90 protein-coding genes, 4 tRNA genes and 1 pseudogene (2 of these 95 only partly in view) are annotated in these 115,343 nt (G+C 69.6%); 68 read left to right on the top strand and 27 right to left on the bottom strand.

Translation table 11 applies throughout. The features are described from left to right. Positions 1-731, bottom strand: partial view of an acyltransferase family protein gene (locus ACK1X7_RS17890; protein ID WP_390793196.1) — the 5' portion only. 454 nt of this gene lie to the left of the window's left edge; only the first 731 of its 1,185 coding nucleotides appear in the window; the start codon lies at positions 729-731; its stop codon lies off the left edge, out of view. Positions 732-1,346: 615 nt separating this feature from the next. Between ACK1X7_RS17890 and ACK1X7_RS17885 the strand changes: the two genes are divergently transcribed. Next, positions 1,347-1,541: a hypothetical protein gene (locus ACK1X7_RS17885; protein WP_078641423.1), complete on the top strand. Its 195-nt coding sequence runs from the start codon at positions 1,347-1,349 to the stop codon at positions 1,539-1,541. 121 nt (positions 1,542-1,662) lie between these two features. Here the strand turns inward: ACK1X7_RS17885 and ACK1X7_RS17880 are convergent. After that, positions 1,663-1,736: transfer RNA gene (locus ACK1X7_RS17880), tRNA-Gly, on the bottom strand. Positions 1,737-1,915: 179 nt separating this feature from the next. Here ACK1X7_RS17880 and ACK1X7_RS17875 point away from each other — a divergent pair. The 5 genes from ACK1X7_RS17875 to clpX all read left to right on the top strand — a co-directional run bounded on the left by ACK1X7_RS17875 (position 1,916) and on the right by clpX (position 6,660). Beyond that, a tRNA-Pro gene (locus ACK1X7_RS17875) sits at positions 1,916-1,992 on the top strand. A gap of 155 nt (positions 1,993-2,147) precedes the next feature. Next, complete coding sequence (gene tig, locus ACK1X7_RS17870; RefSeq protein ID WP_385142125.1) at positions 2,148-3,578, top strand: trigger factor; 1,431 nt, start codon at positions 2,148-2,150, stop codon at positions 3,576-3,578. Between the two features lie 279 nt (positions 3,579-3,857). Continuing rightward, a complete protein-coding gene (locus ACK1X7_RS17865) occupies positions 3,858-4,472 on the top strand; it encodes an ATP-dependent Clp protease proteolytic subunit (RefSeq protein WP_161561328.1) in 615 nt (204 codons plus the stop codon). Positions 4,473-4,534: 62 nt separating this feature from the next. Beyond that, positions 4,535-5,191 (top strand): ATP-dependent Clp protease proteolytic subunit, encoded by a 657-nt coding sequence (locus ACK1X7_RS17860; protein WP_385142128.1) that lies wholly within the window; start codon positions 4,535-4,537, stop codon positions 5,189-5,191. Positions 5,192-5,373: 182 nt separating this feature from the next. Beyond that, entirely contained in the window at positions 5,374-6,660 is a 1,287-nt protein-coding gene (clpX, locus tag ACK1X7_RS17855; RefSeq protein ID WP_059145704.1) for an ATP-dependent Clp protease ATP-binding subunit ClpX, read from the top strand. 105 nt (positions 6,661-6,765) lie between these two features. On the opposite strand, the gene ACK1X7_RS17850 is transcribed toward clpX, so the two are convergent. Genes ACK1X7_RS17850 through ACK1X7_RS17840 form a run of 3 tightly spaced genes read right to left on the bottom strand, consistent with a single transcriptional unit; the run spans position 6,766 to position 9,666 of the window. Continuing rightward, positions 6,766-7,608 carry a hypothetical protein gene (locus ACK1X7_RS17850; RefSeq protein ID WP_390793197.1) on the bottom strand — a complete coding sequence of 281 codons (843 nt, stop codon included), beginning with the start codon at positions 7,606-7,608 and terminating at the stop codon, positions 6,766-6,768. Between the two features lie 58 nt (positions 7,609-7,666). Then, a complete protein-coding gene (locus ACK1X7_RS17845) occupies positions 7,667-8,647 on the bottom strand; it encodes a hypothetical protein (RefSeq protein ID WP_385142134.1) in 981 nt (326 codons plus the stop codon). Between the two features lie 53 nt (positions 8,648-8,700). Beyond that, the gene (locus ACK1X7_RS17840; protein ID WP_390793198.1) at positions 8,701-9,666 is read right to left on the bottom strand and encodes a hypothetical protein; all 966 of its coding nucleotides are present in this window, start codon (positions 9,664-9,666) and stop codon (positions 8,701-8,703) included. Between the two features lie 117 nt (positions 9,667-9,783). On the opposite strand from ACK1X7_RS17840, the gene ACK1X7_RS17835 reads away from it, so the two are divergent. From ACK1X7_RS17835 to obgE, 18 genes are all read left to right on the top strand, one after another. Further along, positions 9,784-12,417, top strand: coding sequence for a valine--tRNA ligase (locus ACK1X7_RS17835; RefSeq protein ID WP_398160002.1), 2,634 nt, complete (start codon positions 9,784-9,786; stop codon positions 12,415-12,417). A gap of 255 nt (positions 12,418-12,672) precedes the next feature. Then, on the top strand, positions 12,673-14,127 hold the full coding sequence (locus ACK1X7_RS17830; protein ID WP_385142143.1) for a peptidoglycan D,D-transpeptidase FtsI family protein: 1,455 nt from the start codon (positions 12,673-12,675) through the stop codon (positions 14,125-14,127). Between the two features lie 190 nt (positions 14,128-14,317). Beyond that, a complete protein-coding gene (gene folC / locus ACK1X7_RS17825; RefSeq protein WP_390793201.1) occupies positions 14,318-15,823 on the top strand; it encodes a bifunctional tetrahydrofolate synthase/dihydrofolate synthase in 1,506 nt (501 codons plus the stop codon). Between the two features lies 1 nt (position 15,824). Beyond that, entirely contained in the window at positions 15,825-16,178 is a 354-nt protein-coding gene (locus ACK1X7_RS17820) for a DUF4233 domain-containing protein (RefSeq protein WP_361503324.1), read from the top strand. A gap of 75 nt (positions 16,179-16,253) precedes the next feature. Further along, positions 16,254-16,667 carry a nucleoside-diphosphate kinase gene (gene ndk / locus ACK1X7_RS17815; protein WP_078641414.1) on the top strand — a complete coding sequence of 138 codons (414 nt, stop codon included), beginning with the start codon at positions 16,254-16,256 and terminating at the stop codon, positions 16,665-16,667. 321 nt (positions 16,668-16,988) lie between these two features. After that, positions 16,989-18,008 (top strand): rod shape-determining protein, encoded by a 1,020-nt coding sequence (locus ACK1X7_RS17810; protein ID WP_014060693.1) that lies wholly within the window; start codon positions 16,989-16,991, stop codon positions 18,006-18,008. Positions 18,009-18,156: 148 nt separating this feature from the next. Beyond that, a complete protein-coding gene (gene mreC / locus ACK1X7_RS17805; protein ID WP_385142149.1) occupies positions 18,157-19,101 on the top strand; it encodes a rod shape-determining protein MreC in 945 nt (314 codons plus the stop codon). A 6-nt stretch (positions 19,102-19,107) separates the two neighbouring features. Then, entirely contained in the window at positions 19,108-19,818 is a 711-nt protein-coding gene (gene mreD, locus ACK1X7_RS17800) for a rod shape-determining protein MreD (RefSeq protein WP_382953347.1), read from the top strand. Continuing rightward, positions 19,815-19,961 (top strand): hypothetical protein, encoded by a 147-nt coding sequence (locus ACK1X7_RS17795; protein WP_413115343.1) that lies wholly within the window; start codon positions 19,815-19,817, stop codon positions 19,959-19,961. The genes mreD and ACK1X7_RS17795 overlap by 4 nt, the downstream gene beginning before the upstream one ends. Continuing rightward, positions 19,954-22,098 carry a penicillin-binding protein 2 gene (gene mrdA, locus ACK1X7_RS17790; RefSeq protein WP_413115342.1) on the top strand — a complete coding sequence of 715 codons (2,145 nt, stop codon included), beginning with the start codon at positions 19,954-19,956 and terminating at the stop codon, positions 22,096-22,098. Before ACK1X7_RS17795 ends, mrdA begins: the two co-directional genes overlap by 8 nt. After that, positions 22,095-23,297 carry a rod shape-determining protein RodA gene (gene rodA, locus ACK1X7_RS17785; protein ID WP_385142155.1) on the top strand — a complete coding sequence of 401 codons (1,203 nt, stop codon included), beginning with the start codon at positions 22,095-22,097 and terminating at the stop codon, positions 23,295-23,297. Before mrdA ends, rodA begins: the two co-directional genes overlap by 4 nt. Positions 23,298-23,332: 35 nt before the next feature. Continuing rightward, positions 23,333-24,970 (top strand): CHAD domain-containing protein, encoded by a 1,638-nt coding sequence (locus ACK1X7_RS17780; RefSeq protein WP_385142157.1) that lies wholly within the window; start codon positions 23,333-23,335, stop codon positions 24,968-24,970. A 72-nt stretch (positions 24,971-25,042) separates the two neighbouring features. After that, positions 25,043-26,965, top strand: a complete 1,923-nt coding sequence (locus tag ACK1X7_RS17775) for a TIGR03960 family B12-binding radical SAM protein (protein ID WP_385142160.1) — start codon at positions 25,043-25,045, stop codon at positions 26,963-26,965. A 149-nt stretch (positions 26,966-27,114) separates the two neighbouring features. Then, positions 27,115-27,891 carry a TIGR03936 family radical SAM-associated protein gene (locus ACK1X7_RS17770; protein ID WP_216342389.1) on the top strand — a complete coding sequence of 259 codons (777 nt, stop codon included), beginning with the start codon at positions 27,115-27,117 and terminating at the stop codon, positions 27,889-27,891. A gap of 222 nt (positions 27,892-28,113) precedes the next feature. After that, a complete protein-coding gene (locus ACK1X7_RS17765; RefSeq protein ID WP_413115341.1) occupies positions 28,114-32,256 on the top strand; it encodes an Rne/Rng family ribonuclease in 4,143 nt (1,380 codons plus the stop codon). Positions 32,257-32,500: 244 nt separating this feature from the next. Then, positions 32,501-32,821, top strand: a complete 321-nt coding sequence (rplU, locus tag ACK1X7_RS17760; RefSeq protein ID WP_361513455.1) for a 50S ribosomal protein L21 — start codon at positions 32,501-32,503, stop codon at positions 32,819-32,821. A gap of 14 nt (positions 32,822-32,835) precedes the next feature. Then, a complete protein-coding gene (gene rpmA, locus ACK1X7_RS17755) occupies positions 32,836-33,093 on the top strand; it encodes a 50S ribosomal protein L27 (protein ID WP_014060683.1) in 258 nt (85 codons plus the stop codon). Positions 33,094-33,232: 139 nt separating this feature from the next. Beyond that, positions 33,233-34,666 carry a GTPase ObgE gene (obgE, locus tag ACK1X7_RS17750; RefSeq protein WP_385141618.1) on the top strand — a complete coding sequence of 478 codons (1,434 nt, stop codon included), beginning with the start codon at positions 33,233-33,235 and terminating at the stop codon, positions 34,664-34,666. A 160-nt stretch (positions 34,667-34,826) separates the two neighbouring features. On the opposite strand, the gene ACK1X7_RS17745 is transcribed toward obgE, so the two are convergent. Beyond that, positions 34,827-36,938, bottom strand: a complete 2,112-nt coding sequence (locus ACK1X7_RS17745) for a hypothetical protein (protein ID WP_385141615.1) — start codon at positions 36,936-36,938, stop codon at positions 34,827-34,829. Between the two features lie 341 nt (positions 36,939-37,279). On the opposite strand from ACK1X7_RS17745, the gene proB reads away from it, so the two are divergent. The 5 genes from proB to ACK1X7_RS17720 all read left to right on the top strand — a co-directional run bounded on the left by proB (position 37,280) and on the right by ACK1X7_RS17720 (position 42,488). Next, positions 37,280-38,431, top strand: a complete 1,152-nt coding sequence (proB, locus tag ACK1X7_RS17740; protein ID WP_413116885.1) for a glutamate 5-kinase — start codon at positions 37,280-37,282, stop codon at positions 38,429-38,431. Positions 38,432-38,701: 270 nt separating this feature from the next. Continuing rightward, the gene (locus ACK1X7_RS17735; RefSeq protein ID WP_361495884.1) at positions 38,702-39,163 is read left to right on the top strand and encodes a hypothetical protein; all 462 of its coding nucleotides are present in this window, start codon (positions 38,702-38,704) and stop codon (positions 39,161-39,163) included. Between the two features lie 91 nt (positions 39,164-39,254). Continuing rightward, complete coding sequence (locus ACK1X7_RS17730) at positions 39,255-40,553, top strand: glutamate-5-semialdehyde dehydrogenase (RefSeq protein ID WP_390793206.1); 1,299 nt, start codon at positions 39,255-39,257, stop codon at positions 40,551-40,553. Between the two features lie 79 nt (positions 40,554-40,632). After that, the gene (locus ACK1X7_RS17725) at positions 40,633-41,289 is read left to right on the top strand and encodes a hypothetical protein (protein ID WP_216344154.1); all 657 of its coding nucleotides are present in this window, start codon (positions 40,633-40,635) and stop codon (positions 41,287-41,289) included. Positions 41,290-41,405: 116 nt separating this feature from the next. Beyond that, entirely contained in the window at positions 41,406-42,488 is a 1,083-nt protein-coding gene (locus ACK1X7_RS17720; protein ID WP_385141610.1) for a hypothetical protein, read from the top strand. Between the two features lie 64 nt (positions 42,489-42,552). On the opposite strand, the gene ACK1X7_RS17715 is transcribed toward ACK1X7_RS17720, so the two are convergent. Further along, positions 42,553-43,800, bottom strand: a complete 1,248-nt coding sequence (locus tag ACK1X7_RS17715) for a M48 family metallopeptidase (RefSeq protein WP_385141608.1) — start codon at positions 43,798-43,800, stop codon at positions 42,553-42,555. 105 nt (positions 43,801-43,905) lie between these two features. On the opposite strand from ACK1X7_RS17715, the gene ACK1X7_RS17710 reads away from it, so the two are divergent. From ACK1X7_RS17710 to ACK1X7_RS17680, 7 genes are all read left to right on the top strand, one after another. Further along, the gene (locus ACK1X7_RS17710; protein ID WP_361495911.1) at positions 43,906-44,058 is read left to right on the top strand and encodes a hypothetical protein; all 153 of its coding nucleotides are present in this window, start codon (positions 43,906-43,908) and stop codon (positions 44,056-44,058) included. A gap of 120 nt (positions 44,059-44,178) precedes the next feature. Further along, positions 44,179-44,346 (top strand): hypothetical protein, encoded by a 168-nt coding sequence (locus ACK1X7_RS17705; protein ID WP_162953016.1) that lies wholly within the window; start codon positions 44,179-44,181, stop codon positions 44,344-44,346. Between the two features lie 59 nt (positions 44,347-44,405). After that, entirely contained in the window at positions 44,406-45,017 is a 612-nt protein-coding gene (nadD, locus tag ACK1X7_RS17700) for a nicotinate-nucleotide adenylyltransferase (RefSeq protein WP_060944022.1), read from the top strand. A 10-nt stretch (positions 45,018-45,027) separates the two neighbouring features. Continuing rightward, entirely contained in the window at positions 45,028-46,863 is a 1,836-nt protein-coding gene (locus ACK1X7_RS17695; RefSeq protein ID WP_413115340.1) for an LCP family protein, read from the top strand. A gap of 178 nt (positions 46,864-47,041) precedes the next feature. Continuing rightward, positions 47,042-47,482, top strand: coding sequence for a ribosome silencing factor (rsfS, locus tag ACK1X7_RS17690; protein WP_361495894.1), 441 nt, complete (start codon positions 47,042-47,044; stop codon positions 47,480-47,482). Beyond that, positions 47,479-48,132: a histidine phosphatase family protein gene (locus tag ACK1X7_RS17685; protein ID WP_385141625.1), complete on the top strand. Its 654-nt coding sequence runs from the start codon at positions 47,479-47,481 to the stop codon at positions 48,130-48,132. The genes rsfS and ACK1X7_RS17685 overlap by 4 nt, the downstream gene beginning before the upstream one ends. Positions 48,133-48,204: 72 nt before the next feature. Then, a tRNA-Ala gene (locus tag ACK1X7_RS17680) sits at positions 48,205-48,277 on the top strand. Between the two features lie 22 nt (positions 48,278-48,299). Here the strand turns inward: ACK1X7_RS17680 and ACK1X7_RS17675 are convergent. Further along, positions 48,300-49,274 carry a helix-turn-helix transcriptional regulator gene (locus tag ACK1X7_RS17675; protein ID WP_413115339.1) on the bottom strand — a complete coding sequence of 325 codons (975 nt, stop codon included), beginning with the start codon at positions 49,272-49,274 and terminating at the stop codon, positions 48,300-48,302. Between the two features lie 137 nt (positions 49,275-49,411). Between ACK1X7_RS17675 and ACK1X7_RS17670 the strand changes: the two genes are divergently transcribed. The 16 genes from ACK1X7_RS17670 (at position 49,412) to ACK1X7_RS17595 (ending at position 69,706) form a co-directional block, all read left to right on the top strand. Then, a complete protein-coding gene (locus tag ACK1X7_RS17670; RefSeq protein ID WP_390793209.1) occupies positions 49,412-50,962 on the top strand; it encodes an MFS transporter in 1,551 nt (516 codons plus the stop codon). A 78-nt stretch (positions 50,963-51,040) separates the two neighbouring features. After that, positions 51,041-51,199, top strand: a complete 159-nt coding sequence (locus ACK1X7_RS17665; protein ID WP_014060668.1) for a hypothetical protein — start codon at positions 51,041-51,043, stop codon at positions 51,197-51,199. Positions 51,200-51,204: 5 nt separating this feature from the next. Continuing rightward, positions 51,205-51,438 (top strand): hypothetical protein, encoded by a 234-nt coding sequence (locus tag ACK1X7_RS17660; protein WP_030835565.1) that lies wholly within the window; start codon positions 51,205-51,207, stop codon positions 51,436-51,438. 101 nt (positions 51,439-51,539) lie between these two features. After that, positions 51,540-51,612: transfer RNA gene (locus ACK1X7_RS17655), tRNA-Ala, on the top strand. A 278-nt stretch (positions 51,613-51,890) separates the two neighbouring features. Beyond that, positions 51,891-54,767: a leucine--tRNA ligase gene (gene leuS, locus ACK1X7_RS17650; protein WP_390793210.1), complete on the top strand. Its 2,877-nt coding sequence runs from the start codon at positions 51,891-51,893 to the stop codon at positions 54,765-54,767. 159 nt (positions 54,768-54,926) lie between these two features. Then, positions 54,927-55,697: a hypothetical protein gene (locus ACK1X7_RS17645; protein ID WP_385141594.1), complete on the top strand. Its 771-nt coding sequence runs from the start codon at positions 54,927-54,929 to the stop codon at positions 55,695-55,697. Between the two features lie 206 nt (positions 55,698-55,903). Continuing rightward, positions 55,904-56,749, top strand: a complete 846-nt coding sequence (locus ACK1X7_RS17640; protein ID WP_059147931.1) for a DegV family protein — start codon at positions 55,904-55,906, stop codon at positions 56,747-56,749. A 171-nt stretch (positions 56,750-56,920) separates the two neighbouring features. Then, a complete protein-coding gene (locus ACK1X7_RS17635) occupies positions 56,921-58,579 on the top strand; it encodes a helix-hairpin-helix domain-containing protein (protein WP_413115338.1) in 1,659 nt (552 codons plus the stop codon). Continuing rightward, positions 58,576-60,810: a ComEC/Rec2 family competence protein gene (locus tag ACK1X7_RS17630; RefSeq protein WP_413115337.1), complete on the top strand. Its 2,235-nt coding sequence runs from the start codon at positions 58,576-58,578 to the stop codon at positions 60,808-60,810. The genes ACK1X7_RS17635 and ACK1X7_RS17630 overlap by 4 nt, the downstream gene beginning before the upstream one ends. Positions 60,811-60,928: 118 nt before the next feature. Then, entirely contained in the window at positions 60,929-62,386 is a 1,458-nt protein-coding gene (locus tag ACK1X7_RS17625) for a hypothetical protein (RefSeq protein WP_413115336.1), read from the top strand. Then, complete coding sequence (locus ACK1X7_RS17620) at positions 62,370-64,301, top strand: hypothetical protein (RefSeq protein WP_413115335.1); 1,932 nt, start codon at positions 62,370-62,372, stop codon at positions 64,299-64,301. Before ACK1X7_RS17625 ends, ACK1X7_RS17620 begins: the two co-directional genes overlap by 17 nt. Beyond that, positions 64,298-66,409: an integrase gene (locus tag ACK1X7_RS17615; protein WP_413115334.1), complete on the top strand. Its 2,112-nt coding sequence runs from the start codon at positions 64,298-64,300 to the stop codon at positions 66,407-66,409. The genes ACK1X7_RS17620 and ACK1X7_RS17615 overlap by 4 nt, the downstream gene beginning before the upstream one ends. Next, a complete protein-coding gene (locus tag ACK1X7_RS17610) occupies positions 66,406-66,861 on the top strand; it encodes a hypothetical protein (RefSeq protein WP_413115333.1) in 456 nt (151 codons plus the stop codon). The genes ACK1X7_RS17615 and ACK1X7_RS17610 overlap by 4 nt, the downstream gene beginning before the upstream one ends. Before the next feature lie 139 nt (positions 66,862-67,000). Then, positions 67,001-67,576 (top strand): hypothetical protein, encoded by a 576-nt coding sequence (locus ACK1X7_RS17605; RefSeq protein ID WP_413115332.1) that lies wholly within the window; start codon positions 67,001-67,003, stop codon positions 67,574-67,576. A gap of 356 nt (positions 67,577-67,932) precedes the next feature. Then, positions 67,933-69,009 (top strand): hypothetical protein, encoded by a 1,077-nt coding sequence (locus ACK1X7_RS17600; RefSeq protein ID WP_413115331.1) that lies wholly within the window; start codon positions 67,933-67,935, stop codon positions 69,007-69,009. Positions 69,010-69,304: 295 nt separating this feature from the next. Further along, positions 69,305-69,706 (top strand): hypothetical protein, encoded by a 402-nt coding sequence (locus ACK1X7_RS17595; protein WP_413115330.1) that lies wholly within the window; start codon positions 69,305-69,307, stop codon positions 69,704-69,706. 195 nt (positions 69,707-69,901) lie between these two features. On the opposite strand, the gene ACK1X7_RS17590 is transcribed toward ACK1X7_RS17595, so the two are convergent. The 3 genes from ACK1X7_RS17590 to ACK1X7_RS17580 all read right to left on the bottom strand — a co-directional run bounded on the left by ACK1X7_RS17590 (position 69,902) and on the right by ACK1X7_RS17580 (position 75,470). Continuing rightward, positions 69,902-71,530 carry a pentapeptide repeat-containing protein gene (locus ACK1X7_RS17590; RefSeq protein ID WP_413115329.1) on the bottom strand — a complete coding sequence of 543 codons (1,629 nt, stop codon included), beginning with the start codon at positions 71,528-71,530 and terminating at the stop codon, positions 69,902-69,904. Between the two features lie 194 nt (positions 71,531-71,724). Beyond that, a complete protein-coding gene (locus ACK1X7_RS17585) occupies positions 71,725-72,252 on the bottom strand; it encodes a hypothetical protein (protein WP_413115328.1) in 528 nt (175 codons plus the stop codon). A 593-nt stretch (positions 72,253-72,845) separates the two neighbouring features. Then, positions 72,846-75,470 carry a DEAD/DEAH box helicase gene (locus ACK1X7_RS17580; RefSeq protein WP_413115327.1) on the bottom strand — a complete coding sequence of 875 codons (2,625 nt, stop codon included), beginning with the start codon at positions 75,468-75,470 and terminating at the stop codon, positions 72,846-72,848. 306 nt (positions 75,471-75,776) lie between these two features. Here ACK1X7_RS17580 and ACK1X7_RS17575 point away from each other — a divergent pair, with 306 nt between their 5' ends. The 3 genes from ACK1X7_RS17575 to ACK1X7_RS17565 all read left to right on the top strand — a co-directional run bounded on the left by ACK1X7_RS17575 (position 75,777) and on the right by ACK1X7_RS17565 (position 81,666). Beyond that, a complete protein-coding gene (locus ACK1X7_RS17575; RefSeq protein WP_413115326.1) occupies positions 75,777-76,904 on the top strand; it encodes a hypothetical protein in 1,128 nt (375 codons plus the stop codon). Positions 76,905-77,264: 360 nt separating this feature from the next. Continuing rightward, the gene (locus ACK1X7_RS17570; protein WP_413115325.1) at positions 77,265-80,531 is read left to right on the top strand and encodes a DEAD/DEAH box helicase; all 3,267 of its coding nucleotides are present in this window, start codon (positions 77,265-77,267) and stop codon (positions 80,529-80,531) included. Positions 80,532-80,694: 163 nt separating this feature from the next. Then, positions 80,695-81,666 (top strand): DUF6602 domain-containing protein, encoded by a 972-nt coding sequence (locus ACK1X7_RS17565; RefSeq protein ID WP_413115324.1) that lies wholly within the window; start codon positions 80,695-80,697, stop codon positions 81,664-81,666. A gap of 226 nt (positions 81,667-81,892) precedes the next feature. On the opposite strand, the gene ACK1X7_RS17560 is transcribed toward ACK1X7_RS17565, so the two are convergent. Continuing rightward, positions 81,893-84,598 (bottom strand): Z1 domain-containing protein, encoded by a 2,706-nt coding sequence (locus tag ACK1X7_RS17560; RefSeq protein WP_413115323.1) that lies wholly within the window; start codon positions 84,596-84,598, stop codon positions 81,893-81,895. A gap of 119 nt (positions 84,599-84,717) precedes the next feature. Continuing rightward, the gene (locus ACK1X7_RS17555) at positions 84,718-85,365 is read right to left on the bottom strand and encodes a hypothetical protein (RefSeq protein WP_413115322.1); all 648 of its coding nucleotides are present in this window, start codon (positions 85,363-85,365) and stop codon (positions 84,718-84,720) included. Between the two features lie 317 nt (positions 85,366-85,682). On the opposite strand from ACK1X7_RS17555, the gene ACK1X7_RS17550 reads away from it, so the two are divergent. The 4 genes from ACK1X7_RS17550 (at position 85,683) to ACK1X7_RS17535 (ending at position 90,832) form a co-directional block, all read left to right on the top strand. Further along, positions 85,683-85,835: a hypothetical protein gene (locus ACK1X7_RS17550; protein WP_413115321.1), complete on the top strand. Its 153-nt coding sequence runs from the start codon at positions 85,683-85,685 to the stop codon at positions 85,833-85,835. A 185-nt stretch (positions 85,836-86,020) separates the two neighbouring features. Continuing rightward, positions 86,021-86,731, top strand: a complete 711-nt coding sequence (locus ACK1X7_RS17545) for a hypothetical protein (RefSeq protein WP_413115320.1) — start codon at positions 86,021-86,023, stop codon at positions 86,729-86,731. Then, positions 86,728-88,698 (top strand): ATP-binding protein, encoded by a 1,971-nt coding sequence (locus ACK1X7_RS17540; protein ID WP_413115319.1) that lies wholly within the window; start codon positions 86,728-86,730, stop codon positions 88,696-88,698. The genes ACK1X7_RS17545 and ACK1X7_RS17540 overlap by 4 nt, the downstream gene beginning before the upstream one ends. Positions 88,699-88,729: 31 nt before the next feature. Further along, on the top strand, positions 88,730-90,832 hold the full coding sequence (locus ACK1X7_RS17535; protein WP_413115318.1) for a hypothetical protein: 2,103 nt from the start codon (positions 88,730-88,732) through the stop codon (positions 90,830-90,832). 117 nt (positions 90,833-90,949) lie between these two features. Here ACK1X7_RS17535 and ACK1X7_RS17530 read toward each other — a convergent pair whose 3' ends face one another. The 4 genes from ACK1X7_RS17530 to ACK1X7_RS17515 all read right to left on the bottom strand — a co-directional run bounded on the left by ACK1X7_RS17530 (position 90,950) and on the right by ACK1X7_RS17515 (position 94,471). Beyond that, positions 90,950-91,552, bottom strand: coding sequence for a hypothetical protein (locus tag ACK1X7_RS17530; RefSeq protein ID WP_413115317.1), 603 nt, complete (start codon positions 91,550-91,552; stop codon positions 90,950-90,952). Between the two features lie 460 nt (positions 91,553-92,012). Then, positions 92,013-92,462 (bottom strand): hypothetical protein, encoded by a 450-nt coding sequence (locus ACK1X7_RS17525; protein WP_413115316.1) that lies wholly within the window; start codon positions 92,460-92,462, stop codon positions 92,013-92,015. After that, entirely contained in the window at positions 92,459-93,586 is a 1,128-nt protein-coding gene (locus ACK1X7_RS17520; RefSeq protein WP_413115315.1) for a hypothetical protein, read from the bottom strand. Before ACK1X7_RS17520 ends, ACK1X7_RS17525 begins: the two co-directional genes overlap by 4 nt. Positions 93,587-93,778: 192 nt before the next feature. Beyond that, positions 93,779-94,471 (bottom strand): hypothetical protein, encoded by a 693-nt coding sequence (locus ACK1X7_RS17515; RefSeq protein ID WP_413115314.1) that lies wholly within the window; start codon positions 94,469-94,471, stop codon positions 93,779-93,781. Positions 94,472-94,855: 384 nt separating this feature from the next. Here ACK1X7_RS17515 and ACK1X7_RS17510 point away from each other — a divergent pair, with 384 nt between their 5' ends. The 5 genes and pseudogenes from ACK1X7_RS17510 to ACK1X7_RS17490 form a co-directional block, all read left to right on the top strand. Next, the gene (locus tag ACK1X7_RS17510; RefSeq protein WP_413115313.1) at positions 94,856-95,221 is read left to right on the top strand and encodes a hypothetical protein; all 366 of its coding nucleotides are present in this window, start codon (positions 94,856-94,858) and stop codon (positions 95,219-95,221) included. 165 nt (positions 95,222-95,386) lie between these two features. Beyond that, positions 95,387-95,518 (top strand): hypothetical protein, encoded by a 132-nt coding sequence (locus ACK1X7_RS17505; RefSeq protein ID WP_413115312.1) that lies wholly within the window; start codon positions 95,387-95,389, stop codon positions 95,516-95,518. Between the two features lie 85 nt (positions 95,519-95,603). Then, the gene (locus ACK1X7_RS17500; protein ID WP_413115311.1) at positions 95,604-100,085 is read left to right on the top strand and encodes an SNF2-related protein; all 4,482 of its coding nucleotides are present in this window, start codon (positions 95,604-95,606) and stop codon (positions 100,083-100,085) included. After that, complete coding sequence (locus ACK1X7_RS17495) at positions 100,082-101,005, top strand: hypothetical protein (RefSeq protein ID WP_413115310.1); 924 nt, start codon at positions 100,082-100,084, stop codon at positions 101,003-101,005. The genes ACK1X7_RS17500 and ACK1X7_RS17495 overlap by 4 nt, the downstream gene beginning before the upstream one ends. A 139-nt stretch (positions 101,006-101,144) precedes the next feature. Then, positions 101,145-101,753 (top strand): annotated as a pseudogene (locus ACK1X7_RS17490) (ComEC/Rec2 family competence protein); the annotation flags it as partial. A gap of 73 nt (positions 101,754-101,826) precedes the next feature. On the opposite strand, the gene ACK1X7_RS17485 reads toward ACK1X7_RS17490, so the two are convergent. The 5 genes from ACK1X7_RS17485 to ACK1X7_RS17465 form a co-directional block, all read right to left on the bottom strand. Further along, positions 101,827-102,609 carry an ABC transporter permease gene (locus ACK1X7_RS17485; RefSeq protein ID WP_385141588.1) on the bottom strand — a complete coding sequence of 261 codons (783 nt, stop codon included), beginning with the start codon at positions 102,607-102,609 and terminating at the stop codon, positions 101,827-101,829. Beyond that, positions 102,606-103,595, bottom strand: a complete 990-nt coding sequence (locus ACK1X7_RS17480; RefSeq protein ID WP_385141620.1) for an ATP-binding cassette domain-containing protein — start codon at positions 103,593-103,595, stop codon at positions 102,606-102,608. The genes ACK1X7_RS17485 and ACK1X7_RS17480 overlap by 4 nt, the downstream gene beginning before the upstream one ends. A gap of 81 nt (positions 103,596-103,676) precedes the next feature. Continuing rightward, positions 103,677-104,534 carry a DUF4097 family beta strand repeat-containing protein gene (locus ACK1X7_RS17475; protein WP_385141585.1) on the bottom strand — a complete coding sequence of 286 codons (858 nt, stop codon included), beginning with the start codon at positions 104,532-104,534 and terminating at the stop codon, positions 103,677-103,679. Positions 104,535-104,643: 109 nt separating this feature from the next. After that, on the bottom strand, positions 104,644-105,174 hold the full coding sequence (locus ACK1X7_RS17470; RefSeq protein ID WP_385141582.1) for a hypothetical protein: 531 nt from the start codon (positions 105,172-105,174) through the stop codon (positions 104,644-104,646). Positions 105,175-105,387: 213 nt separating this feature from the next. Then, positions 105,388-105,918 carry a GNAT family N-acetyltransferase gene (locus ACK1X7_RS17465; protein ID WP_385141579.1) on the bottom strand — a complete coding sequence of 177 codons (531 nt, stop codon included), beginning with the start codon at positions 105,916-105,918 and terminating at the stop codon, positions 105,388-105,390. A gap of 182 nt (positions 105,919-106,100) precedes the next feature. On the opposite strand from ACK1X7_RS17465, the gene ACK1X7_RS17460 reads away from it, so the two are divergent. Beyond that, a complete protein-coding gene (locus ACK1X7_RS17460; protein WP_216345960.1) occupies positions 106,101-106,805 on the top strand; it encodes a type 1 glutamine amidotransferase domain-containing protein in 705 nt (234 codons plus the stop codon). On the opposite strand, the gene ACK1X7_RS17455 is transcribed toward ACK1X7_RS17460, so the two are convergent. The 3 genes from ACK1X7_RS17455 to ACK1X7_RS17445 all read right to left on the bottom strand — a co-directional run bounded on the left by ACK1X7_RS17455 (position 106,780) and on the right by ACK1X7_RS17445 (position 108,608). Further along, a complete protein-coding gene (locus tag ACK1X7_RS17455; RefSeq protein ID WP_413115309.1) occupies positions 106,780-107,679 on the bottom strand; it encodes a polysaccharide deacetylase family protein in 900 nt (299 codons plus the stop codon). The two genes, ACK1X7_RS17460 and ACK1X7_RS17455, sit on opposite strands and share 26 nt — an antisense overlap. Positions 107,680-107,691: 12 nt before the next feature. Beyond that, positions 107,692-108,234, bottom strand: coding sequence for an MOSC domain-containing protein (locus ACK1X7_RS17450; protein ID WP_385141573.1), 543 nt, complete (start codon positions 108,232-108,234; stop codon positions 107,692-107,694). A 95-nt stretch (positions 108,235-108,329) separates the two neighbouring features. Further along, a complete protein-coding gene (locus tag ACK1X7_RS17445; RefSeq protein WP_385141570.1) occupies positions 108,330-108,608 on the bottom strand; it encodes a hypothetical protein in 279 nt (92 codons plus the stop codon). A 54-nt stretch (positions 108,609-108,662) separates the two neighbouring features. Between ACK1X7_RS17445 and holA the strand changes: the two genes are divergently transcribed. Then, entirely contained in the window at positions 108,663-109,658 is a 996-nt protein-coding gene (gene holA, locus ACK1X7_RS17440) for a DNA polymerase III subunit delta (protein ID WP_413115308.1), read from the top strand. A gap of 36 nt (positions 109,659-109,694) precedes the next feature. On the opposite strand, the gene ACK1X7_RS17435 is transcribed toward holA, so the two are convergent. Together ACK1X7_RS17435 and rpsT are read right to left on the bottom strand one after the other, a co-directional pair. Beyond that, entirely contained in the window at positions 109,695-110,405 is a 711-nt protein-coding gene (locus tag ACK1X7_RS17435) for a hypothetical protein (RefSeq protein WP_385141567.1), read from the bottom strand. 590 nt (positions 110,406-110,995) lie between these two features. Beyond that, the gene (gene rpsT, locus ACK1X7_RS17430; RefSeq protein WP_059147918.1) at positions 110,996-111,262 is read right to left on the bottom strand and encodes a 30S ribosomal protein S20; all 267 of its coding nucleotides are present in this window, start codon (positions 111,260-111,262) and stop codon (positions 110,996-110,998) included. A 238-nt stretch (positions 111,263-111,500) separates the two neighbouring features. On the opposite strand from rpsT, the gene lepA reads away from it, so the two are divergent. After that, entirely contained in the window at positions 111,501-113,378 is a 1,878-nt protein-coding gene (gene lepA / locus ACK1X7_RS17425) for a translation elongation factor 4 (protein WP_216345956.1), read from the top strand. A 268-nt stretch (positions 113,379-113,646) separates the two neighbouring features. Beyond that, positions 113,647-115,343, top strand: partial view of an AMP-dependent synthetase/ligase gene (locus ACK1X7_RS17420; protein WP_385141561.1) — the 5' portion only. The gene runs 193 nt beyond the window's last position; 1,697 of the gene's 1,890 nt are visible here — the first part of the coding sequence; the start codon lies at positions 113,647-113,649; the stop codon falls past the right edge of the window.

The raw sequence follows: 115,343 nt of genomic DNA, 5'->3' as shown, positions 1-115,343 counted from the left end.
AGGGCGCACGCGAAGATCGGCACGGACGCGATCCGCACGGAGCGGCGGCGGACCATCTGGAAGTGCTCCGGCTTCATGCACAGGCCGAGGACGAAGAACGGCAGGAACTGGAGCAGCCGCTGCATGTCCAGGTCGTCACCGATGTCGGGCGAGACCGCGGCGAGGGTGGCGACCGCGAGCGAGAGCGGGATCGGCCAGCGCACCAGCTTCCAGAGCGGAGTGGACAGCCGCCATACGAACAGCGCGATCAGGAACCAGGTGAGGTACCAGGGGTCGAGCAGGCTGAAGTCGTACGTCGGGTCGTCGTCCGCCCAGCGCTTGAACAGCGTGTACGCGACCTCGAAGATCACGTAGGGCACCGCTACGCCGGTGATCAGCCGCTTGAGCCGGTCCGGCCGCATGTCGAAGCTGCGCGAGAAGTAGCCGGAGATCACGATGAAGGCCGGCATATGGAAGGTGTACACGACCATGTACAGCGCTTCCGCGGTGCGGCTGGAGTCGGTCAGCGGCTCCCAGGAGTGGGCCATCGCGACCAGCACGATCGCGAGGTACTTCGCGTTGTCGAAGAACGCGTCCCGCTGCTTGGGCTTCTTTCCGGCGGGGGCGCTGGGGGCGGGCGGGGTGGACGCCTGCTGCCCTGGTTCTTCGGCCCGCGGCGTGGGGGAAGTGGGCGCCGCCTCCTGGGGGAGGGGAGTCCGCTGATAACCGTGCGGGCGCAGGGAGTTGGTCACAGGCCCTCCCCCCAGGAACTGGGGGAGACCACCCGGGACATCACTGCGCGTGGGGGAGTCATGGCAGCGTGAAACATCTAAGGCACGATAGCGCTCAAACCTGTATTGCGTAAAACCTCGTTCTGTTTGCTTTCCGTTCATGCTCTTCGCATCACGACCGATAGTCGGCTCCGGGAAGTCGATGGGGAGTCGACAAAGCGATGCGATCATTCAATATCCCGGCCCAGGCTGCCCGTTCTGACCACTTTCATCCTACTTAATTGGGGCATATGCCCCGCAGGAGGCTCTGGCGGAATGTCTGATTCATTGATGCTTTGTCACCCTGCCGAGTGATCGCCGGACGAATTCCGAATTCCCGCCCGAGATCATCCGGAGCGGTCGGAATTAATCGGCCGGGCGTCGCGCCGAGTTGTGGGCAGTATCACCCGGGCCCCTTTGGATGAGCGGATACCGGCTGGGTACCGGAGGGGTGGGTGGCGTGTGCACGCGTGACCGTATATCGCTCCATCCCGCTGCTGAGCGGGGGGAGTTGATGGCACGATGGTGGCTGCGGGGGTGTGCGGGGTCGCGTGCTTCCGGGGCCTGTGAGACGTGTGCGACTGAGGGTGGGATGTTGTGGCCATTTCCCTGTCATTGGTGCTGCTGGTGGGCATCATCCTGGTGATAATGATCCGGAATGGCCGGGTCAAGTGGGGTCCTGCCCTCGTCGCGATCCTCTTCGGGTTCCTGCTCGCCTCGTCCAACGTCGCGCCGGACATCCAGAAGTTCCTCGACTCGGCCGCCGAGGCGATTGCCGACATCAACCCCTGACGCCGCCCGACTCGGCCCCGAGGCATCCGAGCCCCGCGTCACGGGGGCGCGGATGCCCGGACGAGTGCGCATACGCAAACGGCCCGGCTCCGGGGAGATCCCCGGGCCGGGCCGAAAGCGGTGGAGCGGGCGACGGGAATCGAACCCGCGTAGCCAGTTTGGAAGACTGGGGCTCTACCATTGAGCTACGCCCGCACACGCCGCGTACACGGATGCACCGGTCGCCCGGACACTTCCGCCCAGGCATGATCACCCGGATCGCGGCACGAGATGCATCGTAGCGGTTCTCCACCGTTCCCCGCACACCCTTGCCCACCAGTCGAATAACCGGCAGCCAGGGGGTCCGCGGGCATGTACCCTACGTGTCGCACCGACGGGGTGTGGCGCAGCTTGGTAGCGCGTCCGCTTTGGGAGCGGAAGGTCGTCGGTTCGAATCCGGCCACCCCGACCATCCACAGGCGTCAAGATCGCGTTGTGGGGCCCGTCATGCTTGCGGTTACTATGCAAGCTGCGTGTCTGTGTCTTTTTAACCGGACGCGAATCCGCTGCGACGCGACAGCGCACCGTAGCTGAACACCACACGTCAGCCCCCAAGGAGACCGAACCGTGAAGAGCGCCGTGGAGAACCTGAACCCGACCCGGGTTCGGCTCACTGTCGAGGTGCCCTTCGAGGAGCTCAAGCCCAGCCTCGACGCGGCGTACAAGAAGATCAACCAGCAGGTCACGGTGCCTGGGTTCCGTAAGGGCAAGATCCCGGCCCGCATCATCGACCAGCGGTTCGGTCGTGGCGCCGTCCTGGAAGAGGCCGTCAACGAGGCGCTCCCGAAGTTCTACACCGACGCGGTCAACGAGGGTGAGCTGAACCCGCTCGGCCAGCCCGAGGTGGACATCACCGAGCTCAAGGACAACGAGCTCCTGACCTTCACCGCCGAGGTCGACATCCGCCCGACGATCGAGATCCCGGACTACTCCGGTATCGAGGTCACCGTCGACGCCGTCGAGGTCTCGGACGAGGACCTCGACAAGTCCGTCGAGCAGCTCCGTGAGCGGTTCGCCACCACCAGCCCGGTGGAGCGCGCCGCCGCCGAGGGCGACATCGTCGTGATCGACCTCGAGGCCAAGGTCGAGGGCGAGGTCCTGGAGGACGGTGTCGCCACCGGCGTCACCTACACCATCGGCTCGGGCGAGCTGCTGGACGGCATCGACGAGGCCGTGACCGGCCTGGAGGCGGGTGGCGAGGCCACCTTCACCTCCGAGCTCAAGGGCGGCTCCGCCCAGGGCAAGGAGGCCGAGGTCTCGGTCAAGGTCTCCGAGGTCAAGGCCCGTGAGCTGCCGGAGCTCGACGACGACTTCGCCCAGTTGGCCAGCGAGTTCGACACCCTCGAGGAGCTGCGCGCGGACAGCCGTACGCGCCTGGAGCGGTCGAAGAAGTTCGAGCAGGCCACCCAGGCCCAGGAGAAGGTGCTGGACGCCCTGCTGGAGCTGGTCGAGGTGCCGATCCCCGAGAAGCTTCTCGAGGAAGAGATCAACACCCGTAAGCACAACCTCGAGCACCACCAGCTCGGTCAGATGGGCCTGAACCTCGAGTCGTACCTGCAAATGCAGGACAAGACCGCCGAGGAGTTCGACGCCGAGCTCAAGGAGCAGGCCGAGAAGGGCATCCGGACCCAGTTCGTCCTCGACGAGCTGGTCAACAAGGAGCAGCTCTCGGTCGGCCAGGAGGAGCTCACCGAGCACCTCATGCGCCGTGCGCAGTCCTCCGGCATGAGCCCGGACCAGTTCGCCCAGGCCGTCGTCGAGGGCGGCCAGGTGCCCATGCTCGTCGGCGAGGTCGCCCGCGGCAAGGCGCTGGCCGTCGTGGTCGAGGCCGCCAAGGTCGTCGACGACAAGGGCGAGACCGTCGACCTGGACGACGAGGAGGACGAGACCGGCGAGACGGTCGAGGCCACCTCCGAGGCCGTCGAGGAGCCCGCCGAGGCCGAGGCCGCCGAGGCGCCCGCGGAGTCCCAGGAGAAGCAGGAGAAGGCCGAGAGCTGATCCCGGTCCGCTCCACAGCCCGTACGAACGGGCCCGAACGTCTGCACGCGTCCGGGCCCGTTCGTGTTCCGCGATGCCGGTCCGGCGCCGGAACATGCGCTCAGAGCGAACAGTTACTGATGCGGGATGGCGCCCGCCGACCAGCGCGTTAGGGTCCGTAGATACGAGGGCAGGGGAGTCTCGCAAGCCCGCCGGGGCCGCACCGGCGGCCACACCCCCGCACCCCAGAAGAAGACGCTGAGACGGCCAGTCAGCCGTCAGAGACGAGCAGGTGGATACGTGACGAATACGATGCCTTCCGCCGCCGGCGAGCCGACCGTCGGTGGCCTCGGCGACCAGGTCTACAACCGGCTGCTCGGCGAGCGGATCATCTTCCTCGGCCAGCCGGTCGACGACGACATCGCCAACAAGATCACGGCTCAGCTTCTTCTGCTCGCCGCCGATCCGGACAAGGACATCTACCTCTACATCAACTCTCCGGGCGGCTCGATCTCGGCCGGCATGGCGATCTACGACACCATGCAGTACATCCAGAACGACGTGGTCACCATCGCGATGGGCCTCGCCGCCTCGATGGGGCAGTTCCTGCTGAGCGCGGGCACCCCGGGCAAGCGTTTCGCGCTGCCCAATGCCGAGATCCTGATCCACCAGCCCTCCGCGGGCCTGGCGGGTTCCGCCTCGGACATCAAGATTCACGCCGAGCGGCTGCTGCACACCAAGAAGCGCATGGCCGAGCTGACCTCTTTCCACACCGGCCAGACGGTTGAGCAGATCGTCCGTGACTCCGACCGCGACCGCTGGTTCTCCGCCCAGGAGGCCAAGGAGTACGGCCTGGTCGACGACGTCATGACGTCCGCCTCCAGCGTTCCGGGCGGGGGCGGCACCGGGGCCTGAGTCCCGCCGTCCCGCTAGCCGACCTCCAGCCCCCAGATCGCCACAGGATGGTGAAGACCCAGATGAGCAACTTCCCCGGCAGCGGCCTGTACAACGGCCCGATGGCCGAATCCCGCTATGTCGTTCCGCGTTTCGTCGAGCGCACCTCCCAGGGCATCCGCGAGTACGACCCGTACGCGAAGCTCTTCGAGGAGCGCGTGATCTTCCTGGGCGTCCAGATCGACGACGCCTCGGCCAACGACGTGATGGCGCAGCTTCTGTGCCTGGAGTCGATGGACCCGGACCGTGACATTTCGGTCTACATCAACTCTCCCGGCGGCTCGTTCACCGCGCTGACCGCCATCTACGACACGATGCAGTTCGTCAAGCCCGACATCCAGACGGTCTGCATGGGCCAGGCGGCGTCCGCCGCGGCCGTGCTGCTCGCCGCCGGTACGCCGGGCAAGCGGATGGCCCTGCCCAATGCCCGCATCCTGATCCACCAGCCGTACAGTGAGACCGGGCGTGGTCAGGTCTCCGACCTGGAGATCGCGGCCAACGAGATCCTGCGGATGCGCGCGCAGCTCGAGGAGATGCTGGCCAAGCACTCCACCACGCCCATCGAGAAGATCCGCGACGATATCGAGCGGGACAAGATCCTCACGGCCGAGGAGTCCCTGGCGTACGGTCTTGTCGACCAGATCGTTTCCACCCGCAAGACGTCGGTCGGTCTCGGCTGAATCTTCGGTGGCGACACCTCCCTTGGACCGAGTAGGTCCAAGGGGGGCCCGAACCGGGGGCCCGGCAAGGTACCGTCGTAGAGGGCTGGGGGCCCCGGCCCACGGGAAAAGAAGCAGAAAGCGCAGCGCAAGCACCCGGTTCCGCGCAGCAAAGCGGATCCAAGGCGAAGGGGAAGCACCTCGTGGCACGCATCGGTGACGGCGGCGACCTGCTCAAGTGCTCGTTCTGCGGGAAGAGCCAGAAGCAGGTGAAGAAGCTCATCGCGGGCCCGGGTGTGTACATCTGCGATGAATGCATCGATCTCTGCAACGAGATCATCGAGGAGGAGCTCGCCGAGACCTCCGAAGTGCGCTGGGAGGAACTCCCCAAGCCGCGCGAGATCTATGAATTCCTCGAGGGCTATGTGGTCGGCCAGGAGGCCGCCAAGAAGGCCCTCTCGGTCGCCGTCTACAACCACTACAAGCGGGTCCAGGCGGGCGAGAACGGCGGTCACAGCCGGGACGACGGCATCGAGTTGGCGAAGTCCAACATTCTGCTGCTCGGCCCCACCGGCTCCGGCAAGACCCTGCTGGCGCAGACCCTCGCCCGGATGCTCAACGTCCCCTTCGCCATCGCCGACGCCACCGCGCTCACCGAGGCGGGCTATGTCGGCGAGGACGTGGAGAACATCCTCCTCAAGCTGATCCAGGCCGCCGACTACGACGTCAAGAAGGCCGAGACGGGCATCATCTACATCGACGAGATCGACAAGGTGGCCCGTAAGAGCGAGAACCCCTCGATCACCCGCGATGTCTCAGGCGAGGGCGTTCAGCAGGCGCTGCTGAAGATCCTGGAAGGGACCACGGCGTCGGTGCCGCCGCAGGGCGGCCGGAAACATCCGCATCAGGAGTTCATCCAGATCGACACCACGAATGTACTGTTCATCGTGGGCGGTGCCTTCGCCGGTCTGGAGAAGATCATCGAGTCGCGGGCGGGTGCCAAGGGCATCGGCTTCGGCGCCACGATCCGCTCCAAGCGCGAGATCGAGGCGAGCGACCAGTTCCAGGAGGTCATGCCCGAGGACCTGGTGAAGTTCGGAATGATCCCGGAATTCATCGGCCGTCTCCCGGTCATCACCTCGGTCCACAACCTGGACCGCGAGGCGCTGCTACAGATCCTCGTCGAGCCGCGGAACGCGCTGGTGAAGCAGTACCAGCGGCTGTTCGAACTCGACGGTGTGGAGCTGGACTTCGACCGTCCGGCCCTGGAGGCCATCGCCGACCAGGCGATCCTGCGCGGCACCGGGGCCCGGGGCCTGCGCGCCATCATCGAGGAAGTGCTGATGTCGGCGATGTACGAGGTGCCGTCCCGCAAGGACGTGGCCCGTGTCGTCATCACCGAGGACGTCGTGCACTCCAATGTGAATCCCACGCTGGTGCCCCGCACCCGGGGCACCGAGCCGGGCGAGCGGCACGAGAAGAGCGCGTAGACGCCCCGCACGCGTAGCCGCCCCGCGGAGGGCATACGAAGAGGGCCCCGGTCTCCCGGGGCCCTCTTCGTGTCGTACGCGCCCTGTGGGCGTCTTACGGGCGGTTCAGGCGGGCTTGCGGGTGTCCTGGTAGATGCCCGCGGTCACCTTGGCGAAGGACTCCATGTCGGCGTCGGAGGCCGAGGTGTTCTCCGCGTTGACGTCGAGCACCATCGCCGCGTCCGTCTCCTCCGCCCAGACGCAGGCCGGGGCGTAGATCCGGTCGTAGAGCTTGACCACCTCGCACTCCACCGAGGGGCCGTCAGCGCCCTCCGGCTGGAACCGCTTGCGCTTCTCCTCCACCGAGGGGGAGCCGTCGCCGCCCGCGAAGCCCTTGAACATCTCGTCCCGGACCGCCTCCGGGTCGCTGATCTCGCCGTACATCCCGGAGAAGGCGAGCCCCGAGTTGTCGTCGTCCGACCGCTTGTACTGGGCCAGTACCGAGGTCGCGCCCTCGGGCATGCTGCCCTGCACGCTGGTGCCCTCGTTGTCGAGGTCGTCCGTGCCCTTGTCCAGCGTGTACGTGCCGTCGTCGAGCGTCTTGGGGGTGACCAGCTTCATCGACTTCGGACCGTCGTCGCCGCCGGACAGCACCACGGCGCCGGTGACGATGGCGCCCACCACCACGAGCCCGGCCACCGTCACCGCGATGATCTTGGTGCGGTTGCCGCCCCCGCCGGCCGCGGGCGGCGCGGGGTAGGGCGGCTGGCCGTAGGGACCCGCCTGCTGCGGGTAGCCATAGCCCTGCGGGGGCTGCGCTTGCGGATAGCCGTAACCCTGCGGCTGCGCGTACGGGTTGGGCTCCGCGGGCTGCTGCTGCCCTCCGCTGTACGGATTGGGCTGAGCGCCCCCGTACGGGCCGGGTCCGCCACCGTAGGGCCCCGGTGGCGGTGGCTGGTTGTGGCTCATGGCTGTGGGGGTCCCCCTCCGGATCGGCTGTGGCCTGTGAACTGGGCGGCCCGCTCGGCTACTTGATCTCGACGCGCGCGTCGTTGCGGACCTTCGCGGTGATCTCACCGGCCTCGTCGAGCGACATGCCGTTGCCGGACAGCGCCGCGGCCGCGTCGGAGACGACCACATAGCCCACCGTGCTGTTGTCCCCCCACATGCAGATCGGGATCGTGAACCCCTTGCTGGGTATGCCGCTGGAGCTGGAACCCTCGCCCGGGGTGAACTTGGTGTTCTGGCACTTCATCACGGCGTTCTCGAAGCCACTGGGCGACACCGACTCCGGGCTGCCCACCAGCTCGGCCTTCATCCCGCTGCTGGTCGAGGAGTCCTTCTCGGCCTCCTGGGCGATCTTCGCGAAGGCGCCGTCGACGACCGACTCCGGGTCCTTCACCTCGCCCCAGACCCCATTGAGCTGGAGCTTCTTCACGCTCATGCCCTCGCCGGACTTGTACTCCGCGCTCACGGGCTCGGGGTTGCTGACGCCGAACTTCTCAAAGTCGTCCGCGTCCGAGGAGGTGAGCCCGCCGCCGGAGCCGGAGGACTCCTTGGTGTAGTCGCCGGCCACCGTCTGGGGGGTGGTGAGCTTGTACCGCTTGCCGTCGTCGGCGACCTTACCGCCGCCACCGCCGCCGTTGTCGTCCCCGCCCTGGATCACCAGGACGCCGCCGACGATCGCGGCCACCACGACCACCGCGCCGATCGCGAGCCACAGGCCCTTCTTGTTGCCGCCGCCCTGGCCCGGGTCCGGCTGGTACGGGCCCGGCATGCCCGGCTGGCCGTACGGCTGCTGCTGGCCGTACGGGTTCGGGGGCTGGCCGTAGGGGCCCGGCTGCCCCTGCGGCTGCCCGGGGTAGCCGTAGCCCGGCTGCGGCGGCTGTCCGTAGGGACCCGGCTGCTGCGGGTAGCCGTAGCCGGGCTGGCCGGCCGCACCACCTTGTCCGTAGGGACCTGGCTGCCCGGGCTGCTGGCCGTAGGGGCCCGGCTGGTTGTAGCTCATCTTTATCCCTCGTTGGTGAAACCGCTGTTGTGTTGCTGTTCGCCGGTCGCCGGCTAGCCGTCGATCTCGACGCGCGCGTCCTTGCGCACCTTGGCCGTGAGGCCGGCGGCGTCCTCAAGGGACATACCACCGCCGAGAACCGCGGCCGCCGGGTCCGCCATGACTGTGACGCCCAGGGTGTCCTTGTCGCCCCAGACGCACGCGGGGGCCTCCATGGATCCCTGATCCGAGGTGAACTTCATGGACTGGCACTTCAGGACGTCCCCGTCGAAGCCGTCCGGGGAGAACGTCTGGGGGCTGCCCTTGGCCTGCGCGGTGCCGTTGTCCTGGAGCGTCTTGACGATGACCGCCAGGGCGAGGTCCGCGCCCCGCGCCGGGTCGGTCACCTCGCCCCAGACGCCGGTGAACTTCAGCATCTCCTTGCCGGAGGTCTGGTAGTCGGCCGCCACCAGATGCGGGTCCTTGACGACCGGCACCTGCTGGAGGTCCTTCCTGCCCGCGGCCGACAGATCACTGTCGTCCGTGCCCGAGCCCTGGCGCTCGTAGTCCGCGGCCACGGTCTTGGGCGTGGACAGCTTGTACGGGCCGGTGCTGCCGCCGCCGAACAGCATGAACGCCCCCGCCCCGAGCGCCCCCACGACCACCACCGCGCCGACCGCGAGAGCCACCTTGCGGCCCTTACCGCGGCCACCGGCGGCCGGTCCCTGGGGCGGCGGCCCCTGGGACGGCGGCACCTGGGGCCCGCCGTAGTAGCCCGGGCCCTGCTGCACGGGGCCCTGCTGGGGCACGGGGCCCGGCTGGGGAGGCTGGGGCGGCTGCCCGTAGGGGTTCGCGGGCTGAGGATGTCCATAGCCGCCGGACCCGCCGTAGGGGCCCGGCTGACCGTAGCCGCCCTGCGGCTGCTGGCCGTAGCCCGGTGTCTGCGCATACGGATTGGGCACCGGCGGCTGGCCGGCGCCGTACGCCCCTGGCTGGCCCCCATAGGGGCCGGGCTGCGGCGGCGGCTGCTGATGGCTCATGTGCCTCTCCTTATGCGCATGACAGTTCCAAACATCCTTCCCGACGCCCCAGGGAGCCTTGGCCCCGGGGCCACAACGGGTTCGTAACGGAAGGCCGCGGCCCTTTAGACTGCGGAGGTGACCGAGAACTCTTCGCAGCGCCCCGCGAGCGGGCCGAACAGCCACCCCGAACTGCCGACCCAGTACGCGCCGGCCGATGTAGAGGGGCCGCTGTACGAGCGCTGGGTAGAGCGCGGTTACTTCGAGGCGGACGCGAAGAGCGACAAAGAGCCCTACACCATCGTCATCCCGCCCCCCAATGTGACCGGCTCGCTCCACCTCGGCCATGCCTTCGAGCACACGATCATCGATGCGCTCACCCGGCGCAAGCGAATGCAGGGCTTTGAGACGCTCTGGCAGCCCGGTATGGACCACGCCGGTATCGCCACGCAGAACGTGGTCGAGCGCGAACTGGCCAAGGAGGGCGTCTCCCGCCACGACCTGGGCCGCGAGGCGTTCGTCGAGCGCGTCTGGCAGTGGAAGAGCGAGTCCGGCGGGCAGATCTCCGGCCAGATGCGGCGGCTGGGCGACGGCGTCGCCTGGAACCGCGAGCGCTTCACCATGGACGAGGGGCTCTCCAAGGCCGTCCAGACGATCTTCAAGCGGCTCTACGAGGACGAGCTGATCTACCGCGCCGAGCGCATCATCAACTGGTGCCCGCGCTGCCTTACGGCCATCTCGGACATCGAGGTGGAGTACGACGACGATGACGGCGAGCTCGTCTCGATCCGGTACGGCGAGGGCGACGGGTCCATCATCGTGGCGACGACCCGCGCCGAGACGATGCTGGGCGACACCGCGGTCGCCGTCCACCCGGACGACGAGCGCTACCGCCATCTGGTCGGCACCGAGATCGAACTGCCGCTCACCGGCCGCCGGATCCCGATCGTCGCCGACGAGCATGTCGACCCCGAGTTCGGCACCGGCGCGGTCAAGGTCACCCCGGCCCACGACCCGAACGACTTCGAGATCGGCCAGCGGCACGGCCTGCCGAACCTGACCGTCATGGACGAGCACGCGGTCATCACCGCCCACGGCCCCTTCCAGGGCCTGGACCGGCTGGAGGCGCGCAGCGCCGTCGTCGGCGCGCTGCGCGCCGAGGGCCGGATCGTCGCCGAGAAGCGCCCGTACACCCACTCCGTGGGCCACTGCTCGCGCTGTAAGACGACCATCGAGCCGCGGCTGTCCATGCAGTGGTGGGTCAAGGTCGGCCCGCTGGCCAAGGCCGCGGGCGACGCGGTCCGCGACGGCCGGGTGAAGATCCACCCGGAGGACATGTCGAAGCGCTACTTCGACTGGGTCGACAACCTCCACGACTGGTGCATCTCGCGCCAGCTCTGGTGGGGCCACCGGATCCCGGTCTGGTACGGGCCGAACGGCGAGGTCGTCTGCGTCGGACCGAACGAGGAGCCGCCGAGCGGCGAGGGCTGGCACCAGGACAGCGATGTCCTGGACACCTGGTTCTCGTCCGGCCTGTGGCCGTTCTCCACGCTCGGCTGGCCCGAGCGGACCGAGAGCATGGAGAAGTTCTATCCGAACTCGGTCCTGGTCACCGGCTACGACATCCTCTTCTTCTGGGTCGCCCGGATGATGATGTTCGGCCTGTACGCGATGGACGGCACCCCGCCGTTCCACACCATCGCGCTGCACGGCATGGTCCGTGACCAGTTCGGCAAGAAGATGTCCAAGTCCTTTGGGAACGCGGTCAATCCGCTGGACTGGATGGACACCTACGGCTCCGACGCGGTCCGCTTCACCCTGGCCCGGGGCGCCAACCCCGGGGTCGACGTCCCGATCGGCGAGGACTGGGTCCAGGCGTCCCGCAACTTCGCCAACAAGATCTGGAACGCGACGCGCTTCGCGCTGATGAACGGTGCGACGGTCGAGGGTGAACTGCCCGCCCCCGAGCGGCTGTCCGCCACCGACCGCTGGATCCTGTCCCGGCTGAACGAGGTCGTCGCCGAGGTCGACGCGTACTACGAGGACTACCAGTTCGCCAAGCTCTCCGACGTCCTCTACCACTTCGCGTGGGACGAGGTCTTCGACTGGTATGTCGAGCTGTCCAAGACCACCTTCGCCAAGGGCGGTGCGGAGGCCGACGCCGCGCGGCGCGTCCTCGGCGAGGTCCTGGACGTCACGCTGCGGCTGCTGCACCCGGTGGTCCCGTTCGTCACCGAGAAGCTGTGGACCTCGCTGACCGGCCAGGAGTCCGTCGTCATCGCGGAGTGGCCCGGCGACAGCGGCTTCCGGGACGAGGCGGCCGAGCGGGAGATCGAGAACCTCCAGCAGGTGGTCACCGAGGTCCGCCGGTTCCGTGCCGACCAGGGCCTCCAGCCCGGTCAGCGGGTCCCGGCGAAGCTGGAGCTGTCCGGCACCTCGCTCGCCGCCCACGAGGACGCGATGCGCTCCCTGCTGCGCCTCCAGCCGGCCGGTGAGGACTTCACGGCCACTGCCTCGCTGCCGGTCGCGGGCGCGACCGTGGCGCTGGACCTGTCCGGTGCGATCGACGTCGAGGCCGAGCGCAAGCGGCTGGCCAAGGATCTCGCCGCGGCCGAGAAGGACAAGGCCCAGACGACCGCGAAGCTGTCCAACGAGGGCTTCCTGGCCAAGGCACCCGACCATGTGGTGGAGAAGATCCGCACCCGGCAGGCGACCGCCGAGGCCGATATCGCCCGGATCACCGCCCAGTTGGCGGCCCTCCCCAAGGGCTGACAAGGATTGACAAGGGCTGACCGAGCGCTGGTCGAAGGCTGACCGAAAGCCGATCGGCACTGATCGCACGAAGCGCCCCCGCCGGATTCCGGCGGGGGCGCTTGGGTGTGTGCGATGTGCCACAGACGCCCGCGGAAGACTCACAAACGCCCCACAAACACCTCACAGGCCCCGCACAGCAAGGCCCCACCGGGAACCAAACACCTGCTTCCGGGAGTTCTCCGGCAGTACGTCCCGGAAGGAGCTCCACCCTCCATGAACAAGCCACTGCGAAGGGCCTCCATTTTCTCGCTTCTGCTCGTGCTGGCCCTGCTCGCCTGGGCCACCTATGTGCAGTTGGCGAGAGGCGACAGCCTCCGGGACAACACGCACAACAGCCGTGTGGCCATCTCCCAGTACGCCGGTCCGCTGGGCGACATCCTGGTCGGCGGCAAGCCGGTCACCGGCTCGGCCTCCACCGACGGCGATCTGAAGTACAAGCGCACCTACACCGATGGCAAGCTGTGGGCCCCGATCACCGGCTACGCCTCCCAGTCCTACGGCAGCACCCAGCTCGAGGCCCTGGACCGGCAGGTGCTCGACGGCTCCGACAGCCGGCTGAAGAACCCGCTCGAGGCGGTGACGCGGGAGCGGTCCAAGCCCGGCGATGTGATCACCACGATCAACCCGGCCGTCCAGAAGGCCGCCTATGAGGGCCTGGGGAACAAGACGGGCGCGGCCGTGGCGCTCGACCCCACGACCGGCGCCGTCCTGGGCCTGGCCAGCACGCCCTCGTACGACCCCGGCAGCTTCGCGGGCTCCTCCACCAAGGACCAGAAGGCATGGCTCGCGCTGCAAAAGGACAAGAAGCAGCCGATGCTGAACCGCGCGCTGCGCCAGACGTACCCGCCGGGCTCGACCTTCAAGGTCCTGGTCGCCGCCGCGGCGCTGGAGAACGGGCTGTACTCGTCGGTGGACGAGCCGACCAAGAGCCCCGATCCGTACCGGCTGCCGGGCACGGTCACCGACATGCACAACGAGAACCGGTCGGCGCCCTGTAAGGACGCGACGATACGCACCGCCCTGGAGTACTCGTGCAACACGGTCTTCGCCAAGATGGCCGTGGACCTGGGCCAGTCCAAGGTGGCGGCGCAGGCCGGGAAGCTGGGCTTCGACGACTCCAAGCTCGACATCCCGGTGCGCGCCGCGAAGAGCCTCTACCCGAGCGGGATGAACGACTCGCAGACGGCCCTGAGCGGTATGGGCCAGTTCGATGTGACGGCCACTCCGCTCCAGATGGCGATGGTCACCTCGGCCATCGCGAACGACGGCAAGCTGATGACCCCGTACGAGGTCGACCGCACCACGGACGGCACCGCCTCCGCCCTGGACCGTAACCAGGCCAAGACCTACAACGAGGCGATGTCCAAGCACACCGCGTCCGAGCTCCAGTCCGCGATGCGGACGGTCGTGGACCAGGGCACCGGGACCAACGCGAAGATCCCCGGGGTGACGGTGGGCGGCAAGACCGGCACCGCCCAGCACGGTGAGAACAACAGCGCCAATCCCTACGCGTGGTTCATCAGCTACGCGGACGCCGGCAACGGCCACAAGGTCGCGGTCGCGGTGGTCGTCGAGGACAGCGACGCGGCCCGCGCCGACATCTCCGGCGGCGGTCTGGCGGGGCCGATCGCCAAGTCGATGATGAAGGCCGCACTCGGCGGCGAGTGAGCCGAAGGGGCGCGTCGCTGTCGTAAGGGAGAGCGCGCGCAGGGAGCGAGGAACGAGTGACCGAGCACGGTCGACCGTCGACAGCGACTGGAGCGCCCCGGAGGCGAGCCGCCTTGTCACAGATACCGGGTCGTGACCCCGGGGATGGCGCTGGCCCGGCTTGTCACCCCTGCCTCGTAGACTGGTCGGCGTGAGCGAGGAGCGCCCCCAGAACGAGTCCGACGAGTTCGAAGAGATCGTCGAAGCCGAGACCGACCGTGACCCCGATCTGGCGGTGATCGAGGCCGGCAGCCGGACGCTGCGTGCGCAGTCCGGGCCACCGCAGGGAGACGGCATTCCCTCCCGCCCGGCCGACCCCGAGGTGGACCGAGCCCTGCGCGAGGTGGAGGGCGAGCTGGCCAAGCGCTGGCCGGAGACCAAGCTGGACCCGTCGCTGGTGCGCATCGAGTCGTTGATGGACATCCTCGGCTCGCCGCAGCGGGCCTATCCCTCGATCCACATCACCGGCACCAACGGCAAGACCAGCACCGCCCGGATGGTCGAGTCGCTGCTGGGCGCCTTCGAGCTGCGCACCGGCCGCTACACCAGCCCCCATGTCCAGTCGATCACCGAGCGGATCAGCCTGGACGGGGCGCCGATCTCCGCCGAGCGGTTCATCGAGACGTACCAGGACATCCAGCCGTACATCGAGATGGTCGACGCCCAGCAGGAGCACCGGCTGTCCTTCTTCGAGGTGCTCACCGGGATGGCGTACGCGGCCTTCGCGGACGCGCCCGTGGACATCGCGGTGGTCGAGGTCGGCATGGGCGGCTCCTGGGACGCCACCAATGTGGTCGACGCGGGCGTCGCGGTGATCATGCCGATCTCGCTGGACCACACCGACCGGCTCGGCACCACTCCCGAGCAGATCGCCACGGAGAAGGCCGGCATAGTGAAGCAGGACGCCACCGTGGTGCTCGCGCAGCAGCCGGTGGAGGCCGCCTCCGTGGTGCTCAAGCGCGCCGTCGAGGTGGACGCCACGGTCGCCCGTGAGGGCATGGAGTTCGGTGTGCTCTCCCGTGAGGTGGCGGTCGGCGGTCAACTGCTGACCCTGCGCGGCCTCGGCGGGGAGTATCCCGATGTCTTCCTCCCGCTGCACGGCGCCCACCAGGCGCATAACGCGGCGATGGCGCTGGCGGCCGTCGAGGCGTTCTTCGGCATCGGCTCCCAGCACGCCCGCACGCTCGATATCGACACGATCCGTTCCGCCTTCGCCTCCGTGACCTCGCCGGGCCGGATGGAGGTCGTGCGCCGCAGCCCCACCGTGGTGCTGGACGCCGCGCACAACCCCGCGGGCGCCCGTGCGGCGGCCGAGGCGGTCACCGAGTCCTTCGACTTCAGCCGGCTGATCGGTGTGGTCGGGGCGAGCACCGACAAGGATGTGCGCGGTGTGCTCGAAGCCTTCGAGCCGATCTTCGCCGAGGTCGTGGTGACCCGCAATTCCAGCCATCGCTCGATGGACCCGGATGAGCTGGCCGCGATCGCCGTCGAGGTCTTCGGCTCCGATCGGGTCCAGGTCGAGCCCCGGCTGGACGACGCCCTGGAGGAAGCCATCACCCTGGCGGAGGAAGAGGGCGAATACGCCGGAGCGGGTGTTCTGGTGACCGGGTCGGTGATCACGGTCGGCGAGGCCCGGCTGCTTCTGGGAAGGGGCTGATATGCGGACGCTGTGCGCTTCCACCCTCATCGGTGAGTTCTTTGTGATCGGCTTCGCCGGGCTCGTCGCGATGAAGACGTCCGGGCTTTCGACGGGCACCGTCTGGACGGTCAGCGGGATCGCCATGGCGCTGTGTGTGCTGCTGTGCGGGATGCTGAGCCGTCCGGGCGCGGTACAGATCGGCTGGGCCCTTCAGATCGGCCTGGTGCTGAGCGGCTTCGTGGTGACCACCATGTTCGTCCTCGGGGTGGTCTTCGCCGCGCTGTGGTGGGCCTCGGTCCACTTCGGCCGTAAGGTCGACGAGGCGAAGGCGCGGTTCGCCGCGGCCTCGGCCGCCTCGCCTGACACTGCGTGACGTGGCCCTCGTTCACCCATGTAGCCTCAGCCTCACAGCGCCACCCGCACGCCATTTCCCAAAGGAGCCCGCACCGTGAGCCAGCGCACGCTCGTCCTTCTCAAGCCCGACGCCGTCCGACGCGGTCTGGTGGGCGAGATTCTGGGGCGGATCGAGAAGAAGGCGGGCTGGACGATCAGCGCCCTCGAACTGCGTCAGCTCGACCGTGAGGTCCTGGAGCAGCACTACGCCGAGCATGTCGGCAAGCCCTTCTACGAGCCCCTGATGGAGTTCATGGCCTCCGCTCCGGCCGTGGCGCTGGTCGTCGAGGGCGAGCGGGTCATCGAGGGCGTCCGGGCGCTGGCCGGGCCGACCGACCCGATCGCCGCGGCACCCGGGTCCATCCGTGGCGATTTCGGCACCATCGTTCGGGAAAATCTGATCCATGCCTCGGACTCCGAGGAGTCGGCCGAACGGGAAATCAAGATTTTCTTTCCCGGGCTCGCCTGATCCCGATCCGATCGATACTGATCGGCCATCAGTTTGATCATCTGCTTGCCACACCCCTGCTGACCTGGGGGCGGCCGAATTGCCCGGCCGCCCTTCGGCATATGCGAGCCGATCGGGGGAACGCATCTCCGCGACACGACGTCACCATTAGAGGAGGCGGGGTCGTGTTCTGCTGACAATGGCGGAGGACCCCCGCAGCGTGTTCGAGCGGGCGTGACTACGATGAAGCCTCCGCGCCTCGCAGCGCACACCCATCCTGCCGACCTCTAGCAAGCAATCGCTCCAGCAGGGAAGGCCTGACGTATCCTCATGGGGAACAACATGTCGTTCATCGGCCGTGACATGGCTGTCGACCTCGGGACCGCCAACACGCTGGTGTACGTCAGGGGCCGCGGGATCGTCCTCAACGAGCCATCCGTCGTCGCCATCAACACCAACACCGGCGGAATTCTCGCCGTGGGCGCCGAGGCGAAGAAGATGATCGGCCGCACCCCTGGCAACATCGTCGCTGTGCGTCCGCTCAAGGACGGCGTTATCGCCGACTTCGAGATCACCGAGCGGATGTTGCGGTACTTCATCCTGAAGATTCATAAGCGCCGCTATCTCGCCCGGCCCCGTGTGGTCGTCTGTGTTCCCTCGGGTATCACCGGAGTCGAGCGTCGTGCCGTCATCGAGGCGTCCACCCAGGCGGGCGCCCGCCAGGTGCACATCATCGAGGAGCCCATGGCCGCGGCCATCGGTTCCGGCCTTCCGGTCCACGAGGCCACCGGCAACATGGTCGTGGACATCGGCGGCGGCACCACCGAGGTCGCCGTCATCTCGCTGGGCGGCATCGTCACCGCGCAGTCCATCCGGGTGGCGGGCGATGAGCTGGACAACGCGATCATCCAGCACATCAAGAAGGAGTACAGCCTGCTGCTCGGCGAGCGCACCGCCGAGAACATCAAGATCACCATCGGCTCCGCGGCCGAGAGCGACGAAGAGGAACACACCGAGATCCGCGGCCGTGACCTGGTCAGCGGCCTCCCCAAGACCGTCGTGATCTCCGCCGCCGAGGTCCGCAAGGCCATGGAGGAGCCGGTCAACTCGATCGTCGACGCCGTCAAGACCACCCTCGACAAGTGCCCCCCGGAGCTCTCCGGCGACGTCATGGACCGCGGCATCGTGCTCACCGGTGGCGGCGCGCTGCTGCGCGGCCTGGATGAGCGGCTGCGCCAGGAGACCGGGATGCCGATCCATATCGCCGAGGACCCGCTGGACTCCGTCGCGCTCGGGTCCGGCAAGTGCGTGGAGGAGTTCGAGGCGCTCCAGCAGGTGCTGGACGCCCAACCCCGCAGATGACAATCCGGCGAACCGGCCGTGCGGGTGGTTGGCTGCCCGTGCGGCGGAACGCTGATATACAGGCATAAGGCTCCCCAGGACCGGCCGGTCACCACATCACCGGCACCGGCACCGGTCCGACTTCGACGAGGAAGGCACGTCGCCGCACGTGAGGGACACACGAGAGAGCCGGCTGCTCCTGGTGCTGCTGGTCGCCATCGCGTTCGCGCTGATCACGGTGGATATCCGCGGCGGCGAGGACTCACCCCTCGACGGCGCCCGTCAGGCCGCCGCCTCCGTCTTCGGGCCGGTGGAGGACGGCGTCGCGTCCGCCGTCGACCCGGTCGGCAACGCCGTCGCGGCCGTACGGGAATCCGGTGACCGTCACGACCGGGTCCGCCGCCTGGAGGAAGAGAACACCAAACTCAAGCAAAAGCTCGGCAACGACGCCCGTAACAGCGCCCGCTCGGCCGAGCTCGACAAGCTGCTCAAGACCGCCGGCGCCGGCCAATACGGCATCAAGGGCGCCCAGGTCATCGGCATCGGCGCCGCCCAGGGCTTCTCCTGGACCGTCACCCTCGACATCGGCAGCAACGACGGCATCCGCCGCGACATGACCGTCATCAACGGCGACGGGCTGGTCGGCCGGGTCACCACCGTCGGCTCCTCGACGGCGACCGTGCTGCTCGCCATCGACCCGGACTTCACCGTCGGCACCCGTATGGAGGGGTCGGGCGAGCTCGGCTTCGCCACCGGGCGCGGCGACCGTTCGCTCCATGTCCAGCTCCTCAACGGCAAGGCCCGGATCAAGCAGGGCGACCGGATGGTCACCTTCGGCTCCCAGGCGAACAAGCCGTTCGTCCCCGGAGTCCCGGTCGGCAAGGTCGTGCGCGTCGACCCCACTGGCGGGGATCTCACCCGCACGCTTCAAGTGCGCCCGTATGTGCGGTTCAGCAAGCTGGACATCGTCGGGGTCGTCGTCCAGCCGCCGCGCGGCAACCCGCGGGACACCGTGCTGCCGCCCAAGCCCGCGAAGCCCAAGCCGACGCCCACGGTCACCGTCACGGCCAACCCCTCCGCCACCGCCACGAGCCCGGCCGCCAACAGGAGCTGACCGATGCTGCACCTCAACCGGATCGTCCTGTCGACCTGCCTGGTGGTCTTCGCCCTCGTCGTCCAGATCTGTGTGCTGGCCCGGCTCCAACTGCCCGGCGCCGTCCCCGACCTGCTGCTGCTCGTCGTGCTCGGCCTCGCGCTCGTCTACGGCCACACCGGCGGTGCGCTCATCGGCTTCGCCGCGGGACTGCTCGCCGACCTCGCCCCGCCCGCCGACCACGCCGCCGGCCGCTATGCCCTGGTGCTGTGCGTGATCGGCTATCTGGCGGGGCTCGCCAAGCCGGAGTCCGGCCAGCTCAGGTCGGCCACCGGGCCGATGCTGGCGGTCGTGGCCGCGGCCATCGGCGCCACGCTGCTGTACGCCGGGGTCGGCATCCTCGTCGGCGACGACGCGGCCCGTCAGGTGGGCCTGGGCAAGCTGCTGTTCACCGCGGCCCTCTACGACCTGCTGCTGGCACCCTTCACGGTGCCGCTGATCATGGGGCTGGCCAGACGGAGCGAGAACGATCCGATGGCCGACAGCGCGGGCGGCGGCGGTGAGAGCCCGTCCCGCTGGATCAGCACGGCGGGCGGCGTCAGCTCCGGCCGGATCGGCCGGATGAGCCGCCTCAGGCGTCCGGGCCGGGCGGCCCGGATCGGCAGCCAGCGCGGCGGGCTGCTGTCCCGCACCGGGAAGAACAGGACGGCACGCATCAAGGGGGTCAAGCGCCTGTGAGCCCCGCCCTCCTGTCGCCCGCCGTCCTCCCCTCCGTCGTCCTCCCCTCCGTCGTCCTCCCCTCCGTCGTCCTCCCCTCCGTCGTCCTCCCCTCCGTCGTCCTCCCCTCGCCCACCACCGTCCTCAGGGGATGCCATGAGTAATATCCCCGAGACCGGACGGACCCCCCGGGTCACCATCCGGCTCGTCGGCCTCCAGATCCTGGTCTTCTCGCTGCTGCTGACCCTCGGCGGGCGCCTGTGGTACCTCCAGATCCGCAACGGCGACGAGTACACCGCCGAAGCCGCCAACAACCACGTCCAGCAGGTCGTCCACCCCGCCGTGCGCGGCTCCATACTGGACGCCCGCGGTGTGCCGCTCGCCGACAACGAGACCCGTCTGGTCGTCTCCGCCAGCCGCACCGAACTGATGAAGATGCCGGACGACGGCAAGGCCGCCCTCACCCGTCTGGCCGAAGTCCTGGGCATGAAGCCCAAGGACGTCATGGACAAGGTCCGGCTGTGCGACGCCAAGACCCCGCAGCCCTGCTGGAACGGCTCCCCGTACCAGCCCATCCCGATCACCGACGAGGCCACCGCCAAGCAGGCGCTCCAGATCCGCGAGCGCGAAGAGGACTTCCCCGGCATCAGCGCCGAGCCCACCGCCGTACGCCGCTACGCCGCTCCGGCCGGCTCCAACGCCGCCCAGGTGCTCGGCTATCTCTCCCCGGTCACCGATGAGCAGGTGAAGGAGGCCGAGCACAGCAAGTCGCCGCTGCTCCGCTCCGACCAGGTCGGCAGCAACGGCCTCGAGCGCCAGTACGACAGCGAGCTGCGCGGCGAGGCCGGGGTGACCCGCTACGAGGTCGACAACCTGGGCCGGGTCATCGGCCAGCGGGAGAGCCAGAAGGCCCGTCCCGGCGACAACGTCGTCACCAGCATCGACTCGCGCGTCCAATCGGTCGCGGAGAAGGAGCTGGAGCAGGCGATGCGGGACGCCCGCAAGCAGCACGACCGGAACACCGGCACCAACTACAAGGCGGACTCCGGCGCGGTCGTGGTCATGGAGGCCAAGACCGGCCGGGTGGTGGCCATGGCGTCCAACCCGACGTACGACCCCAACGCCTGGGTCGGCGGCATCTCCGGCAAGGACTACAAGCAGCTCACCGGCAAGAAGTCCAACTACCCGCTGCTCAACCGGGCGATCCAGGGCCAGGCGGCCCCCGGCTCGATCTTCAAGGTCGTCCCGACGACCGCCGCGGTCAACGCCGGCTACTCCTTCAACGGGCCGTATCCCTGCACCAGCTCGTTCAACATCGGCAGCCAGGTCTTCAAGAACTTCGAGTCCGAGAACTACGGCGGGATCAGCCTCGGCCGCGCGCTGGAGGTCTCCTGCGACACCGTCTTCTACCACCTCGCCTACGAGCAGTGGAAGAAGGACGGCGGCAACAAGCCCAAGAAGAAGCCGGGGGACTGGTTCTACCGGACCGCCCACCAGTTCGGCCTCGGTAAGGAGACCGGCATCGACCTCCCCAACGAGGTCACCGGCCGGGTCCCGGACCGCCAGTGGAAGAAGGACTACTGGAAGGCCAACAAGGACGCCTGGTGCAAGAGCGGCAAGAAGAACGGGAACTACGGCCAGCGGATCGCCTACGAGAACTGTCTCGAGGGCATGAAGATGCGCGCCGGTGACTCCGTGAACTACTCCATCGGCCAGGGCGACACCCTCGTCACCCCGATCCAGATGGCCACCATCTACTCGGCCATCAGCAACGGCGGAACGCTCTACAACCCGACCGTCGGCAAGGCGATCGTCAGCCCCGACGGCAAGGACGTCCAGGAGATCAAGCCGGAGTCGCACGGCAAGCTGCCGATGAAGGGCCAGACCCGAGAGAAGATCGACAGCGCGCTCGCGGGCGTCGCCACCCGGGGCACCGCCGCCTGGCGGTTCCAGGGCTGGCCGCAGGACAAGATCCCGATGCACGCCAAGACCGGTACCGCGGAGGTCTACGGCAAGCAGACCACCTCGTGGTTCGCGACGTACACCAAGGACTACTCGATCGTCATGACGATCTCCCAGGGCGGTACCGGCTCCGGTGCCTCCGGCCCGGCGGTGCGCAAGATCTACAACGCGCTGTACGGGGTCGACGCCAAGGGCGGCATCGACAAGAAGAAGGCGCTGCTGCCCCGGCCGCAGGCCAGCCTGCCGAAGATCTCCTCGGACGGCTCCATCGAGCCCCAGCCCCTGGGCAAGCAGTTCGAGGCGGCTTCGCGTGAGCGGCGGCGAGGAGCGGATTCATGAGCGCGTCCACGCATGGGTACTCCGTACGCCGCTTCACCCCTGAGCGCGGCACCTGGAGCAAGCTCATGGCGCGCGACTCCGTCGTGCGCCGCCTCGACTGGGTGCTGCTGCTCACCTCGCTGGCCCTGTCCGCGATCGGCGCGGCGCTCGTCTACTCCGCCACCCGCAACCGCACCGAGCTGAACGGGGGCGACCCGTACTACTTCCTGGTCCGGCACGCCCTCAACACCGGCATCGGGCTGCTGCTCGCCATCGGCACCGTCTGGCTGGGCCATCGCACCTTGCGCGGCGCGGTCCCGTTCCTCTACGGCCTGTCCGTCGTCCTCGTCCTCGCCGTGCTCACCCCGCTGGGCTCGACGATCAACGGGGCGCACGCATGGATCGTGGTCGGCGGCGGATTCTCCCTCCAGCCGGGCGAGTTCGCCAAGATCACGATCATCCTGGGCATGGCGATGCTGCTGGCCGCCCGCGTGGACGCGGGTGACCGGCTCAACCCCGACCACCGCACCGTCGTCCAGTCGCTCGGCCTGGCCGCACTGCCCATCGCGATCGTGCTGCTGATGCCGGACCTCGGCTCGGTGATGGTCATGGCGGTGATCGTGCTCGCCGTGCTGCTCGCCTCCGGCGCGTCCAACCGCTGGATCGCCGGGCTGATCCTCACGGCCGTGGTCGGCGCGCTGCTCATCTGGCAGTTGCATGTCCTCGACCAGTACCAGATCGACCGCTTCGCCGCCTTCGCCAACCCCGCGCTCGACCCGGCCGGGGTCGGCTACAACACCAACCAGGCGCGGATCGCGATCGGCTCGGGCGGTCTCACCGGTAAGGGGCTCTTCCACGGCACCCAGACCACCGGTCAGTTCGTTCCCGAGCAGCAGACCGACTTCGTCTTCTCGGTCGCGGGGGAGGAGCTCGGCTTCCTCGGCGGGGGCCTGATCATCGTGCTGCTGGGGGTCGTGCTGTGGCGCGCCTGCCGGATCGCGCGCGACACCACGGAGCTGTACGGGACCGTCGTCGCGGCCGGGATCATCGCCTGGTTCGCCTTCCAGTCCTTCGAGAACATCGGGATGACGCTGGGCATCATGCCGGTGGCCGGTCTGCCGCTGCCGTTCGTCTCCTACGGCGGCACCTCGATGTTCGCCGTATGGATCGCGATCGGGCTGCTTCAGTCCATCCGAGTGCAGCGGCCCGTCTCCGCTTAGGGCTGATTGGCCCCAGTTCGGGTACGTGTCATCACATGGTGGACACGAAGCAGGAGATAGAACGAAAGTACGAGGCCACCGCCGAGGAAGCCGGTCCGTCCGGGCGGCCCGACCTGCCGGGTCTTCCCGAACTGACCGGGGCGGGTCCGGTCGCGACCGTGGTGAGCCGAGGTGTCGCGACCCTCGAGGCCACCTATTACGACACCCCCGGGCGACGGCTGCTGGCCGACGGCATCACCCTGCGCCACCGCACCGGCGGCGCCGACGAGGGCTGGCATCTGAAGCTGCCCGTCGGCCAGGACACCCGCGAGGAGCTCCAGGCGCCGCTCGGCGCCGAGGTGCCCGCCGAGATGGCCGCGCTGCTGCGCTCGCGGGTCCGCCACGATCCGCTGCGCCCGCTGGCCCATCTGCACACCGAGCGGGACCGTAAGGATCTCGTGGACGCCGACGGCACCGTGCTCGCCGAGGTGTCCGTCGACCGCGTGACGGCCCGGCGGCTGGCGCCGGAGGAGAGCGAGCCGGTGCGGTGGACCGAGGTCGAGGTCGAGCTCGCCGAGGGCCGGGGCCACGATCAGCGGCTGCTGGACGCGGTCGAGGGGCGGCTGCGCGACGGCGGTCTGCACCGCGCCGAGAGCCCCTCCAAGCTCGCCAAGGCCCTGGCCGAGACGGAGCGGGCCGCGGTCGCGGTCGAGACCGGCGGAGGCGGGCCCGGGAAGCCCGCCAAGCCCGGCAAGCCCGCGAAGAGCGCCCGTCAGGTCGAACAGGCCGCGTCGGCGCCCCGGCGGCCGCTCGGCGCCGACGATGTCGTCCTGGACTACGTGCGCCGCCAGATCGACGCCATGGTGCGGCTCGACCCCGCCGTGCGCAGGGACCTGCCGGACGCGGTGCACCGGATGCGGGTCGCCACCCGCCGGCTGCGCAGCGCCTTCCGCTCCTACCGCAAGGTCCTGGACCGTACGGTGACCGATCCGATCGGCGACGAGCTGAAGTGGCTGGCCGGTGAGCTCGGTGTGGAACGCGACCGCGAGGTGCTCACCGAGCGGCTCGAGGGCCGTCTCGCCGAGTTGCCGGACGACCTCCGGCTCGGCCCGGTGCGGAACCGGCTGGACCACTGGTCGCAGGGGCAGCGCGACGGCGCCCGCGCGGCCGTCCTGGGCGCGCTGGACAGCGAGCGCCACCTCACGCTGCTGGACACCCTCGACGCCCTGGTGGCCGATCCGCCGCTGCGCCCCGCCGCCGCCAAGCCGGCCGCGCCGGTGGTCGTGGGGGCCGTGCTGCGCGACTACGAGCGGCTCGCCACCCGTATGGCCACCGCCCTGGAGACGCCCCCGGGGACGGACCGCGACGTGGCCGTCCATCAGGCCCGTAAGGCCGCCAAGCGCGTCCGCTACGCCGCCGAGACGGCCCGGCCCGCGCTCGGCAGGCCCGCCAAGAAGTTCGCCCGCCGTATGCAGTCCGTACAGGACGTGCTCGGCGACCACCAGGACAGCGTCGTCGTGCGCGGGGCGCTGCGGGCGCTGGCCACCCAGGCCCACGGCGCGGGGGAGAGCGACTTCACCTTCGGCCTGCTGTACGGCAGGGAGGAGGCGCGGGCCGCCGCCCGCGAGCGTGAACTGCCCGGCCTGTGGGCGGATGTCTCCCGTAAGAAGCACCGGGCGGCGCTGGAGGCGTAGCTCCGTGGCGAGGGAGTCCGGCGCGGCAGGTACGCTAGAGGGTCACCCCTGTCAGCTTCACGAAAGTCCGCGATGTCTGTCGAGTCGGTCTTCCCACAGCTCGAGGCCCTGCTGCCGCATGTGCAGAAGCCCATCCAGTACGTAGGTGGCGAGCTCAATTCCACTGTCAAGCCGTGGGAGAGCTGCGACGTCCGCTGGTCGCTCATGTACCCCGACGCCTACGAGGTCGGTCTCCCCAACCAGGGCGTCATGATCCTTTACGAGGTCCTCAACGAGCGCGAGGGTGTGCTCGCCGAGCGCACCTACAGCGTGTGGCCGGACCTCGAGGAGCTGATGCGCGAGCACAAGGTGCCGCAGTTCACCGTGGATTCGCACCGCCCGGTGTCCGCGTTCGACTTCCTCGGCGTCTCCTTCTCCACCGAGCTGGGGTACACCAACCTGCTCACCGCGCTCGACCTCGCGGGCATCCCGCTGGACGCCGTGGACCGTACCGAGGACCACCCCGTGGTGGTCGCGGGCGGCCATGCCGCGTTCAACCCGGAGCCGGTCGCCGACTTCATCGACTGTGCGGTGATCGGCGACGGTGAGCAGGCCGTGCTCGACATGACCGAGATCCTCCGCGACTGGAAGGCCGAGGGCCGCCCGGGCGGCCGCGATGAGCTGCTCTTCCGTCTCGCCCGCACCGGCAGCGTCTACGTCCCGAAGTTCTACGACGTGGAGTATCTGGCCGACGGGCGGATCGCGCGCGTCGTGCCGAACCGCTCGGGCGTGCCGTGGCGGGTGTCCAAGCACACCGTCATGGACCTCGACGAGTGGCCCTACCCGAAGCAGCCGCTGGTGCCGCTGGCCGAGACCGTCCATGAGCGGATGTCGGTGGAGATCTTCCGCGGCTGCACCCGCGGCTGCCGCTTCTGCCAGGCGGGCATGATCACCCGCCCGGTGCGCGAGCGGTCGATCACCGGGATCGGCGAAATGGTCGACAAGGGGCTGAAGGCCACCGGTTTCGAGGAGGTCGGCCTGCTGTCGCTCTCCTCCGCCGACCACACCGAGATCGGCGATGTCGCCAAGGGCCTCGCCGACCGGTACGAGAAGGACAAGATCGGCCTGTCCCTCCCGTCGACCCGGGTGGACGCCTTCAACATCGACCTCGCCAACGAGCTGACCCGCAACGGGCGCCGCTCGGGCCTCACCTTCGCCCCCGAGGGCGGCAGTGAGCGCATCCGTAAGGTCATCAACAAGATGGTCTCGGAAGAGGACCTCATCCGTACGGTGGCCACCGCGTACGGCAACGGCTGGCGGCAGGTGAAGCTGTACTTCATGTGCGGGCTGCCCACCGAGACCGACGACGACGTGCTACAGATCGCCGACATGGCGACCAAGGTCATCGCCAAGGGCCGCGAGGTGTCCGGCAAGAACGACATCCGCTGCACCGTCTCGATCGGCGGTTTCGTCCCCAAGCCGCACACCCCCTTCCAGTGGGCCCCGCAGCTCAGCGCCGAGGAGACCGACGCCCGGCTGGAGAAGCTGCGCGAAAAGATCCGCGGCGACAAGAAGTACGGCCGCTCGATCGGCTTCCGCTACCACGACGGCAAGCCCGGCATCGTCGAAGGTCTGCTCTCGCGCGGCGACCGCCGGGTGGGCGCGGTCATCCGCGCCGTCTACGAGGACGGCGGCCGCTTCGACGGCTGGCGTGAGCACTTCTCGTACGACCGGTGGATGGAGTGCGCCGAGCGGGCCCTGCCCCAGTTCGGCCTCGACCTCGACTGGTACACCACGCGCGAGCGCGGCTACGAGGAGGTCCTGCCCTGGGACCACCTCGACTCGGGCCTCGACAAGGACTGGCTGTGGGAGGACTGGCAGGACTCGCTCGACGAGACCGAGGTCGAGGACTGCCGCTGGACCCCCTGCTTCGACTGCGGCGTCTGCCCGCAGATGCAGACCGAGATCCAGATCGGCCCCACCGGCCGGAAGCTGCTGCCGCTGTCGGTGAAGTAGCCGTCCGGCGGCCCTCCGTCACCGGAGTGCCCACAAAGTAGGCTGGAAGAGACCGGGGCCCCGCGGCCCTGGTGCTCGACCGCAAGGAAGTACAAGGAGACAGTCCCCTGGGCAAGCGACAGCCCGAAGGCCCGCCGCCCGCTCCCGCGGTGCAGCGCATCCGTTTGCGTTACACCAAGCGCGGCCGCCTCCGGTTCACCAGCCACCGCGACTTCCAGCGCGCCTTCGAGCGGGCGCTGCGCCGCGCCGAGGTGCCGATGGCCTACTCGGCGGGCTTCAGCCCGCATCCGAAGGTGTCCTACGCCAATGCCGCACCCACCGGTACCGGCAGCGAGGCGGAGTACCTGGAGATCCAGTTGGCCGAGGCGCGCGACCCCGAGAAGCTCCGGGCGCTGCTCGACGAGTCGCTGCCCGAGGGGCTCGATGTGATCGAGTCCGTGGAGGCCCGCACCTCGGGACTGGCCGACCGGCTACAGGCGTCCGTATGGGAGATCCGGCTGGACCAGGTCGCCCAGGCGGATGCCGAGCGTGCCGCCGCCGCCTTCCTCGAGGCCGACACGGTCGAGGTGGAGCGCCGGACGAAAAATGGGTTGCGAACCTTCGACGCCCGTGCGGCGGTGGCCCGGCTGGAGGTGCTTCCGCCTCGGGCCGATAGGCCCGGAGACGCTGGCTGTGCGATACTGCGGCTGGTGGTACGGCATCTGACACCTGCCGTACGACCCGACGACGTCCTGTCCGGTCTCCGCGCTACGGCCGACCTGGCGCCGCCGGTCCCCGCAGCGGTGACCAGGCTGGCGCAGGGGCTGCTCGATGAGGAGTCCGGCACGGTGACCGACCCGCTCGCGCCCGATCGCGAGGCAGTTCAGGCCGCCCCAACCACGGCCGCCGAGCTGACCGCCGCGATGGCGCCGGGAGGTTCCGCGTAGGGCCGCCGTCGATGCGCCGCCGATGCACTTGGGAGCCACCCGGGTCCGGCTGGCGCACTGACCAGGAGACTTTCGCCGGTCCCGACACATTCGGTCCCGGTGAGCGAGACGACAGCTCCCGTGCGGCGACCGCGCCCCGGGCGGCGGCACACGCGCACAGTGCGCGGGTTGCCGGCCGGAGGCAGGCGCGGCGCCCGGGAGCGTGACGGGAGAAACGCCCGCATGCTCGAACCAATTGAGCCGACCCAACCTGTCCAGCCCCTTGAGCCGTCCGCGCCGCGTGCCGCGGCGCCCGGGGATCCCATCGAGAGCACGCCCAGCGACACCCTGCCGCCGCGCCGCCGCCGTGCGGCCTCCCGACCGGCCGGACCGCCGGTCGGCGGGGTGAGCGGCGCCGAGGTCACCACGCCCTCGTCGCCGGCCATACCGGCTGACCAGATCGTGGCCATCGCCGCGTCCGAGGCCGCTTCGGAGCCGGTCGCCGCCGGTGCCGCCGCGGTCACCGCGAGCGGATCCGCATCCGGGTCCGAGGCCGAGTCCGCCGCTCCGCCCGCCCGTACGCGGCGCCGGGTGGCGCGCAAGGCGACGGCTCCGGCGGGTTCGCCGGAGGCCGCGGAGACCGTGGTGACGGCCGATGCCGGCCGTGGTGGCGAGGAGCCCCAGGCCGCCGCCGAGCCCGCCGCCGAGCCCGTGACGGAAGCCACCCCCGAGGCCGCTCCGCCCGCCCGTACGCGCCGCCGTGCGACCCGTAAGGCGACCGCTCCGGCGGGTGCGCCCGCGAAGGCGGAGACCGCGGCGCCTGAGCAGGCCGTCGAGCCCGAGCAGGCCGAGGAGCCCGCCGCGGCTCCGGAGGCCGAGGCGGAGACCGCGCCCGCGGCCCCCGCCCGTACGCGCCGTCGTGCGAGCCGTAAGGCCACCGCCCCCGCGGGCCCGCCGCAGGCGGAGGCCGCCGACGCGGACGCGTCGTCTGCGGCGGCCGCTGGTGGCAGTGGTGACGAGGCCACGGCCCCAGCCGCAGTCGCAGCCGATGCCCCGGCCGATGAGGCCCCGGCCGACGAGGCGCCGCGTACCCGTGCGCGTCGCCGTGCGACCCGTAAGACCACCGCTCCGGCCGGTGCGCCCGCGGAGGCGGAGGCGGAGGCCGTGGAGCCGACAGAGCCCGATGAGGCCGCGAAGGCCGAGGCCGAGGCGGAGACCGTGCCCGCGGCGCCCGCCCGTACCCGTCGCCGTGCGAGCCGTAAGGCCACCGCCCCCGCCGGAACGCCCGCGGAGGCCGAGGCCGCCGAGGAGCCCGCCGCCGAGCAGCGGGGCGAGCGCGCCGAGGAGCCCGCCGGTGCGCAGGCCGAGGAGGCGCCGCGTGGCCGCACCCGCCGCCGCGCCACCCGGGGCACCGCCGCCGAGGAGCCGAGCAGCGCTCCGGAGCCGAAGACCGCCGAGGCCGAGGCCCCGGCCGCCGAGGCCGAGCCGGAGCCCGCGCCGCGTTCACGGCGCCGGGCGGTCCGCCCGCCGACGGCCGTGTTCCAGGCGCCGGTCTTCACCGAGCCGGTCTTCCAGACGCCGGAGAGCGCCGCCGCCGAGGCCGCCGCCGCGCTGGAGGAGACCGAGGAGGAGGAAGAGGAGCAGCCGACGGCCGAGGAGACCACCGAGGCCGTCGAGCCCGAGGCGCCCACCGGCCGCCGTCGGCGCCGCCGCCGTGGCGGTGAGCCCGCCGAGGAGCAGCCGGAGGCCGAGGAGACCGAGGCCGTCGAGGCCGAGTCCGGGCAGCCCGAGGGCGAGCACGGCGATGAGGAGCAGGGCGACCGTCCGGCCCGTCGCCGCCGCCGTGGCGGACGGCGTCGCCGCCGTGGCGAGGCCGTCGAGGGCGAGGGCCCCGAGGGGCGCGCCGAGTCCGAGACCGGTGAGCGGTACGAGGACGAGTCGGGCGCCGAGGGCGAGAGCGCCGAGGAGCAGGGCGAGGGCCGGGACGAGGCGGATGCCGAGGCCGGTGAGCACGGTGGCGGCAGCGCCAGCAGCCGTCGTCGCCGTCGGCGCCGCCGTCGCAGCGGCGACGCGGTCGAGGCGGAGGCGGGCGGTGACGACCCGGAGCGTACGGTCGTCAAGGTCCGCGAGCCCCGGGAGCCCCGGGAGCCCCGTGAGCGGCGCGGCAAGGACTCCGAGTCCAGCGCCGACGAGGTGCAGTCGATCAAGGGGTCGACGCGTCTGGAGGCCAAGAAGCAGCGCCGTCGCGAGGGCCGTGAGCAGGGCCGCCGCCGCGTTCCGATCATCACCGAGGCCGAGTTCCTGGCCCGCCGCGAGGCGGTCGAGCGGGTCATGGTCGTCCGGCAGAACGGCGACCGTACCCAGATCGGCGTGCTGGAGGACAACGTCCTCGTCGAGCACTTCGTGAACAAGGAGCAGGCGACCAGCTACGTCGGCAACGTCTATCTGGGCAAGGTCCAGAACGTGCTGCCGTCGATGGAGGCCGCCTTCGTCGACATCGGCAAGGGCCGCAACGCCGTGCTGTACGCGGGCGAGGTGAACTTCGAGGCGCTGGGGCTCTCCAACGGGCCGCGCCGCATCGAGACCGCCCTGAAGTCCGGCCAGTCCGTTCTGGTGCAGGTCACCAAGGACCCGATCGGCCACAAGGGCGCCCGGCTGACCAGCCAGGTCTCCCTGCCGGGCCGCTATCTGGTCTATGTGCCCGAGGGCTCGATGACCGGCATCAGCCGCAAGCTGCCCGACACCGAGCGGGCGCGGCTGAAGCAGATCCTCAAGAAGATCGTCCCCGAGGACGCGGGCGTGATCGTCCGCACCGCCGCCGAGGGGGCGAGCGAGGAGGAGCTGTCCCGCGACGTCGCCCGGCTACAGGCGCAGTGGGAAGAGATCAAGAAGAAGTCGAAGACCGGCAACGCCCCGTCGCTGCTCTACGGCGAGCCCGACATGACCGTCCGGGTCGTCCGCGACATCTTCAACGAGGACTTCTCCAAGGTCATCGTCAGCGGTGACGACGCCTGGGAGACCATCCACGGCTATGTCTCGCATGTGGCGCCCGACCTCGCGGACCGGCTCCAGAAGTGGACCTCGGACGTCGATGTCTTCGCCACCTACCGGATCGACGAGCAACTGATGAAGGCGCTGGACCGCAAGGTCTGGCTGCCCAGCGGCGGCTCGCTGGTGATCGACCGGACCGAGGCGATGGTCGTCATCGACGTCAACACCGGCAAGTTCACCGGCCAGGGCGGCAACCTGGAGGAGACGGTCACCAGGAACAACCTGGAGGCGGCCGAGGAGATCGTGCGCCAGCTTCGGCTGCGCGACCTCGGCGGCATCATCGTGATCGACTTCATCGACATGGTGCTGGAGTCCAACCGCGATCTGGTGCTGCGCAGGCTGCTGGAGTGCCTGGGCCGGGACCGTACGAAGCACCAGGTGGCGGAGGTCACCTCGCTCGGCCTGGTCCAGATGACCCGTAAGCGGGTCGGCCAGGGGCTGCTGGAGTCCTTCTCCGAGTCCTGTGTGCACTGCAACGGCCGCGGCGTGATCGTCCACATGGACCAGGCGTCGGCCGCCGGCGGCGGTGGCGGCAAGCGCAAGAAGAAGAAGCCGGCCGGTGGCGCCCAGCAGCCGGCCGAGCACGAGCATGCCGCCGTGGCCGAGGCCGAGCCCGAGGACGTCACCGAGGCGGCGGCCGAGATCGCGGCGGAGGCCACCCAGCCGAAGCACGAGCCCGAGCCGGTCTTCGCGGCCGACGAGGAGCTGTACAGCAGCGCCGCGGAGGCCGAGGCCGCCGCGACCCGTGGGCGTACGCGCCGCCGTGCCACCCGTAAGGCGTCCGCCCCGGCGGGCGCGCCGAAGGCCGCCAGGGAGTCGGAGGGCTCGGTGGTCGTGGTGGCCGACGAGCCGAGGGAGGCGCCCAAGGCGGAGCCGGAGGCGGTCGCCGAGGCCGCCGCCGCCGCTCCCGTCCAGGAGCCGGAGCCGGCGGCCCCGCTGGAGGCCGTCCCCGCGCCGCGTACGCGGCGTCGGGTGACCCGTAAGGTGACCGCCCCCGCGGGCTCGCCGACGGGCTCCGAGGAGGCGGCCGTGGTGGTCGTGAGCGCGTCTTCGACGGAGTCGGAGCCGGAGCCCGAGCCGAAGGCGGAGGCGGCGCCCGAGGGCGAGGCCGAGTCCGAGGTTCCGGCGAAGAAGACCGCCCGTAAGGCCGCCAAGAAGGCCCCCGCCAAGAAGACGGCGGCCAAGAAGACCGCCGAGAAGAAGACGGCGGCGAAGAAGACGGCGGCCAAGAAGACCACGGCGAAGAAGACGACCGCGAAGAAGACGGCGACCAAGAAGACCGCGGCGGCGGAGCAGCAGACTCCGCAGTCGGTCTCGGCCGCCGCCGACGACTGATCCGGCCGTACGGCCGTCCGGGGGCACCCTGCCACGTGGCAGGGTGCCCCTCTGGGCTCTGGTAGCCTTAACCTTCGGCGTCTATACGCCAAACCCCTGAGCACATCCCTTCCGCTTCGCCGGAAGAGGCCGTTCGGCCGATGGTGAATCGCATGAATCACTCGGTTGTCACGACCCCCTCGTGGGCCGTGTTGGGCGGCTGGCATCAGAGGTCCTGATTTTCTAGCGAGAGAGTGAGAACCGCGTGTACGCAATCGTGCGCACCGGCGGCCGCCAGCAGAAGGTGGCCGTGGGCGATGTCATCGAGGTCGACCGTCTGGCCGGCAACAAGGTCGGCGACACCGTCGAGCTCTCGACTCTGCTCGTTGTCGACGGCGATGCCGTCACCAGCGACCCGTGGGTGCTGGCCGGCGTGAGGGTTCACGCCGAGGTCGTCGATCACCACAAGGGTGAGAAGATCGACATCCTGAAGTACAAGAACAAGACCGGTTACCGGAAGCGGATCGGCCACCGCCAGTTGCACACCGCGCTGAAGATCACCGGCATCGACTCGGCTGCGAAGTAAGGGACTGAGGAGAGATGGCACACAAGAAGGGCGCATCGTCCACTCGGAACGGTCGCGACTCCAACGCCCAGCGGCTCGGCGTCAAGCGCTTCGGCGGCCAGACCGTCAACGCGGGCGAGATCCTGGTCCGCCAGCGCGGCACGCACTTCCACCCGGGCACGGGTGTCGGCCGCGGCGGCGATGACACGCTGTTCGCGCTGGCCGCCGGTGCGGTGCAGTTCGGCACCAGCCGGGGCCGCAAGGTCGTGAACATCGTCCCCGTCGCCGAGTAATCAGCCCGGGCGATATCGCACAGCCTTTCCGAGGGCGGACCGCTCTTCCCGTGACGGGAAGCGGGTCCGCCCTCGGCGCGTTACGAGCGTGAGGCACATCAGCACACCCCTGAATCCGCATTAACTGGAGGCACCCGTCATGACCACCTTCGTGGACCGCGTCGAACTGCACGTCGCCGCGGGTAACGGGGGCCACGGCTGCGCCTCCGTGCACCGCGAGAAGTTCAAGCCGCTCGGCGGGCCGGACGGGGGCAACGGCGGCCGTGGCGGCGATGTGATCCTGGTCGTGGACCAGTCCGTCACCACGCTCCTCGACTACCACCACAGCCCCCACCGCAAGGCCACCAACGGCAAGCCCGGCGAGGGCGGGAACCGCTCCGGTAAGGACGGCACCGATCTGATCCTGCCGGTCCCGGACGGCACCGTCGTCCTCGACAAGCAGGGCAATGTCCTGGCCGATCTGATCGGGCAGGGCACCACGTACATCGCCGCCCAGGGCGGCCGCGGCGGCCTCGGCAACGCCGCGCTCGCCTCGGCCCGCCGTAAGGCTCCCGGCTTCGCGCTGCTGGGTGAGCCGGGTCACGCCGGGGACGTCGTCCTCGAGCTCAAGACCGTCGCGGACGTGGCCCTCGTCGGCTACCCGAGCGCCGGCAAGTCGTCGCTGATCTCGGTGCTCTCGGCGGCCAAGCCGAAGATCGCCGACTATCCGTTCACCACGCTGGTGCCCAACCTCGGTGTGGTCACGGCCGGTTCGACCGTCTACACCATCGCGGACGTCCCCGGCCTGATCCCCGGCGCCAGCCAGGGCAAGGGTCTGGGCCTTGAGTTCCTGCGCCATGTCGAGCGCTGCTCGGTGCTGGTGCATGTGCTGGACACCGCGGCCCTGGAGTCCGAGCGCGATCCGCTGACCGACCTCGATGTCATCGAGGCGGAGCTGGCCCAGTACGGCGGTCTGGACGACCGGCCGCGGGTCGTCGTGCTCAACAAGGTCGACATCCCCGACGGCCAGGACCTCGCCGACATCATCCGGCCCGATCTGGAGTCCCGCGGCTACCAGGTCCTCGAGGTCTCGGCGGTCGCCCATCTCGGCCTCAAGGAGCTGTCCTTCGCCCTGGCGCAGATCGTCGCGGACGCGCGGGCGGCCAAGCCGCAGGAGGAGGCGACCCGGATCGTCATCCGGCCCAAGGCCGTGGACGACGCGGGCTTCACGGTCGTCGCCGAGGAGGGCTTCTACCGGGTGCTGGGCGAGAAGCCCGAACGCTGGGTCCGCCAGACCGACTTCGCCAACGACGAGGCCGTCGGATACCTCGCCGACCGCCTGGCCCGCCTCGGCGTCGAGGAGGAGCTGGTGAAGGCGGGCGCCCACTCGGGCGACGAGGTCGTCATCGGCCCCACGGACGACGCGGTCGTCTTCGACTGGGAGCCGAGCCTCGCGACCGGCGCCGAGATGCTGGGCCGCCGCGGCGAGGACCATCGATTCGACGCTCCCCGTCCGGCCGCGCAGCGGCGTCGTGAGCGGGATGTCGAGCGGGACGAGGCGGAGCAGGAGTACGACGCGTTCAAGCCGTTCTGAGGGGTGGCGGAGCCGCCCCCTGGCCCCATGTGGGCTGAGCGGCCTGAGCGGGCGTCTGCGCGCCGCTCGGCAGGTGGTACGACGAAGGGCCCGGGAGGGATCTCCCGGGCCCTTCGTCGTGGCTCTCGGCGGTCGCGCTCAGCCGCGCGTACGGCCGGTCTCAGACCGTCGCGGTCTCCTCCGGCTCCGCCGAGCCGGACTCCAGCTCCATCTCCTCGGCCGCGTCCCGGGCCTCGCGCTGCGAGGGGATCTCGTCGGACAGCCGGGTGGCCATCCGGGCCCGGCGCTCATCCGCCTTGTCGCACAGCGCCTGCGTGGCCTGGTTGAAGCGCACCAGCGACGGCGGGTCGGAGGGGCCGAGCAGATGCACCTTCAGCTCGGCGCGGGCGGCCGCCAGGGTGTCCTTCTCGGGGTCGCGGACGGCTTCCAGCAGTCCGGCCATGCCCTTGGCCTCCGGCGTGAGGATCGTGGCGGCGCGCACGGTCGGGAAGCCCGCCCGGAACTCCTCCTCCGTCATCCCGCTGGTGTTCGCCACCGCGTACGGCTTCTCGCTCGTCAGGTAGTCCGAGACCACGCTGGAGACATCGCTGATCAGCACGTCGGCCTGGTTGAAGCAGGTGAAGATCGCCGGACGCGGACCGGTGATGATCTGGTGCTCCCAGACCGGCAGCGAGGCCCAGTAGGCGCTCTCCCAGGCGGTCGTGGCCGCGGTGACGGCCGCCGCGCGGTCGCCGTCCGGGGCGCCCTGGAGCTTCATGCGCTCGATCTCGTCCGCGCTGGGGCGGAAGGCGGTGCTGGTGAGCCGGTTGAACTCATCGTTGCACCGGGCCAGCTCGGCGGCGGCCTCCGGACCGGGGCGGTCGCCGGTGCGCTTGGTGTTCGCCTCGGCGATCATCGCCCTGATGCGGTCGTCGGCGCGACCCGCGCGCGGGTCCACCGAGCCGGTCATCGGATGCGGCTTGTACAGCAGGCGCACCTTGGGGTCGGTGAGCAGCTCGCGGACGATGTTCTCACCGGCCAGGATCACCGAGGTGTTGCCGGGGTTGCCGTCCCAGCCCTCCCAGGTCGGCGCGTACAGCACGGTGGTGAGGTGTTCCGTACCGGCTCCGCCGAGGGCGCCGGTGGGCACGCCCGCGTAGGGGCGGATGGGGGCCAGTTGCGGCCGGCCGACCTCCACGACGTCCTTGTCCTCGACGCCGATGTCGGCGAGCTGGTAGCGCTCGCGCGCCGCCGGGCCCGCGACCCACACCTCGTCGTACGCCTTGGCGTACGGGTTGCAGCTCGAGAGCTTGTCGCTCTCGCCGTGGTTGATGAAGGCGTGCTTGATCGAGGGGATGCGCAGCACCTGCGAGGTCTTGCCGGAGTTGGCCGGGTGCAGCAGCACCTTGAGCGTCGAGTGCTCCAGACGCATCAGATGCGCCACCTTGGGGAGGCAGACGACCGGGACGTCCGTCGCGTCGATCTTCTGCACCATGAACCGCTCACGGAGCACGATGATCGGCTTGCCGTCGAGCGCGGCGAGCGTGGAGAGCCACATGTTCGCCTGGTACGCCGAGGAGTTGCCGCCGGAGAAGTACATGCCCACGGTCGGCTGGTAGTCGGCCAGCCACTTGTCGAGCCACCGCAGGGCCGCGGCCTCGTTCGCCACGCGCTTGCGCGGCAGCATCCAGGTGGCCAGGTGTGCCGTGCCGCCGATGCCGATCAGCAGCGCGATGGCCAGACCGGCACCGCCCCAGACGGCGTCCTTGGTGCCGGCGGTGATCAGCAGACCGGCGGTGGCCGGCGCGGCCAGCCGCAGCAGACGGCGCCCGTGCTGACGGGCGAACAGCCGCGGCGGGGCCTCGCTCAGGCGCAGCGCGGACGCGTCGATGTTGCGCGTGACGAACGGAAGCTGCCGGCTCCGGCGGACCAGGATGGCCGCCGCCTGGCAGGCGAAGTGCACCAGGTAGAACAGCAGCAGCCCCGCGGTCAGGGGCGCCTGCTCGTGCAGGGGATTGATGCCCTCGATGCGCAGCAGCCCGACCATGATGAGCATGTCGCGGAATAGCTGGCGCACCGTGACGTCAAGGCGGATCTTGCCCAGCAGCGACAGCAGACCGGGCTGCTTGTGCTGAAGGAAGAGATCGAGCGCGAGACCGCACGCCGAGGCGGCGATGAAAAGCGGTACGTTCGGAAGCACGGCGCCGACGAGCTGTGTGGCGAAGAACACGAGCATCGCGAGCAGCGCCGTAACCTGTACGACCCGGCGTGGGGCGATTCCGGCAGAGGGCACGGGGTGGGCTCCTGGCAGGAGGGCGAGGGACTGACGGGGGACCCCTGACCGTATGCCGATGCCCCGCCCGGTGACAATCCGCGCCGGTGCCAACCGGTCGCAATCGGTGTCAATGGTCACCCGAGGGGCCCGCCGGGGTGCTCGCGCCGGTGTGCAAGACGGTGTGCGCGGATGGTGTCCGGGGGCTGAAATGCCGAGGCGGGCCGGGCCTCGTCTGTCGTAGATTGCCCACTTGTCATGATGAGTGTGTAGGGCATGCGTTTCTTCGGGACGTGTGGTGAGCCGGGGACGAGCAGGGGAGCGGCGTGGCGGAGCAGGACGGGTCGGCCGTACGTGACGAGGTGGCCGCCGCCCGGAGGATCGTGGTCAAGATCGGTTCGTCCTCCCTCACCACCGCGGCGGGGGGCCTGGACGCGGACCGCGTGGACGCGCTGGTCGACGTGGTCGCCAAGGTGCTCGACGGCGACGGTAAGGGCGACGGCGGCAGGGACGGCTACGGTAAGGGCGGCGCGAACGGCAAGGAGATAGTGCTGGTCTCCTCCGGCGCCATCGCCGCCGGACTGGCGCCGCTGGGCCTGGACCGGCGCCCCCGCGACCTGGCCCGCCAGCAGGCGGCCGCGAGCGTCGGGCAGGGGCTCCTGGTGGCCCGCTACACCGCCTCCTTCGCGCGCTACGGGCGCCGGGTCGGCCAGGTGCTCCTCACCACGGACGACACCAGCCGCCGCGCCCACTACCGCAACGCCACCCGCACCCTGGACCAGCTCCTGGCCATGGGCGCGCTGCCGATCGTCAACGAGAACGACACGGTGGCCACGGACGAGATCCGGTTCGGTGACAACGACCGGCTCGCGGCCCTGGTCGCCCATCTCGTACGGGCGGATCTGCTGGTGCTGCTCTCCGATGTGGACGGCCTGTACGACGGGGACCCCAGGACCCCCGGCACCTCCCGGATCGACGAGGTCCGTGGACCAAAGGACCTGGACGGTGTCTCCATCGGCAGCGCGGGCCGCTCCGGGGTGGGCACCGGCGGCATGGTCACCAAGGTCGAGGCGGCCCGGATCGCCACCGCGGCCGGGGTCCCGGTGGTGCTCACCTCCGCCAGCCGGGCCGGTGACGCCCTGCTCGGCCGCCGTACGGGCACCTTCTTCCACCGCACCGGCCGCCGCTCCGCGAACCGGCTGCTGTGGCTCGCCCACGCCTCCGCGCCGCGTGGCGCGCTGACCCTGGACGACGGTGCGGTACGGGCCGTCGTGGAGCGCCGCACCTCGCTGCTGCCGGCCGGGATCGCGGCCGTGGAGGGCGAATTCACCGCCGGTGACCCGGTCGAGCTGCGGGACACCCGGGGCCGCCCGGTGGCCCGTGGGCTGGTGAACTTCGACGCCAAGGAGATTCCCCAGCTCATCGGCCGCTCGACCCGGGACCTGGCCCGGGAGCTCGGCGCGGCCTATGAGCGCGAGGTGGTCCACCGCGACGACCTCGTCCTCCTGGACTGAGCCGCTCCGGCCGGCAGGAGTGCCTGGCGGGGCACCTCCCGGCGGTGGCCGGGGGAGAACCGGGTCCGCGGAAAACACCCACCTCCGAAAAACCTCAAAAGCGCCCCGCGGGCGGGCGAGGGCTGGTCAACTTTGTTCAACGGGGTCGCGCGGGGCAGCGCGCCGGCTGTGGGAGACGCGGCGGAGACGGAGCGGAACGCCGCGGCCATGGCACCGTCACGAGTGCTCCGCCCGCGCGTGAGCGGAGCAGCGAGTTACAGGAGGCCGCCGGTGAGACGAGGGCGCCCGGGGGCGTCGCCCAGAGGGGCGGCGGAGCGCACCCTGACCAGTGTCGGAGCGGGCGACGCCGCGACCGGCGACGCCAAGGCGCACGCCGCCGAGCGCGGCGAGGCGTCCCGGCTGTGGTACATCACCCTCAGCGTCTCGGGGAGCGAGGCGCCGCTGCGGGAGGTCCGCAGGGCCCTGGAGCAGTTGGCCCATGACCATCCGTTCCTGCTGACCAGCCGCTACGCGGTCGATCACGCCGAGATCCGCTACTGGGAAGAGGCCCGTGATCTGCACGACGCCGCGGCGGTCGCGCTGCGGCTGTGGGGCGAGCACCGGGCCTCGGCCAAGCTGCCGCCCTGGGAGATCGTGGGGCTCGAGGTCATCGACCGTGATACGTACCACCAGCGGGTCGCGGAGGGGTACGGGCCGCCACCGGCCTCCCCGGTGGGCGTGCATCCGTTCTGAGGACGGATGTGTGGTGCCGGGATATGAGAATGCCATCTCGAACTGCGGAACAGCGCGCGGCTTCCGCCCGTCGGCTCAGTACGCTTCGTGCATGACCAGCGCACCCACGTCGCCGCTCACCGACCCCTGGCCGAAGTCCCCGGTCCTCCAGGCCGCCTACCGGTCCCGGGCCGCGGCCGCCGATCTCGCGCCGCTGCCGCGCGCCGTCAAGGACGACGCGCTGCTCGCGATGGCCGACGCCCTGGAGGTGCGCACCAAGGAGATCGTCGAGGCCAACGCGGCCGATGTGGAGCGGGCCCGCGAGGCCGGCACCAGCGACGCCATCGTGGACCGGCTGACGCTCACCCCCGAGCGGGTGCGGGCCATCGCCTCCGATGTCCGCGATGTGATCGCGCTGCCCGACCCGGTCGGCGAGGTGGTGCGCGGCTCCACGCTGCCCAATGGGATCGACCTGCGCCAGGTGCGCGTTCCGCTCGGCGTCGTCGGGATCATCTACGAGGCCCGGCCGAATGTGACGGTGGACGCCGCGGCGCTGTGCCTGAAGTCGGGCAACGCGGTGCTGCTGCGTGGCTCCTCGTCGGCGTCCCACTCCAACGCCGCCCTGGTGAAGGTCCTGCGCGACGCCGTGGGCGGGGCGGGGCTGCCCGCGGACGCGGTGCAGCTCGTGCCGGGCGAGAGCCGGGAGTCGGTGCGCGAGCTGATGCGCGCCCGCGGCCTGGTGGACGTGCTGATCCCGCGCGGCGGCGCCTCCCTCATCCGTACGGTCGTCGAGGAGTCCACGGTCCCGGTCATCGAGACCGGCACCGGCAACTGCCATGTGTACGTGGACGCCGACGCCGACCTCGACATGGCGGTCGAGATCCTGGTGAACTCCAAGGCCCAGCGGCCGAGCGTGTGCAACGCGGCGGAGACGCTGCTGGTGCACCAGGACATCGCCCCCCGGTTCCTGCCCCGCGCCCTGGAGGCGCTGGCCGAGGCGGGGGTCACGGTCCACGCGGACGAGCGCGTCATGGCGCTCGCGGAGGGCTCCAAGGCCACGGTGGTCCCGGCGGTGATCGACGACTGGGAGACCGAGTACCTCTCGTACGACATCGCGGCGGGCGTCGTGGACTCCCTGGACGCCGCGGTGAGCCACATCCGGCTGTGGTCCTCCGGGCACACCGAGGCCATCGTCACCTCCTCCCAGCAGGCCGCCCGCCGCTTCACCCAGCTCGTGGACTCCACCACGGTCGCCGTGAACGCCTCCACGCGGTTCACCGACGGCGGGCAGTTCGGCTTCGGCGCCGAGATCGGCATCTCCACCCAGAAGCTGCACGCCCGGGGACCCATGGCGCTGCCCGAGCTGACCTCGACGAAGTACATCGTCACCGGCGACGGCCACATCCGCTGACTCACCCGTTCGAGGGGTGCCCGATTCCCGGCGGCGCTGGGGCGGATCTTCCCCCGAATACCATTTCACCCTGCCCAAAATGACCCGTCCGGTCTACTCTGAATGGGTGCCGGACGACGTGGGGGGCAAGCCGTTCCCGGACGGCGACGAGCCCGACGAGCGCAGCCACGGCGAGACGAACGACGAGTTCGCCGCCGTGGTCTTCGACGAGGACTTCGTGCGGTCGGCCCCGATCCATGAGCCCACCGCCATCGAGCGGATGCTGGCCGCCGCCGAGGCCCGTGCCGAGGCCGAGGCGTCCCGGCGCCGCAGGGCCGGTGTGCCGCCCGAGGACGAGCTCTTCGAGGACGGCTACGGCCAGGAGGCCGAGTTCTACGGCGTGGACGACCCCGACGGGCGCTTCGGCCCCGGGCGGGACGCGGACGACGCCTACGGCCCCTATGGGCGGTACGGGAGCGCGGGGCGGCCTTACCGCGGTCATGCCCGCTGGCACCGCCCGGTGGCCTGGCTGCTGGCCATCCTGATGGGCATCGGCGTGGTCGCCCTGGCCTTCACGGCCGTCTACCGGGGCGCCTCGGGCAACCGCCAGGACCCCGCCCCACCGCCGGCCACCAGCGGTGTCGACGGCTCGCCCAGCGGACAGCCGCGCCTGGAGCCGTCGGGTTCCGAGTCGGCCGCCCCGGAGCCGACCGGGTCCAAGGGCTCGCCCGCCTCCGCCCTACCGCCGTCGCGGTGAGGACCTCGCGCATCGCTAGCACGTCGTGGCGTATGGGGCGTTTCCTCCCCACTCGCCTCCCAAGTTGTGGAGTATCACCGCGTTTACCGTCGCCCCTCGCGACCTACTCTTGAGATATGACCGGGCGTGGAGACCCTCCCGAGGGGACACCCGAGGGCGTCCCGGGAGGTGGTGAGGACGAGTACCGCTCCGTCGTGTTCGACGAGTCCTTCGTCCGTGCTGCCCGGCTCCAGGAATTCTCCGCCCAGGAGCGCATGGGCGAGCACGCGCGGGCGGTGCGCAGCCGGCACGCCTGGGCCAGGGCCGGGGCGTCGCGCCAGGCCGTCGCGCTCGTCCTGCTGATCGCCATCGCCTTCGCCGCGGCCGTCTACATGGGGGTGCGCCACCCGTACCAGACACCGCAGCCGCAGACCGTGGAGCCGCTGCACAGCAGCGTGGTGCCGCTCGCACCGCGCGGTGAGGTGCCCGGAGGGCCGCCGGACCGGCTGTTCCGCAGCAGCCCGGCCGCCGGGTTCCGCACCGGCGCAGAAGGGGTCACGGTGCCCGGCGCCCGCCGCACCCAGAGCTTCTCCGAGAGCCAGGTGATGACGGCGCTCACCACCGCCAAGGAGTACCTGGTCAAGTCCGCCATCGACCCGGGTGTGCTCACCGGCGGCCCGGTGCAGGCCGTAAGGCTGCTGCTGGACCCGGCCCAGCAGACCCAGTTCGACCAGAGCTTCGCCCACCCGGTCGACGACGGACGGCATGCGGCCACCGGCTGGCTGACCCGCTTCAACCCGGCCGAGGTGACCCTGGCCGACACCCCGGTGCGGGTCCGCGGCACCCTTACGGTCATCGAGCGCAGCCCCGCGACCCTGGAGGTCGCCGCCGACCACGTCTTCGTCTACGCGGTCACGCGGGCCCATGAGCGCGGACCGGACCATGCCTCGCTGTTCACGGTGCGCCGGGAGGCGCGGTTCCGCTTCGACCGGAACGATCTGCGCGACCACCATCTGGAGCTGGTGCAGAGCACCGTACTGGCGGGCCCGCAGGCATGTGCCGCGAACGCCTCCGGCTATCTGCGGCCGATGCTCGCCGGACAGAGCGCCAAGGGCGACGCCCCCACGGGAACCGACCCGTACACCACGGGCCGCACCGCGGTCTCGCTGTGCGGCGTCATGGCCCCCGGAACCCAGCCCGACCTCAACGGGTCGTCCTGAGGGCCAACGGGCAGTCCTGGGGTCTTGGAGCCCTGAGGGCCACCCAGGGCCGCCTGGGCCGGTCTCAGCGCTGCGGCGGGGTGTCCCCGTCCCCGGGCCCGTCGTCGTTCCGGGGGCGCTCGTTCCCCGGCCCCGCGTTCCCCGGCCGCTCATCCGGTCCGTCCCCGGGCCGGTGGTCCTGAGCCCCCTCAGCCCCTTCCTGGCGCCCGTCCGGGGGCGTGGTGCCCTCCTCGGCGGTCTCCCCGCCCTGCTTGCCCCCGCCACCGGTGAACCGGTCGCGCAGCTTGCTGCCCAGGTCCCCGGCGCCGCCCGCCACGTCCCTGACGAAGGCGAACAGTGGATCCTTGCTGCTGCGCACCGACTCCGCGTAGTGGGTCGCGGACTCCCGGATCGAGTCGCTGACCGAGGCGTCCCGGTCCTCGTCGCGACGCGGGTAGTGGCCGTCCATGAGCCGCTGGTAGTCGCGGGTCGCGGCCCACTTCTTGAGCTCGGCGGCGCGCACGGTGGTGAACGGATGGCTGCGCGGCAGCATGTTCATGATCTTGAGGACGGAGTCCCGCAGATCGCCGCTGGACTCGTACTCCTCCGCCTGCTCAAGGAAGGCGTCCACGTTCATCTCATGGAGGTGGTGGCCGCCCGCGAGCTTCATCAGCCCGCGCATCGAGGCCCGCAGATCCTGTCCGACCAGCAGCCCCGCCCGGTCAGCCGACAGCTCCGATTTGCGGAACCACTCCCGCAGCGCCGTCACCAGCGCCAGCACCGCCACATTGCCGAGGGGGATCCAGGCGACCTTCAGCGCGAGGTTGGTGAGGAAGAGCAGTATCGTCCGGTAGACCGAGTGTCCGGAGAGCGCATGGCCCACCTCGTGGCCGATGACCGCCCGCATCTCCTCCTCGTCGAGCAGCTCGACCAGACCGGTGGAGATCACGATGATCGGCGCGTCCATGCCGATGCACATCGCGGTCGGCTGCGGGTTCTGGGTGACGTACATCGCAGGGACCCGCTCCAGGTCCAGGATGTAGCAGGCGTCCCGCAGCATGTCGTGGAGATGGGCGAACTGCCGGTCGCCGACCCGCACCGAATCGGACAGATAGAGCAGCCGCAGACTCCGCTCCGGCAGCAGACCGCTCATCGCCTTGAAGACCGTGTCGAAGCCGGTCAGCTTGCGCAGCGCGACCAGCGCGGAGCGGTCCGCCGGATGTTCGTACGCCCGTGAGGAGATCCCGGGAAACCGCCGCCGCTCCCGGCTGGGCACATGCTCCCGGGCGTCTCCCGTCCCGCTTCCGCCGCCGGTCTCATGAGTGTCGCTCATCTGGCCCCCTCGGTCGATTGCCCGCTCGACGGGACGCCCGGTCCGGGCCCCTCGTCCGGCGGCCCCCAGCCTAGGCCCTGAGCGCCCGGGGGTTAGCGTGGAGACATGCCCGATATGACTGGCCTCACCGAAACCCTCGCCGCCACCTCCCACAGCAACGACGGCCCGGGAGCGCTGCTGCGCACCGTCATCGTGGTCGGCGTGGTGGGCGCCGCCCTGCTCGCCTGGTTCCTGCTGCGCGGATACAAGCAGGACTGAGCGGATTACAAGCAGGACCGAGCGGAGACCGGCAGGACGGACAGCGGGACCGAAAACCGCCTCGCATACGATGTGGCCCGACGTGTTGTGTCGCCTAGACCCGGATAGGTACTGCCTGCGATGACCGCTATCAGCACCGCACATGCTGCCCTGACCACGCTCGCGGCCGAGGGCGGTGAGCACACCGACACCCACCCGACGATCAGCCCCTACATGACCGGCGGTGCGGCCCTGGTGATCCTCTTCCTGCTGCTGTGGATCACCACGCGCTTCAACCGGGACCGCTGAGCTGGGCGATTGCCCCTATGGGCCCCGGCTCCGGGCCGGGCCCAGTAGGGTCTGCACGCATGGAAGAGCAGAAAGGGTCCGGCAAGCGGCGACTGGGCGTGATGGGCGGGACATTCGACCCGATCCACCACGGTCACCTGGTCGCGGCGAGCGAGGTGGCCTCGCAGTTCCACCTCGATGAGGTGGTGTTCGTGCCCACCGGTCAGCCCTGGCAGAAGAGCCACAAGAAGGTCTCCCCGGCCGAGGACCGCTATCTGATGACGGTCATCGCGACCGCGTCGAATCCGCAATTCTCGGTCAGCCGTATCGACATCGACCGCGGCGGCCCCACCTACACCACCGACACGCTCCGGGAACTACGCGCGCTCAACGGTGACGCGGATCTGTTCTTCATCACCGGGGCCGACGCACTCGCCCAGATCCTCACCTGGCGTGACGCCGAAGAGCTCTTCTCGCTGGCCCACTTCATCGGGGTGACCAGACCGGGGCACATACTGGCCGACCCGGGGTTGCCGGAGGGCGGGGTGTCGCTGGTGGAGGTTCCGGCACTGGCGATCTCGTCATCGGACTGCCGGGCGCGGGTCGCTCATGGCGACCCCGTCTGGTACCTGGTGCCGGACGGCGTGGTGCGCTACATCGACAAGCGCGAGCTGTACCGGCACGACTGCTGAAGGGGTACCGGTGAACGACCGGCAGGATCCGTACGACCCGTACGCACAGGACCCGTATGGCCAGGAGCCGCAGATCTACGGCTATGACGCCTATGGGCGTCCCGTCTACCAGCCGCAGGCGGCACAGCAGCAGAGTTACGACCCGTACGCCCAGCAACAGCCGCAGCAACAGTACGGGGAGCAACAGCAGCAGGACGGGTACGGCTACGACCCCTACGCCCAGCCGCAGCATCACCAGCCCCAGCAGCAGCACACTCAGACGCAGAGTTACGACCCCTACGCCCATCAAGAGCAACAGCAGCATCAGCACCAACAACAGCAGTATCAACAGCAGCAGCAGTACCACCAGCAACAGCAACAGTCGCAGGACTACGGCCACGGCTATCCACCGGCCGCCGCCCCTGCCACCGTCCCCCCGCAGCGCGAGCCCAACCCCTACGAGGAGCTGAGCCCGGAGCAGTTGCGCGGCGGGCCCGAGGCGCCTCCGGCCGAGGAGCCCCGGTCCGCGGGGCCCCGTTCCGCGCAGCCGAAGCGGCCCGGTGGGCCCGGGGGACCCGGGGGACCCGGGGATTCCGATGACGAGGAGTACCACACCGAGCAGTTCTCCTTCGTCGAGGAGGAGGACGAGGAATCCGACGACGTCATCGACTGGCTGAAGTTCGCCGAGACCCGCTCCGAGCGCCGTGACGAGCGCCGCCGTAAGGGCCGCAACCGCGTCATCGCGCTCGTCGTGGTCCTGGTCATCGCCGCGGCGGGCGGGGTCGGTTACCTCTGGTACGCGGGCAAGCTCCCGGGGCTCTCCGACAGCGCCGATGACCAGGCGGCCGCGGGCGGCCCGCAGAAGCGCGATGTGATCGTCGTCCATCTGCGCGAGACCAAGGGCGGCGGCACCTCCACGGCCCTGCTGGTGGACAACGAGACCACCAAGAAGGGCACCACCGTCCTGCTGCCGAACTCGCTGTCCGTCTCCACCGAGGACGGCGCCTCCACCACGCTCGGCAAGTCGGTGACCGACGAGGGCTCCGACTCCACCCGGGACTCGCTGAGCACTCTGCTGGGTTCGAAGATCCAGGGCACCTGGCGGCTGGACACTCCGTATCTGGAGAACCTCGTGGAGCTGGTCGGCGGGATCACCCTCGACACCGACGCGACCGTCCCCAGCCCCCAGAAGGGCGAGGATCCCCTGGCCAAGCAGGGCAAGGACCAGATCCTGAGCGGCCAGGCGGCCGTGGCGTACGCCACTTACCGCGCGCCCGGCGAGGCACAGTCCAAGCAGCTCGCGCGGTTCGGGCAGGTCATGCAGGCGGCGCTGAAGAAGGTCTCCAGCGATACGAAGGGCGCCACCAGCACCGTGGAGTCGCTGGCGCAGATCCCCGACCCGTCGCTGTCCGAGCAGCAGCTCGGAGCGTCGCTGGCGAGGCTGGCCGGGCAGGCCAAGAGCGGTGCGTACGACACCGCCATGCTGCCGGTCCAGTCGGACGGGACGCTCAGCAGCCAGGCGACCGACCATGTGGTCAAGGACATCCTGGGCGGCACGGTCAAGAACACCGACAAGAACACCGCGCCCCGGGTCAGCGTGACCAACGCCGGAGGCCCCAAGGACGGGTCGGGCGCCGCGCGGGTCGCACTGGTCAATGGCGGCTTTACGGTTGTCACGGCCACCGAGGACGGCGGTACGCCGCAGTCGGCCTCGCGGGTGACCTACGCGGACGCCGCGCAGGCGGGCCAGGCCAAGGAGGTCGCCAAGACGCTCGGGCTGCCGGAGACGGCGGTGAGCAAGGGCAAGGGCGCGGCCAACGCGGACATCACGGTCCTCCTCGGCTCGGACTACGACCCCACGGGCTGAGCCGTACCGCCCGGGGCGCCCCGTTCCCCCGGGCGCCCCGGGCGTTCCCCCGCGGTACTCCCGGCGTTCTCCCCGGGCACGCCGGGCGGCCGGGGAACGGCCACCCGGCGTGACGGTGGGGCGTGAGATCCTGGGGGAAGCCAGACCTTCGAGGTACCACCGACCGAAAGCTTTGCCTGTGACCGCCACGGACCGCTCCCTCGAGCTCATCAACGCCGCCGCCCAGGCGGCCGCCGACAAGCTCGCGCACGACATCATCGCGTACGACGTGAGCGATGTGCTCTCCATCACCGACGCCTTCCTGCTGGCCTCGGCCCCCAACGACCGTCAGGTCAAGTCGATCGTCGACGAGATCGAGGAGCGGCTGAACAAGGACCTGGGCGCCAAGCCGGTGCGCCGCGAGGGCGACCGTGAGGCCCGCTGGGTGCTGCTGGACTACGTGGACATCGTGGTGCACGTCCAGCACAGCGAGGAGCGGGTGTTCTACGCCCTGGAGCGGCTCTGGAAGGACTGCCCGCAGCTCGAGCTCCCGGCCGACGCCAAGGCCACCCGCGGCAAGGGGCAGGAGTACGCACAGGCGCAGGCCGCGGACGGCGGCGCGGGCGGTGAGCTGAGCTGAACGGCACGCAAGGCGGCCGTGGCCGGCGCATCGTCCTGTGGCGCCACGGCCAGACCGCCTGGAACATAGAGCGGCGTTTCCAGGGCTCTTTGGACATCGAGCTCACCGACACCGGTGTCGCCCAGGCGCACCGGGCGGCCCGGCTGCTGGCCGCTCTGAAGCCGGACGCGATCATCGCCTCCGATCTGAAGCGGGCGGCGGCCACGGCCGCCGAGCTGTCCGCCGTCACGGGGCTGTCGGTCACGCATGACGCGGGGCTGCGGGAGACCTACGCGGGCGCCTGGCAGGGGCTGACCCACGAGGAGATCCTCGAGAGCTTCGGCGAGCAGTACGCGGCGTGGAAGCGCGGCGAGCCGGTCCGGCGCGGTGGCGGTGAGCTGGAGACCGAGGTCGCCGACCGGGCGGCGCCGGTGGTGCTGGAGAGCGCCGACAAGCTGCCGGACGAGGGCACGCTGGTGGTGGTCAGCCACGGCGGCACGATCCGCACCACCATCGGCCGGCTGCTCGGTCTGGAGCCCCGGACCTGGGAGGCGCTGGGCGGCCTGTCCAACTGCTGCTGGTCCGTTCTGGGCGAGGGCGCGCGGGGCTGGCGGCTGCTGGAGCACAACGCCGGATCGCTGCCCGAGCCGGTGCTCGGCGACGACGACTGAGCGGATTTCCTTTTCCGGCAGGTCACCGGCTATGCTCCTTCTCGTTCGAAGCGCTTCGGCGCCGAGAAGAGCGGGGCTATAGCTCAGTTGGTAGAGCGCCTGCATGGCATGCAGGAGGTCAGGAGTTCAATTCTCCTTAGCTCCACAGATCCACGATCCCGTCTCCCTCACAGGGGGGCGGGATCGCTGCTTTCCGCGCCGCTTCCGGCGGCTCTCTCCGCCGCCGGTACCGTCTCCTTGGCCGCGGCTCGTTCCGCCCGCATCACCGAGAGCGGCTTGGCGTGCACCGGGCAGCCGATCAGCGGGTCATGGAGGGTGCGCACCCGCCGGACGTTGTCGCGGCTCTCCTCGTCGCAGGGGGTGTAGACCACGACCCGGGTCTCCGGTGTCCCACTGACCAGCATCGAGGTCGAGGTCATCCGGATCTCGCCGACCGAGGCATGCCGCACCACCTTGATCCGGGAGCCCGGCGGTGCGACGTCCCCGCTCCGCCACAGCCGGGCGAAGTCCTCGCTGACATCCAGCAGCCGGGCGATGAAGTGCTCCCACGCGGGCTCGCCCACATGGCGTCCGTAGTTGCCGCGCAGCGTGGCCACCAGGAGCGGCAGCTCCGCGTCGAGGTTCACATAGGGGGCACAGCAGCGGTGCGCCACGAACAACTGCCACAGGGTGTTCCGCTCGGCGGCGGGGGAGAGCAGCATGGCGGGGAAGAGGCCGCCGTACGCGGTGTTGGCGGTCAGGACGTCGTAGCGGGCGTTGTAGACCACCGCGGGGAGCGGGTCGAGCGTCTCGATGATGCCCCGCACCTCCGGGCTCACTGTCCGTGGCTCCCCCTCCCGGTTCGGCACAAACGGCACCTCGGCCAGGTGGTAGAGGTGCTCGCGCTCGGCCTGGTCCAGCCGCAGGGTGCGCGCGATCGCGTCCAGCACCTGCACGCTCGCGTTGATCGGGCGGCCCTGCTCCAGCCAGGTGTACCAGGTCACGCCGACGCCGGAGAGCTGGGCGACCTCCTCACGGCGCAGCCCCGGGGTGCGGCGCCGCAGACCGGGCGCCATGCCCACGTCGGCCGGGGTGACCCGGGCGCGGCGACTGCGCAGGAAGGCGGCCAGCTCGGGCCGTCTGCGCCGAGTGTTCGCGGTCATCGTCGCTCCCCACATCCCCTGGCCGTCCGGCCGTACGGTCCCATGCTCCCGGGGGCGGCGGGCGGCTGCCAGGTGCTGCCACTACCAGCATCGGCGGGCTCTCGTTACCGGTATCGGCCCGGCCACAGGCTCGGCCCATGAGACACACCACCCCGACCACCCTTCCTCCGACGGGGGACCTCGGTGGATCCAGTAAAAGCGAGACCACTGACAACCGGGCCACGGACCGCTGGGGCATGGACCGCCGGGCCACAGACCGTCGGCGGGCGCCGCGCCCCGGCTGGCTGCTCGCGATCGTCCTCACCGGCCAGCTCATGGCCGTCCTCGACGTCTTCATCGTCAATATCGCCGCCCCGACCGTCCGCGCCGATCTGCACGCCTCCGGCGCCGGGCTACAGCTCGTCATCGCGGGCTACACCATCTCCTACGCCGTGCTGCTGATCACCGGCGCGCGGCTGGGTGCCCTGATCGGCCACCGGCGGATGTTCCTGACCGGGCTCGCGGTCTTCACCGGCGCCTCGTTCGCCTGCGGGCTGGCCGCCACCACCGGGCAGCTCATCGCCTTCCGGTTCGTCCAGGGGGCGGGTGCCGCGCTGATGCTGCCGCAGGTGCTCAGCCTGATCCAGCGGACGTTCACAGGTGGTTCACGGGCGCGGGCGCTGGGCGCGTACGCCGCGGTGCTGGCCTCCGGTGCGGCCGGCGGGCAGATCGTGGGCGGGGCGCTGGTCGAGGCCGATCTCCTCGGCTCCGGCTGGCGCCCGGTCTTCCTGGTGAACGTGCCGATCGGCCTGTTGCTGCTGATCCTCGGGCCGCGGCTGCTGTACGACCCCGCCGATCCGCCGCGCCCCCGAGCGGAGGGCCCGGCCGCTCGCCGGAGCGGCCTGGACCTGCCGGGTCTGGTGCTGCTCGCGGCGGCCGTGCTGCTGTTCACCGTGCCGCTGGTGCTCGGGCAGGAGCGGGGCTGGCCGCTGTGGGGCTGGATCGCGCTGGGGCTGAGCGCGGTCCTCGTGGCGCTCTTCGCCGCGTACGAGACAGGGCTGGCCCGGCGCGGCGGTGCGCCGCTGATCTCCCCGCGGGTGGTGCGGGCACCGGGGATGCCGCTCGCGGTGATCCGTATCGCGTTGGGGATGGCGGCCAACGGGGGCTTCCTGTTCGCCATGACCCTGCATGTGCAGGGCGGGCTCGGCTACAGCCCGCTGCGGGCGGGGCTGACGTTCGTCCCCACGGCGGTCGCGTTCGGCGTCGTGGGCCTCAACTGGCAGCGGCTGCCCGGGCGCTGGCAGGCCGTGGTCGTACCGGGCGGATTCCTGGTGGCGGCGGCCTCGTTCGCCGGGACCGGTCTGGCACTGCGGGATGGAACGGATGGCGGCCCCTGGCTCCTCGTCGCCCTTACGGGCTCCGGCGCGGGGCTCTCGTTCGCCTACAGCCCCCTGCTCACGCGGACGTTGGCGACCGTAAGGCAGCAGGACGCGGCGGACGCCAGCGGAGTTCTGGTGACAGCGGCTCAACTCGGCCTGCTCATCGGCGTCGCGGTCTTCGGGGCCGTGTTCCTGGGCGCGGCGGACGGTACGGTGCCCAGTGCGGGGAGCTCCGCGGACGCCCTGTGGGTGACCTGCGTCGCCTTGGCCGGGGCCGCGCTGTGCGGAGTACTGATGAGTCTGGTGAGACGAGTGGGGAATCTCCGCTGACCTGCGCGTCGTCCCGTGGCAGAATCGGACGGCCGGAGGGGGATGGGGCCGACACGTCCGATGGGGAGGGCAGGTGGGATGCGGACCAGCATCCTCGATGCGATCGAGGACCCGTCCCGCAGGGCACGAGCGGGCATCGTGTGCCCGTCCTGCGGCTCCGCGCATGTGGCCCAGGTCCTCGGTGACAACGGTGGTGTTTCCTACGTGTGTACGGCCTGTGGCCATAGCTGGAGCTGAGTGAGATGGGAGCCCACAGCCGGAAGTGCGACTGGTGCGGCACCGGTACACCCATCGTCCGCGACATGGAGCCGCTCAACTCCGACTACCAGTATTGGTGTGCGGAGTGCGCGCGGGCGCTGATCATCAGGGGCGATCCCATCGAGACCTACCGCGAGCTCGAAGGGGAGCCGATCTATGGTCGGCTCCTCGACGAGCACTGCACGCTGAAGCGTTTCTATTCGTTCGCGACGGCGTAACGGGGCTCTGCTCCGGCCTCCGGGTAATCGATTTGGCGGAAGGCCGGGGCGTCCGTGTAATGTAGGCGTCGCCGCCAGGGAAACCGGGCGGAGCAAGACCTGGGGCTATAGCTCAGTTGGTAGAGCGCCTGCATGGCATGCAGGAGGTCAGGAGTTCAATTCTCCTTAGCTCCACATCAAAGAGGCGGGTCGTCCGGCAAGGACGGCCCGCCTTTCGTTGCGCGTGACGGGGGTCACCTCCGTGCGGGTCGTCAGTGCCCTGCGGTAACCTGGCTCCATGCGTGCCGTACGCCTTCTGCTTAGCGGGCCGCGCTGACCAGTACCGACCGAGAACAGCCCCGGTCGGCATCAGCGCGGCGTCCCCTCCTGTGCGAGGGGTCTTTTTGTTTCGGAAGCGTGAGGGATCCGCTGCGTTGCCGCAGGCAGAGACGACCGATGGAGCTTTGAGGACCATGAGCGAGACCAATGCCGCGGCCGAGGTGGCCGCGCCGCACCGCTACACGGCCGCCTTGGCCGCCGACATCGAAGCCCGCTGGCAGGACTTCTGGGACGCGCATGGCACGTATGAGGCGCCCAACCCGGGCGGCGACCTGGCCGGCGACGCCGAGGCCGTCGCCCGGCCCAAGAAGTTCGTCATGGACATGTTCCCGTACCCCTCGGGCGCGGGGCTGCACGTGGGCCATCCGCTGGGCTACATCGCCACCGATGTCTTCGCCCGCTACCACCGCATGACGGGTCACAACGTCCTGCACACCCTGGGCTTCGACGCCTTCGGTCTGCCCGCCGAGCAGTACGCGGTGCAGACCGGCACCCATCCGCGGGTCAGCACCGAGGCCAACATCGTGAACATGCGGCGGCAACTGCGCCGTCTGGGCCTGGGCCACGACCAGCGCCGCTCCTTCGCGACGATCGACCCGGAGTACTACCGGTGGACCCAGTGGATCTTCCTGCGGATCTTCAATTCCTGGTACGACTCCGAGGCGAAGACCGCGCGCCCCATCGACACCCTGGTCCAGCAGTTCGCCTCGGGTGAGCGCCCGACCCCCGACGGCCGCCCCTGGGCCGAGCTGACCGAGTCCGAGCGCGCCGACATCCTGGGCGGGTACCGCCTGGCCTACGCCTCGGACGCGCCCGTCAACTGGTGCCCCGGCCTGGGCACCGTGCTGGCCAACGAGGAGGTCACCGCGGACGGCCGCTCCGAGCGCGGCAACTTCCCGGTCTTCAAGGCCAAGCTGCGCCAGTGGAACATGCGCATCACCGCCTACGCCGACCGGCTGCTGGACGACCTGGACGAGCTGGACTGGCCCGAGGCAATCAAGCTCCAGCAGCGCAACTGGATCGGCCGCAGCGAGGGCGCCCGGGTCGACTTCCCGGTGACCGACCACGCCAGCGCCGAGATCACGATCTTCACCACCCGCCAGGACACCCTGTTCGGCGCCACCTATATGGTCCTGGCGCCCGAGCACGGCCTGGTGGACGAGATCGTCCCGGACGCCTGGCCCGAGGGCACCCGCGACGCCTGGACCGGCGGCCACGCCACCCCGTCCCAGGCCGTCGACGCCTACCGCAAGCAGGCCGCGGCCAAGTCCGACGTCGAGCGGCAGGCCGAGGCCAAGGAGAAGACCGGCGTCTTCACCGGTGCGTACGCCACCAACCCGGTCAGCGGCGAGCAGGTGCCCGTCTTCATCGCCGACTACGTCCTGATGGGCTACGGCACCGGCGCGATCATGGCCGTTCCGGCGCACGACAGCCGTGACTTCGCCTTCGCCCGCGCCTTCGAGCTGCCCATGCGCTGTGTCGTCGAGCCCTCGGACGATCGCGGCACCGACCCGTCCACCTGGGACGACGCCTTCGCCTCGTACGACGCGAAGATCGTCAACTCGACGGGGGAGTCCGTATCGCTGGACGGGCTGGACGTCGTCGAGGCCAAGGCACGCATCACCGAGTGGCTGGAGTCCCGCGCCATCGGCGAGGGCACCGTCAACTACCGGCTGCGCGACTGGCTGTTCAGCCGGCAGCGCTACTGGGGCGAGCCGTTCCCGATCGTCTACGACGAGGAGGGTGTGGCCCACGCCCTGCCCGAGTCGATGCTGCCCCTGAAGCTGCCCGAGGTCGAGGACTACTCGCCGCGCACCTTCGACCCGGACGACTCCGACACCTCCCCGGAGACCCCGCTGTCCCGGAACGAGGACTGGGTCAACGTGGTGCTGGACCTGGGCGACGGCCGCGGGCCGCGGCCCTTCCGCCGCGAGACCAACACCATGCCCAACTGGGCCGGATCCTGCTGGTACGAGCTGCGCTACCTGGACCCGCACAACAGCGAGCGGCTGGTCGACCCCGAGACCGAGCGCTACTGGATGGGGCCGCGCGAGGGTCAGCCGCACGGCGGTGTCGACCTGTACGTCGGCGGCGCCGAGCACGCGGTGCTGCATCTGCTGTACGCCCGGTTCTGGTCCAAGGTGCTGTTCGACCTGGGGCATGTCTCCTCGGTCGAGCCGTTCCACAAGCTGTACAACCAGGGCATGATCCAGGCGTATGTCTACCGGGACAGCCGCGGTATCGCCGTCCCGGCCGCCGAGGTCGAGGAGCGGGACGGGGCCTACTGGTACGAGGGCGAGCGGGTCACCCGGCTGCTGGGCAAGATGGGCAAGTCCCTGAAGAACGCCGTCACGCCGGACGAGATCTGCGCCGAGTACGGGGCCGACACCCTGCGGCTGTACGAGATGGCCATGGGCCCGCTGGATGTCTCACGGCCGTGGGACACCCGCGCCGTGGTCGGCCAGTACCGGCTGCTCCAGCGGCTGTGGCGCAATGTCGTCGACGAGGGCACCGGTGAGGTCACCGTCGTCGACAGCGAGCCCGACGAGGCCACGCTGCGCGCCCTGCACAAGGCGATCGACGGCGTCCGGCAGGACATGGAGGGCCTGCGCTTCAACACCGCCATCGCCAAGATCACCGAGCTGAACAACCACGTCACCAAGGTGCGCGAGGTGCCCCGCTCGGTGGCCGAGGGGCTGGTGCTGCTGATCTCGCCGCTGGCCCCGCATGTCGCCGAGGAGCTGTGGCGCAGGCTGGGCCACACCGCCTCCGTCGTCCACGAGCCCTTCCCGGTCGCCGACCCGGCGTATGTCGTGGACGAGACCGTCACCTGTGTGGTCCAGGTCAAGGGCAAGGTCAAGGCCCGGCTGGAGGTCGCGCCCTCGGTCTCGGACGAGGAGCTGGAGGCGCTGGCGCTGGGTGACCCGGCGGTCGTGGCGGCGCTGAACGGCGCCGGCATCCGTAAGGTCATCGTGCGGGCGCCGAAGCTGGTCAACATCGTTCCGGCGTGATGCGGGGCGGGGACGGGGCCGCGCTGTAAGGGCCGTCCCCTCCGCGGAGTGCCACATGTGGGCGGGTTGGGGGTTCGTCAGGAACCTCTGGCCCGCCCGGCGCGTTTACGCTGGGAGGACGACCGCCACCGTGCCGTGACCGCCGCCCAAGGAGCGCACATGGAAGCCATCTGGATCCTGTTGCTGCTTTTCGTCCTGATCATGCTGGCGGGGGTCTATGGGGCCGTCCGAGCGGTCAGGGCGGCGAAGCGCGGTATCGACCGCACCGTGCACCAGGCCCGCCGCACGGTGGAGGACACCAGACTCCGGGCCCGGCAGCTCGCGCAGCCCGGCGCGGCCGGTGAGCTGGCCCAGCTTCGGCTCTCCCTGCGCGGCTCGATGCGCGCCACCAGCCAGGCGCTTCAGGCCGCTGCCCCGCAAGACCAGTCACTGTCGGAGTCGTTGGTCCTGTTCCAGCGGCTGAGCGCCCATGCGCAGGATCTGGAAGCGGATCTGAAGCGGCTGGAGCTGGAGCCCGACAAGTCCCGTCTCACCGTCCTGCTGCCCGACCTGCGGCAGCGTACGGAGCGGATCACCCACTCCGCGGACTCGCTGCGCTGGGCGGTGCAGGAGCGGACGCAGCGGTTCGCGCATGACGACCTGGACTCGCTGAACCGCGAGATCGAGATGGAGGCCGGGGCGCTGCGGCACTGGACGGCGGTGGAGCCGGAGGAGCCGCGGCAGACGGATGCGGGGTCGTGGCCGGCGCCGGAGGCGGGGACGCGGGCGCCCGAGGCGGGGGCGCGGCCCGAGGCGGGGGCGCGATCGGGGCCCGAGGCGGGGCGGGAGCCGGAGCCGCCGCGGCCGTCGCTCGGGGCGAGGCCCCAGACGGAGCCCCAGGCGTGGCAGAAGCCCTGGCAGCAGTCCCGCCGTCCCGAGAACACGGCCTGAGTCCCACCATCCGGCCCGGGATCCCACGCCCCCGGCTTGAGACCCCGGAACCCGGCTTGAGACCCCGGAACCCGGCTTGAGACCCCGGAACCCGGCCCGAGAACAGGATCTGAGCCACGTCTGAACAGGGCATGATGGGTAAGGCAATTGATCATCCGCTGGGGTCGCGCTGCCGGCAGGCTCCATCCCCCGATAACCTCCCAGTCATGTCCCGCCATGTCGCGATCGTGACCGATTCAACGGCTTACTTGCCGCAGGATGCGATGGAGCGGCATCGCATCACCGCGGTCCCGCTGACGGTCGTGCTCGGCGACCGGGCCCTGGAAGAAGGCACCGAGATCTCGGCCCGGTCCCTCGCGCAGGCGTTGCAGAAGCGGAAGCCGGTGACGACGTCCAGGCCCAGTCCGGAGATGTTCGCGGCCGCCTATCGGGCCGCCGCCGAGGAGGGCGCGACGGGCATCGTCTCCCTGCATCTGTCGGCCGAGTTCTCCGGCACCTACGACGCGGCTGCGCTCGCGGCACAGGACGCGCCCGTTCCGGTGCGGGTGGTGGACAGCGGAATGGTCGCGATGGCGCTGGGCTTCTGCGCGCTGGCGGCGGCCGAGACGGCGGAGGGCGGCGGCACGCTGGACGAGGCCGTGGCGGCGGCGGAGAAACGGGCCGACGGCACCGCCGCCTACTTCTACGTCGACACCCTCGACTATCTGCGGCGCGGCGGTCGCATCGGCGCGGCCCAGGCCCTGCTCGGCTCGGCGCTCGCGGTCAAACCGCTGCTCCAGCTCGACGAGGGGCGGATCGAGCTGCGGGAGAAGGTCCGCACCGCCTCGAAGGCCATCGCCCGGCTCGAGGAGATCGTGGTGGAGCGGGCGGGCCGGAGCCCGGTGGACATCGCGGTGCAGCACCTGGCGGCGGGCGAACGGGCGGCGGCGCTCGCGGAGCGGCTGCGGGACCGGGTGCCGGGGCTGGCTGAGCTGTATGTGAGCGAGGTGGGCGCGGTGATCGGGGCCCACACCGGGCCGGGGCTGCTGGGGGCTGTGGTCTCTCCGCGCTAGCGGAGGGTGGGCGAGCGGTTCTTGGTCGGGCGGTCCTTGTTCGGGCAGACCTTGGCCGGGCGGGCTAGGTCCTCGCTCGACGGAGTGACGGAGTTATCCACAACCTGGCGGTTATCCCCGGGAATTGAAGCGGATCGGCGCGATCGGCCGCTTGTCTCTACCGTCGGGTGCATGAGGACGCGATCACGCACAGTAACCAAGGCTCCGGGGCGCGGCCGCCATCGCGACGGCGGGGCGGGCCGCCGCCCACGCCCGGCATCCGGCACCGGTTCGTCCCGCGCCGGGGGCCACCACCGCACCACCGATCGCCGGACCCACCCCGCCGCCCCTTCACGCGCCAGCCGCGTGGCGGCGCTCTTCTCCACACCGTCGGCGCCCCCGATCGCGGTCGGGTCGGTCACCCTGAGCAGCCGGGACGGGCCGAGGGGCTTCGCGAAGGTACGGGACGAGGAGCGCCTGGCCAGGGAAGCGTCGGTGCGGGAGGCGGAGGCTGCGGAGGTAGGGAGCGGGGAGGTAAGGAACGAGGAGCTGTTCGGGGACGAGCCCGGGGAGCCGTCCCGGGACGCTCGCGAGGGGCCGTCCGGGGGCGTGAGCGAGGGGCCGCTCCGGGACGTGCACGAGGGGCCGTCCGGGGGCGTGTGCGAGGGGCCGCACCGGGACCTGCGCGAGAGGGAGAGGGAGAGGGCACCCAGGGACGAGCCCGAGGGGCCGCTCCGGGACGTGCACGAGGGGCCGTCCGGGGGCGTGAGCGAGGGGCCGCACCGGGACCTGCGCGAGAGGGCACCCAGGGACGTGTCCGAGGGGCCGCCCTGGGACGTGCGCGAGGGGCCACCCGGGGACGTGTGCGAGGGGCCGCACCGGGACCTGCGCGAGAGGGAGAGGGAGAGGGCACCCAGGGACGAGCCCGAGGGGCCGCCCTGGGACGTGCGCGAAGGGTCGCCCTGGGACGTGCGCGAAGGGCCGTCCGGGGACGTGTCCGGGGAGCCGTCCCGGGACGCGCGCAAGGGGTTGTCCGGGGACCTGCGCGAGAAGGCATCTGAGGGCGTGCCCGGGGGTGGTCCGCTGCGCCGACGCGACCGGGTAAGGCTCGCCCTGCGTGAGCGGCTGCCGGTGTGGCTCCAGTTGCGCTGCGGTATGGAGCTGAGAACGGTCGCCGCCCTGGCGGTCGCCCTGCTCGCCGCGGTGGCCTTCGCGGCGTATCACTTCTGGACCGGCCGGCCCCAGACCGTGCGCGCACCGGATCCGGAGCCCCCGCGCGCCGCGCCCTCCGAACCCGGTCCGATGCCCAGGGGACGACTCACCCCGTCCGGCGGCGGTCGCACGGTCGTCGTGGACGTGACCGGCAAGGTCCGCCGCCCCGGGCTGCGGAAGCTGCCGCCCGGGGCGCGGGTCGCCGACGCTCTCGAAGCGGCGGGTGGAGTACGGCCGGGCGCCGACCTGAGCGGGCTGAACCGGGCCCGGCCACTGGTGGATGGCGAGCAGATCGTCGTCGGCGCCCCAGCGGGCGGATCACCCGCACCGGGTGCGGCCGCCGATCCGGCCGCTGGCGCACCAAACGCACCCAACGACCCGAACGCACCCCATGACCCGAACGTGGCCAACGGCGCGAACCCATCGGCCGGACCGGGGGTGCCGGGTGGCTCGGTCAGCCTCAACTCCGCGACCGCCGAACAGCTCGACACCCTCCCGGGAGTCGGCCCCGTCCTGGCCCGGCACATCATCGACTACCGCACCCAGCACGGAGGTTTCCGCTCCATCGATGAACTCCGCGAGGTGAACGGCATCGGCGAGCGCCGGTTCGCCGATCTGCGCCCGCTGGTCCGGCCATGACGGTCGCGAGGCCCTCGCAGGCCCGCGCCCCGGTCCATGCGGCGGCCGTGTCCCCGCGCGGTGCGTCACAGCCACGCCAGGAGGGCCCACCCGACCTCCGCCTAGTGCCCCCGGCCCTGGCCACCTGGGCAGCCGCGGCGCTCGCCCTGGACGCACCGGCCCACATGGTGGCCCTCGCCTGCACGGTTGCCTCCCTAGTGGCCGCCTGGCTGCTCGTCCGCACCCGCCGACGAGCCCCGGCATCGGGCGGACCACGGCGTGACGTCCCCCGTCCCCGGCGCGGCCCGGACATGCCCTCGCCAGTGCCGCTCCCGAACGACCGTCGGGCACTCGGACTCGCCCCGTCGGACCCCACCCCGTCGGACCCCACCCCGCCGCAGCCGCGCGGCGCCGAGCCTCGGCAGCGGGAGCGGAAGGCACCGCCGCCGACGGCACGCAGGTCTCGCAATGCCGCACCCGGGGCCCGGGGGCGTCCGGGCACCGGCGACGGCCGCAACGTGCCGCGGCAACAGGCCACTTCGCCGCCACCCACCGTCGCGTGGCGTGGGCGCCGTACGGCAGGGGCGCTGGTCGCCGTGCTGTTGTGCGGGGCTGCCGCGGGGGCGGTCGCCGGGCTGCATGGCGCGGACGTACGCCGTGGCCCGGTGCCCGCGCTGGCCCGGGAGTACGCCGAGGCCACCGCGGAGGTGACGATCACGGGGGACCCGCGGCTCACCCGGCCACGCGTGCGGGGCGCGGCGCTCGCGCCCGCGTCCGTGGTCCTGGAGGCCGAGGCCGATCGGGTCACCGGTCCCGACGGCACCACGACCACCACCCGCACTCCCGTCCTGGTGACGGTCCACCCGAGGGCCCGTGAGGAGCGGACGGCCTGGCTGGGGCTGCTGCCGTCCACCCGGCTGCGTGTCCATGGCCGCCTGGCGCCGCCGCTGCGCGACGGGGACCGCATGGCGGCCGTGGTGCGTGTGAACGGTGGCGGACCCCCGCGGGTCACGGGGCCGCCCAGCGCGGTCCAGCGGCTGGCCGGGCGGCTGCGCGCCGGGCTGCGCACCGCGACCGACGGACTCTCCCCGGACGCGCGGGCGTTGCTCCCGGCGCTGGTCGTGGGGGACACCTCCCGGGTGCCGCCCGAACTGGACGAGGCGTTCCGGGCCACGGACATGCTCCACCTGATGGCCGTCTCCGGCAGCAACCTGACGCTGGTGCTCGCCCTGCTCACGGGTCCGCCGCGGCTGGCCGGGCGGGCCGAGCGGCGCGGTCTCGCGGGCGCGCTCGGCATCCGGCTGCGGACCACCGCCCTGCTCGGCGGCGGGCTCACGCTCGCCTTCGTCATCGTCTGTAGACCCGAGCCCAGTGTGCTGCGCGCCGCCGCCTGCGGGTTGATCACGCTGCTCGCCCTCGGCACCGGACGCCGCCGCTCCCTGCTCCCGGCCCTGGCCGCCGCCGTCCTCGCGCTGGTGCTCTACGACCCCTGGCTGGCCCGGAGCTACGGCTTTCTGCTCTCCGCGCTGGCCACCGGCGCCCTGCTCACCATCGCGCCGGGATGGAGCGCGGCGCTGCGGCGCCGTGGCGTACCGCCCCGGCTCGCCGAGGCGCTGGCGGCCGCCGCCGCGGCCCAGGCGGTCTGCGCACCGGTCGTGGTGGCCATGGCCGCGCGGGTGAGCCTGGTGGCGATTCCCTGCAATCTCATCGCGGAGGTGGCGGTCGCCCCCGCCACCGTCCTCGGGTTCGCCGCGCTCGCGGTGGCCGCCGTCGCGCCGCCGGTCGCCGGGTGGATCGCCTGGCCGGCGGGCTGGCCCGCCGGGTGGATCGCCCAGGTGGCCCGTACCGGCGCGACGCTGCCCGGGGCCGAGGCGGACTGGCCGGACGGCTGGACCGGCGCGCTGCTGCTGGCCGTCGTCACCCTGGCCGTCGTCCTCGTCGGCCGCCGGCTGCTGCGCCACCGCCTGCTGTGCGCGGCGTGCGCCCTGCTGGTGCTGCTGGCCGTCGTACGCCCGGCGCCCCTGGCCCGGATCATCACCGGCTGGCCACCGCCCGGTTGGCGGATGGTGGCGTGCGATGTCGGCCAGGGCGATGCCCTCGTCCTGGCCGCGGGGCCCGGTACGGCCGTCGTCGTGGACACCGGGCCCGAGCCGCGGGCCGTCGACCGCTGTCTGCGTTCGCTGGGCGTCGTCCGGATCCCGCTGCTGGTCCTGACCCACGATTTCTTGGGGCAGTTCAGATCTGTCTCATGAAGTACCCCTCCCCGTCGGCGTCGGAGTGGTGTGGCTACAGCGACCTCTGCTATCTCTGCGATGACTGTTGTCTCAGAGAGGGCAAAGGGTGCAACTGTTCTTTTTAGACTCAAAGTTGGTGCTGCGCTACTTGGAGAGCGAGGTCATCTCCGGTGAAGAAGTTGCAGCGCTTCTGGATGATCGGGCGCTTGCGGACGGGATGCCGATCTACCTCGATGACGAGACGATGATGCCCATCGAGCCGCACTGTTCGTGGGGTCGGAGCCTGTCCAACGACGAGTTGGCCAAGGGCACGATGAAGGAGTACGGGCGGATCCTCTTCCGGTACTCCGATCATCAGGAACATCGGGGGCGGGATGTGCTCTCGGCTACCGAGTCCGACGTCAGGGCCTACAAGCGGGTTCGTACGGTGTTGCAGAGGCGGCCGCTTCAGGATGCGGCATGGGGCAAGGAGTCCCAGCTCCTCGACCGGTTCTACAGCTACCTGAAGGATGACGTGGGGCTGGTGAAGCAGCGGCCGGTGCGTGTTGGTTCCCGGGGGCGGAATCCGCTGGCGCCCAAGCTGAGGCAGCGGATGGACATCCGTCACCTCACTCTGGAGCAGTACCGGTACTTCCGCGACGTGGGTCTGGGCGGCCAGCTTCCGGACTCACGTGTGGATTCGTCGTTTCGGGGCTGGTCGCCGCACCGCAACCGCGCGGCGGCGGACCTGGCGCTGGGAACGGGGATGCGGTGGCAGGAGTGGGCGACGGTCCTGCTGCCCGAGCTGGGCATTGGCGTGGGGCACCCGGTAAGGGACGTGGAGTTCACGGTTCAGGCCTGCGCGAAGTACGGCAAGGCCCGCTCCATCTACGTGCCGGACGACTCGATGAAGGGACTGGAGCCCTACCTGCTGCTGGAGCGGCCCGAGCAGGCTGCCACCTCGGCGAAGCGCCTGGAGAAGCGGCACCGCGATCTGTTCGTCGTCTCCCGCATTGACCACGAATCGGGCCTGGTCTACGGGGTGTTGGACGGGATCGAGAAGGTGCTCGAGATGTCCGCTATGGACCCGGAGTTGCGGCGGATCACGGTGCATGAGACGGACGTGGGCCTGGAGGCGCTGGCGGTGTTCATCTGCCAGGGCGGACTGATGCCCGGAGCTGACTCGTGGAAGCGCTACCGGCACGCGGCCTGGCGCCGCATGAGCGCGCTCGCCGACGAGCACATTGGGTTGCCGCGCAAGAGGTGGCGCTGGCACGACCTTCGCCACACCTACGCCCTGCAGATGCTCAACTACCTGGAGCGGCAGATGGACGGCGAGGAGCCGGACGCGGCTGCACGTCGCCGCCGGCACCGCTCCTACCTGTCCAGTCACATGCGGCTGAACCCGCTGTTGATCGTCAGCCGGAGACTCGGGCATTCCAGCCCGGCCACCACGTACGAGTACCTCGAGTACACCGACGACCTGCTCAACGAGTTCGACGAGGCCTTCCGCGGCTGGGTCGGTGAGCTGGGCAGCGAGGCGACGTACGCCGAGATCGCCTCGCACGCTTTCCGTCTGGAGAAGCGGGGGGTGGCCGATGCCGCGCAGGGGTGAGTTCACCAGGGACTTCCCGGACGTCCCCGAGGCGCCGGATCCGGTGGCGGGCAGGGTCGGCGAGCGCGTGATCCGTACGTCGAGTGCGACGAGGCGCAACCTGACCAACCGCGTCCTGCCGAGTGTGTACAGCTGCTCGCAACTGGCAGCGGAGCTGGCCGACGAGTGGGTCGAGTACGTGGAGGCCGCCGGGCTGGCGGCCGGGACGGTGCAGTCCTATCAGCAGGCGATCGACAATTTGTGCACGTCGGTGGATGCTCAGCTGGGCGAGGACGCCGCCCGGGCCTCCCTGGGCAGAGATCAACCCGACCTGGCACGGGCCATGGCCACCTGGGAGAGGAAACTGCCGTCAGGGTTCGCCCCCAACTCCAACCGGCCTGCCATCCTGTCCGGCGCCGTACGGGTTCTGATCCGCAGACGGGTGGAACACCCGGAGCGGCCGGTCACCGAGCGTATGACCGCGCTGGCCAAGGCCGGCAGCGGCGTCCCGATCGGCGAGAACGAAGAACTCGATGAGTTCTCCCGTGCGGAGAAGCAGGCCATGGTTCGTGCAGCCTGGGCAGCCGTGCTCGCGCTGGAGAAACGCCTGGAGACGGGCTGGCGTCTGGCCGCACAGGGCCGCCACCCGGGCGACGGATCGTGGATGTCCATCCCGGATCTGCTGTGGGGACTCGCTCACGAGGCAGTTACACCCGCGCAGATCAGCGACGCCGTGGGGCCGGCACGGGGGTGGACCGAGGAACTGCGCGCGTGTATCCGCCGGCCGGACGGCAGCATGCCGGTGACGACGGCCCGCATCGAGCTGACCCGGCATCTGGTCGCCCAGCTGTGGCCGAGCACCCTTGACCTGCACGCCTTCCGGGTGTTGCTGATCGACGCCACCGCGCACCCGCCTGAGGAGGTGAGCAAACTCACCGAGGACGGTGTCGAGTTCACGCCCCGAGGAGTGCGGCTGACGCTGGTACGCAAGCGCGCGAAGCGCCGCTACTACCGCGCCTTCAAGGACACCTCGCTCGAGATGGCGGACGTGATCGAGACCAAGGAATTCACCGACCGGCCCCGCCGCGAGCCCGGCGCGATCGTCAGGCGCCTGATGGCCGTGACCGAACGCGCACGGCAGCGGGCCGCCGACCCGGAGGGGAATCTGTTCGTGCGGGCGGCGGTGGACGTGGACCGTGAACTGAAGTTCTGCGAGTGGAACCCCGAGGCCCCACTGGCCCGCTTCAGCAGGTGGCTGGAGGTCCACGGGGTCACCGTCGAGGGAAAAACCGACGTCAGGCGCCTGCGCAAGTCTGGCAAGGTGGAGAAGGTCGTCGCCTCCCGCGGCCACATCCACGAGGCCGCCGACGACCACTACGAGGAGACGTTTAAAGGCCACTACGCGCAGGGCACGACCCTGCGCGTGATCTCCGCCGAGGTGATCAACTCCGCCCAGGACCACTGGTTCAGCAAGGCCCTCGAAGGGCCGACCGTGCTGTCCCAGGAGGCCGCACAGGCCGCCGAGGAGAGCACACAGCTTCAGGCCCTCGGCCTGAGCGAGAAGGAAGCCGATGACCTGGTCCAGGGCGAACTGGACATGGGAGTCACTCACTGCAAGAACCCCTACGACTCGCCGTTCAGCCCCGCCGGAGAGCTCTGTGCGGTCGCCCCGCTGCGCTGCCTGGAATGCCGCAACGCCTGGGTGCTGCCCAGCCAGCTTCCTCAACTCCTGCTGTTCAGCGACCACGTGGAGCGCATCCGGCAGCGGCTGGCCCCGCAGCACTTCACCGCACTGTGGGGACAGTCCTACGTCAACCTGCAGGCGGTACTGGAGGACCGCACCGAGCAGGAGACCGCACTGGCCCGCAAGCACATCGCCGAGGGCGGCATCACCCTGTCCCTTCCGCTGGCCGCACACGTGGAGTTCGACGCATGAGTACACCCGCAGCCCGACCACTGCCCGGCTCGATCTTCACGGACGACGAGCCGGTCATCCAGAGCCACTCCCTGCTGGGCGACGCCGACTCGCCGCTGTTCGGGCACGTGGACATCTGGGACTTCAACGGCGTGGTCCGCCGCAACGCCAACGTCCCCGAGTGCGGCTGGCGGGCCACCTTCAGCAACGGGCTGAACGATCCCGAGTGGAACCTCACGGCCCGGGAAACCTTCATGATCATGGCCAACCCGCGGCATGAGGCGCTGATCGACGCAGGGGTCCATCTCGCCCCCGAGCCCTTCGACGTGCAGACCGCCATCCGCCGGGTATCCGCCCTGCGCACGCTGGCCAGATGGGCGGATAAGCAGGAATTGCCGGCCCGGATGGGGACCTGGCGGGATACGGACTTGCGCCGGTTCATCAAGTGGCTGCGCGAGAAGGGCCGCAAGCCCGGCACGTTGATGAACTACATCGTCGTCGCGAAGTTCCTCCACGAGATCGGCCCCGCCCTCGCCCTGGGCGGCCCGGCCGTGGACCCCTGGCACGGCATGAGCGCACGCAAGGCCGCCAAGTACGAGGTGACACACGACCTGTCCACCCCCACCATCGCACCAGAGGTATGGTTTCCGCTGGTCAGGGCGGCCTGGATCTATGTGCACACCTTCGCCCCCGACGTCCTGCGCGCCATGACCCGCTACCAGCAGCTCCGTGCGATCGCGAGGACCAGCACCGATCGCCGCGGCGAGGCGGACGAGCTCCTCGACGCCTGGCTCGCCGACCCCGGCAACCGGATCCCGCTGCACGATCCGACCCACTCCGGGTCCTCCCTCGGCAAGAAACACGAGGGCGTCAACTGGAACCTGCTGGCCCTGTTCATGGGGTTCAGCTCCTCCAAGGGATCCGGTCTGTTCACCGCAGCGCTGCCGTCCGGGATGCGCCGGCGCGAGAAGGTCTGGGCTGCCCTCGACGCCGGGCACCCCACGACCTCCGGCCTGATCCACGATCTGGTCGAGGTGACCCAGGCGGACGGCACTGTCGGCCCCTGGCATCCCGGCCTCGATCCCAGGGCATTGACGCGCATGCTGGTCAGGCTCAGGGACGCCGCATTCTGCCTGGTCGCGGCACTGTCCATGATGCGCGACAGCGAGATCCACGAGATCAGGCGCGGTTCCGTCGTCCAGCACTACAACGCCCCGGCGATCAAGTCGCACCTGGACAAGGGACGAGCAGGCCGGCCGGGCAAACACTGGTGGATCATCGAACCCGCTGCCGAGGCGATCACCCTGGCCGAGATCGTCTCGGTCCACGACGAACGCGTCTTCTCCCCGATGAAGAGGCCCGAGACTACCGAGGCCGTCCACGGCGACCAGATGATCGACGCATTCATCAACGAGGTGAACTCCGGCCGGGCCTGGTCGGGACTGGACGAGATCCCCGAAGGCAAGGTTCGTCCACATATGTTCCGCCACACCATGGCCATGCTCACCGACCAGTTCCCCGGCTCCGAGATCGCCCTGGGGATCCAGCTCAAACACGTCGCCGCACGCGCCCTGGCCAACCGCACCACCCAGTCCTACGCGGCCGGCGACACCCAGTGGGCCGAGCTGCTGGAAACCGTCCTGGAAGCCACCCGGTTCCGCCGCTTCAAGGACCTCTACGGCCAGTACAAGGACGGCAAACCGATCGGCTACGGCGGCGGTGCGGAACGGGTCAAGGAAGTGTTCGACGACATCATCGCCACCGTCAAGGCCAACGGCGGCGATGCCCGAGTCGAGGACGACCTGCTGCGCAAGGCCCGGATCACCATCCGGTTCGGCATGCTCAACAACTGCCTGTTCGACGAGGCGAACCCGCAAGGGGCCGTCTGCCGGGAGAACACGATCATCCCCGAGGGGCACACCGGCCCGCTGGACTGGCGGTGCCGCCCCGACCGATGCCACAACAGCATGATCGGTATCGAGCACGTCCCCATCTACGACTCGCACAAGCGCACACAGCTCAAGCTGCTGGAAACCCGCCGCCTGCCCGCGGCCCGCAAGGCTGTCATCTGTCGCGAGGTCGAGCGCGCCGACGCCGTCCTCGCCCAGGTCAAGGAGGAGAACACGTGACCGGCCCCGCCGATCGGACACTGACGGCTGACGGCGTCACCGAAGAGACCGCCAAAGCACTGCGTGCCGCGATGCAACGGCTGTTCGCGGGAAAACCCCAGCGAACCGACGGCCGGCTCAGCAAGCAGAATCTGTGGCGGGAGGCCGGGGTGAGCCGAGCCACCATGAACCGTGCCCAGGCCATCCTCGCCGAATGGGATGCTCACCTCGCCCAGCACGGCAGCGCCACCCCCGGAGAAGCCCGCCGGGACGAGGAGATCCGCGACCTCAATCGCAAGCTCGCCGAGAAGACCCGTCAGTGCACCACGCTCCAGCGCCGCCTCGACGCCGCCGCCACGGCGATCGCCGCTCTCCACCACGACAACACACTGCTTCGGCAGGAGGTCGCCGCCTCCGGCGGCAGAGTGATCCCCCTGCACCGCCCACGAGACCCCGCCGATGATGAGTACTGACTGTGCCACCGGCCCGGAACGTCCCGCTGGCGGCTGCAGCCGGCGATAGCGGGATGCCTGGGACGGTGCGCACCGGTCCGCGTGGCCAGGCCGCGAGCGTCAGCGGCACCGGGCGGCCGGCGGGTACTACCGTCCCTCCATGGACACCCCAGCACCGCACCCTGACTCGGCATCTCCTGACCCCGACGACAGCGGCGAGTTGGCCGCAACCGTACGCGTGGACGGCCAGGCGGCCAGACGCCTGCGGCGTGCTGCCGCGTTCCAGCAGCGCCCGGTCGACGACGTGGCGGCTGACTGCGTGCGCGACGATCTGGACCGCGACGTGTACGACGTGCTGTACACGAACGTCGACGACTACGCCTCCACGCTGGACGGCCTGTCGCGGCGGCTGGCCCTGCTGATCCGTGAGCTGGGCGCCCTGCCGGCGGGCGAGGCCGCGAAGGTGATCGCTCAGGCGGCGGCCGAAAAGGGCGGGCACCTGCCCGATCCGTGGCACGACCGCGTGATCGAACAGTTGACGTCCCTGTGGGCGGGCCGCGGCACGTTCTTCGACAAGCGCGCCGACGGCACCTTCGACCCCGTGGAGGACATCAAGATCGATGTCCTGGTCACCCCCGAGCAGTGGGACGCCCTGGGCCGCATCGGCGCCCCCAGCAGCCTCGCCTCCGGTGCCCAGAAGGCCACGGCCGCCGGGATCGCGTCTCTCGACCACTGACGCTGCAGCCGCGAGCCAACTGCTGCGCCCTGGAACCACGGCCGGGTACACGGCATCAGCTGCCAGACCCATCGGTGCGCCGATCCCTCGAGTAGGCACCGGGTTGACGCCAACCCCCTGGCGGGTGCTGCTACGTCGCTGGATGCTGGGCTGCGCGAGTGAAAGGGGCGGCGCGATGTCGCTCCAGGCGAGGTACGCGCAGTGACCGGCGGTCTTCGGCACGCGTTGGACAGGTTGTGCCGAAGACCACATCCAGTTCCAGCAACGCCAGCACCAGCCCGGTCGGGAGCCCGCCGCCGCTGCCGTTCCTCCTGACGAGCCAACAGGGCGAAGCCGCACGCACACTGTTGAGCTACGTGGCCTCACTGGACCTGCCCGGACCCGACGCACAGCTCATCGCCGTAGTCGTGGCCATCCGGGCCGCACGCGGCGGCGTCGGCAACCTCACCGGCACCGACCTGACCGCTCTGCGGCTGGGCGACGCCCATGGCGCCGTCGATGCTCTCCGCGGCCTAGGCTGGCAGATCGACGACGCCCTCTTCGACGGCGATCCCGCCACTCCAATCCCCATTACTGTCCCGGACCTCACACGGGACACCGGCCATCCCCTGCCCTTGGGGAAGAACGTCCGCTCACGGGTGTCCGGATGGACCACCAAGACCTTGTCGGCCAAACCGGTCAAGAAGCTCCCTCCCGCCGCACGGCTGGCAGGGCTGTTCCTCGCCGCACACAGCACGCCCCGGCTCCAAGGTCAGATTCCACCCGACCTTCCCGAAGCCTGCCAGGCTGCCCTGCCGGATCTCCTACGCAAGGGCTTCCTCGCCGAAGTGTCCGACGACCGTTACCGCCTCGACCCCGCCGTACGCCACCTGTCCGGGATGCGCCGCCCCACCCCGGAGGAGCACGCGGCGGAGCCGCCGGAGTCAAACACTGGGGCCGTGCGCCCTTCGACTCGGGGATTCCAGTTCAACATGGATGCGTGGACGCAGTGGAAGAACGCCGCCACCCCGGCGCTGCGGCGGCACGCCGAATCCGTCGAGTACTGCGCCGTGTGCGCTCTTGCTTCGGAGCGGGTCGCCGAGGCGTTCATGACCCCCTGCCGGCCCCAGTTCTTCTCCAAGAACGTCAAGGCTGCCTACGGCGAGTGGAAGGACACGCACCCGGACCGCGGCGCTGTTGCTGCTGAGTTCACGGTGGACTTCCGGGCCGAACACGGACACGGCCCCTCGTACCGGCAGTTGTGCTCGGGCCTGGGATGGAGTGTGAAGCACTCGCTGCACGGCTTCATCGTCAAGCGCCTCCTGGCGAACGCGTGGCTGACGGAGACCGCGCCGGTGCCGTGGACACTCCGCCCGGGGAAGGCGGCACAGGCACAGGGCATCGTTCTGCCTACAGCACGACGCCCAGGCGTCTCCGCTCACGCCGGGCCGTAGTCCGCAGGCGCGAAACAGCGAGGTCGGCGCGAGGCCATCTGGTGTGCTGACGGGCCGGTCTATACGTTCGCTGCTCATGAGTTGGACTACTGCACTTGCCGTTTTCGGTGCGGCCACCGGTGCGCTGGGAGTGGCCTGGCAGATATGGAGCCATCGACTCACGGGAGGCCGGGTTCAGGTCCTCGCGTTACGTGAACACCGGGGCCGCGACTGGATCGTCTCGACATCGGTGGTGAACGTCGGCCGACAGGACGTGTCCCTGGTCGGATATACCCTCTGGCTGGAACCTGGCGGCATGCGGTGGAAACGGCTCAGGTGGAAGGCGCGCATGCTGCCCCGCTACGGACTGGCCCACATCCGCCGCATCCTCCTCACCGCCCCGCCCTCGCTGAACATCAGCGGAAAGGCGTGGCTGCGCGACGATCACGACAGCGTCCGGTTCCCGCTGGTGGTCCGGGCCGGCACCACCCTGAGACTCCCCAACATCACCCTGGGCTGGACCTCTGACGCGAAGTTCCGGCGGCGGGTTGCACTCCACCTGGGGTCCGGGAAGATCGTGCAGACCGAAGTACTGGCCGCAGACGCCTTCGACCCTCTCGACATCGGCACCCAGTACGAAGTCGTGGCACACATGGGAGTGTTCTTCGCGCTCAATATGTCTCATGAGACATTCGGCCCAACGCTGGCAAGTGATTGACCTGGAAGGGCAGGTGATGTCGACGGGTTCTCAGGAACGAATCGGGGCAGCGGCCCCTGAGACGCTTCGATGAGCCTGAGTGGCGAGATTGCGCGCTAAGCTCGATCACGGGTCGCCGAGCTTCGACCCCTGGTCTGTCACTGGGAGCGGGGATCATTGCATCGGAACGTTGGTGCCAAAAAGGACGCAGCCTCGTCAGCGCTTGATCCGTCCGCGCGCCGCTAGTGCGGCTAGGCCGAGGAGGACTGGTTCGCTGAAGCGGCTGAACATCTCGATCCAGGTACCAGCGGGGGTGAGGTCCTGCTCGCTGGAGCGGAAGACTACAGAGTTCAGTACGACGTGCCCGGCGTCCTTGGCGCGGTCAGCGGTCCAGCGCTGGCCGATCGGTCCTGACAGGGCGGGGTCGCTCTTGTCGATCACTAGATGGATCTGGCTGCCGGGGGCGGGCATGGTGCCAACCGCTGTCTGTTGCGGCTTCGGGGCGGGCAGGCCCCACAGCATCATCAGCACTACGGTCAGGGTCATCGCGACCACGAGTGCGGCCAAGGCCCGGGAAGCCCGCAGGCCATAGCCGGAGACGAGCCAGTAGGCGCGCAGCAGGAGTCGTTCACCGAAGGGGGTATCGGGGTCTAGGCGGCGCATCTCCATCTCGCCGTAGTAGAAGTCTGCCGCGCCGGGCTCGTTCTTGGCGTCCTCCAGGGCTTTGCGCAGCTGCCGGTACGTGGCGGCCAGCTCCTTAGGCCCGGGGGGCACGGCCGGGTTGGGGTGGGCTGGGCCCGGCTGCCAGCCGCGGGTCCGTGCGGTACGGCGGCCGGGCATGGGGAGGGCACGCCAGTGATGTTCCTCGACAATGGTCCGACGGCGGGTCCAAGGGCTCGGCGGTTCGCTGAAGGGGACGTGTCCTTCGAAGCGAAGCTGGTCGAGGTGATGGGCGCCGGTGAACCGGCAGGCGGACAAGTCCACTCCGGACAGCGAGAGGAAGGCGGCGTCCACACCCGCCAGCATGACGATCAGCGGCCGTGGGTCTTGCCCAGTCAGCGGCTCTTCGGGGAGTGGGTCGTTCTTGAAGGAGAACGGCGCGGGGTGGAAGTTGATGGCGACGGGCTGGGAGAGAACGGCGTCCTGCAGGCTGACGTCGGCGTAGCGGACGTCGAGGGTGAGCGTCGTGTTGACCTGCGTGGCCTGGAAGAGAATGTGCGCGGCGGCGATCCGGGTGCGGATCGGGCAGGTGAGGACGGCCTGGCTCAGATCCAGCATGCCGCCGCAGACGATGGGGCCGACCAAGGGGCCGGTGAATGTCGTGTCTGCGAAGTCGACGTCGCCTTTGAAGTGGGCCCCGGCGAAGACGGCGTCTTGGTCGAACGTCACCTCGCTGAATCGTGCCCTCTCTTCGACCTGTACCGAGACGAAGACGATCCCCTCGGTGAATGTCACAGCGTGGAAGGCAGCCTCGCCGAACATGTGGGCGCGGGAGAACAAGGCTCCGCTGGAGAATCTGGCGTGCTCGAAGTCGGCGTCCGAGCCGAAGAGAGTGTCTTGGAACCACGCCGAGCCCTGGAAGTCCACGTGCTCGAAGGCGCCTCCCACCTCGAAGACGGCTTCCTCGAAGACGGCGTCGCTCTTGAAGGTGACCTCGTCGAATAGGGCGTCATCGACGAAGTGGGCAAGCCAGAAGAAGGCCTCACCGGTGAACGTGACGCCCGTGAAGTCGGCCAGCTCGGGGAAGCGGGCGCGGCCGAAGTCTGCCTCGCCGAAGGTGCTGTCGACCGCATCCTTTAGCTCCTCGAGCAGTTCGCGCGTGAAAGGCACGCCACGGCAGTCCACCGCGGCGCCGGGCGATAGGGCTCCGAGCGCTCGGCGTTTGTCCTCTGGTGGCAGGTGGGCAAGGCACCTGTCGTACGGCGCCCACGGCACGCCGAAGCAGGCGCCATGGTCCCCCGGGACTCCGCACTCAGGCCAGCGAAGCCGTGGCTCGTCGCTCAGGAAGGCCAGGATGGGGCGGCCCTCGTGTATGTGGTTCACCTGGTCTGCAGGGCGCCGCTGTCGGTGAGTCCCTGGATGTAGGGCGGCCAGTCCCGCAGGAGGCTCTGGGCGATTCCGTCGTGGACATCGCGCCGGACCTGGGGGGTGACGTGTTCGATGTCGCCGCCCGGGTAGTGCAGGCGCAGGCCTTCACGGCTGGCGTCACACAGGATGGCGTGGGCCTTGTGCGTGAGCGTGAGGTAGAGCTGCGGGACGCGGGCGTTGAGCAGTTCGTCGATGACCGCGTCGTGGTCGATGCCGAGGTCTGGCCACGACTTGCCCTGCTTATCGAGCCATAGGGTGACGTCTGAGAAGAACACCGCTCTACCGGGGCCGTCGTTCGAATCGCGGGCCAGGCCTGTGGCGAGGTCGAGCGCAATGCCGGCGCCCTGGCTGACGAGAGAGCGGGGGATCATCGGCGGCGCGATGGCGACCGCGCATTCTCCCCAGCCGTCGTGGGTCTCGGTCGGCCAGGGCAGCCCGAGCACAAGCCATCCGGCCGGTGACAGCAGTGAGGTGCTCACCGATCTCTTCCCCCTTGATGGTGTGATCACTGGATTCTGATCTTTTCGCCTGGGCGCAAGGCGAACAAGGCGGTCCTCGGCCTCCGTTACCAGTTCTTGTTGGTCTAGATGCATTGCCTCCGGAGCGCTGACTCAGATGAGGGGCGGGGCCGCCTGTGGCGATGCAGGCGGAGTCGAGTTTCTGCTCGCGCCGCAGTGCGGTGCCGTCGTGCGTGCCGATATGTCCTTCGGCTCGCTGGCAAAGGCGTGGATGCAGCGTTCGGTGCGATGGCTTTCGATCCTGGTGGCACAGAGCGGTAGCGGAGTGAGGGTGTTGGTGATCTCCGCAACCGGACTGTCTTCCCAGTTCCGTTGGCATCGGTTATCGCTTCTTCCGAGCAGCGATCCTCGTCCAACAGCAGGCCCGTAACGGCCATGAGGTCACATGGCAGCCTCTCAGGCTGCGATGTCACCCGCGCCCGCCACCACCTGGATCCGATCGGCCTGTCCTGGATCAGCCGGCACCCGGACAACCCCGCGTAACCGCCCGCTGGCCCGGAAAGGAGCAGGCGCCCACGACGGGCCCCCTTCGGCCACGGGCGAGGGGGCACACCTCAGGCGGGCTGCATCCCCTCCGTGCTCGTGTAGATGGGCTGGGTGCGCAGCCGCGGAAGCCACTGCGAGGGCAGCGCGCCTTCGGCGTTGAAGACGGCAAGGAGATCCTGGGCCGATAGCGAGGCCAGGTCACGGGTGCGCGCGGTGCGCCAGGCGCGGACCAGGCGGTCGAACAGATCCAGGACCTCGTGCGGGCGCACGAGGTAGAGGTGGCTCTCGGCGACGGCGTGGGCGCTGGGATGGATGCGTTCTTGAGGGGTGAGGAGGAAGGCGGGAGAGTCGCCCGGCACGGCCTGGCCGCGCCGAGCGGCGGCGAAGCGCAGGTGGCTTCCGGCCTGCCGTACATCTCCGGCGCCGAGTTCGCCGGCGGGCTCGGCCTCGCTCTTGGCTTCCCAGGTGACCCACAGGGTGGTGCCGAAGATCCAGGTGGCGTCCGGCGCGGCGTCGTTGTTCCCATCACCCTCGCTCACCTGGGCACCGGCGAGCTGTCCGAGGAGGACCAGGGCGGCCTCGTAGGGCTTTCGGGGCGTGTCCGCGAGCGCCGCTCGGGCGCGGTGGACCTCGGTGTCGAAGACCGCGGGCCTGGCCAGGCGGACGGCATGGGTGAGTACGCCGTGCATGGCCTGCTCGTCGAGCGGGTCGACGGCCGGCAGGGCCGGAGCGGTGGCCTTCTCCACGGGGGCTGCCAGGTGGGAGAGCCATGTTGTTCCGCGGCCCGCGTTGCGAGCGTCGTTGTAGAACTTCGCGGCCGCGGCGTGCAGGGCCGTGTCGCCGGTCTGCTCGGCGAGGCGCTGCGCGATGCAGGAGGCGAGATAGTTCCACAAGGCCGCATAGCGCTGCGGTGCCCGTCCGCCGCGCAGTGCGTCGAGGACCTTACGGATGAGGTCGAGGGCGCGTTGCCACTCGCTCTGCCAGATCGCGTCCCATGCGGCGACTTCGTCGCGTACCGAGCGCTGGAGCTCGGCCGCGCCGGGTGCATCGGCGCGTTCGTAGTGGTCTCGGGCCTCGACGATGTCCTGGTCGACGTCCCGCCACTCCTGATCGTGCGCGAGGAACACCTTCAGGTTGTCGAGCATCTCGGTGGAGGTCGCGCCGATGCTGTTGGTGTAGCCGAAGTCGAGTTCGGCGTGGATCTCCGGGTGCATGGCCTCCTGGACGTCGCGTCGGGTCACATAGGAGACGAGGTCGTCGTCGAGGAGCAGTACGGCGGCATAGTCGCGCGCGTTGCGGGTGGCCCGGCCGGAGCCCTGCATGATGCGGGCCCGGATGCGCTCCTGGAGGACCTCGACCGCGCCCAGGGATCCGTGCAGGAAGCGTTCTTGCAGATCGCCGCGGGCGGGCAGCCCGGCCAGCACGACCAGGCGGCAGTCGTCATCGGGCAGGTCGATGCCGTCGTAGCGGTTGTTCAGCACCAGGGCCGCCGCCGGCTCCTGGGTGAACACCTTCAGGTCGTCCTCGACGTCTTCGGCCCCAAGGACCTCATAGCCGTCCGGGATGCGATTGCGGGTGAAGGAGTTGGCGGCCCGCGTGTCCGGGGTCAGGACGACAGCACGACCGTGCCGGGCGATGACATCGGCGACCCAGGGGCCGACCTTGGCCGGTGCGGCCGACAGGTCACTGGTCAGCTGCGGGAAGCAGAACAGGCGACGGCCCGTTCCTTGCTTCTCCCAGCCCTTGGGGATGGGGATGCGCGTGATCCCCCGCCGGCCGAAGACGCGTTCCAGTTCGCCGCCGGCGCCGAGCGTGGCGCTCATGTAGACCCGGCGGGCAGGGTCGTTGAAGGGGGCGTGGAACAGCGTGGGCGCAATCAGCGGTCGGATCAGCAGTCGGCGGTAGGACAGGTAGATCATGCACTGGCCGAGGTGGCCCCGCAGCAGCCGCAGCGCGTATCCCGCCTCGTCGCTGATCTTGCCGGCGGCAGCGGCCGTGGACAAAGCCTCCTCCAGGTGTCCGGCCTGGGCAGCCACCCCGACCGGTGAGGCAAGGTAGACGCTGTTGCGGTACTGGCCATCGGGTGCGTCCGCGCGCAGCCGCGCCAGGACGAGCGGGTCAAGGGCGTCGGCCAGCGCGGAGAGCACGTCGCGGTAGGCGCTTTGTTCGTCGCGGCTGACCTCCAGGCTCCAGGGACCGGCCACGTACCCCTCGGCGGCGTGCGCGTCATCGAGCAGCAGCAGTTGCGCGTCATCGAGAGCCGGGTTGGCGTTGAAGACGTGGCTGTAGACGCTCACCGCGATGGCGTTGGCCGAGGTGTAGCGGCTGCGGTCCGCCGCGTTCCACGTGCGGACCCTGCCGGTGAGCAGGACGTTGGGGATGCCGTACTGGGTGAGCTTCTCGGCGGTCTGCTTCGCAAGCTGCCGGGTCGGGCACAGGTAGACGACGCGTTCGCCGTGCGCACGCCGCCGGTACTCGCCGATGAGTCCGCCCACCAGAGTCTTGCCCGCGCCGGTCGGCAACTCAATGGCCACATCTGGCGTCTTGAGGTGGTCGGCGTGCCAGGACCGCAGGACATCGCCCTGGTGCAGCCACAGATTCGCCGGGCCGTCGTTGACGAGAGCCAACTGACGGTAGAGCTGCTCCGGGTCGGCGGGAATCCCCGCCGCCCCGGACAACCGCTTGAACGCCATGTGCCCTGTTCCTCCGGGTCGTCGTACACGAACTCGCCGAGTGCTGCCTGGCCTGTGGTGCGGGGCACACCATTGTCGTGCCCCCGATCACCGCCGCGACGGGATTTCGCCAACCTCAGCCGTCTTGGTCCTTTGCCATCCCTCCGAGGCCTTTGAAAGCGAGCCCCGTCGCTTCTGCATCTCCGACGGTGAATCCCCCTCCACGCGGCGACCGGGCAGGCACCTGCGCCCTTTGTCAGTGGGCCATGCGACTCTCAACCTCGTCCAAGCGCTTGCGCCGGCGCGCCCGTTGAGATGGAGGACGACATGAGTGACGACCCACGGACCGCCGCGCCTTCGCCCGAGGACGCGCTGCGCTCTGCCCGGCTGCTTGCCCGTGCCGAGGCGGCCGTCACCGCTCTCTTTGCCACGCGGGCTTACGAACTGGGCTGGACGGTACGGAGCGAGCCGAGCGGCATCCTGGACCACGTGACGCTGTCCTGCGACGCAGGGCACACGACTCAGGTAACCCCCGTGACCGCGCTGCACCCCAAGCTCGGCAGCACGATCGTCCAGGCACCCCAGGGGAGCGTGTTCCTCCTGGATGCAGCAATGAAGCACATGGCAGTGCCGGGAAGGGCCGATCTGGCAGCCTTCCCCAGGGCACTGGAGGAATGCGAGCACTGCGCGCGCAAGCGGTGGGAAGAAGCCGCCCAGGCGTCGTTCGCTACCTACGCCATCGAGACCGATCTCCGTATCCTGGCCGACGCCGCATCCCCCAACGGGTATCCGGCGAAACAGGTTCGCTGCCTGCACGGGCATGAGTTCACCATCACCGCGATGAATCCACGAACTCCCGGGCGCGTACCGGGGTGTACCTACGGATTCACCACAGGTCCCGACGGCACTGGCGACCCCTGCGGTACGTGTCATCGCATCTCGCAGACGCCCAAGCTCGTTGAGTTCAGGCGCCGCGCCCGCGAGCAGAACGTGATGATCCTGGACGTCATGTCGGACCGCATCGCCCAGACCGTGCGTCTGTGCTGCGTTGCCGGGCACCTGACCTCGGCGGGCATCAACACCGGGTTGAAGCGCGAGTTGCTGTGCGCCCGATGCAGCGGAGCAGGCCTTCGCCCCGAACCAACCGTGTACTACGTGGTGACCGACGGGGCCATGGTGAAGCCCGGAATCTCCTCGGGTGACGGGCAAGGACGGCTTGATACCCACCGCAGCCAGCACGGCCTGGGGCAAGTCCGCAGGCTCATAACCGACCTGCCCGTCGGCGCAGCTCGCGATGTCGAGCGACACGTCCTGGACTGCCTGGCCAACCAGGGCATCCGACCAATCATGGGCTCCGAGTACTTCGATGCCGCGTATATCGATCGGGTGATGGAGCTGGTTGACGGGTGGTTCGCCACGAACCTGGCGAACTTCGCGTGGACGGTGACCGGCTAGCCGCCCCCCTCTCGAATCCCGCCCCGGCGACCTATCGGGAACCCGGGCTCCTCAATGCGCGGCGAACAGTCCTCCCGGCGGGGAACCAAACAGCTCAAGCATTCCGTGCCGCAGAAGGCGACGTACTGAGCGTAGGTGGCCGCACCGTCCCGAGTGGATCTTGCAGAGCCGTACGTCGAGCTGTCGTACGTGGAGGCAGTGCACGAGTGCCGGCGACGTCCTCTGCTGGACTGCGCGACCGCGCAGCTCGCAGATGTGCTGCGCGGGGCCGCTGCAAGGGGGTGAGCGCGATCTTCCGGGCTCCTGTCGCCGTGCGTAGGGTGCAAGGGCGCAGAGGTGCGACAGGCAGGTGGGGGCGGTATGACGGACGCGCAGCGGCGCCAGGCGAACATCATCGAGTACTGGCGGGCGGTGGAGCTGTTCAGTCCGCAGAAGATTCCGTCCGTCTCTGCACGGGAGCGGGTCTTCGTCGCGGCCGCGGAGGGCCCGTTGCCGTGGGAGGAGGGGCATCCGCTGCGGTCGGCGCCGCTGGAGGCTGGTTACGCGTGGCAGCACGTGGTCTACGGCGGCGCGTACCGGCTACGGGCGGTCCGCGACACGCTGCTCGCGGTGTTCGGGGAGAGCGAGGAGGACCACGACGGGCGGCTGGACGGCGAGAGCGCCCTGTTCGCACTGACCGTCACCGATGAGGGACGGCTGCTGCTGGACTCTCCGGTGCTGTCCGCCTGCGCCTGGGCGACCGGCCGCGCTCTGGTGCCGGGGCCCGGCACCAGGGGCTGGCTGGAGGGGTTCGAAGACGAGGCGGCGATCTGGCTCGCGCGGGCCGCCGATCTCGGTGACGTCCCCGCAGACGAGATGCCGGCCCGCATCGAGACGCATGACGGCCTTGATGAGGAAGAGCGTGAGGAGGGGCCGGACAGCGATGACGATGCCGAGCAAGTGGGATCGCGCCGTCTCACGGCGAAGGATCTGGTCGGCTTCGTCCGCGATCTGACCGCGGCCTGGGGGCTCGAGTATGTGCTGGCACCCGGCGAGGTCCGCGTGCGCAGCACCGCCGTGCGTGTCAGGCAGCCCGCCGACGCCGACCAGCAGGACTTCCTCAACAGCTTCATCGCCGCTGACCTGGGCCTGGTGGCAGGTGTACTGCGTACGAACGCCCCCGGCGCAGGGCTCGCCTCCTACCTCACCCCAGCCTTGGACGTGAACACCGCGTGGCGGGTCGATCTGCGCCGCCAGCCGCAGGCCGCGCTCGACGGCGTGACACCCGCATCCACTCCTCCGGGGCGGTGGCCGGCCGATCCGGCGCATCCGCTCGCGCTGAGCCAGCAGTTCGCCGTGAACACCATCTGGAGCCAACTGGGCGCTTCAAGCGGGGTGTTCGCCGTCAACGGACCGCCTGGGACGGGCAAGACCACGATGCTGCGCGACTGCTTCAGCACGGTGATCGTGGAACGCGCGCGCCGCCTGGCAGAGCTGCGCTTGCCCTCCCACGCCTTCGCCGACCGCAAGCCCTACACGTGGAAGAGCGGCGACTACACCCGTACGGTGACGCCGCTGCGGCCGGAGTTCACCGGCTTCGAGATGGTCGTCGCCTCCGCCAACAACGGGGCGGTGGAGAACATCTCCACCGAGATCCCCGCCCGCGCGGCGCTCGGCGAGCAGTGGCGCGAGGAGGCGGACTACTTCGCCGAGCAGGCCACGCGGCTGCTGAAGGGGACCCCGGCCTGGGGCGCGGTCGCGGCCCGGCTGGGCAACAAGAAGAACCGCATGGAGTTCGTCAACCGGCTCTGGCACGGCAAGTACAAGATCACCGACGAGGGTGCGCAACCGCCCGCGTCGGGACGGCTCCCGCGGCGGCGCGATGCCTGGATCGACAGTGAACAGGGCCTGTCCCAACTGCTGCGGGAGTGGATCGCCACGCCGCAGTCCGGGGTGTGGCGGCAGGCCAAGGAGCGCTTGCAGACGGCGCTTACCCAGGTGGAGCAGTTGCAGGCCGAGCGGGCGGCTGCCGCGGCCGCCCTGAAGCAACTCCCGCAGATTGAAGCCAGGCTGGTGCAGGCGCACCAGGCGATCGAGGAAGCCGCCGAGCGCGAGGCATCCTGCCAGCAGGCGCTCCCGGCGGCGGAGCGTGCCCTGGAGCGGGCGCAGGAACTGCTGAGGCAGGCACAGCAGGACCGGGACGGGCACTTCGCGCGCCGGCCAGGTCTGGTGGTGAGCCTGTCTACGCTGGGGCGGGCCGGCCGGGACTGGCATCACCAAGACCAGGAGCTCGCCGCTCTCATGGAAGAGGCCCAGGGCGTCCGCGCTGGCGCGCAGGCCGAGCGCGACGCGGCCCACGCGGCCTGTGACCGGGCACGCGCCGCTCACCTGGCATGCCGTCAGGCGCAGCAGGCTGCGGCCGCGGAACTCGCCGCGCGGCAGGACGTGGCCGACCAGGCACGGGCCGCGTGGGGTCCGCACGTGTCGACGCAGCAGTGGCTGTCGGATGACACGGCACGGGAACTGGCCGCCCCCTGGGGGGATGCGGAGATCAGCCAGGCCCGCAGCGAGGTGTTCTTGGCGGCACTCGGCCTGCACGAGGCGTTCCTGCGGTGCACCGCGCGCACCATGTACTCGAACTTGATGGCCGCGATGGACGCGGTGAGGGGCAACGTTCCCAAGACCGTGTCCAAGGAGGCTCTGCGAGCGGCCTGGCAGAGCCTGTTCCTGCTCGTCCCCGTCGTCTCGACCACCTTCGCCTCCCTGGACCGGGTCTTCGGCCGTCTGGGACAAGAAGCCCTGGGATGGCTGTTCGTCGACGAAGCCGGCCAGGCCACAGGCCAGATGGCCGTAGGCGGCATGTGGCGCTCCGCGCGCACCGTGGTCGTCGGCGACCCTCTGCAGCTCGAACCCGTGGTAGTCCTGCCGTGGACCGCCCAGCGGGCCCTGGGCCGTGAGTTCGGCGTGGACGAGCAGTGGGCGCCCAGCCGCACCTCGGTCCAGCAACTCGCCGACCGCACCAACCGCTACGGCACCTGGCTGCCGGCCGAACTCCCCGACGGGCAGCAGGAGGTGTGGGTGGGCAGCCCGCTGCGCGTCCACCGCCGCTGCGAGGACCCGATGTTCTCCGTCAGCAACGCCATCGCCTACGACAACCTCATGGTCTACGGCACCCCCGATCGCGGCGAGTTCCGCTACCGGCCCCGCAGCTGCTGGGTGCACGTCACCGCGAGCGAGGCGGACGGGCACTGGATCCCCGAAGAAGGCCGCGCGCTGCGCCGCGTCGTGGAGAAGCTCCGCGACGAGGGCGGCGTCGATCTCGCCGAGGACGTGTACGTCATCAGCCCGTTCCGGGCCGTGGTCCGCCGCGCCGAGCGGGCCTGCCGCGGGCTGCTGCCCGAAGGGCGCGTCGGCACCATTCACACCGCCCAGGGCAAGGAAGCCGACGTGGTCATCGTGGTGCTGGGCAGTGATCCGCGCCGGCCAGGTGCCCGCGCCTGGGCGGCCTCGCGCCCCAATCTCCTCAACGTCGCCGTCAGCCGGGCCAAGCGCCGTCTGCTCGTCATCGGCGACCGCGACACCTGGCGCGACCAGCGCTTCTTCGCCACGCTCGCCGATGCGCTCCCTGTGCACACCTGGCAGCCCTAAGCAGCTCTGGAGAAGTCACGTGCTGACCCTTCTCGACATCGGACGACTTGATCAGGCTCAACGGCCAGGTGTCAGCGGCGTACTTCAAAGCATCGGCGCGTAGGCGAGCCTCCCCTCTCATTCACGCCAGAGTCGGGACCATCTACTGCTAGCGTCGCCGCGCATGACCGGTGGAGACGACATCTGCGCACAGCAGCAAAGAGCCTTGGCCGAGTTCCGTCGAATGGCCAACACCGTGATCCAGCTCGACAAGGCCTTCCACGACAGTGCCGACCTGCATCACGGCGACGACATCGGCTTCGAGCGCGAAGCCGCCCTGCTCTGCGCCCTGGGGTACCGCTTCGACGGCATCACTCTGCTCCAACGCCTCGGCATCGAAGATGCCACCACAGGCCATTGGTCCGAGCAGCACGACATCGCATTCGCTGACTACCGGGTCACCCCGCACCGCACACTCTCCAGCGGCCGGGTGCGCCTCGACCCGCGGGGCGTGCACGCGGTCATCGAAGTCAAGAGCCACCTGGACACACGCAAATTGGAGGAGTCGCTCAGCCATATCGCCACCGTGCAGGCAGCATCACGCCGCCGTGTCGGCGAACGCCACCTGAAGTTCCCCACAAGCGCAGGATTCGTGCCGTATGTTCCAATCTCGGGTGGCGTGTTCGGGTACCGCAGCCGACTGACCCTGGCCACTCTCGCGCAGAAGGTCACCGACTGGGTCTCGGGCCGGCCACCCGAGCATTGGCCCCACTTCATCACCGTCCTGGACCGCGGACACCTCATGTGGTGCGACCCGAACACCGGCGAAGCAGTCCCCCGCCCCCTTCCCGGTAGCGTCCTCATGCGACTTGAGAGGGCGGACGACACCGATCCCCTTGTCTCCCTGGTGGCTCACCTCCACGAACTGGCTCGCATCTGGCATGTCCCAGGCACCGAGTTGCACATGAAGCCGAACCCACTCCCCAACGGAATCGGTATCGGGGTCGCTGTGCGGCCGGCCGGCGTTCCTGCGCCTCCGCCGTGTATGCACTACTGCGCCAACTGCCACGGCACCGGACGCATGACCTATGACGAGCAGCGACAGATGCGGGATGCCGAGCAGCACAATGGGGAGCCGAGAAGGATCACCACTTGACTTCGCCGTAGCCGCTTGGAGCCGGATCCTGCGTGGTGGGATCTTGCCGGGCCGGGGTGCCTGCGCGCGTGCTGACCGGAGACCGACCCGCGCCATCGCCTGCGCCGCTTGCGGCCTCGCCGGCACCGGGCGGACGCGGGCGCATCCGTCACTCGGGCCTGGCCTGCTGCGCCTTTCGGCGCCGATCCGACCACCCCGCCATGCCTGATCGGCATGGCGGGGCGTGCTACACCGCGGAACTCAGCGGCTGGGGCGCGACGCGTTCCTCCGGTGGGCGGGTGAAAGCCAAGATCGGTGCTTCGGCACGGGATGCGTTACGAGGCGTGAATTTCACCAACGGGGAAGAGTCGTCGGTGGGCACCAGGTAACTGATTCCCATCACGAGGTCCTCCGGGCTCACCGCGTGCTGACCTCCAACCAGTGCGCCGCTCAGGCCCTGGTCCGTCATCGGGTGGAGGAACAGGACGCCTCGCCGGGGCGCAGGTTCTCCCTTCCGCCATGTAGACAGCTCAGGATCCGCCTGCGACCCCATGTCGACAATTCTCTCTCCGAGGCGGCGGTGACGTCGGTCCTCCAGCCGCAGAAATGCCTGGAGATCTGAACTCTGTTGCAGGGTCGACGGCAGCAAGGGAAATTCCACAGCCTGCTTCGTGGCGATTTCTTCGGTCTGCTGGGGCAGGATGACCACCCATTCGTCCAGCTGCCCCCGCAAGGACCGCAGGTACTGCAGATAGGGCCGAAAGGTATCCGGGCGCTGCCATCGCAGACGTTCAAGGACATCCAGCAGTTGTTCGTGGGAGACCACAGCGGCGCGGGCCGGGAAGGAGGATGGCAGCTGTACTGCTGTGCGGCGCCCACTGGCAGCAGGGGACGAGGGTTCTTCGTCCAGCATCCGCAGGAGGGGAAGCCAGGCTTGCGCGTTGTAGGCCCGGTCTGCCGCCCGTGCAGGATGAGCAAGATGCTCTACCCAGCGTCCGGGGCTGCGGATTTCCACGAGCTCGGCGTTGAAGATCCTGTCCTTCCTTGCCCGTGCACGCCACGGCGCGTGGTGGGCAACCAGCGCAGGCAGCTGAGCTGGTGTCAGAGGATCGTGCACCGAGTGGACGGCGATCTCACGCAGCCGAGCACGGAAGCCCTCCTCGGCTCGCCTCAGTTCCTCGAGCCGTTCAGCCTCCGCCACCAGCTCGGCCTTGCCGGTGTCGTGCCCGACATAGCAGTGAAGGAGATCCCGGTAGCCCTCTCGGTTGACGAACCTCTCGTTCAGCGTCAGCCTCCTCGCAGTCCGGCTCCCTTTGGGGTAGGCGAAGGTGATGGTCAATCCGGCAGGACGCAGCACGCGTGAGATCTTGGTCCCGGTGACGAGAACGCCCCACACCTCACGGTCCGCGAACTCTTCCTCGAGTTCGCGCCATTCCTCCTGCGCACCTGTAATCAGCTGCGGCAGTCGTGTCATGCGATCGGCGGCGGCACGAATGTAGGGCAGCAGATCTTCGAACGTATCCGGGGTGCAGTGTGCTTCGGGGTAGGCCGCAGGGTGCTTGAGGATGTCCTGTTCAAAGAGAGTCTTCAGCCGCGCCCTGTTGTCGCGATGGACGAAGGCTGCCGGATCCCACTGCCGGAGCAGCCTCCCCACAACCTGATGCTGGTCCACCAGTCGGTCACCGCCGTGTACCAGCATCGTGTGGTGCCGGTACGCGTAGCGCCCTGTCTCTTGCCTGTACAACTTCAGAGCGCCGGTCAGCACGAACATGTCCACGGCCTGGCACAGCAGGCGGAGAGCTGCGCTGCCCTGGCCGCCCCTGTCCGGCAGTGGTTCCAGGTCGCTCGTATCCACAACCCGTGCGCCGAGAGCCGGGTGAAGGCCGGACACCTTCACGGGTGTCCAGTCGGCCTCTTGCGAGGTCGGATCATTGGCCTCGTGGCCTTTGAGGTATTCAACGGCCGGGGGCAAGTAGGCGACGTAGTCGCGGGGGAAGAGCTCCTCTTCTCTGGTGGGGTCAACCAGCGCCCGAGCGAATGGCGTCGTGGAATATCTGACGTACTGGGCTCGTGGCAGGAGCTGGAGGAGTTCAGCCAGCTGTCTGTCTGTAGCGCTCTGCACGATCCCCTTGTTGTCCGTTGTCCAGTCGGCCGCCTCGTGCGGTTCTTCGTCAATCACGAGCGCCGGAAGCTCCGACAACGGTCCAGTGCTGGCTCGCAGGTCTCGAATGAGTTTGGACAACACATTTTTGTTTTTCTTCACGGCGAGCAGTCGTACTGGCGTGCGTCGGAGGTTGTGCAGGGAGTTCAGCGGCTGCCCAGGGTCAGGCTTGGCGAAATCCCAAGGATTTTCAGCGCTGTCCATGCTCCTGTAATCGTGGTCCAGCGTGGTCACCCGCATCACGCCGGGACGAGCCCTGGGAGCCGACCCCTGCGGGTTAGCCGTGGCTGTTGCTGCACCATCAAGCGGCCCGTCGTCCAGAAGAGCTTCCTCCAGGCGCTGCTGGACTTGGTGGCGCTGCAGGTTCAGCGGTCCGGTGACAACGATGACCAGGCGGTATCCAGCGTCGACCGCTTTGGCGATCGTCCCGATGAAGTTGGCCGTCTTTCCGGAGCCGACGCTGCCGACGACCAGTCCGCGGGTTCGCATGGCAACTGGGACTTCGGGGTTGGCCAGTTGCTTCAGGATGCTGCCGGTGCTCGCATCCAGCGCAGCGAGCTGGAGTTCTCCCCAGCCCTGGCCGTCCCTCAAGAAGCGCCGGTAGTCGCCCCAGAAGCCGTCGAGTCGCGGAGGCCAGGAGGAGCGGGCTGCTCGACCGATCACCAGGGGAGGCTCTGTGAACTCGTCGGGGGACGGTCCGGCAACCGATGATGCCTCAAGGAGTTCCAGGAACCGGACAACCTTGGCGTCGTTGGCGGAGGCCGGGGCGCCGCCGGCGAACAGGTGCTCCAAGCTCCGCATCCACTGAGCGCGGCGCGGTTCCGCTCCCCGCGGTCCAGCCATGTCATCGGTGAGCATGGCCAGTGCCCGACCGGCGCGCTGGCTCAGGGGGGTTGGGGTGTCGGAATGATTCATGAGGGCCTCCCGTCGGTTCCCTGTCCGCGTACCTGTTTGGTGAAGCGACCCCACGCCTTCTCGGCGGCTCTCGGCTTCATGCCGAGAACGTCGGCGATGTCGGCGGGTTTCATTTCCAGTTGATGTAGTTGGATCATGGTCGGGATCGGGGGGTCTGCATGACGGCCCAGCACCTCCAAGTCCATTCGGGCATCCGCCGCCCGGTACGGGTCTGTCGCCTCACGCTCGTCCACCCACTGGGCGATCTCACCGGTGAGGGACTGGTGTTCGCGGTCCCGCTCCGAAGCGGCCCAGGCCCGTGTCGCGTTGGAGAACTGCAGGGCGACCATGTTGAGAAAGAACGTCCGTAAGTTGGCTCCCCCGCTCGCGGACCACTCGCCTGCCACGAGGGCTCGTTTACGGAAGACCCTGACGGCCTCGAACAGCACATCCGAGGCAAGGTCATGGCGGGCGTTCTCATCGCGCCGCAGGTGGGCGCGCAGCGCTGATGAGAGAGTCGCCGGCCTGCCCGCGTCCATGGCCATGGCGAACAGGCGACCGTTCTCGATCCACTTCATCACGGTGCCGAGGCACCCCTCGAGCAGCCTGCCGCGGAACAGGTCCCACATCGGCCCGGTGAAGCCCTCCTGGCGGAGCATCGCCACGAGTAGCTCGTCCTGGACCAGTTGGGACTCATCCCGGTCGACGGGAGCGGCGGACGGCTCACCATCCCGCCGAGGGAGGGCCGGCTCCCCCTCGTCTGCGCCTGTCGGCTTCTCCCACCCCACGAACGGGCCTCCTCATGGATCGGCCCCTGGGGCGGGCCTCTCGCTCTCCTTGTAGGTGCGCCTTCGCGGAGACCCCCCCACCCCCACCCCGTGATGTGCATCACACAGCCTTGGCGGGTGGGGGCCTGCATCCGGCACACCTACACCTTCAGCAACAGGGACCGCACAGGTCCCGTGCACACAAGGAGCCGAGCGTGTCGACGCCCCCACCGCTGAGCACCCGCACCGTCATCATCCTGGCCCTCGCGACGGCGGCGGGAGTAGCCGCCTACCGAAGTCCGGCCTGGGGGCTGGGGATCGCGACGGCCACCGTCGTGTACGCCTTCCTCTCGGCGCACATGCAGTGACGCGTCGGCCCGTGCTGGCCGAGCCCGGGTGCCGGGCCCGCGGGAGGAGTCCGTCTGGCAGGCGAGGAAGAACGCGTCGCGGAGCAGAGTGTCAGAAGGCGGCGCGGACGCGGCGGCGGGTCGGGCAGTTGTCCACGACGGCGCGAGGGGCTTCCTGATCGATCGGCGGGGGATAACTTAGTGCGGTGGACGATCAGGCTGCTGCATCACAGGACGACGCCCCCATCACGAGCCGGGAGCAGGACGCCGTACGGATCCTGCTCCTGATCGACGGCGCGAGCGAGACTCCGGCCGGAGCCGACCTCGCCGACCCGGGGCTCACGGACGCGGTGGGCGTTGTCCGGACGCAGGTGAGGCTGCAGAAGCTGGACTTTTGGCTCCGCAATCCGGACTACCTGGCCGATGAGTTACTCACCGACTACGAGAGCAGCCGGGAGCCAGGCCTCCTGCGGTGGGCCGGCAGGATTCTGGACTCCGAGGAGCCGGAGGTCCGCCGCTACCCGATGCTGCGACACCACTTCGGCGCGTACGAGCCACTGGACGACGCCCTCGCTGTGCTGCGCAGTGCCGGTCTTGTGGTCCGGCGGCGCCGGGGCACGGTCAACCGCGTACGCCAGCACGACTACTACCTGCTGAGCGCCGGCCGGCAGGTGGTGCAGGACATCGTCAGCGCCGCACCCGAATTCACGTACTACGTCGACAGGGTTGCCCTGGTCATCGCTCTCGCCGACGGTCTGGGAGGCAGCGACTTGAAGGCCCGGCAGTATCTGCAGCGCGAGTACGCCGAGACAGCGCGTGGCACACGGATCGGTTCTGTGAGCACACAGGCACGGCAACGACTGGATAGGTTGCGAGCTGAGGCCGAGATGAACAGCGTGGGGGCGGGGGAATCGTGAGGGGCACTGAGGCGTCACTGGAGTCCAGGATCGCCGTCGTTTCGGGTGCGACCGTCGACAATGTCCGCGACGTCTTCAACACCTACGGTCTTCCGCTGGTGAACACTCCGGCCCGGCCGCGGGGGCTTCGGCTGCATCGGCTGCGGGTGGCGGGCGTACGTACAGGAAGCCTTGATCCCGGTCGCTTCGACACGACCTTGCGGTTCTCCTCGGGGCTCACGGCCCTGGTGGCCGCGAACCTGAAGGGCAAGACCAGTGTCCTGGAGCTGATCACCTGGTGCCTGCGCGGTGTTCCCCGGGGTCTGCAGGCCGGAGTGCGGCACTGGCTGACCGAGTTGGACCTCGACGTGGTGGTCGCGGGGCAGCCGATGGGCTTCCGGCTCGACCTCATGGACGGGGAGATCACTTCCGCTGTCGTTCTGACGTCCCCCGACGTCCAGACGCTGGAGGCCGTGCGTACGCCCGATGCGGCGCGCGACATCACGCCCGCGGTCAGGGCCAGCAGTTCGGACAGCTTCGCCAGTCAGGTCCAGGCCCTGATGATGGACCGGCTCGATCTGCAGCCCCTGGTCAACAGCTTCAACGAGACCGGCACGCAGACGCACGGGTGGCCGTCGTACTACGGGTCGATCTACCTGCCCGCCGGTGGGGACAAGGCGCTGCTGGGAGACCAGCCCATGGGCGGTCTGGCGGGCCGGCTCTTGCAGGTGTTCCTGGATCTTCCGGCCGCGGCGACCCTGACCCGCGTCAAGACTGCCTACGACGTGCGCACCGCCGAATACAAGCACCGTCGCATCGCGGCGGAAGAGGCGGTGAGCGCACGCCAGGCCGAGCGGGAGCAGGTCGAGGCCGACCTGGCCGCGGCTCGTGCACAACTTGCGGCCCTTGGTCCGGCGGACGATGGCAAGTCGCTCGCCGAACTGGCTGCGGAGGCAGCCGAGCTGGCCCGTCAGGTCGCCAACTTCCAGGACGCCTGGGAGGAGTTGATGCAGGTACACCGTAGGGCCCGCAAGCAGCGGCAGCGCGATGCAAAGACCCTCAACGATGTCACCGAGAGTGCCACTGCGCGTGTCCTCTTTCACGGGCTGGACCCCAAGGCCTGTCCCCGCTGTGATCAGGAGATCGCTGAAGACCGCAAGTCCGAGGAGCGGGACACTCACGCATGCGCCGTGTGTTTGCGCCCCGTGGCGGGGGACGACGAGACGCCCGAGGAAGTCACCGCCGAGGCCAGCCAACGGCTGTCCGAGTCCACCGTCGCGGAGGACGAAGCACGCGAGGCGCTGGAAGAGGCGGAGGCAGCCCTTGCCCGCCTCACCGACGATCTGGCGGCCGTCGAGGACCAGCTGCGAAGCGCCCGCGCCGTCACACAGCTGCCGGAGCGGCTGCTGGCGCAGGAAGCGGTGCTGCGGCTGGAGGGCGCGCTGTCGGTGTTCCCGCAGCTTCCGGCGGTGGCCGAAGACCTGGTCGAGCAGACGACCATCAAGGTTCTGGCGGCCGGCACCCAGGTACTCGAAGGTGACAGCAAGAGCGCAGCTGCTCTCCTCTTCGCGGAGGTCGACAAGGAGGTCCTGCAGCTCGGGCGCAGGTTCGGCATCACCTCTCTGGAAGCAGTGGAGATCGACCGCGCGGCCCGGCTGAAGGTCGTCAAGGACGGCGGCGTCAAGGACTGGTTCAGCAAGCAGAGCGCGGGTGAGCGGCTGCGCCTGCGCATCGCTGTGGTGATCGCGCTGCTGCGGGTAGGAGCCAGGCACGGGATCTCCACGCATCCCGGTCTGCTCCTGATCGACAGCCCGAAGGCCGAGGAGGTCCAGGATCTGGATGCCCACACCCTGCTGCGGGAACTGTTCATCCTGGCGGCGGAATCCGACCTCCAGGTGCTGATCACTACGGCAGACTCGGGGTTGGCCCACGACGTGCTCCGAGACGATCGCATCCTGGAAGCCGCAGCAGGCAAACCGTTGTGGTGACGGTGAACACAACGCCGGCGGGAGGTCCGTCATGACGCAGCTCGCCGGCCGATTGAGCGATCTGGCGGGCTCCGGCCAGATAATCACCTTCGAAGCGGTAGGTCTGCCCGAAACCGTGGTGCACGGTGAAGTCGAAGAGGTCGCGTCCGGCCCCTACGCGCCGCTGCTCGCTGAGGCCATCACCCACGCCTTCGACCACGACGATCGCGTATGGGACCAGGCGGCGGCACAGTTCTCTACTGGCTTTGCCAAGCAGCTCAGCGTCCTGCACCTGACCTCGGCTCTGGAGACACTGCTCGGCAGTACGAACACGGCGAAGGCCCTGGCCAAGCCCCTCAACGGAGCACTCCTGACCGGCCTTTTCGAGGCAGTCCAGTCCGTGCCGCTTGTGGCGGCCGCGCGGCTGGAGGGAGCGGTCCGGCTCGCCGTTTCCAAGATGGTGAGCCCCATAAGGGTGTGGGGCACCCTCGAAGAGCTGGACGCACACAGCCCGGAGGACTTCCTCGAGCGTCTTCCGCGCATTCTCGGTCTCGCCCTGGACTGCTGGTCTAGGGACGAACAGGTCATCACCGAGACCGTGCGCGCTCTGCTCACGCAGCTCGCCGCCGACGAAGCCAGCGACGTCGATGCCTTCGTAGAACTGGGCTGCGACCACCTGCGATCCGCTTTGTCCGCGCAGTCGTTGGACAAGGTCAGTGAGCACATCACCACCGCCCGCCAATGGTTCAACGCGGCCGAGGCCGCCGAGGAAGCCCGCCATGACGCCCAGGCCTATGCCGCCGTCTGCGATGCCGTCCTTGCCTTCACCGCCGGCAACGCGACGGCGCTCGCCGCGGCGGCGGCGCGCCTGGAAGCAGCACTGCAGCACCGGGACGCGGGGCACTGGGGCATGCATCAACCCGCATGGCTGCAGCCTCAACTCGCGGCGGAGGTGGCCTGGGGGCGGCTCGTCCTGCGCCTGCACCGTACCGCGGAACTCCTGCAGGACGACGTCTGGATGGAGCCGTGGACGGCCCTGGACGATGTCCTGAACGCCTACAGCGCGGCCCGCACGGTACGCCCGCTGGGCAGTCGAGACGGTACAGGGCTCGCTCTGCTGGTCGAGCCCGCAGTGGAAGACTCATTCCTGCGGCGCCAGGCGCTGCTGGCTGCGCTGCGCCGAGCCGCGTCGGCACCCGAACAGCACCCCGGGACCGGCTTCGACCACCCCACTGCCGCGGCTCTGGTGGCCAACATCGACCGCCGGATTGCCTCCACGGCGGCGCAGGCCAGCCGTGAAGCCCACACACCTACTGGGGACGGCGCGGATGAGAGCGGCCCCTCGGAGAATGACGTGGAACGCGCGTACCGGTTTGCGCCCACCACCGTCAAGAAGCTCGGCATCGGCTTCATCTCCGCCATCGCACGCAACATCAGCGACGAGGGCCTGGCGAAGATCGACGGCCTTACCCACACCGAGGACCTCGCCCGGCTGCGCAACTCCGATCCCGTCGTGGTGCCCCTGCTCAACCGGTTCCTGACACAGCTGAGCGCCTTCCCCGACTTCACCGGGGAGACACGGCGCACGTTCTCTTTCCTGGTCGAGCAGACCTTGCTGTTCCTCAAAGCGGCAGCCGATCTCGATACCGCTACCGCGTTCGGCGAGGGCCGCTTCGACACCAACAACAAGAAGGTCCGGATCCGGGACTACCGGCGCCGCTTCGACAAAGCCGACGGGGATGCAGTCCCCGTGGAGAACGATCTCCAGCACCACTTCTTCCAGTGGCTGCTCAGCGGGCAGCTGGGTTCTTTGGCCCAGGTCGAGCCCATCAACCAGGCACTCGGCCGAGCCGACGTCCTCGTCAGCTTCGGACCTCTCCGATACCTGACAGAGATCAAGAAGAACCCCACGAGCAGTGAACGGGACTATCTGGAAGGGAAGTACCTGGCGCAGGCAGCCGAGTACAGCAACACCAACGTCCCGTTCGGCCAGCTCCTGGTGCTCGACCTGACGGAGAAGACCAAAGACGGCAGCCTTCGCGTGGACGAGCTCGCCTGGGTGACCTCGCACCGGCCCCCAGGCGCCACCGTGGACCGCGCCGTCGTCGCGGGCATCGTCACCGGGAACCGCTTCACCCCAAGCGACTTCTCATAGAACGGAGTCGGCCAGCACGCCCGGAAGTCCCGCGGATGCCTCCGGCGGCCCCCGGACTCATCCGGACGTGGGTCTTCCTCAGCCCATCGCGGCAAGGCCGCACGAGGGCGATCTCCTCTACATCAGCAGAGAACTGCCGGATCCGCGCTCGCCGTGGACCACGCGCTGCCATACCGGCGTGGGCACCTGCGCCACCAGGAGAGTGCCCAGCGCGTCCACACCGTCCTCACGGACCAGATCGGACGCCTCCTCCTCCACGGGGAAGTCGCCCTGCAGAGCGTCGCAGTGCTGGCACCCGTTGCTCAGGTAGCGCGCGCTGACGGTGGAGCTCCACCGCGGCTTGATCGACTCGGCGATCCCCTCGAACCGTGCGTCGGCCAGCAGCGGCTTGATCCACGCCCGCGCGTCCCCGTTCACCCAACGGGCCCAGCGGTCAGTGCGGGCAGGACTCGACGGGTACAGCCCGACCACACACACGGTGCTCTCCTTGCACTTCCAGCACTCCCGGTTCAGCGCCAGAATCCGCAGGGAAATCGTTGCGGCGCACCCGGGCGGCACCGCATCCGTAATCCAGTGGTCCGTGCCGAACTGGTCGCTCTCGTCCCAGCGTTCACACCGGAACGCGACGACCTGGCACACCGGGCACTGGACACCCCGCTTGCCGTCCTCGTCGGGAACCAGGACACCGGCCCCGGCCTCCACCTGGACCGAACACTCCATGCACGGGCCCGCGAAACGATTGGCCGCGGAGCCTGCCGCTGCGCCATCAGGAGGCTGCACGGCGGCCGCCCCGCCTTCCTTCGGAGAATCGACCGGGCAGTACACCTCCCACCGGCCCTCCTGCCGGACGCGGACACCGGCGCCGGCCTGCACGTATACCGTGCAGTGCCCCGCCGCGCACACCGCCGCGTATTTGTTCGAAGGCAGTCGGCCCATGCCCCGCTCCCCACGTCCCTCGATCGGCCACGATCCGCCGGTCCCGGGCGCTCTACGCGGGCGGCCCACTCACAGTAGCCACCACCAGTTCGCGCGGTGCACCCGCACCGGGCTCACGTTCCGGACGTCGGGTGCCCCGTACATTGCCGCCCTGCGGCGATGGGGTGGTACAGCCGAGATGGGGTCGCGATCGCCGAGGCTTGATGGCGGTAGCGGGTAGCGATGCCCTGGGCAAGCGGCGGAGTCATTGACGTTGACGAGGGCCGCGTGGGCGGATGGGGGTGACTGCGGTCGCAGCATCCTTGTCGAGTTGCTGCCGCAGTGCTTCGTTGTCGTGGAAGAGAGCGGCGATCGCGGTGTGGGCCGCCTTCAACTTCCGCTCCAGGAGCGTGCATTCCTGGGTCTTCTTGGTGAGTCGCTTCTTGAGGTCGGCGATAGCAGCGTCGCGTTTGGCCTCACCGGGAGTTGTCTTGCCGTGGGCGGCGAGGTGTGCGTCCCATTCGGCCAGGATCGCATGTGCGCGGTTCATGGTCGCTCGGCTGACCTGGGCCTCTTTGTAGAGGTTCTCCTTCGTGAGGCGGCCGTCGGTCCGTTGCGGACGCCCCTCGAACAGGCGGTGCATCGCCGCTCGGAGGGCGCCGGCAGTCTTGGGGCTGACCTGGTCTTCAAGATCGCCTTCAGGGCGTTCGGTCACTGGGCTCCGCCCGCAATCTTGAACACGTTGCGGGTGATGTCGAGTTCGCGCTCGGCGAGGTCACGGCGGCAGGTAGGGGTGGAGGGGGCGTTGATGAGTTGGAGCTGTTTACGCTGGTGGGAGTCGTAGATGGGCAGGTGTTCGGGGCCGATCATGCTGTTGGCGCATCTGTCCGGCCGGCACCGTTCGTCGAGGGGACCGATGTGTCCTTCGGGGACGATCGCGTTCTCAAGGCAGACGGCGCCGACTGGGTTGGTGTGATCGGCGGTGCAGTTGTTGAGCATGCCAAAGCGGATATGGATCCTGGTCGTTCGCAGGAGAGCCTCGGCGGTGCGGGCGTCGCCGTTGCGGGCCTTGACGGTGGCCGTGATCTGGTCGAAGGCATCCTTGACTCGTTCGGCGCCGGGTCCGAATCCGATCTCCTCGCCATCGGCATGACGCTGGTAGAGATCTTTGATCTTGCGGAACTTGACGTTGTCGAGGGCGTCTTCCAGGTATTGGGCCCACTCGGCGTCGGACGCGGCATAGCTCTGGGTGGTGGCGTTGGCGAGGGCCAGCGCGGCGATGTGCTTGAGCTGGATTCCGGTGGCGATCTCGGAGCCGGGGAACTGGTCGGTGAGCATCGCCATGGTGCGGCGGAACATGTGGGGGCGGATGTAGGTGGTAGGGATCTCGTCGAGCCCGGTCGAGGCCCGGTTGGCATTCACAAAGGTCACGAACGCCGCCAGCAACCTGACGCCGAGGATGGTGCCGTCCTGCTTGTCGGCGCTGACTGGGGAGAAGATGCGGCCAGGGTGAAGGGAGACCGCCTCGGCGACTGCGAGGGCCTCGACGACGGGTTCGGAGATCCACCAATGCTTGGCGGGGCGGTGAGTGGTGCCCTTGATCTTCGTGGAGGAGATCGCGGGGGTGCTGTAGTGCTCGACGACGGGCTCCCGCAAGATCTCGTGAATCTCCGAATCGCGCATCATGGAAAGGCCCACGACCAGTGTGAATGCGGCATCGCGCAGTGCCGTTTTGACCAGCAGGCGGTCCAGAACAGTCTCGACCGTCCCAGGCCATGGCCACCGGCGGCTCCCGCACACCAGCACCCGCGGATCCTCCAGCACCAGAGTCTTCACCACGCCTCGATTGGGGTGTCCATCGCCAATGAAGTGGGCTGGGCGTCTTCTCCCAGCCTGTGAAGCCCAGAGTCGTCGGAAGGGAGAACCTGCGGCAACTCGGCTCGCACGGGCCCGATGGTCAGTGCACTGGCCTTGCTCCGGCCCCGCACGCCGTTGGCGGAAGCCGCAGCGGACTGAAGCTCGGGCCCGGTGTCAGGAGCCGAGGCTCGTCTTGATCTCCGATTCCCAGACGGTGTAGGCGCGGTCGACATGCAGGGCCGCCAGAAACGCGGACAACCGGTCGTCCTCCGCATCGGCCAGCGCATCGCGGACGAGGACGGAACGCGCCTGAGCCAGCTGGTCCTTCACCCGCCACCACTGCCGGTCGACCCCGGTCTTCTCCTGGACCGTCTCGTACAGGGCCTGCAACGCGTACCGGACCGAGCGTACGTCGCCGGGAGCCACGTCCAGGCGGGGGATGGTGGGGTCGAGGAAGGTCCGGCCCCAGGTGTTGATCCGTACGACAATCCGCCGCAACGAGACCCCCGCCACCGGAACGCTGAAGGCCGAGCCGTCAGCGTCAGGCTCCTGGCCCGGATGGGCCGGAGCGTTCGGCGTCAGGGCGAGCAGGCCAGCCTGTTCCAGCAGCCGGGCCATGGGCCCGCAGGCGTCTTCGACCTGGTGGAATGGGCAGTACTCCGGGGTCAACGCGAGACCTTTCACACCGTGGCGGGCGGTAGAGCCGGTCATGCTACGCCAGAAAATCCGTCGCCCGACACGCCCGCTTTCGCAGCTTTCAGTCGAATCGCGGCTAAGCTGCGTGTGCAGCGCTTCGGCGCTGATTTTTTGCAGCGTGGGCGGTGTCGGCGTGTACATCGGTGTCGGCATCGCCGCGCTGCGGTACAAATCGCCTCCATGTCGAGGACTACCCCCACCCCGCCCAAGCCGGCACGCGTGATCGCACGCAGGCGTAACGGCGCCCCCCGGCGTGTCGAGATCTCCGCCCAGGAGGTCGAGGAAGCCTTCCGGCTCCTGCAGCACGTCCCCGCCCCTGAGGCCCGTCAGCTGCGGGACAAGTTCGAGGCCCTTCTGCGGCCCGTGTGCTTCTGGGCGTCGTCGCGCACGGGGCGCCACTCCAACTACCCGGCATGGGGTCCGTGCGGGGTGTTCGTCAGCGCCCCGAACCAGCGTTGCGTCGAGCATCAGTGGCCACTACCTGATGGCGTCCCGGATCCTTTCCCGGAACGGTGCACCGTGACGTTGGACGAGGAACTTAACGACTCTCGGTGGGTGGAGTACTCCGGCGGGCTGCGCTGCCCCTTCAAGCGGCGCACGGGAAGCGAACGGTGCGCACATCACGATCCGCGCGAGGGTGAACTGTGCGGCCACACAGTGGAGGACGGCGACACATGTGCGACCCCCGAGGGGGTCTTCGCCTGCCACACCCACCGGTGGGTGAGACTCGCGGACCTCAAATGTGAGCTCGAAGAGTTGCCGCTGACTGCGGAATGCGGCTACTGCGATGCCGGCTCGGGCGAGAGTTGCACGAACAAGAATGGCCAGGCGGTCGCATTCCACAAGAAGCGCGTCAACGCACTTCAGGGCTCACCGGAACATCAGGAGCTGGCCGACACGATCGAGTGGCTTCGCCTGTGAGCGGTTCAGCAGCGTTCCTGTCGTACGGCCGGCTGCCGGAGCAGGGACCTGCGTGAGGTGGCGCTGTGCGCCGTCCTCCTGGCAGGTGAACCGCACGGTCCCGACGTTCCGTCCCCCGAAAGAGTCGGTCGCCGCAGATGTGTTTGGTTCTCTCTGCTGGCCACCGTGCGCGAGAACGTGCTGGTCAACGGCATCCTGCTCTATGCCGCGGCGGATCTCGCCTGCCCGAGAACGGCCATGTTGAAGGTGCTTTGCTATCGACCGCCCTATTTCCTCGTGTTTCTCCGTGAGGGTTGAGATGGCCTCCGTACCACCACATCCGTCGAGTCCTACCGTTCGTGTGCCGCATCCCGCGTCCGGTTCCCGAGTTGATCTCGAGTCGGTGGATCCCCATGTGTTCTCCCGGCTGTTGGAGGCAGCGTGGGAGAACCGCCATGTGCCCACCGAGCTCGCTGCCGAGGCCGCCGCGCGTGGAGGCTCCGGGCGCCTCGGCATCAAGGATCTGCGCCTGCTGTTGATGCGGGCATCGTCGCTCCCGTCCGCCCAGGCGGCAGTCTCCGGCGCGTGGGCGATCGTCTCGGCCCGCCCTGAACTGGCCGCCTCCGTGCTCCACACCCACTGCCAGGACATCGGGATCCCGTCGGCGTTCGTGATCCGCGAGGTGCCCGGCTCGAACCCGCAGCTGTTCAGCGCTCAAGCCGGGTGGCGGCAGCCCGGTGCGAACGCCCACGGCGCCGTGGTGACACGCCCCAGCCGCAAGGCCGCCCATCAGAGCGCGGCCGTGAGCCTGCTCGGCCACCTCTGCGGAGCCGAACCGGTCGATCAGGACAGCACCCTGTCCGGATGGGTGCCGGCCGGCCGCTTCTCATCGGCCTCACCACCGGCCCAGGCCCGCGACGTGTCCTTCCCGACCCGCCTTCAACAGGCTCTGGACCGCCCTCAGATTGCGCCCGCGGAGGTGGCCGAGATCGTGCTGCGGATCAACGCGGGAGAGTTGATCCCGCGCGACCTGCACGCCGTCTTGTTCACGGCACGGGCCACAGCGTGGCAGCCGGCCCGCGAGGCGGCCCTGGCGGCGGCTCACGATCCCGCCGTCGCCGTGGCGGTGCTGACTCTGCACCAGTCACTGCGCTACGGGCCGACACCTTCCTATACGGAAGAGGTGCGCAAGAGCGAGCCGGGTCCGCCGCTGTTCAGGATGCGTGGGACCTGTGTTGTCGACGGAGAGGAGGTCAGTGAGCTCGGTCCGTGGCGCAACAACAAGCGGCTGGCGCGCGGAGCTACCGCACTTCGGCTACTGGCCCAGCTGGCCGGTCTGCCGGTGCAGGCGCCCCTGCCGGTCCAGGCTGCGGGGCCGCGCCCGACGGCGGGCAACGGGCATGCGTCGCAGAAGGATCCGCAGCAGCAGCTGAAGGTACTGGCGGAGTCCGGGGTGATCAGCGAGCTCGTCTTCACGAGCGCCCCCGGCATCACGGGGCTGGAGCCGTTGTTCGTGTGCGTCGCCGCCTGCGTGCACCGTGGTGAGCTGCTCACCGTCACCGGGCGGGGGCTCGGCCGCGCCAGTACGCGGTCGGGGGCTGCGCGTCAGCTGCTGGAGAGCGTTCAGCGTGCCGTGAAGGCGGGCCGCGGTCTGCGCATGGGCCGTATCCCGGTGCCCGAACTCGGCGGCAAGAACCCGCTGATGCTCCTGAATGAGCTCAAACAGACCGGCAAGATCATCAAGTTGAGCATCGAGGACCCCACCAAGGCCCCCGCCGGGTTCGCCGCACGGATCACCTGCAAGGTACACGCGGAGTGGCTGGAGACCCTCGGCCACGGGCCCAACAAGCGCGACGCGCAACGCCAGGCCGCCGAGGCGATGATCGAACTGCTGGCCACTCCGTCGGAGGGCCCCAGTGATGCGCGCAGTGTTCCCGCAGCCCGGGAGTCGGAGGCGGCGGCTGCTGGTGCGGGCGGCGTGGGCTCCCACCGGAGTCCGGCCGGTCCCCTCGCGGACCGCGACGCAGCGGCAGCCGCCGAGGACGCGCTGGTCGAACTACTGCGGCAGGGCCTGGAGATCACCATTGATCTGCAGGGCGGGGCCGGCCGTTTCCTGCTCTACCGGGCCGACGGGACCCCGGTGGCTGCCTCCTGTCACAAGCCGATCAGACGCTGCACGGCCGATCTCGTCCTGCCCGGCCAGGGCCTCGCGGTCGGCCCCCGGCCGGTGGACTGCTGGCAGGTGCCCTTACGGCTGCTGGCCAACGCCATGGCCCGGACATCCGACGGTGACCATCTCGCCCCGTCCGTGCAACTGTGGCATCAGGCGATCCGGTTGGGGCTGTCCGTGGTGGCCGACGGCCGGGTGTATCCGACGTTGGACAACCACGGTGTCGACGTGTGGCGCCTGGGACCGCTCAACGAGCACGAACGCCACCGCGCACGGCAGTTGCGGCAGGCCATGGTTCCTGCCGCGCACTGCGGTGCGGCCACCGACACCCGGCCCTACCAACTGTGGGCGCCGCGCGTCGCGGTCCGCGCCGGGCTCAATGCCGTCGCCGAAGCGATGCTGCGCGGCCCCGGCACCTCCGCGGTCCTCGGGAACATGCCCTTCGCCACCCCCATTCCGCGCCAGCAGCGCAGTGCCGCACTGCACCAGTGGGCCGACCGCGCAGAGGACGATCGCGCCGAGATGGCGCCGGTGGACTTGAAACTGTCTGTACACGCCCCGAAGACGTCCAGCCCCGACGACACGGAACTGCTGTGGGCCGAACTGCTGGTCGCCCAGCCCACCGCGGACAGCCGCAAGCAACAGCTGTTCCAGTCGGTTGCCAAGATGTCCGGCGACGAGACGCTGGTGGGGCACATCCGCCGGCGGCTGCGGCGTATCGCCGAGGTGTGGGAGCCAGCCGGGCGGCTCCTTCAGTGCCCGGTACCCGACCGGTTCACGCTGCTGGCCAGCGAGGCCGTCCTGCTGCTGGGCGCCACACGGGACCACCTGGAACGGGCCGGACTGAGCGTGTACTGGCACCAGCAGTGGACCAGTCTGCTGCGCACACGAGTCGTGGTCGGGGCAGAAGCCGATACATCCGCCGCTGTGCCGAGGCCGCGGTTCTCCCTCGACGACGTGCTGGACGGCCGGTGGCAGCTGTCGCTCGGCGACGCCGACCTCTCCGACCAGGAGATGGACGACATCGGCCAGACACCACGGCCGCTGGCCAAGGTCCGCGACCAGTGGGTTCTCGTTGACGAAGACACCGCCCGCCGTGCCGCCCATCGCCATATCGGCCCGATCTCCTCGGACCAGGCCCTGCGCGCATCCCTGACCGGGTCCATCGACATCGACGGCCAGGACGTGCCGTGCGAGCCGACGGCCTCTCTTGCCAGCCTCGTGGACTTCCTGCGCACCGGCTCCCGCGCCACGCCCGTCCCGGAGCCGGGAGCCCTACAGGCAACCCTGCGCGACTACCAGCAACTCGGCCTGGCCTGGCTGGCGAACACCACCGACGCGGGCTTCGGCGCGCTGCTGGCCGACGACATGGGCCTGGGTAAAACGCTGACCGCTCTCGCACTGCACCTTCACCGCAGGGAAACCGTCGCGGGCGCCATGGGGCCGACCCTGATCGTCTGCCCCGCCTCCGTCGTCATCACCTGGGAACGCGAAGCCCACCGGTTCGCCCCGACCGTGTCGACCCTGCGCTACCTGGGACCCGACCGCACCCTCGAAGACGCCACCTCCCGCACGATCGTCATCACCAGCTACGAGACACTCCGCCGCGACATCGACCTGCTGGCCCTCATCTCCTTCGACCTCGTCGTCGCCGACGAAGCCCAGATGGTCAAGAACCACCGCACCGCCACCGCCCGCGCTCTGCGCCGCGTCAAAGCAGGCGTCCGGGTGGCCTTGACCGGCACCCCGGTCGAGAACAACCTCACCGAGGCATGGGCCCTCATGGACTGGCTCAACCCCGGACTGTTCGGCACCCAGCGCGTCTTCCGCGACCAGTTCGCCCGCCCCATCGAAGACAACATCGCCGACAGCGAGCGCACCGCACGTCTGTCCGGCCTCATGAGCGCGTTCATGCTGCGCCGCCGCAAGAGCGACCCGGGCATCCTGACCGAGCTGCCGCCCAAGGACATCCGACAACGCGTCGTCAGCCTCACACCTGAACAGATCGCGCTCTACCAGCAGACCGCCGACGACACCTTCCAGGAGATCCGCGACGCCCACGGAGTGCACCGCAAAGGCCTGCTGCTGGAGCTGTTCAACAAGCTGCAGCAGATCTGCAACACCCCCGCCCAGTACCACAAAGACTCGCTGGAGGACGAGTACGACCCCGAGCAGGCCGCAGCCCGGTCCGGCAAGATCGGCGCACTCGACGACCTGCTGCCCACCCTGACCGCGCCCGAAGAATCCACGCTGATCTTCACCCGGTACCGGTCCATGGCCAAACTTCTCCTCCGGCACCTGAGCAGCCACGGCCACAACCCGCTCTACTACAGCGGCGACATCCCCTCCGTCCGCGAACGCCAGCGAATCATCGACACCTTCCAGGCCCGCTCCGGCCAGCTCATGGTCATGACCGTCAAAGCCGGCGGCACCGGCCTCACCCTCACCCAGGCCAACCACGTCGTGCTCTTCGACCGCCCCTGGAACCCCGCCAAGGAAAGCCAGGCCATCGACCGCGCCCACCGTCTGGGCCAACAGCGCACCGTCACCGTGCACCCCCTCATCACAGAGAACACCCTCGAAGACCGCGTCGACGAACTCCTCAAACACAAACGGGCCCTCGCCGACGCCGTCCTCGCCGACGGCTACTCCGCCCTCACCGAACTCACCGACGACCAGATCATCGACCTGATCGCCCTGGGAGCACAGCGATGACCCCGAACACATGGGCCCTCACCTGGGAGACCCTCCTGCGCGCCGCCATCAGCGACGAGGCCCTCTGGCTCGCCGGCCACAACGACCTGTCCGCAGGTGGCCTCACCCACCTCACCCTCACCCCCGGTCGAATCAGCGCCACCGCCACCGACCGGCACCACAGCACACCCGCCCACCCCACGATCACCCTGCCCGTCCTCACCGACGACCAGCTCACAGCCTGGCAAGCAGCCGCACCCACCTGCGGCCACCACCAAGCCATCCGCACCGGCAAGCTCCCCGAATGCCTGACCAACCCCGAGCACACAGGCGGCGTACCCACCCAGCCCGCGCCTGAAGAGATCACCCTCAGCTGTGGTTGCGGAAGCTCACCGTGCCGCCACATCGCCGCCCTCACCCACGCCGTCACTGCACGCCTGACCACCCGCCCCACCGACTTCGCCACACTGCGCGGACTCCCCGAACACCCCGCACAGCACCCCGCCACCGGTACGGACCAGCCGGTCATCACCACCCGCACGACGCCCGGCGGAAAGATCCACATCCCCGCCCACCACGCCTGGGCCTGGTACCGCGAATGCGCCGAACCACCCCTGCTGCCCACCTACACGACCGAACTGACCGACGAAGTAGCGCCGGACCTCCCGGCCCTGCCAGCTCCTCCCGCACCCGCGCCCGAGCCGGAACAGATCCACGCACTCATCAGCGACGCCGCGTCACAGGCGCGGGCACACCTACGCAACGCCACTCGGCTGGAGTGCGCACTGCACGAAGACACACTCCGCCTCGCCGCCGCCATCCCCGGCGTCCGACTCCCCGAGACAGCCGAGCGACTGGGCATCGACATCGCCGACCTGAGAGAACAAATCTCGGCGTACGCACACACCTGGGGTGGCGCCCAACAGACACTTTGCGAGTGATCTGTGTCACATACTGTCGACGGACTCTTGTGTCTCAGCGCTGCATTGATCCGACGGTAGCTTTGTTCCTGCGAGGTCCACATCACGCCTGAGTGCGCCAGGCAGTCGATGTCTCATGAGACATGCGGATCGTGGAGAACACTTCCATGCCGACCATGTGGCCGGGCTGACCGGTGCGTTACGGGGGCGCGCGGTCGGCGCCATCGAGACGACGGGTCTGGAAGAGCCGCCCGGTCAGGCCGAGTTCGTACGGCGCAGGGCCCGGTCGGCGCATATCCCGGTCGTCGCGGCGGCGCCGGGGGAGCGGCGCCGCTTGGGCCCGCTGTCCTGGGAGGTCCTGTGGCCCGCGCCGCCGCCCGCCCCGGCCGGGGCCGAGGGGCCGAACGACGCGAGCGTCACCCTCCTCGTCCGCACGGCGGGCCTGACCCTGCTCCTCCTGGGCGACCTGGAGCCCCCGGCCCAGCAGGCCCTGCGGACGGCGCACCCCGCTCTCCCCGAGGTCGATGTCCTCAAGGTGGCCCACCACGGCTCGGCCTACCAGGACCCGCACCTGCTCCGCCGTCTCAGACCGCGCCTCGCCCTGATCTCCTGCGGTGCCGACAATCCCTACGGTCATCCGTCGCCCCGCACCATCGCCGCCCTGCGTGCCCAGGGAGCCGCCGTGCTGCGGACCGACACCGACGGTCCGATCGCGGTGATACGAGACCCGGGGCTGCGCGCGGTGCTCGGAGGCCACGGTGGGCCCTGAGCGCGGACACATCTGGGCGGGGTGCTCACTCCCCGCCGGTGAGTGGGCACCCCGCCCGGGTGTGTTCCGGTGCTCAGCGCTTGGTGTTGCTGTTGAAGAGCGAGCGCGACCAGACGTAGCCGACCAGGGCGATACCGGCGCACCAGGCGAGCGAGATCCAGCCGTCGTTACCGATCTCCGAGCCGGAGAGCAGACCGCGCAGTGTCTCGGTCATCGGGGTGAACGGCTGGTGCTCGGCGAACCAGCGCAGCCCCGGGGACATGGACTCGGCCGGTACGAAGGCGGAGCCGAGGAACGGCAGGAACTGGACCAGCAGCGGCTTGTTGCTCGCGGACTCCACTGTCTTGGAGATCAGGCCGAGCGCGCACGACAGCCATGTCACGGCGAACGCGATGGCCGTGAGGAGACCGGCGACGGCCAGCCACTCCAGCGGATTGGCGTTCGGCCGGAAGCCGATGGCGACGGCGACGCCCACCACCAGGACGAGGCTCACCATTGTCGTGAGGACGCTGCCGATGACATGGCCCGTCATGAACGACGAGCGCGTGATGTTCATGGTGCGGAAGCGGTTGATGATGCCCTCGGTCATATCGGTGCAGACCGCGACCGATGTCGACATCGAGCCGGCGGCCACCCCCATGATGATGATGCCGGGCGTCAGATAGTCCAGATACGCGTCCCGGCCGCCGCCCATGCCGGAGCCGATCGAGTCGCCGAAGGCGTACACGAACAGCAGCAGCATCATGATGGGCATCATGGAGGCGCCCAGCGAGACGCCCGGATAGCGCAGCGCGTGCTTGATATTGCGCCGCAGCATCGTCATCGAGTCGTGCACGGCGTAGGTGAGCGTGCTCATCGCAGGGTCTCCTTCACATGGAGCGCGGTGTCGGTGCTGCCGTCGCCGGTCAGGGCGAGGAACACGTCGTCGAGGTCGGGGGTGTGCACGGAGAAGTCGGCGGCGCGGATACCGGCGGCGTCGAGCCGGTCGAACAGGGCGCGCAGCGCGTCGAGATCGCCGTCGCTCGCGACGCGCAGGGCGAGTTGCTCATCGTCCCGGACCGCGTCGGGGAAGGCGGCGGCCGCGCGCTCGTACTCGTCGGGGTCGGTGAACCGCAGGCGTACATGGCTGCCGGGGATCTGTGCCTTGAGTTCGTCGGCGGTGCCCTCGGCGACGATCCGGCCGCCGTCGAGCACGGCGATCCGGTCCGCCAACTGGTCTGCTTCTTCCAGGTATTGGGTGGTGAGGAAGACGGTGACACCACCGGCGACCAGTGAGCGCACGGTCTCCCACATGGTGCGGCGGCTGCGCGGGTCCAGCCCGGTCGTCGGCTCGTCGAGGAAGATCACCTGCGGGTCGCCGACCAGCGTCATGGCGAGGTCGAGCCGGCGCCGCATACCGCCGGAGAAGAGCGCGGCGCGCTTGTGCGCCACGTCCGCGATGTCGAACCGCTCCAGCAGCTCCTTGGCCCGCCTGCGCCCTTCGCGCTTGCCCAGGCGCAGCAGGTCGGCCATGAGGAGCACGTTCTCCTCGGCGGTGAGCAGGTCGTCGAGTGCGGCGAACTGCCCGGTGACGCCGATCGCGGCGCGCACCCCCTCCGGTGCGGTGGCGACGTCGTGGCCCGCGACCTGGGCCTGGCCGCCGTCGGCCGCGATCAGCGTGGACAGGATCTGCACGGTGGTGGTCTTTCCGGCGCCGTTCGGGCCGAGCAGCGCGAACACGGATCCGGACGGGATGCGCAGATCGATGCCGTCGAGGACGGTCTTGTCGCCGTACGACTTGCGCAGATCCGCGGTGGAGACGGCGGGCGGCTGCTGGCCGCCCGCCTGCCTGGACGTGGGCATGACAGATGAAGGCATAGGGCCCTCCCCTTCGAAGGCGTGGTGAGCAGTGAAGTGATCTTGGGTGTCGGGAGATGGAGCGGGTCAGGCCCGGGCGCGGCGGATGTTGATGTTGCCGAAGCGGGTACGGGCCCTGACCTCGGCGGTGTCCTCGGACTTGTCCGGGCTCTCGGACGCGGAGAGCGCGTTGATCACCTGCCCGGCGCTCGAGCTGACGTCGAGCCAGGCCGCCGTGCCCTCGCGGATGCCGACATCGATGGCGCCGTAGGAGGTCTCCAACTGGACGGTGCCGCGCGCGACCTCATCGAGGCGGACGGCGCCATGCGCGGTGGTGGCGGTGACCGAGCCCTCGGCGTGCTCGATGAAGATGTCGCCATTGGCGCCGCTCACCCGCAGATCGCCCAGGGCGGCGCCGACGGTCGTGGTGCCGTGGGAGTTCTTCAGGACGGCCGAGCCGTCGATGGCACCGACGCGCAGGCTGCCCGAGCTGGTGGTGATCTCGGCGGGCCCCTCGACGCGGTCCACGGTGATGGTGCCGTGGGCGGCGATCAGATGCAGCGGACCGGTGGTGTCGAGGCGGACATCGCCCGACGAGGTCTTCACCCGGACCTCGCCGAGCCGCCCCTCGCCGTGCACCTGGGCCCAGGCGCCGGTCATCTCCACCTGCGAGCCGGTGGGCAGTTCGACCGTCACATCGACGGTGCCGGTGCGCCCGATGAGATAGCGCTGCTTGGGTGTCCTGATGGTCAACAGGCCACTGGCGTAACGCACTTCGGTCTGGTCGGCCGCCCGTACGTCCTGGTCCTTCTTCGGGTCGCGGGGCAGCACGTCGACGACGGTGTCGAGCCGGTCGGCGGCGATGAACCGGATGGATCCGGCCTCCACATGGGCGGTCACCGAGATCGGTCCGGGGGTGTCAAAAGGAGCGTCGAAAGAAGGCATGGCTGTCCCGTCCTCTTGGGTCGTCGTGGCGTCTTTGCTGGTGGGACGTGGTGTGGGTGAAGTGGCGTGGATGAAGTGGGGTGCGTGAAGTGGCGTAGGCGGTGCGCGGTCAGCGCACCCAGCCCGTGAAGCTCTGTCCGACTGTGCGGGTGATGCGCGGCTGCTCCGTCGTACGTGACGGGGCGCCGCCGTCGACCGCGGCCGACACGGCGCGTACCAGCCACGCGTTGACCGACAGGCCCTCGCGGTTCGCGGCCTCCTCGGCGCGCGCCTTGAGATGGGCAGGCAGCCGCAGATTGACGCGGGCGGTGCCGCCGTCGTCGCCGTCGGCGGGTGCCGGGGCCGGTGCCTTGAGCGGCTCGGCGGGCCCGCTCTTGTCCTCGTACGCCTCGCCGCCCGCAGGCCGTGTCACCACGAAGTCGGGGTCGAGCCCGCGCAGCCGTACGTCGACCGAGCCGGGGGCGAGTTCACGGGTGATCTCGTCCATCGCGGCGGAGAGCACATTGAGCATCGTCAGCCGGGTCGCCGACTCCAGGGGAGCGGTGAGCCGGTCGGCCAGCTCGCGGGCTTCTTCGCCGCCGGCTTCGGCGGCCACCGCGAGTTCACGGCGGAGGTTGTCGACATACGGCGTGAGGTCCATGACGCCATAGTGGCACCACTGTGGCGCCACGTGCAAGGCGGTAAGGGTGGCGGTCGCCGCCCGGGGTGGATCGGCCCGCTCTGACCTGCGGAAACGTGTTGGCGTCGGATTGCGTCAATGCGGTGCCAAGTAGGGTCGCGGCCACTCTGGCGCCGCTAATGGCGCCAGGTGGTGCCACTGCGGCGCCCTGCCGTACCCCGCCTGCCCGTGCCGTCAGTCGACCCGCCGGGCCAGCACCTGTCCGGGCCAGGATCCGGACAGGAAGGGCTCGGTGGCGGTGAAACCGTTGCGCTCGTAGAACGCGACCAGTTCGCCCCCGCCGCCCGCCCAGCAGTCGACCCGCAGCAGCCCCACCCCGGCCCGCCGGGTCTCCTCGACGGCATGTGCCAGCAGCGCCGCCCCGATGCCGAGACCGGCGCGTTGTCTGTCGGAGACCAGCAGCCGGACGTACCGCTCGGGTTCTCCGGCCGGTGCGATCGGCATCTGCGGGCTGGGCCCGGAGTCCAGCACGATGGCTCCGACGGGCGTTCCGTCCAACTCCGCGATATACGGGGCATTCTCGGTCGTGTACCGCTCGACCCGCGCCACCCCGCCCGTCTTCTGCGAATACGGCGTCGTGCCCCACTGCTCGGTGTTGCCCCGAGCGTTCATCCAGGCCACCGCGGAGTCGAGCATGTCCAGGATGGCCGGTGCGTCGGCCAGACCGCCCGGTCTGACGCGTATGCCAGGTGTTGTGTCGTCCACGGCGAAAGCTTAGGCACTGCCGGGCCGGTCACCGCCGCCTGGCGTCCGCGCCGGTGAGTCGCGACGCCCGGGCGCCAACCACAGCCGAGTTGCAGCCCCCAGTACGCCTGCCCACACTTGCTGCATATGTTCAATCCCGGACGCGGTCCCTTTCCAGGGCAACGGTTTCAAAGGAGCGTCCCATGGCCAAGATCCTGTGCGTGCTGACCGGCGCGAGCTATTGGACCCTGAAAGACGGCCACCGGCACCCCACCGGGTACTGGGCCGAGGAGTTCGTGGCGCCCTACAGCGTATTCACCGGTGCCGGACACGAAGTCACCGTGGCAACTCCGAATGGAGTGGTCCCGGTTGTCGACACGATGAGTCTGGAACCCCGCATGGCGGGCGGCGAGGAGAACGCCCTTAAGGAGGAGGCCGTCATCGAGTCGGCGGATGAGCTGCGGCATCCCATCTCCCTGACGGACGTGCGCCTCGAGGACTATGACGCGATCTACTACCCCGGAGGCCACGGCCCGATGCAAGACCTCTCGGTCGACCCCGACTCCGGGGAACTGCTGCGGAAGGCGCTCGCTTCCGGCAATCCGCTCGCCATTGTCTGCCACGCCCCCGCCGCTCTCCTCGCCACCCGTGACGCGAACGGCGACACACCCTTCGCCGACTACCGTCTGACGGGTTTCTGCAACGAGGAGGAGGCCGGGGTCGGTCTCGCCGACAAGGCCAAGTGGCTGCTGGAGGACGAGCTGAAGACGCTGCCCACCCAGTATTCGCGGGGTCCCGCCTGGGAGCCCTATACGGTCGTGGACCGCAATCTCTTCACCGGACAGAATCCGGCTTCCTCGGGCCCGCTCGCGAAAGAACTCGTCAAGGCCCTGGCACAGGAGGAATGAAGGTCGTAGCGGTCCTCTCCGGCGCCAAAGCCATGCTCCAGACACGCTGGATCGTCCGGTAGTCGAGCACGGTTATGCCCTCCTGCTGGAGAACTTCACGCGCCTGCGGCGATATCAGGAACTCGTAGTCCGTCCGGCGCACGCGCCAGCCATCGTCGATGGCCTGCGAATCCTGGTTTCCCATACTCGGGTGCACCGCCCATTCATTGAGCCCGGCAGGCAGATCGCGCAGCATCTGAACGTATCGGGCCGGCTTTCCTTCGATGGCGAGCGAGAAGCTGTCCAGAAAGTCGTTGTCGGTGACCGGCAACCCGCGGTGCCGCATCCTCTGGCGCGCGGGTTCGAGCCAGACCCGGACCGCGAGGCCGTACTCCGCGGCCAGCCCTACCGTCAGTTCGAGGATGTCGTCGCGGCCGCCATCGGCAAGGCAGTGGAAGTCCAGATGGGTCGGCGTGAGCCCGGCGTCGGCGACGGCATCGATCTGGGCGCGGAACTCGCATTCGATCTCATCGAGCCGGGCCCGGCCGAGCAGGGCCGTCCGTCCGGCGGGCGTCGGCGGAAACAGTTCACCCTCGGCGTCCAGCAGTGAGGGAACTCGTTCCCTGGCGGCCATCGGCCCCCATCGGTAGTCGGGCATTTCGCACACCAGGGTGAGATGGATTCCGAACGGGATCCGCGGCCGTCGGCCGAGCAGTTCCATGGCCTGCGGTGCCGCGGGGCACGGGACCATCAGACTGCATGAACTGGCGATGCCCTCTTCGATCGACTCGATCACCGCGGCATTGATCGCCGGATACATGCCGAAGTCATCGCAGTTGACGATCAGCAGCCGCGCATCGGGCGTATGCCCCAGTAGGGCGCTGGTTTCCTCCATGCCGGGAAGCCGTCAGACCCGGTCCAGGGGGCGGTGGGGTCCGGTGGGGAGCTCCGCTGTGATCGTGTCGCCTGGGCGCACCGTGCCGCCTTCCTTCACGATGCTCATGATTCCGGCCTTGCGCACGATGTTCCCGGCCTCATCGCGGCCGACGACCCGCTTCAGGAGCCCGTTCTGGAAGGTGTCGATCTGTAGACAGGGATTGCGAAGGCCGGTCACCTCCAGCACCGCGGCATCGCCGATGCGCAGCAGTGTGCCGACCGGCAGGCCGAGCAGGTCGATGCCACGGGTGGTGATGTTCTCGCCGAGGTCGCCGGGCAGAACCTTGAATCCCTCGGCACCGACCTCGGCGAAGAGCTCTTCATGGATGAGGTGGACCTGGCGCAGATTCGGCTGGGTGGGGTCCTGGGCGACGCGTGAGCGGTGCTTGACGGTCACGCCGGCGTGTACGTCGCCCTCGACACCGAGGCCGGCGAGCAGTGTGATGCCGTCCCGGTTCGGCTTGGTGAACGAGTACTCGCCGTTGCTGCTGACTGCCGTCACAGTCCCACTCATCCTTGGAACCCCCTCTTCAGCGTCCACCTTCGTGACCGCCCTTGGCGACCATCTTCAGTGACCACGATGGGCCATGCCCCTGACCGGGCGCCAGGCTATTCGGCCTCCAGCCAGCCGTCGTACTCGTCCGCGAACGCGTCCAGCGCCGCCGGGTCCAGAGCCCTGGCCGGGTCCTCGATCACCACCAGCCACTGGGCGTCCTCGGCGTCGTCCTCGCCCGCCAGCGCGTCCCGCACCAACTGGGGCTCCTGGGTGACGCCGAAGCGCTCCGGCAGCGCCTCGGCGACCTCCTCCGCGGCGTCGCGGTCGGGCAGCACCAGGATGTGCCGGGTGCCGGTCAGTCCTTCATCGATCACCGGAACATTGTCGGACATCCGGACGGCGGCACGCGGCCGGGTTGTCGGTGGTCCGTGGGATGCTGGACCGCGATGGCCAGGAAGACGACGACCGACGATCCGCTCGCCCCCGTGACGCTCGCCGTGGGCCAGGAGGAGCTGCTGCTCGACCGCGCCGTGCAGCAGGTGGTGGCGGCTGCCCGCGTGGCCGACCCCGACACCGATGTGCGCGACCTGACGCCCGACGCGCTCCAGCCCGGCACCCTCGCCGAGCTCACCAGCCCCTCGCTCTTCGCCGAGCGCAAGGTGGTCGTGGTGCGGAACGCACAGGATCTGTCGGCCGACACGATCAAGGACGTGAAGGGCTATCTCGGAGCCCCCGCCGAGGAGATCACGCTCGTTCTGCTGCACGCGGGCGCGGCCAAGGGCAAGGGGCTGCTCGACGCCGCCCGTAAGGCCGGGGCGCGCGAGGTCGCCTGCCCCAAGATGACCAAGCCCGCCGACCGACTGGCGTTCGTGCGCTCGGAGTTCCGCGCCACCGGCCGGTCCGCCACCCCCGAGGCATGCCAGGCCCTGGTCGATGCCATCGGGAGCGATCTGCGCGAGCTGGCCAGCGCGGTCTCCCAGCTCGTGGCCGATGTCGAGGGCACGATCGACGAGGCCATCGTCGCCCGCTACTACACCGGCCGCGCCGAGGCGTCCAGCTTCACCGTCGCCGACCGCGCCGTCGAGGGTCGGGCGGCCGAGGCGCTGGAGGCGCTGCGCTGGGCCGTCTCCACCGGGGTGCCGCCGGTGCTGATCACCAGCGCCCTGGCCCAGGGCGTCCGCGCGATCGGCAAGCTGGCCTCGGCACCGCGCAACGCCCGCCCCGGCGATCTCGCCCGGGAGCTGGGCATGCCGCCGTGGAAGATAGACCGGGTGCGGCAGCAGATGCGCGGCTGGTCGGCGGATGGAGTGGCGGTCGCGCTGCGCGCCGTCGCCGAGGCCGACGCGGGGGTCAAGGGCGGCGGAGACGATCCGGCGTACGCCCTGGAGAAGGCCGTCGTCACGATCGTCCGCGCCGCCCGGGCGGGCCGAGGCCAGCCCTAGGCCCCGTCGAGCGGCGGCCCGGGAGCGGCCCCGCAGTCACTCCTTCATCTTCTCCAGCGTCGTCTTGGCGCTCTTCTTCAGCAGCTCGGTGGCTTCCTCGGGCGTCTTGGCCGAGCCGCTGGACGAGGACGACACATACTGCGACCAGGTCGACTGATAGGTCATCCAGCCGTCCCGCACGGCGAGGATCACATAGGCGCCGGTGTTGGAGCTGCTGCTGTTGTGCTGCTTCACCACATACGCCTCGTCGCCCAGCCCGCTGACCGGGCTCACCTCGTAGCTGTAGCTGGACGTCTTCTGGTCCTCGTACGACCGGTACTGGGCCTCGAACTCCGGCCCGGGGTTGGTCTTCTTGTGCAGCGACGCCGTGGTGTAGAGCCAGACCGAGGAGTAGTCGCTGCTGCTCGAGCCGCTCGGCTCGAAGTCGATATTGCAGGTCATCGAGTCCAGCGCGGCGTTCTCCGAGCTGCTGTGCTGCGGGTTCGACGTCGATGTCGTTGACGACCCGCTCTCGTCCTTCTGCTGGTACCCGGCGTCCTCGAAGGGCTGGGTATCCGTCGGGGTGCACAGATTGGTCCGATAGCGGTAGCCCGCGAGATCGGCCTTCGTCCCGTCCTCGAACCCTCCCGTGGCGAACAGCACCCCGGCCCAGACCGCCGAGGCGACGACGGCCCCGCCCAGCCCCCACAGCCAGCCCTTGCCGCCGCCTCCGGAGCCCGTGGGCGGCGCCCCGGGCGGCATGCCCATCGGCCCGTACCCACCACCGCCCAAGGGGATGGACGGCATCGTCGGCTGGGCGTACGCGTACGGAGAGTGCTGGGGCGGCTGGGGCTGGGGCGGCACCTGACCATACGGGCCGGGCGGCGGCGCGCTCGGCGGCGGCCCCTGCGGGGATCCCTGGGGCCCCTGCGACAGAACCTCCGGCGGGCTCTGCTGCCCACTCTGCGGCGAGCTCTGCGGCGGGCTCGGCGGAGGGTTCTGCGGCGGACTCTGCGGCGGAGTCTGCTGAGCTGGCTGAGGGGGTTGGGGTGGCTGCGGCGGGCCGTACGGATTGGGTGTTTCCCCCGGTGTCGACATGACGTGAACATACCCGAATCAAGCGCGAAAGCCCCGCGCTGCCCTTGGGGAAAGGACAGGCGCGGGGCCTTCGTGTCGATCGTGTGCGCCGCACCCGCGTGGCGAACGCAGGCCGCGTGCGGCGCGGTGCCGCTGAGAGAGCTGAACAAGCTCTCGGCTGCCGGTCGGAGCGGGTGAGAGGGACCGCTGTGCCCAAACCGGCGGCGGGGTGGGGCGGTGTGCCCCGGAAGGGTCAGCCTTCGAGATCGGCCGGGAGGGTGTCAGCCCTTGAGGCCGGCGACCTGCTGGGCGATCGCCGACTTCTTGTTGGCGGCGTTGTTCTTGTGCAGAACACCCTTGCTGACGGCCTTGTCGAGCTTGCGCGCGGCGGCGCGGGCGGCTTCGGTGGCCTTCTCGGCGTCACCGGCGGCCACGGCCTCGCGGGTGCGGCGGATGGCGGTCTTCAGCTCGGACTTGACCGCCTTGTTGCGCTGGCGCGCCTTCTCGTTCGTCTTGTTCCGCTTGATCTGGGACTTGATGTTCGCCACGTAGAAAGCCTTCGCAGGTTCGTTGGGTTTCGCTTGCTTCGGTGTGCGTCCGTGCCCGCGGAGGTGTCCATGAGAGTCCATGGAGCTGTCCGTCAGCGAGGGGCATGAGACACAGTCGGCCAGGTTACCAGCAGGGTGCATGGCGTCCCAAACCCGGAAGAGGTCTCCATTCATGGGACCATGGACGGGACTGACCCATTCCCATAACACCGCGTCCCGCCTAGACACAGGACCCTGCGTGCCCGCGACCCCTACCAATGTGCCGGAGCCTAGCCGTACCGATCCGGCTCTGATCCGTAACTTCTGCATCATCGCGCACATCGACCACGGCAAGTCGACCCTCGCCGACCGCATGCTCCAGCTCACCGGTGTCGTTGATCAGCGGCAGATGCGCTCGCAGTACCTCGACCGCATGGACATCGAGCGCGAGCGCGGCATCACGATCAAGTCCCAGGCGGTCCGGCTGCCCTGGGCGCCGACGAAGGACGAGGGCGGCAAGCCGGCCACCCATATCCTGAACATGATCGACACCCCCGGCCATGTGGACTTCACCTATGAGGTCTCGCGCTCCCTCGCCGCCTGTGAGGGCTGCATTCTGCTGGTCGACGCGGCCCAGGGCATCGAGGCCCAGACCCTCGCCAACCTCTATCTGGCGATGGAGAACGACCTCACGATCATTCCGGTCCTCAACAAGATCGACCTGCCCGCCGCCCAGCCCGAGAAGTACGCTGCCGAGCTGGCGCATCTCATCGGCTGCGACACCTCCGACGTGCTCAAGGTCTCCGCGAAGACCGGCGAGGGCGTGGCCGAGCTGCTGGACCGGGTCGTCGAGCTGGTTCCGTCCCCGGTGGGCGTCTATGACGCCCCCGCCCGTGCGATGATCTTCGACTCCGTCTATGACGCCTACCGGGGCGTGGTGACCTATGTGAAGGTCGTCGACGGCACGCTCAGCAAGCGCGAGCGGATCAAGATGATGTCCACCGGCGCCGCCCATGAGCTGCTGGAGATCGGCACCAACTCCCCGGAGATGACCCCCGCCGACGGGCTGTCCGTGGGCGAGGTGGGCTATCTGATCACCGGTGTGAAGGATGTCCGCCAGTCCAAGGTCGGGGACACGATCACCCAGGTCACCCGTGGTGCGCAGGAGGCTCTGGGCGGTTACAAGGACCCGAAGCCGATGGTGTTCTCGGGGCTGTATCCGCTGGACGGCTCCGACTACCCGGAGCTGCGCGAGGCCCTGGACAAGCTTCAGCTCAACGATGCCGCGCTGGTCTACGAACCGGAGACCTCGGCCGCGCTCGGCTTCGGCTTCCGCGTCGGCTTCCTCGGGCTGCTGCACCTGGAGGTCATCCGTGAGCGCCTGGAGCGCGAATTCAATCTCGACCTGATCGCCACCGCACCCAATGTGGTCTACCGGGTGGAGATGGAGGACGGCAGCGAGCACACGGTGACCAACCCCAGCGAGTTCCCCGTGGGCAAGATCGACACGGTGCATGAGCCGGTCGTCCGGGGCACGATCCTCGCCCCGAGCGAGTTCATCGGCGCGATCATGGAGCTGTGCCAGAACCGCCGCGGGGTGCTGCTCGGCATGGACTATCTCTCCGAGGACCGGGTCGAGATCCGCTACACCCTGCCGCTGGCCGAGGTCGTCTTCGACTTCTTCGACCAGCTCAAGTCCAAGACCCGCGGCTATGCCTCGCTCGACTACGAGCCCACCGGTGAGCAGACCTCGGACCTGGTCAAGGTGGACATCCTGCTGCACGGCGACAAGGTGGACGCGTTCTCGGCGATCACCCACAAGGACAAGGCGTACGCGTACGGCGTCCGGCTGGTCGCCAAGCTGCGCGAGCTCATCCCGCGGCAGAACTTCGAGGTGCCCATCCAGGCGGCCATCGGCTCCCGGGTCATCGCCCGTGAGACGGTCCGTGCCATCCGTAAGGACGTCCTCGCCAAGTGCTACGGCGGTGACATCTCCCGTAAGCGGAAGCTGCTGGAGAAGCAGAAGGAAGGCAAGAAGCGGATGAAGATGGTCGGCAACGTGGAGGTACCGCAGGAAGCCTTCATCGCGGTGCTGTCCTCCGACTCCGACGGTAAGGACGCCAAGGCGAAGAAGTAGCGGCCGCCCCGGGCGGGCGCGGCGCCCTGGCGAAGGTGAGAGCGGAGCCCCGGCGAAGGTGGGGGCGGAGCCCACGGAACGAGTGTGGTCAGCGGGCCTGGCGTGATGGATGCGCCGGGCCTGCTGTGTGCGGGGGAACCTCTTGGGCATCTCGTGGGAACAACGTGATGCTCACCCCTTACGCGGTAAGGATTCGGCCCCTACCCTGATCACCACTCGAAGGTTACTCGCGAGTCACCAAGCAATGAGGCGGGCCCCGGAGGATGCCGTGACCGACACACAGATCTTGCTCGAGAACCGGCCGCCGTCCCTGGCGACGCACTTCCTCCAGCGCGTCGAGGCGACACCGGACGGGGAGGCGTACCGCTATCCGGTGCCTCCCGCCTCGGGTACCGGCCCCGCTGACTGGCGGCCGCTGACCTGGCGGGAAAGCGCGGATCGGGTCTTCGCCATCGCAGCCGGGCTGATCGAACTGGGCATCCGCCCCGAGGAGCGGGTGGCGCTGGCCTCCTCGACCCGCGTCGAGTGGATCCTGGCCGACCTGGGCGTGCTGTGCGCGGGCGCGGCCACCACCACGGTCTACCCGACCACCAACGCCGACGAGACCTCCTTCATCCTCTCGGACTCCGGCAGCCGGGTGCTGATCGCCGAGGACGCGACCCAGCTCGCCAAGGTGCGGGCGCAGCGCGATGAACTCCCCGAGCTGGCCCATGTGGTGGTGATCGAGGCCGGGGACGCGGTCCCCGCCGCGGACGACCCCGAGGGCTGGGTGCTCTCGCTCGCCGAGCTGGAGAAGCGGGGCGCGGCCCGGCTGGAGCGCGAGCCGGGCGCCGTACGGGAGCGGATGGACGCCCTGCGCGGCGATCAGCTCGCGACGCTCATCTACACCTCCGGCACCACCGGGCGGCCCAAGGGCGTACGGCTGGCGCATGACTCCTGGTCGTACATGGCCATTGTGATCGGCACCCAGGACGGGCTGCTCTACCCCGACGATGTGCAGTATCTGTGGCTGCCGCTCGCGCACGTCTTCGGCAAGGTGCTGACGGCGGGGCAGATCTACGTCGGCCACACCACGGCGGTGGACGGCCGGGTCGACAAGATCATCGAGAATCTGCCGGTGGTCCGGCCGACCTATATGTGCGCCGTGCCGCGGATCTTCGAGAAGGTCTACAACGGGGTGGCCCAGCGGGCGCGCGAGGGCGGCGGGGCCAAGTACAAGATCTTCCAGTGGGCGGTCGAGGTCTCCCGGGATTACGCCAGGACCTCGCAGGACTCCTTCCGCCGTACCGGCACCGCCTCCGTGCCGTTCGCCCTCAAGGCCCAGCACGCGGTGGCCGACAAGCTGGTCTACGGCAAGCTGCGCGAGGCGTTCGGCGGCCGGCTGCGGGCCGCGGTGTCCGGCTCCGCCGCGCTCGCCCCCGACATCGGCTACTTCTTCGCGGGCGCCGGGATCAACATCCTGGAGGGCTACGGCCTGACCGAGTCCAGCGCCGCCAGTTTCCTCAACCCGGCGGACTACCGCACGGGCACGGTCGGCAAGGCGTTCCCCGGCCTGGAGGTGCGGTTCGCCGACGACGGCGAGGTGCTGCTGCGCGGACCCGGCATCATGCAGGGCTACCACGGGCTGCCGGAGCTGACCGAGCAGGTGCTGGAGTCCGACGGCTGGTTCCACACCGGAGACATCGGGGAGCTGTCCCCCGACGGCTATCTGCGGATCACCGACCGCAAGAAGGACCTGATCAAGACCTCGGGCGGCAAGTACGTCGCACCGGCGGAGGTCGAGGGCCAGTTCAAGGCGGTGTGCCCGTTCGTCTCCAACATCCTGGTGCACGGCGCCGACCGTAATTACTGCACCGCGCTGATCGCCCTCGACGAGCCGACGATCATGAAGTGGGCGGCCGAGCACGGTCTCGGGGGCAAGTCCTACGCGGAGGTCGTGGCCACCGATGAGACGCGGAAGCTGAT

It is taken from the genome of Streptomyces sp. CY-1 (assembly GCF_047218265.1).
GTDB lineage: Bacteria > Actinomycetota > Actinomycetes > Streptomycetales > Streptomycetaceae > Streptomyces > Streptomyces niphimycinicus.
The sequence above is the reverse complement of the archived record's forward strand: the minus strand, read 5'-3'. Positions and strand labels throughout refer to the sequence as shown.

Coding starts and splice junctions, on each gene's coding strand:
- ACK1X7_RS17860 (WP_385142128.1), top strand. CDS start 4,535: ATGAGCAACTTCCCCGGCAGCGGCCTGTACAACGGCCCGATGGCCGAA.
- ACK1X7_RS17850 (WP_390793197.1), bottom strand. CDS start 7,608: ATGAGCCACAACCAGCCACCGCCACCGGGGCCCTACGGTGGCGGACCC.
- ACK1X7_RS17845 (WP_385142134.1), bottom strand. CDS start 8,647: ATGAGCTACAACCAGCCGGGCCCCTACGGCCAGCAGCCCGGGCAGCCA.
- ACK1X7_RS17840 (WP_390793198.1), bottom strand. CDS start 9,666: ATGAGCCATCAGCAGCCGCCGCCGCAGCCCGGCCCCTATGGGGGCCAG.
- ACK1X7_RS17830 (WP_385142143.1), top strand. CDS start 12,673: ATGAACAAGCCACTGCGAAGGGCCTCCATTTTCTCGCTTCTGCTCGTG.
- ACK1X7_RS17820 (WP_361503324.1), top strand. CDS start 15,825: ATGCGGACGCTGTGCGCTTCCACCCTCATCGGTGAGTTCTTTGTGATC.
- ACK1X7_RS17810 (WP_014060693.1), top strand. CDS start 16,989: ATGTCGTTCATCGGCCGTGACATGGCTGTCGACCTCGGGACCGCCAAC.
- mrdA (WP_413115342.1), top strand. CDS start 19,954: ATGAGTAATATCCCCGAGACCGGACGGACCCCCCGGGTCACCATCCGG.
- rodA (WP_385142155.1), top strand. CDS start 22,095: ATGAGCGCGTCCACGCATGGGTACTCCGTACGCCGCTTCACCCCTGAG.
- ACK1X7_RS17780 (WP_385142157.1), top strand. CDS start 23,333: ATGGTGGACACGAAGCAGGAGATAGAACGAAAGTACGAGGCCACCGCC.
- ACK1X7_RS17775 (WP_385142160.1), top strand. CDS start 25,043: ATGTCTGTCGAGTCGGTCTTCCCACAGCTCGAGGCCCTGCTGCCGCAT.
- ACK1X7_RS17765 (WP_413115341.1), top strand. CDS start 28,114: ATGCTCGAACCAATTGAGCCGACCCAACCTGTCCAGCCCCTTGAGCCG.
- rpmA (WP_014060683.1), top strand. CDS start 32,836: ATGGCACACAAGAAGGGCGCATCGTCCACTCGGAACGGTCGCGACTCC.
- obgE (WP_385141618.1), top strand. CDS start 33,233: ATGACCACCTTCGTGGACCGCGTCGAACTGCACGTCGCCGCGGGTAAC.
- ACK1X7_RS17730 (WP_390793206.1), top strand. CDS start 39,255: ATGACCAGCGCACCCACGTCGCCGCTCACCGACCCCTGGCCGAAGTCC.
- ACK1X7_RS17725 (WP_216344154.1), top strand. CDS start 40,633: ATGACCCGTCCGGTCTACTCTGAATGGGTGCCGGACGACGTGGGGGGC.
- ACK1X7_RS17720 (WP_385141610.1), top strand. CDS start 41,406: ATGACCGGGCGTGGAGACCCTCCCGAGGGGACACCCGAGGGCGTCCCG.
- ACK1X7_RS17715 (WP_385141608.1), bottom strand. CDS start 43,800: ATGAGCGACACTCATGAGACCGGCGGCGGAAGCGGGACGGGAGACGCC.
- ACK1X7_RS17710 (WP_361495911.1), top strand. CDS start 43,906: ATGCCCGATATGACTGGCCTCACCGAAACCCTCGCCGCCACCTCCCAC.
- ACK1X7_RS17705 (WP_162953016.1), top strand. CDS start 44,179: ATGACCGCTATCAGCACCGCACATGCTGCCCTGACCACGCTCGCGGCC.
- nadD (WP_060944022.1), top strand. CDS start 44,406: ATGGAAGAGCAGAAAGGGTCCGGCAAGCGGCGACTGGGCGTGATGGGC.
- ACK1X7_RS17675 (WP_413115339.1), bottom strand. CDS start 49,274: ATGACCGCGAACACTCGGCGCAGACGGCCCGAGCTGGCCGCCTTCCTG.
- ACK1X7_RS17670 (WP_390793209.1), top strand. CDS start 49,412: ATGAGACACACCACCCCGACCACCCTTCCTCCGACGGGGGACCTCGGT.
- ACK1X7_RS17665 (WP_014060668.1), top strand. CDS start 51,041: ATGCGGACCAGCATCCTCGATGCGATCGAGGACCCGTCCCGCAGGGCA.
- ACK1X7_RS17660 (WP_030835565.1), top strand. CDS start 51,205: ATGGGAGCCCACAGCCGGAAGTGCGACTGGTGCGGCACCGGTACACCC.
- leuS (WP_390793210.1), top strand. CDS start 51,891: ATGAGCGAGACCAATGCCGCGGCCGAGGTGGCCGCGCCGCACCGCTAC.
- ACK1X7_RS17645 (WP_385141594.1), top strand. CDS start 54,927: ATGGAAGCCATCTGGATCCTGTTGCTGCTTTTCGTCCTGATCATGCTG.
- ACK1X7_RS17640 (WP_059147931.1), top strand. CDS start 55,904: ATGTCCCGCCATGTCGCGATCGTGACCGATTCAACGGCTTACTTGCCG.
- ACK1X7_RS17635 (WP_413115338.1), top strand. CDS start 56,921: ATGAGGACGCGATCACGCACAGTAACCAAGGCTCCGGGGCGCGGCCGC.
- ACK1X7_RS17630 (WP_413115337.1), top strand. CDS start 58,576: ATGACGGTCGCGAGGCCCTCGCAGGCCCGCGCCCCGGTCCATGCGGCG.
- ACK1X7_RS17620 (WP_413115335.1), top strand. CDS start 62,370: ATGCCGCGCAGGGGTGAGTTCACCAGGGACTTCCCGGACGTCCCCGAG.
- ACK1X7_RS17615 (WP_413115334.1), top strand. CDS start 64,298: ATGAGTACACCCGCAGCCCGACCACTGCCCGGCTCGATCTTCACGGAC.
- ACK1X7_RS17605 (WP_413115332.1), top strand. CDS start 67,001: ATGGACACCCCAGCACCGCACCCTGACTCGGCATCTCCTGACCCCGAC.
- ACK1X7_RS17595 (WP_413115330.1), top strand. CDS start 69,305: ATGCGGTGGAAACGGCTCAGGTGGAAGGCGCGCATGCTGCCCCGCTAC.
- ACK1X7_RS17580 (WP_413115327.1), bottom strand. CDS start 75,470: ATGGCGTTCAAGCGGTTGTCCGGGGCGGCGGGGATTCCCGCCGACCCG.
- ACK1X7_RS17575 (WP_413115326.1), top strand. CDS start 75,777: ATGAGTGACGACCCACGGACCGCCGCGCCTTCGCCCGAGGACGCGCTG.
- ACK1X7_RS17570 (WP_413115325.1), top strand. CDS start 77,265: ATGACGGACGCGCAGCGGCGCCAGGCGAACATCATCGAGTACTGGCGG.
- ACK1X7_RS17565 (WP_413115324.1), top strand. CDS start 80,695: ATGACCGGTGGAGACGACATCTGCGCACAGCAGCAAAGAGCCTTGGCC.
- ACK1X7_RS17535 (WP_413115318.1), top strand. CDS start 88,730: ATGACGCAGCTCGCCGGCCGATTGAGCGATCTGGCGGGCTCCGGCCAG.
- ACK1X7_RS17530 (WP_413115317.1), bottom strand. CDS start 91,552: ATGGAGTGTTCGGTCCAGGTGGAGGCCGGGGCCGGTGTCCTGGTTCCC.
- ACK1X7_RS17495 (WP_413115310.1), top strand. CDS start 100,082: ATGACCCCGAACACATGGGCCCTCACCTGGGAGACCCTCCTGCGCGCC.
- ACK1X7_RS17485 (WP_385141588.1), bottom strand. CDS start 102,609: ATGAGCACGCTCACCTACGCCGTGCACGACTCGATGACGATGCTGCGG.
- ACK1X7_RS17480 (WP_385141620.1), bottom strand. CDS start 103,595: ATGCCCACGTCCAGGCAGGCGGGCGGCCAGCAGCCGCCCGCCGTCTCC.
- ACK1X7_RS17475 (WP_385141585.1), bottom strand. CDS start 104,534: ATGCCTTCTTTCGACGCTCCTTTTGACACCCCCGGACCGATCTCGGTG.
- ACK1X7_RS17470 (WP_385141582.1), bottom strand. CDS start 105,174: ATGGACCTCACGCCGTATGTCGACAACCTCCGCCGTGAACTCGCGGTG.
- ACK1X7_RS17460 (WP_216345960.1), top strand. CDS start 106,101: ATGGCCAAGATCCTGTGCGTGCTGACCGGCGCGAGCTATTGGACCCTG.
- ACK1X7_RS17455 (WP_413115309.1), bottom strand. CDS start 107,679: ATGGAGGAAACCAGCGCCCTACTGGGGCATACGCCCGATGCGCGGCTG.
- ACK1X7_RS17450 (WP_385141573.1), bottom strand. CDS start 108,234: ATGAGTGGGACTGTGACGGCAGTCAGCAGCAACGGCGAGTACTCGTTC.
- ACK1X7_RS17445 (WP_385141570.1), bottom strand. CDS start 108,608: ATGTCCGACAATGTTCCGGTGATCGATGAAGGACTGACCGGCACCCGG.
- holA (WP_413115308.1), top strand. CDS start 108,663: ATGGCCAGGAAGACGACGACCGACGATCCGCTCGCCCCCGTGACGCTC.
- ACK1X7_RS17435 (WP_385141567.1), bottom strand. CDS start 110,405: ATGGGCATGCCGCCCGGGGCGCCGCCCACGGGCTCCGGAGGCGGCGGC.